At 38.7% G+C, this 98,287-nt stretch carries 86 protein-coding genes and 1 rRNA gene (2 of these 87 only partly in view); 55 read left to right on the forward strand and 32 right to left on the reverse strand.

From position 1 onward, the window contains the following. On the reverse strand, positions 1–114 hold the start of the coding sequence (locus WAE64_RS02375; protein ID WP_340234104.1) for a phosphatidylserine decarboxylase family protein. Its footprint begins 546 nt before the window's first position; 114 of the gene's 660 nt are visible here — the first part of the coding sequence; the start codon lies at positions 112–114; the stop codon falls past the left edge of the window. A 202-nt stretch (positions 115–316) separates the two neighbouring features. Between WAE64_RS02375 and WAE64_RS02380 the strand changes: the two genes are divergently transcribed. The 6 genes from WAE64_RS02380 (at position 317) to aat (ending at position 8,468) form a co-directional block, all read left to right on the forward strand. Continuing rightward, entirely contained in the window at positions 317–2,809 is a 2,493-nt protein-coding gene (locus tag WAE64_RS02380) for a tetratricopeptide repeat protein (protein WP_340234107.1), read from the forward strand. An 82-nt stretch (positions 2,810–2,891) separates the two neighbouring features. Next, positions 2,892–3,629 (forward strand): ABC transporter ATP-binding protein, encoded by a 738-nt coding sequence (locus WAE64_RS02385; RefSeq protein WP_340234109.1) that lies wholly within the window; start codon positions 2,892–2,894, stop codon positions 3,627–3,629. A gap of 76 nt (positions 3,630–3,705) precedes the next feature. Then, positions 3,706–4,197, forward strand: coding sequence for a DUF2911 domain-containing protein (locus tag WAE64_RS02390; RefSeq protein ID WP_340234111.1), 492 nt, complete (start codon positions 3,706–3,708; stop codon positions 4,195–4,197). Between the two features lie 164 nt (positions 4,198–4,361). After that, positions 4,362–6,545, forward strand: coding sequence for a T9SS type A sorting domain-containing protein (locus WAE64_RS02395; protein WP_340234113.1), 2,184 nt, complete (start codon positions 4,362–4,364; stop codon positions 6,543–6,545). Between the two features lie 177 nt (positions 6,546–6,722). Further along, positions 6,723–7,760 (forward strand): toxin-antitoxin system YwqK family antitoxin, encoded by a 1,038-nt coding sequence (locus WAE64_RS02400; protein WP_340234115.1) that lies wholly within the window; start codon positions 6,723–6,725, stop codon positions 7,758–7,760. Positions 7,761–7,844: 84 nt separating this feature from the next. Next, positions 7,845–8,468 carry a leucyl/phenylalanyl-tRNA--protein transferase gene (aat, locus tag WAE64_RS02405; protein ID WP_340234120.1) on the forward strand — a complete coding sequence of 208 codons (624 nt, stop codon included), beginning with the start codon at positions 7,845–7,847 and terminating at the stop codon, positions 8,466–8,468. Between the two features lie 5 nt (positions 8,469–8,473). Here the strand turns inward: aat and WAE64_RS02410 are convergent, their stop codons facing one another. The 6 genes from WAE64_RS02410 to WAE64_RS02435 form a co-directional block, all read right to left on the reverse strand. Further along, positions 8,474–9,850, reverse strand: coding sequence for a protein-disulfide reductase DsbD family protein (locus WAE64_RS02410; RefSeq protein ID WP_340234122.1), 1,377 nt, complete (start codon positions 9,848–9,850; stop codon positions 8,474–8,476). 103 nt (positions 9,851–9,953) lie between these two features. After that, positions 9,954–10,397, reverse strand: a complete 444-nt coding sequence (locus tag WAE64_RS02415) for a peptidylprolyl isomerase (RefSeq protein WP_340234124.1) — start codon at positions 10,395–10,397, stop codon at positions 9,954–9,956. Positions 10,398–10,458: 61 nt separating this feature from the next. Further along, a complete protein-coding gene (gene moaA, locus WAE64_RS02420; RefSeq protein WP_340234126.1) occupies positions 10,459–11,448 on the reverse strand; it encodes a GTP 3',8-cyclase MoaA in 990 nt (329 codons plus the stop codon). Positions 11,449–11,712: 264 nt separating this feature from the next. Continuing rightward, positions 11,713–11,955, reverse strand: coding sequence for an ATP synthase F1 subunit epsilon (atpC, locus tag WAE64_RS02425; protein ID WP_340234128.1), 243 nt, complete (start codon positions 11,953–11,955; stop codon positions 11,713–11,715). A 1-nt stretch (position 11,956) separates the two neighbouring features. Next, complete coding sequence (gene atpD / locus WAE64_RS02430) at positions 11,957–13,465, reverse strand: F0F1 ATP synthase subunit beta (protein WP_340234130.1); 1,509 nt, start codon at positions 13,463–13,465, stop codon at positions 11,957–11,959. Between the two features lie 322 nt (positions 13,466–13,787). Further along, the gene (locus WAE64_RS02435; protein WP_340234132.1) at positions 13,788–15,137 is read right to left on the reverse strand and encodes a sugar porter family MFS transporter; all 1,350 of its coding nucleotides are present in this window, start codon (positions 15,135–15,137) and stop codon (positions 13,788–13,790) included. Positions 15,138–15,282: 145 nt separating this feature from the next. Here WAE64_RS02435 and recF point away from each other — a divergent pair, with 145 nt between their 5' ends. From recF to pdhA, 3 genes are all read left to right on the forward strand, one after another. Continuing rightward, positions 15,283–16,389 (forward strand): DNA replication/repair protein RecF, encoded by a 1,107-nt coding sequence (recF, locus tag WAE64_RS02440; protein WP_340234134.1) that lies wholly within the window; start codon positions 15,283–15,285, stop codon positions 16,387–16,389. A gap of 170 nt (positions 16,390–16,559) precedes the next feature. After that, positions 16,560–16,865, forward strand: coding sequence for a 30S ribosomal protein S10 (gene rpsJ, locus WAE64_RS02445; protein WP_101724935.1), 306 nt, complete (start codon positions 16,560–16,562; stop codon positions 16,863–16,865). Between the two features lie 223 nt (positions 16,866–17,088). Continuing rightward, on the forward strand, positions 17,089–18,105 hold the full coding sequence (gene pdhA / locus WAE64_RS02450) for a pyruvate dehydrogenase (acetyl-transferring) E1 component subunit alpha (protein WP_340234152.1): 1,017 nt from the start codon (positions 17,089–17,091) through the stop codon (positions 18,103–18,105). A gap of 60 nt (positions 18,106–18,165) precedes the next feature. Here pdhA and WAE64_RS02455 read toward each other — a convergent pair whose 3' ends face one another. Further along, positions 18,166–18,873, reverse strand: a complete 708-nt coding sequence (locus WAE64_RS02455; RefSeq protein WP_340234154.1) for an SDR family oxidoreductase — start codon at positions 18,871–18,873, stop codon at positions 18,166–18,168. A 123-nt stretch (positions 18,874–18,996) separates the two neighbouring features. Here WAE64_RS02455 and WAE64_RS02460 point away from each other — a divergent pair, with 123 nt between their 5' ends. The 10 genes from WAE64_RS02460 (at position 18,997) to WAE64_RS02505 (ending at position 28,067) form a co-directional block, all read left to right on the forward strand. Then, complete coding sequence (locus WAE64_RS02460; RefSeq protein ID WP_340234156.1) at positions 18,997–19,728, forward strand: MlaE family ABC transporter permease; 732 nt, start codon at positions 18,997–18,999, stop codon at positions 19,726–19,728. Between the two features lie 51 nt (positions 19,729–19,779). Then, the gene (locus WAE64_RS02465) at positions 19,780–20,538 is read left to right on the forward strand and encodes an ABC transporter ATP-binding protein (protein WP_340234158.1); all 759 of its coding nucleotides are present in this window, start codon (positions 19,780–19,782) and stop codon (positions 20,536–20,538) included. Between the two features lie 3 nt (positions 20,539–20,541). Beyond that, positions 20,542–21,384, forward strand: a complete 843-nt coding sequence (locus WAE64_RS02470) for a helix-turn-helix transcriptional regulator (protein WP_340234160.1) — start codon at positions 20,542–20,544, stop codon at positions 21,382–21,384. Between the two features lie 82 nt (positions 21,385–21,466). After that, entirely contained in the window at positions 21,467–22,111 is a 645-nt protein-coding gene (locus WAE64_RS02475; protein WP_340234162.1) for a transposase, read from the forward strand. A gap of 28 nt (positions 22,112–22,139) precedes the next feature. Continuing rightward, entirely contained in the window at positions 22,140–23,540 is a 1,401-nt protein-coding gene (gene leuC / locus WAE64_RS02480; RefSeq protein ID WP_340234164.1) for a 3-isopropylmalate dehydratase large subunit, read from the forward strand. A 67-nt stretch (positions 23,541–23,607) separates the two neighbouring features. Further along, a complete protein-coding gene (gene leuD / locus WAE64_RS02485; RefSeq protein ID WP_340234166.1) occupies positions 23,608–24,204 on the forward strand; it encodes a 3-isopropylmalate dehydratase small subunit in 597 nt (198 codons plus the stop codon). Positions 24,205–24,256: 52 nt separating this feature from the next. Next, positions 24,257–25,768, forward strand: coding sequence for an alpha-isopropylmalate synthase regulatory domain-containing protein (locus tag WAE64_RS02490; RefSeq protein ID WP_340234168.1), 1,512 nt, complete (start codon positions 24,257–24,259; stop codon positions 25,766–25,768). 38 nt (positions 25,769–25,806) lie between these two features. Then, a complete protein-coding gene (locus WAE64_RS02495) occupies positions 25,807–26,193 on the forward strand; it encodes a GxxExxY protein (RefSeq protein ID WP_340234170.1) in 387 nt (128 codons plus the stop codon). 61 nt (positions 26,194–26,254) lie between these two features. Continuing rightward, entirely contained in the window at positions 26,255–27,325 is a 1,071-nt protein-coding gene (gene leuB / locus WAE64_RS02500) for a 3-isopropylmalate dehydrogenase (RefSeq protein WP_340234172.1), read from the forward strand. A gap of 115 nt (positions 27,326–27,440) precedes the next feature. Beyond that, entirely contained in the window at positions 27,441–28,067 is a 627-nt protein-coding gene (locus WAE64_RS02505) for an OmpH/Skp family outer membrane protein (RefSeq protein WP_340234176.1), read from the forward strand. A gap of 98 nt (positions 28,068–28,165) precedes the next feature. On the opposite strand, the gene WAE64_RS02510 is transcribed toward WAE64_RS02505, so the two are convergent. The 4 genes from WAE64_RS02510 to WAE64_RS02525 all read right to left on the reverse strand — a co-directional run bounded on the left by WAE64_RS02510 (position 28,166) and on the right by WAE64_RS02525 (position 34,790). Next, the gene (locus tag WAE64_RS02510; protein WP_340234179.1) at positions 28,166–29,629 is read right to left on the reverse strand and encodes a UDP-N-acetylmuramoyl-L-alanyl-D-glutamate--2,6-diaminopimelate ligase; all 1,464 of its coding nucleotides are present in this window, start codon (positions 29,627–29,629) and stop codon (positions 28,166–28,168) included. A gap of 129 nt (positions 29,630–29,758) precedes the next feature. After that, positions 29,759–32,536 carry a family 78 glycoside hydrolase catalytic domain gene (locus WAE64_RS02515; RefSeq protein WP_340234181.1) on the reverse strand — a complete coding sequence of 926 codons (2,778 nt, stop codon included), beginning with the start codon at positions 32,534–32,536 and terminating at the stop codon, positions 29,759–29,761. A 27-nt stretch (positions 32,537–32,563) separates the two neighbouring features. Then, a complete protein-coding gene (locus WAE64_RS02520) occupies positions 32,564–33,487 on the reverse strand; it encodes a carboxypeptidase-like regulatory domain-containing protein (RefSeq protein WP_340234183.1) in 924 nt (307 codons plus the stop codon). Then, on the reverse strand, positions 33,471–34,790 hold the full coding sequence (locus WAE64_RS02525) for a M14 family zinc carboxypeptidase (protein ID WP_340234185.1): 1,320 nt from the start codon (positions 34,788–34,790) through the stop codon (positions 33,471–33,473). The genes WAE64_RS02520 and WAE64_RS02525 overlap by 17 nt, the downstream gene beginning before the upstream one ends. A 264-nt stretch (positions 34,791–35,054) precedes the next feature. Between WAE64_RS02525 and WAE64_RS02530 the strand changes: the two genes are divergently transcribed. The 7 genes from WAE64_RS02530 (at position 35,055) to lhgO (ending at position 46,998) form a co-directional block, all read left to right on the forward strand. Then, complete coding sequence (locus WAE64_RS02530) at positions 35,055–35,540, forward strand: hypothetical protein (RefSeq protein WP_340234187.1); 486 nt, start codon at positions 35,055–35,057, stop codon at positions 35,538–35,540. A 164-nt stretch (positions 35,541–35,704) separates the two neighbouring features. Further along, positions 35,705–37,003, forward strand: a complete 1,299-nt coding sequence (locus WAE64_RS02535) for a UDP-N-acetylmuramoyl-tripeptide--D-alanyl-D-alanine ligase (protein WP_340234191.1) — start codon at positions 35,705–35,707, stop codon at positions 37,001–37,003. Between the two features lie 141 nt (positions 37,004–37,144). Further along, on the forward strand, positions 37,145–39,262 hold the full coding sequence (locus WAE64_RS02540; protein WP_340234193.1) for a carboxy terminal-processing peptidase: 2,118 nt from the start codon (positions 37,145–37,147) through the stop codon (positions 39,260–39,262). 213 nt (positions 39,263–39,475) lie between these two features. Beyond that, on the forward strand, positions 39,476–42,733 hold the full coding sequence (locus tag WAE64_RS02545) for a SusC/RagA family TonB-linked outer membrane protein (RefSeq protein WP_340234195.1): 3,258 nt from the start codon (positions 39,476–39,478) through the stop codon (positions 42,731–42,733). Between the two features lie 15 nt (positions 42,734–42,748). Continuing rightward, the gene (locus WAE64_RS02550) at positions 42,749–44,275 is read left to right on the forward strand and encodes a RagB/SusD family nutrient uptake outer membrane protein (protein ID WP_340234198.1); all 1,527 of its coding nucleotides are present in this window, start codon (positions 42,749–42,751) and stop codon (positions 44,273–44,275) included. A gap of 63 nt (positions 44,276–44,338) precedes the next feature. Continuing rightward, on the forward strand, positions 44,339–45,595 hold the full coding sequence (locus WAE64_RS02555) for a YdcF family protein (protein WP_340234201.1): 1,257 nt from the start codon (positions 44,339–44,341) through the stop codon (positions 45,593–45,595). Between the two features lie 203 nt (positions 45,596–45,798). Next, complete coding sequence (lhgO, locus tag WAE64_RS02560; protein ID WP_340234203.1) at positions 45,799–46,998, forward strand: L-2-hydroxyglutarate oxidase; 1,200 nt, start codon at positions 45,799–45,801, stop codon at positions 46,996–46,998. A 73-nt stretch (positions 46,999–47,071) separates the two neighbouring features. Here the strand turns inward: lhgO and WAE64_RS02565 are convergent, their stop codons facing one another. Next, positions 47,072–48,439, reverse strand: a complete 1,368-nt coding sequence (locus WAE64_RS02565; RefSeq protein WP_340234206.1) for an outer membrane beta-barrel protein — start codon at positions 48,437–48,439, stop codon at positions 47,072–47,074. Between the two features lie 546 nt (positions 48,440–48,985). Between WAE64_RS02565 and WAE64_RS02570 the strand changes: the two genes are divergently transcribed. The 4 genes from WAE64_RS02570 (at position 48,986) to WAE64_RS02585 (ending at position 52,879) form a co-directional block, all read left to right on the forward strand. Then, a complete protein-coding gene (locus WAE64_RS02570) occupies positions 48,986–49,438 on the forward strand; it encodes an META domain-containing protein (protein ID WP_340234210.1) in 453 nt (150 codons plus the stop codon). 43 nt (positions 49,439–49,481) lie between these two features. After that, positions 49,482–50,702, forward strand: a complete 1,221-nt coding sequence (locus tag WAE64_RS02575; protein WP_340234212.1) for a serpin family protein — start codon at positions 49,482–49,484, stop codon at positions 50,700–50,702. 179 nt (positions 50,703–50,881) lie between these two features. Then, complete coding sequence (locus WAE64_RS02580) at positions 50,882–52,174, forward strand: LVIVD repeat-containing protein (RefSeq protein ID WP_340234214.1); 1,293 nt, start codon at positions 50,882–50,884, stop codon at positions 52,172–52,174. Positions 52,175–52,195: 21 nt separating this feature from the next. Then, on the forward strand, positions 52,196–52,879 hold the full coding sequence (locus WAE64_RS02585; protein ID WP_340234216.1) for a hypothetical protein: 684 nt from the start codon (positions 52,196–52,198) through the stop codon (positions 52,877–52,879). A gap of 341 nt (positions 52,880–53,220) precedes the next feature. Here the strand turns inward: WAE64_RS02585 and WAE64_RS02590 are convergent, their stop codons facing one another. Both WAE64_RS02590 and kdsA read right to left on the reverse strand, forming a co-directional pair. Further along, on the reverse strand, positions 53,221–53,550 hold the full coding sequence (locus tag WAE64_RS02590; RefSeq protein WP_116983386.1) for a DUF3467 domain-containing protein: 330 nt from the start codon (positions 53,548–53,550) through the stop codon (positions 53,221–53,223). Positions 53,551–53,720: 170 nt separating this feature from the next. After that, positions 53,721–54,536 carry a 3-deoxy-8-phosphooctulonate synthase gene (gene kdsA / locus WAE64_RS02595; protein WP_379977859.1) on the reverse strand — a complete coding sequence of 272 codons (816 nt, stop codon included), beginning with the start codon at positions 54,534–54,536 and terminating at the stop codon, positions 53,721–53,723. A 230-nt stretch (positions 54,537–54,766) separates the two neighbouring features. Here kdsA and WAE64_RS02600 point away from each other — a divergent pair, with 230 nt between their 5' ends. The 7 genes from WAE64_RS02600 (at position 54,767) to WAE64_RS02630 (ending at position 60,169) form a co-directional block, all read left to right on the forward strand. Next, the gene (locus WAE64_RS02600; protein ID WP_116983079.1) at positions 54,767–55,003 is read left to right on the forward strand and encodes an acyl carrier protein; all 237 of its coding nucleotides are present in this window, start codon (positions 54,767–54,769) and stop codon (positions 55,001–55,003) included. An 82-nt stretch (positions 55,004–55,085) separates the two neighbouring features. Beyond that, entirely contained in the window at positions 55,086–56,333 is a 1,248-nt protein-coding gene (gene fabF, locus WAE64_RS02605) for a beta-ketoacyl-ACP synthase II (protein ID WP_340234226.1), read from the forward strand. A gap of 9 nt (positions 56,334–56,342) precedes the next feature. Next, positions 56,343–57,092 (forward strand): ribonuclease III, encoded by a 750-nt coding sequence (gene rnc, locus WAE64_RS02610; RefSeq protein WP_340234228.1) that lies wholly within the window; start codon positions 56,343–56,345, stop codon positions 57,090–57,092. A gap of 91 nt (positions 57,093–57,183) precedes the next feature. Continuing rightward, entirely contained in the window at positions 57,184–58,221 is a 1,038-nt protein-coding gene (gene proB / locus WAE64_RS02615; RefSeq protein ID WP_340234231.1) for a glutamate 5-kinase, read from the forward strand. Positions 58,222–58,358: 137 nt separating this feature from the next. Then, entirely contained in the window at positions 58,359–58,832 is a 474-nt protein-coding gene (locus tag WAE64_RS02620) for a hypothetical protein (protein WP_340234233.1), read from the forward strand. Further along, entirely contained in the window at positions 58,825–59,436 is a 612-nt protein-coding gene (locus WAE64_RS02625; RefSeq protein WP_340234234.1) for a hypothetical protein, read from the forward strand. The genes WAE64_RS02620 and WAE64_RS02625 overlap by 8 nt, the downstream gene beginning before the upstream one ends. Before the next feature lie 55 nt (positions 59,437–59,491). Beyond that, on the forward strand, positions 59,492–60,169 hold the full coding sequence (locus WAE64_RS02630; RefSeq protein ID WP_340234235.1) for a TVP38/TMEM64 family protein: 678 nt from the start codon (positions 59,492–59,494) through the stop codon (positions 60,167–60,169). A gap of 39 nt (positions 60,170–60,208) precedes the next feature. Here WAE64_RS02630 and tpiA read toward each other — a convergent pair whose 3' ends face one another. Continuing rightward, entirely contained in the window at positions 60,209–60,970 is a 762-nt protein-coding gene (gene tpiA / locus WAE64_RS02635) for a triose-phosphate isomerase (protein ID WP_340234242.1), read from the reverse strand. 56 nt (positions 60,971–61,026) lie between these two features. Then, the gene (locus WAE64_RS02640) at positions 61,027–61,497 is read right to left on the reverse strand and encodes a GNAT family N-acetyltransferase (RefSeq protein ID WP_340234244.1); all 471 of its coding nucleotides are present in this window, start codon (positions 61,495–61,497) and stop codon (positions 61,027–61,029) included. 190 nt (positions 61,498–61,687) lie between these two features. Here WAE64_RS02640 and WAE64_RS02645 point away from each other — a divergent pair, with 190 nt between their 5' ends. Both WAE64_RS02645 and WAE64_RS02650 read left to right on the forward strand, forming a co-directional pair. Then, positions 61,688–62,401: a 2OG-Fe(II) oxygenase gene (locus tag WAE64_RS02645; RefSeq protein ID WP_340234246.1), complete on the forward strand. Its 714-nt coding sequence runs from the start codon at positions 61,688–61,690 to the stop codon at positions 62,399–62,401. Next, positions 62,398–62,679: an Ada metal-binding domain-containing protein gene (locus tag WAE64_RS02650; protein ID WP_340234248.1), complete on the forward strand. Its 282-nt coding sequence runs from the start codon at positions 62,398–62,400 to the stop codon at positions 62,677–62,679. Before WAE64_RS02645 ends, WAE64_RS02650 begins: the two co-directional genes overlap by 4 nt. Positions 62,680–62,690: 11 nt before the next feature. On the opposite strand, the gene WAE64_RS02655 is transcribed toward WAE64_RS02650, so the two are convergent. Both WAE64_RS02655 and WAE64_RS02660 read right to left on the reverse strand, forming a co-directional pair. Then, on the reverse strand, positions 62,691–63,539 hold the full coding sequence (locus WAE64_RS02655; protein ID WP_340234249.1) for a bifunctional transcriptional activator/DNA repair enzyme AdaA: 849 nt from the start codon (positions 63,537–63,539) through the stop codon (positions 62,691–62,693). Between the two features lie 69 nt (positions 63,540–63,608). Beyond that, entirely contained in the window at positions 63,609–64,175 is a 567-nt protein-coding gene (locus tag WAE64_RS02660) for a GNAT family N-acetyltransferase (protein ID WP_340234250.1), read from the reverse strand. A 93-nt stretch (positions 64,176–64,268) separates the two neighbouring features. Here WAE64_RS02660 and WAE64_RS02665 point away from each other — a divergent pair, with 93 nt between their 5' ends. Continuing rightward, the gene (locus tag WAE64_RS02665) at positions 64,269–65,402 is read left to right on the forward strand and encodes a lactonase family protein (RefSeq protein ID WP_340234252.1); all 1,134 of its coding nucleotides are present in this window, start codon (positions 64,269–64,271) and stop codon (positions 65,400–65,402) included. A 34-nt stretch (positions 65,403–65,436) separates the two neighbouring features. On the opposite strand, the gene WAE64_RS02670 is transcribed toward WAE64_RS02665, so the two are convergent. The 4 genes from WAE64_RS02670 to WAE64_RS02685 are packed head-to-tail and all read right to left on the reverse strand — an operon-like array spanning position 65,437 to position 71,675. Further along, complete coding sequence (locus tag WAE64_RS02670; protein WP_340234254.1) at positions 65,437–67,539, reverse strand: TonB-dependent receptor; 2,103 nt, start codon at positions 67,537–67,539, stop codon at positions 65,437–65,439. A gap of 43 nt (positions 67,540–67,582) precedes the next feature. Continuing rightward, positions 67,583–69,625 carry a ComEC/Rec2 family competence protein gene (locus tag WAE64_RS02675; protein ID WP_340234256.1) on the reverse strand — a complete coding sequence of 681 codons (2,043 nt, stop codon included), beginning with the start codon at positions 69,623–69,625 and terminating at the stop codon, positions 67,583–67,585. After that, positions 69,622–70,917 (reverse strand): acetylxylan esterase, encoded by a 1,296-nt coding sequence (locus WAE64_RS02680; protein ID WP_340234258.1) that lies wholly within the window; start codon positions 70,915–70,917, stop codon positions 69,622–69,624. Before WAE64_RS02680 ends, WAE64_RS02675 begins: the two co-directional genes overlap by 4 nt. A 38-nt stretch (positions 70,918–70,955) precedes the next feature. Beyond that, the gene (locus WAE64_RS02685; RefSeq protein ID WP_340234261.1) at positions 70,956–71,675 is read right to left on the reverse strand and encodes a GDSL-type esterase/lipase family protein; all 720 of its coding nucleotides are present in this window, start codon (positions 71,673–71,675) and stop codon (positions 70,956–70,958) included. Positions 71,676–71,876: 201 nt separating this feature from the next. Between WAE64_RS02685 and WAE64_RS02690 the strand changes: the two genes are divergently transcribed. After that, positions 71,877–73,598, forward strand: a complete 1,722-nt coding sequence (locus WAE64_RS02690) for a M3 family oligoendopeptidase (protein ID WP_340234265.1) — start codon at positions 71,877–71,879, stop codon at positions 73,596–73,598. Between the two features lie 186 nt (positions 73,599–73,784). On the opposite strand, the gene hemA is transcribed toward WAE64_RS02690, so the two are convergent. Further along, on the reverse strand, positions 73,785–75,041 hold the full coding sequence (gene hemA, locus WAE64_RS02695; RefSeq protein WP_340234267.1) for a glutamyl-tRNA reductase: 1,257 nt from the start codon (positions 75,039–75,041) through the stop codon (positions 73,785–73,787). A 398-nt stretch (positions 75,042–75,439) separates the two neighbouring features. Here hemA and WAE64_RS02700 point away from each other — a divergent pair, with 398 nt between their 5' ends. The 5 genes from WAE64_RS02700 to WAE64_RS02720 all read left to right on the forward strand — a co-directional run bounded on the left by WAE64_RS02700 (position 75,440) and on the right by WAE64_RS02720 (position 79,419). Further along, a complete protein-coding gene (locus tag WAE64_RS02700; protein ID WP_340234269.1) occupies positions 75,440–76,657 on the forward strand; it encodes a peroxiredoxin family protein in 1,218 nt (405 codons plus the stop codon). 72 nt (positions 76,658–76,729) lie between these two features. Then, positions 76,730–77,275: an isopentenyl-diphosphate Delta-isomerase gene (gene idi, locus WAE64_RS02705; RefSeq protein ID WP_340234271.1), complete on the forward strand. Its 546-nt coding sequence runs from the start codon at positions 76,730–76,732 to the stop codon at positions 77,273–77,275. Positions 77,276–77,298: 23 nt separating this feature from the next. Beyond that, positions 77,299–77,685 carry a VOC family protein gene (locus WAE64_RS02710; RefSeq protein WP_340234273.1) on the forward strand — a complete coding sequence of 129 codons (387 nt, stop codon included), beginning with the start codon at positions 77,299–77,301 and terminating at the stop codon, positions 77,683–77,685. Between the two features lie 48 nt (positions 77,686–77,733). After that, positions 77,734–78,435 carry a peptidylprolyl isomerase gene (locus WAE64_RS02715; RefSeq protein ID WP_340234274.1) on the forward strand — a complete coding sequence of 234 codons (702 nt, stop codon included), beginning with the start codon at positions 77,734–77,736 and terminating at the stop codon, positions 78,433–78,435. 75 nt (positions 78,436–78,510) lie between these two features. Continuing rightward, positions 78,511–79,419, forward strand: coding sequence for an SDR family oxidoreductase (locus tag WAE64_RS02720; protein ID WP_340234275.1), 909 nt, complete (start codon positions 78,511–78,513; stop codon positions 79,417–79,419). Positions 79,420–79,425: 6 nt separating this feature from the next. On the opposite strand, the gene nadD is transcribed toward WAE64_RS02720, so the two are convergent. The 3 genes from nadD to WAE64_RS02735 all read right to left on the reverse strand — a co-directional run bounded on the left by nadD (position 79,426) and on the right by WAE64_RS02735 (position 82,057). Further along, on the reverse strand, positions 79,426–79,998 hold the full coding sequence (nadD, locus tag WAE64_RS02725) for a nicotinate (nicotinamide) nucleotide adenylyltransferase (RefSeq protein WP_340234276.1): 573 nt from the start codon (positions 79,996–79,998) through the stop codon (positions 79,426–79,428). Positions 79,999–80,104: 106 nt separating this feature from the next. Then, complete coding sequence (locus tag WAE64_RS02730) at positions 80,105–81,250, reverse strand: Gfo/Idh/MocA family protein (RefSeq protein ID WP_340234278.1); 1,146 nt, start codon at positions 81,248–81,250, stop codon at positions 80,105–80,107. A gap of 96 nt (positions 81,251–81,346) precedes the next feature. Then, a complete protein-coding gene (locus WAE64_RS02735; RefSeq protein ID WP_340234280.1) occupies positions 81,347–82,057 on the reverse strand; it encodes a GntR family transcriptional regulator in 711 nt (236 codons plus the stop codon). Positions 82,058–82,310: 253 nt separating this feature from the next. Here WAE64_RS02735 and WAE64_RS02740 point away from each other — a divergent pair, with 253 nt between their 5' ends. Together WAE64_RS02740 and mraY are read left to right on the forward strand one after the other, a co-directional pair. Further along, positions 82,311–82,499 (forward strand): hypothetical protein, encoded by a 189-nt coding sequence (locus WAE64_RS02740; RefSeq protein WP_340234282.1) that lies wholly within the window; start codon positions 82,311–82,313, stop codon positions 82,497–82,499. A gap of 104 nt (positions 82,500–82,603) precedes the next feature. After that, entirely contained in the window at positions 82,604–83,824 is a 1,221-nt protein-coding gene (gene mraY, locus WAE64_RS02745) for a phospho-N-acetylmuramoyl-pentapeptide-transferase (RefSeq protein WP_340234284.1), read from the forward strand. 6 nt (positions 83,825–83,830) lie between these two features. Here the strand turns inward: mraY and WAE64_RS02750 are convergent, their stop codons facing one another. From WAE64_RS02750 to WAE64_RS02760, 3 genes are all read right to left on the reverse strand, one after another. Beyond that, positions 83,831–84,628 carry an alpha/beta hydrolase gene (locus tag WAE64_RS02750; protein ID WP_340234287.1) on the reverse strand — a complete coding sequence of 266 codons (798 nt, stop codon included), beginning with the start codon at positions 84,626–84,628 and terminating at the stop codon, positions 83,831–83,833. Positions 84,629–84,673: 45 nt separating this feature from the next. Further along, on the reverse strand, positions 84,674–85,546 hold the full coding sequence (locus WAE64_RS02755; RefSeq protein WP_340234292.1) for an alpha/beta hydrolase: 873 nt from the start codon (positions 85,544–85,546) through the stop codon (positions 84,674–84,676). An 87-nt stretch (positions 85,547–85,633) separates the two neighbouring features. Then, on the reverse strand, positions 85,634–86,194 hold the full coding sequence (locus tag WAE64_RS02760) for a MarR family winged helix-turn-helix transcriptional regulator (RefSeq protein WP_340234294.1): 561 nt from the start codon (positions 86,192–86,194) through the stop codon (positions 85,634–85,636). 212 nt (positions 86,195–86,406) lie between these two features. Between WAE64_RS02760 and WAE64_RS02765 the strand changes: the two genes are divergently transcribed. From WAE64_RS02765 to pruA, 6 genes are all read left to right on the forward strand, one after another. Then, positions 86,407–87,450 carry an HlyD family secretion protein gene (locus WAE64_RS02765; RefSeq protein ID WP_340234297.1) on the forward strand — a complete coding sequence of 348 codons (1,044 nt, stop codon included), beginning with the start codon at positions 86,407–86,409 and terminating at the stop codon, positions 87,448–87,450. 43 nt (positions 87,451–87,493) lie between these two features. Further along, complete coding sequence (locus WAE64_RS02770; protein WP_340234299.1) at positions 87,494–89,098, forward strand: DHA2 family efflux MFS transporter permease subunit; 1,605 nt, start codon at positions 87,494–87,496, stop codon at positions 89,096–89,098. Between the two features lie 35 nt (positions 89,099–89,133). Continuing rightward, positions 89,134–90,435 carry a TolC family protein gene (locus WAE64_RS02775; RefSeq protein WP_340234304.1) on the forward strand — a complete coding sequence of 434 codons (1,302 nt, stop codon included), beginning with the start codon at positions 89,134–89,136 and terminating at the stop codon, positions 90,433–90,435. A gap of 242 nt (positions 90,436–90,677) precedes the next feature. Next, positions 90,678–91,268, forward strand: a complete 591-nt coding sequence (gene darT / locus WAE64_RS02780; protein ID WP_340234307.1) for a type II toxin-antitoxin system toxin DNA ADP-ribosyl transferase DarT — start codon at positions 90,678–90,680, stop codon at positions 91,266–91,268. Between the two features lie 3 nt (positions 91,269–91,271). Further along, positions 91,272–92,318: a type II toxin-antitoxin system antitoxin DNA ADP-ribosyl glycohydrolase DarG gene (darG, locus tag WAE64_RS02785; RefSeq protein WP_340234309.1), complete on the forward strand. Its 1,047-nt coding sequence runs from the start codon at positions 91,272–91,274 to the stop codon at positions 92,316–92,318. Between the two features lie 153 nt (positions 92,319–92,471). Then, a complete protein-coding gene (gene pruA, locus WAE64_RS02790) occupies positions 92,472–94,103 on the forward strand; it encodes an L-glutamate gamma-semialdehyde dehydrogenase (protein WP_340234311.1) in 1,632 nt (543 codons plus the stop codon). An 82-nt stretch (positions 94,104–94,185) separates the two neighbouring features. Here the strand turns inward: pruA and cysS are convergent, their stop codons facing one another. Together cysS and WAE64_RS02800 are read right to left on the reverse strand one after the other, a co-directional pair. After that, positions 94,186–95,763 carry a cysteine--tRNA ligase gene (gene cysS / locus WAE64_RS02795; protein WP_340234313.1) on the reverse strand — a complete coding sequence of 526 codons (1,578 nt, stop codon included), beginning with the start codon at positions 95,761–95,763 and terminating at the stop codon, positions 94,186–94,188. 122 nt (positions 95,764–95,885) lie between these two features. After that, on the reverse strand, positions 95,886–96,878 hold the full coding sequence (locus tag WAE64_RS02800) for a CobW family GTP-binding protein (protein WP_340234317.1): 993 nt from the start codon (positions 96,876–96,878) through the stop codon (positions 95,886–95,888). 1,107 nt (positions 96,879–97,985) lie between these two features. Here WAE64_RS02800 and WAE64_RS02805 point away from each other — a divergent pair. Then, positions 97,986–98,287, forward strand: a 16S ribosomal RNA gene (locus WAE64_RS02805); it runs 1,198 nt beyond the window's last position.

The following is a 98,287-nucleotide window of genomic DNA, read 5'->3' on the forward strand; positions in this document are numbered from 1 at the left end:
GATATTGTGAACAAGGGTATTATCTGGTAAAAAATATCTTACTAATCCGTTCAGAATTACTAATCCGATAATTGTTAATGATATGGTTCCTGTACCCTCTTTATGTAGTGTCATTTTTAATCTGCTGGTTTTTTAGAACCACAAATATAATCAAACAATGTTTTTGCGTTATCTTCACGGCTCAAATATTTATCATACCCATGTGAATAACCTGTGGATAAGTGGGTGTTTCACGTGGAAAACTTTCAAGGCGTCTATGTATCGTTTGGTTTTTTGGCAGAATTGGTCTAAAACAGAAAAAATAATATGCTTGTGTATGCTTGCTGTTCTTGTACTAGCATTAGCCCTGTTAGGGCTCTATTGGTACCGTGGTCTTGAGAATGTATTGCATTGGGATGTGCTCAGTGAACTAGATGAAATCCCGACAATTGCCGATAGTGTGTCTGACGGACAATTGAAATATACCATCAACGGAAATGCCTATCTGGTAAAAGAGCGTTTTCTGGCTTCTACAATGCAAACCAATATCGTGCCAACGTATGTTTTTCTGGGTTTGTTTATTATTGGTCTTAACCTGGTATTGGCCGCATTTTCAAACTTGCCTCGTTACTGGTTTCTGGGGGGTATGGTAGGGTTGGCAGCGGTACTGGTTACATTTCGTTTAGAAAATGTATTTAATCTTACCAACCAAGCAGGTTTTCTGGGAGCTTTTGCAGCTTTTGCCGGACTGGCTTTTTACTTCAATAACTTTGCAGTTAAGGCAAGCTTTATTAAAAGGTTTTCGTGCTTCGTGCTATTAAGTATTGTTACCGGGGTTGTAATTCAATATTTATCAAAAATAAGTCATCCATTTTTGGCCATAGCTTCTTATGGCTTGCTATCGGCTATTGTTTTTACAGTATTGTTTGTGCTCTTAATCTCGCACGAAATTGTGGCTTCATTGGTTTGGGTTGTGTCAAATTCGGGTATCAGAGGCAAAAACTCATTAAACCAACTGCTTATAGTTTCAAGTATTTATCTACTCAATATCCTGCTTATATTTCTGGAAAGATACAAATATATAGATTGGAATATTCTTGCCATCAGTCCCATTGTTCTGTATGTAATTTCTACCATCTTGGGTATCTGGGGCTTTAGAAATGCTGCCGATGAGACAAATAACTTTAATTTCAGAACTGTAGGCGTATGGCTTTATATGGGCTTGGCTATTATTGCAACAGCTACCATTGGCCTTGCATTTGCCACAGGTAACGACCCTCTGATTGATGCCTTGCAAAGTTTTATTATAGTAGCGCATGTGGCTATGGGTTTTGCCTTTTTTCTATATGTAATACTTAATTATATACAAGCATTGCAAAAAGGCTTGCCTATACACCGTATCTTATACCGACCGCAATTCTTAGAACTTTCCTTGTTTCGTTTGGGTGCATTGGTTGGTATTATTACTTTATTGTCATTAAAAAGCTTTTATGCTTACTACGAAGCAAGTGCAGGGTATTATAATACCATTGCCGATTTCTATAAAGCAAGTAACGATTTACCTTATGCCGAAGCTTTTTATAAAGAAGCTACTCATAACGATGTAAGAAACCATAAATCGAACTATGCTTTGGCTACTTTGGCTATGGAAATGAACGATAAAGATAACACAGGCGCATTTCTGAAAAATTCGTTAGAGAAAAACCCAAGCCCCTTTGCCTATGCAGGGCTAAGCAAAGTACTACAAGAGAAAGATATGTTTTTTGATGCCCTGTTTACGATGCAAGAGGGTGTAAAGAAGTTTCCTGAAAGCCAACAACTATTAACAAACTTGGCTTGGTTGTACGAAAAAACCAAAGTAACTGATTCAACATTACATTACCTGAATCTGGCTAAACAAAACTGCACCGATTGCAATTTGGCCGATGCTAATTTATTGGCATATAATCTTAAATATGCAAAGACCGATAGCATATCTAAAGAACTATTGGTACCATCTAAAAACTCAGTTAGCCTTTCGGCTAACCAGTCGGCTTTAGCTAGTAAGAGAAATGACATTAATACTGAAGCTTTAAAGCTAAGTGCCGATTCAGCCTTGAATGTAAGCCAGTTTGCATTAATCTATAACCTCACAACGGTAGCAAATGCAAAAGCACCGTTTTTGAGCAAAGATTTACAAAAAATACAATTAAAAGCAGCGAATCAGGGCTTTTTTGAAGATTTAGAATTTGCCATTGCCTCGCAGAATTATTACAGAGAAAACAAACTAGAAGGCTTAAAGCAATTAACTATTCTGGCTAATGATTCAACTAAGAAAAAATACCTTTATAATCAGGTAGTGGGCATGTGGTATTTGCAGCAGGGCGTATTCGATAAAGCTGTAACACATCTCACAAAAGCCGGAGACAGGGCCTCGGCCGAAGTGCTACAAAAGCAGGACTATCAGGCAGTCATTGCCGAATACCAGCAAACACAGGCCGAAGAGCTGCTAAAAAACGCAAAAACCAAAAATGATTTTGATAAAGCATTAGCGTTTGCACCCTTAAACCAGATTGTGTTAAGCAAAACTATTGACTTATATAATGTAAAACTAAATAAGCCTAACGATGCGTACACGCTTATTTTCAATGCCTTGCAAGTCAACGACAATAGTGTTGAACTATGGAAGCTCTATGTATTGCAATCATTAAAAATAGGGGTAGATAATTATGCTGATGAAGGGCTGGAAAAACTTCGTGTATTAACTACCGCTACCGATTATCAAGCATTTCTTTCCACCTATCAAGCCCAAAAAGCATTGATGGAAAAAAGCAAGGTTGGTTTTGAATGATGAAATATATTTGAACTTGAAATAGTGAGGCAATACGTATGTTGCCTCACATCCTCATGCACTCACTCATTCATAATGTATAATGAAAATAATTGAGACTACCAATATTTCTAAACGCTACATCATGGGTAGCGAGATAATTGATGCCTTAAAATCAGTTACAATTTCGGTAAACAAAGGAGAATATGTAGCCTTTATGGGACCTTCGGGTTCGGGTAAATCTACGCTGATGAATATCATCGGCTGTCTTGATTCGCCGACCGGGGGGCGTTATATTTTGAATAACCAAGATGTGAGCCGCATGAGTGAAAACGAGCTAGCCGAAGTAAGAAATAAGGAAATTGGTTTCGTGTTTCAGACATTCAACCTTTTGCCTCGTCAATCTGCTTTGGATAATGTAGCCCTACCATTGATTTACGCAGGCTATACAAAGTCGCAGCGCACCGAAAAGGCCATGAGCATACTTAAAAGTGTAGGGCTTGAAACCCGTGCGCACCATAAACCAAACGAGCTATCGGGTGGGCAGCGCCAGCGTGTAGCTATTGCAAGAGCTCTGGTGAACGACCCAAGTATACTGCTGGCCGATGAGCCTACAGGTAATCTTGATACCAAAACCTCTTATGAAATCATGGAGTTGTTTGACCAACTATATTCTAAAGGTAATACAATTGTAATGGTAACACACGAAGAAGATATTGCGAAGTATTCGCACCGGATTGTGCGTTTGAGAGATGGTTTGGTTGAGTCAGACAAGGTAAATAATACGCCGACCAACCCTAGAGAAATGGCGAAGTTATTTGCCGAAAAAACTAAAGAATAAAATTTAAATAGGTGCTCAAACTAAACACAATGTTTTTTCGTTAATACCCATATACCATTAACTAATTTAATTTACTATGAAAAAAACAGTATTACTCCTTACATTTTTATTTTCAATTACTTCATTGGTTTTTGCTCAGAAAGCAAGCCCGCACGTAACTGCTGAAAGCAAAAACGTGAAAGTAACTTATGGACAACCGTCTAAAAAAGGACGTGTAATTTTTGGTGGCTTAGAGAAATTCGGAACAGTGTGGAGAACAGGGGCGGACGAAGCAACAGAGATTACGTTTCATAAAGATGTTAAATTTGGTGGTAAATCAGTAAAAGCAGGAACATATACACTCTTCTCTAAATTAGGAGAAAAAGAGTGGACAATCATATTGAATAGTGAGTTGAAACAATGGGGTGCTTATAACTACGATAAAATCAAAGATAAAAACGTAGCAGAGGTAACAGTACCAGTAAAAACATTGTCGCAACCACTTGAAAAGCTAACAATCACTACTGATGATAAGGTTTTAACCATCGCCTGGGATACCACAAGCGTGAGTGTTCCCATGGAGTTTTAGGGTTTAGGTAAGTGTAGTGATAAAAAGCAGAGGCGTGTGCTTCTGCTTTTTTTGTGTTTATAGTGCCTTAAATAATATATTTATTGAAAAACTGACCCTATAGTTAATCTGGTTTTACAACTCTTTGCTATGTTATGAAGTCATGCACTAAACAGACATTAACAATGAAAATTTTTTACATAGTTTCGCTAACTCTTTTTTATACTATATCGTTTGCACAGTGGCCTAATACACTTGATAAAAGACTAGCAATTGAGCAATCGACTGAATATAATCAAATAGATGGCACACAATACGATGAACAAGGGAATACCTATGTAGCAATAAAGTCAGGTAAGTTTTACTCAAGGTCAACACCATACACAAATAATTATTTACCTATTCGTTTTCAGAAATTAGATAAAAAAGGTATTGAACTCTGGAATTTAGATTCTGCTGTAGTTATTTGTGATACCTATATAAGCGTTCCAGAGCAGAAGGGTGGCCTATATATTTTTTATACCAAACTTCATAATAAGACAAGTAATGGGCCAGTAAATAACAATATGCTTGCCTGTACTTATATTGATAATAAGGGTATGAAAAAATGGACTACTGAATTAGAGAACTTTGATGCAGTTGGTAGCGCAATTTCTGCGACTTCAATAAAAGTAAATGCTATGGGCGAAGTAGAATTATATTTTGTAGCAAAAGAAGTTGTTTGTTTTCAGAAACTAGATAAAGATGGAAACAAACTGTTGACTGAGAATAAAAAACTGAGTGATAATATAATCGGATTTGGAGATGAAATAGCTGCAGTTAAGAATGGATTTGTATATACCAAAAGGAAAGCAACTACTATTTTTGAAACTCCGGTGAAGTTTTTATATAAGCGTGACAAAGATTGGAATGATGTCTGGAAAAAAGAAGTAGCAATAGAGATTGGTAGTATTAACAGTATCTTTTTCGATAATGATGACAATGCATTTGTTTTAAGAGATATTTATGGAACAACATTAAAAGTATCAAAAATCACCACAGATGGAGATATAATAACAACTACAAGACCTCTAAATACTACCACCTATGTAGTGAACCATTATTATTCTTTTGATGCCGAAAAAAACTTACACCTTTATTTACTTTTAAACGATATTCCTACACCTAAAATAATTTATATTAAGATAAATACGCAAGGCGACATACTTATTGACAGAGAATTAGAAAATATAAATAGTAGAATTATAGAATCAAATAACACTGTTCCTGCTAATCTTTACAAGGAAAAACTTTACGATTTTTCGTTGAATAATAGAGGTGATATTCTTTTAAGCTGGATGAAGAAAACAAATAATCTGACAGAGTTATACCTTTCAAGGTTTGATTCAGAAGGTAACTTGCTATGGGATAAAGATAAGCTGATAGATATAGATTCAACAATCATCTCAACTACTAATGTTCCTCCCACAGATTCGACTTATTCTGTTTTATATCTAACAGGAAAGTTTCAGTATCCTAACCGTTATCCACCGATGCATTCAAGCAATTTTTATCTTAAAAAACTGAGCAAAAACGGAAACTACAACGAGCTGAATGCCAAAATAGCTGATAAAGCCTGTGAAAACGGTAAACTGGAATTAAACCTTGAGACAGAAGGCACCTACGAAAACAACAATCAATTTAGGGTTCTGTTATCTGATGCAAACGGGAGTTTTGCAAACGCTAAAGAAATAGGAACGAGCAGCCAAACTGAGTTTTCGATTGATAACCTGAAAGAGAAAGAAGGCGATTATCAGGTAAAAGTCGTTTCTACCAATCCGGCTGTTGAAATAGCAAAGCCTATGGCACTTAAAATACAGAAAGCACCATCGTTTACTTTGCAATACAACGAGACCGTAAGAAAGTTTGATAGTACAGCTATCAGGTTCTATATAACAGGTACACCACCTTATACCATGAAACTATGGGACGATACAGAGGCGCATATTTCTACTAATTTCTTTGAGAAGTACATAAAGCCAACTACCACAAGCGAGTACACAATTAAATCTTTTTCTGATGCTAATTGTGCGGCTATGCCTGTAAGTTTTAAGATTACAGTTTTAGAACCACTTTCAACTGAATGGCAAGTCCGAGACAATGTGAGGGTTTATCCGATGCCAGCATCAACAAAACTTACGGTAGAAATAAACAATACGACTGCCGAAAATATCCCTCTATCTCTTTATACTGTTGGTGGAGAGTTGATTTATGAGCAACAAACTATCAAAGGCACAATAGATTTAAGAGACATTAGTCAAGGTGTTTACTTATTAAAAGGGAGTATCAACGGAAAGGGTTTTACGAAAAAGATTTTAATAGAGAAATAGCAATAGCTGGTAAGTTTAGAGAGGCAGAAGACTATTCTTCTGCTTTTTTTGTTCTTTTATGTAAGATTATGGCATGAAACGTGTTATTTTTACATAAAATACTGATTGTCAGAAAAAGAGTAAAATTTTTTTCAGCTATTATCGTTTTTATAAAGAAGTAAATGGCGTTTATAAAAGATGAGATTTCTACCCATAATTATATGTGCTGGCCTTTTAACAGGCATTGATGCTGTGGCACAAACTCCAAGTTCGGTTCCGAGTTCAGTACCTACTGCAAAGAAAAGAAAGGCAAAAGATATATTAAAAGATGCTATACAAAACGGTCCTGTTCAGGTAAGTGGTGGCCCTAAGTTATCGGCGGGTGCTTCTGCATCCGGCGGTGTATCATCGGCGGCGCTTGGTTCTCAGAACACCTCATTGGCATCACCTAATCTTAGTATTTCGAACCCTGAAGATGCGAAGAAATTTGCCACCGAAACCTTACCAGATTTGGGCCTGAAAATTTCGAAAAACTTTAAAAAGGTAAAGAAAGAACTTAAGAGCTTAAAGAAAGAGTTTAATGGCCGTGATTACGAGGGGCTGAAAGTTGAAAAACAGACGCTTCGTCAAGGTAGTGGAAGCAGGCTGACTTACAGTGAGTTTTATACACTGCGTGAATACAAACAACCTGATAATTATAGCCGCCGCCTATACTGGTTCGACCATAAAGCTAATCGTATTGTTGAAGGTGTTGGAAGAGATAAGTCACGAAACGATTTGATGCATGGGCCTTATAAAAAATATCTGGGCGATTTACTGGTAGAAGAAGGTTGGTATTATATGGGCACTAAGCATGGCCGTTGGGAATTATATGACAAAAACTATAACCTGCTTAATAAAGAATACTACGAGAAGGGCTTTGCACGTGATGCAGAAATTAGTTACTACGACGAATCGCAGCGTAAAATTAAAGAAGTATTACCACGAAATTTTGATAAAGTAACGGGCGAATATTTCTTCTTCAATGAAAGTGGCACTTTGGCTGAGCAAGGAATGATGGACGATAGCGTGAGAGTAGGCCAGTGGATTGAGTATTATCCTACCGGAAACAGACGTAAAAAAGAAATTCAGTACGGAAAAGATTGCTTTGATACCTCTTTTGAATCGTATGTGATTCGAGAATATGATGAGCGAGGAAAAATGATTTTTGAGTCGCCAAAGGTGAAGAAAAACTAATTACCAAGTGATAAGAAAAACCAGGTTTTTGTTGTTTCTCTCAATTTTTTTCTTATCTTTGTTAGGTCTCTTCATTACAAATAAATGACTACATTATCCGCTGACGACCTAATATATGGATACATAAATGGAATTTTCCCGATGGCCGATTCTGATGGTACTCTTTATTGGTATTCGCCAGACCCCCGTGCTATTATTCCTATTGACACCTACAAAACCCCTAAGTCGCTCCGGCCTGTAATTAATAAAAAACTTTTTGAAATACGCCTGAATCATAATTTTCGTGCAGTAATGGAGGCGTGTTCTAAACCACGCAGAGACTCAGAAGATACATGGATTTCGGAAGAAATAATAGATGCCTATACAAACCTGCACCAAGCAGGCTTTGCACATAGTGTAGAGGCATATCTTGATAATCAATTGGTAGGCGGGCTATACGGCGTTTCTATTGGTTCAGCTTTTTTTGGCGAATCGATGTTTTACACAGAGCCTAACGCTTCGAAAGTAGCGTTTGATTACCTGATGCAATTGCTCAGAAAGCAAAAATTCATGCTCTTAGATACCCAGTTTATTAATGATAACGTGCGTCGCTTTGGTGCTATCGAAATCAGTAAAGGCGAATATATACGAATGCTAAAAAAAGCAATAAGCCATAAAGCCCGCTTTACAGAATTAGAAGTTGAACATTTGTTTATGGGCCAAGCCTAAGCAATTTACTTCTTAAAATTATTAATTCCTTCGTCTAAAAACTTAATAAAGTTGGCAGTTGAAGTATAGCCAATAGGTTGTTTTACAATCATTTTACCATTTGTATCTTCAATTACATAATAAGGCTGAGCATTATTATTGTACTTCACAATCTCAAGATCCATGTTTTTGTCGCCAATGGTTTCTTTCAATTCGTCATCATATTTAGATACATACTGTTTATCTTTATCTAGCGCCTTTTTATCATCAACATATAGCGAGGCAATCACAAACTCATTTTTAAGTCTTTCAAGTACCTCTGGTTTTGGCCATACATTCTCTTCCATCTTGCGGCAATTGGCACAGGCATAACCCGTAAAATCAATAAACAAAGGTTTGTTTACTTCTTTGGCATAAGCAAGGGCATCGTCGTAGTCATAAAAACCCTGTAAATCGTGTGGAAGGGCACGTAGCTTAGTGCCGTCTACTGCGGCAGTATTAAGGGCTTTAGGAGGTAATAAGCCTGATAATAGGCTTAGCTCACGGCCTTTAATAAATCCGGAAGCCATATAGGCTGTAAAACCGAAAAATATAAGCGCAAACACAACTCTTTGAACACTGAATTTGGTAACCTTATTATCTTTTGGCAAGCGGATAAGCCCTAAAATATACAAACCAATGGCTGCAAAAATAACAATCCAGATACCTAAGAAAAGATTACGTGAGATAAGATTGAAGTGATACGTTAAATCTATATTGCTCAAAAACTTCAAAGCAAGAGCAAATTCCAAAATACCGAAAACGGCTTTCATTTCGTTCATCCAACCACCAGATTTCGGAAGGCTTTTTAACCATTGCGGAAACAAAGCCAATGAGGTAAACACAACGGCAAAAGGCAAGCCAAAGGCTAACATACCCCATAGTGGTCTCCACACCTCACCTTTAGCCGCTAAAATCAATAACGAACCTACAAAAGGTGCTGTACATGAAAACGACACAACTACCAGTGTAAGGGCCATGAAAAATATACCTAAAAAACCTCCTTTTTCAGACATTCTATCGATATTATTTACCATATTATGCGGTAGCACAATTTCGAAAGCACCTAATAGCGATATACCAAAAATGATAAAAATAACAAAGAATATAAGATTAGGAACCCAGTGTGTGCTGATGAAATTAAGGAATGGAGCCCCAAAAAGCGTAGCAACCAAGCCTATAATAGCAAAAACAAACATAATTGATAAACCATAAAATGTTGCCTTGCTGGTACCTTGCGACTGCTTCGTGAAAAAACTAACCGTCATAGGCATTATCGGGTAAATACAAGGCATAAAAATAGAAGCGAAGCCTGCCAGAAAGGCCGTCAGTAAGAATCCGATAAGTGTATTACTTTCTTGCATAGAGTAGTTTGTTGTTGGCAATGATGAGCCCGTTGTTTTAATTAAACAAAAAACTGCTTGAAAAATTTCATTTCAAGCAGTTTTTAACAAAACTTTTACAAAATTACGCTTCTGTTTCAGTAATGTTTATTTTCTGAATTTTATCTCCCTGACGGATAGCATCAATCACTTCAAGGCCTGAAACCACTTTTCCGAAACAAGTGTGGTTGCGGTCAAGATGAGCCGTATTAGAGCGATTATGGCAGATAAAGAATTGAGAACCACCTGTATTACGACCTCTGTGTGCCATTGAAAGCACACCTTTATCATGGTATTGATTATTGCCTGTTAACTCGCAAGGAATAGTGTATCCCGGGCCACCCGCACCTGTTCCGGTTGGGTCTCCACCCTGAATCATAAAATCAGGAATAACACGGTGGAATTTCAAACCATCGTAAAATCCTTTTTTTGCTAGTGTTACAAAATTATTAACTGCAATAGGAGCATCGTTTTCATAAAATTCGATAAGCATTGTTCCCTTATCGGTAATCATCTCTGCTTTTAACATGTGTTTTGTTTCGTTACGGCGACCCGTTTGAAAATTTAAGAATTATATAGAATAAACTTTTTCATCCTCCAATGGTAGTCATAGACTCCGAAACCAGATTTTTTCGGTTTCGTTCGGCCTCAAAGCCATCTAAAGCACGGTTCTGAAGCGCCTGGCTAATCAATAACTTAATTTGTTCGTCAGAAAGTTTCTGACGCATCATATCGCGTACATTAAAAACGCCGTCGTCGTACAAACAGGTTTTAAAACCGCCTGTTGGTGTTACTCTTATGCGGTTACAGGTTCCGCAAAAAGTACGGCTGAAAGCAGCAATAACGCCAATTGTACCTTTAAAGTTCGGAATCTGATAATTATAAGAAGTAGAATTGGGTTCGTCTTGCAGGCGGTATATTTCAGGGTAAACCGAGCGGATTAAATCCATAATACGCCCATAACTCCAGAAATCCTGAATCTGCTCAGGGCGAAGCCCTGCGCCATTAAACGGCATTTCTTCAATAAACCTTACTGATACATTCTGCTCTCTTGCCAACTCAACCATCGACAGAATATCTTCATCGTTTTTGCCTGACATCACCACTGTGTTTATTTTCACAGGAATGTCGTGCGCCTGCAAAGCTTCAAGCGTTTGCCATACCTTATGAAACTCATCACGCCGTGTTATTTCAAAAAAACGTTGGCGGTCTAGTGAGTCAAGACTAAGATTAACCGAGCTTACACCCAATTTTTTGAGCTCGGGTACGAGCGGAGCCGTAAGCACACCATTTGTAGTAACATTGATTTTATTGATGCCCTCAATCTCTGACAATTTCCAGAGAAATGGCATAATGTCTCGTCTAAGAAATGGCTCACCTCCGGTAATACGAACTTTGTTAACACCCATTTCAGACAATATAGTTACCAACCGAATCATTTCTTCATAGCTCAATAAATGAGGTTTAGGCAAATACTGAATGCCTTCTTCGGGCATACAATAAAAGCAGCGCAGATTACAGCGGTCTGTAACTGCCAACCTCAGGTAATTGATTGGTCTGCCATGATTATCGATAAGCATATAGAGAGAATAAAAGAAGTCTGTAACTTCACCGAATGAATTCGGTGGCTAAAGTAACAAAGGAATTTTTGCCTACATTGCCGGACTTAAGTCCGGCTTACATAAATAAATTATTCCTTTGTTATATTAGACGGCGAATTTATTCGCTGACACTAATATATATAACCATATTAAACGGCTAATCATTCAGTAAAAGTACTCACATTCGTATAAAAAACAAAAGAGGCATGGTAAGCCATGCCTCTTTCTAAGATATATAAAAAATTATGCTACTGCCTCAGCAAGTACCAGAATCTTATTTTTTACTACCTCTACCACGCCACCATCTACTACAAATGTTTGTTTTTTGCCATTTGCTTCGATTACCAAATCACCTTTGGCAAGTGTACTGACAATAGGAGCATGGTCTTTCAAAACCTGAAAACGACCTTCGCTACCAGGGAAAGAAACAGCGTTTACTTCGCCAGTATATACTTTTTTATCGGGGGTAATTATTTCTAACGTCATTTTATTGTTTGTTCGCTTCTGCAATCAATTTTTCACCTTTCACAACGGCATCTTCAATAGTTCCAACTAAGTTGAAAGCTGATTCAGGAAGATTATCGTGGTGTCCGTCCATGATTTCGTTGAAGCCTTTGATTGTATCGTTAATATCAACTAGTACTCCTTTCAAACCTGTGAACTGCTCTGCTACGAAGAATGGTTGAGATAAGAAACGTTGTACACGACGTGCACGTGCTACTACCAATTTATCTTCTTCTGAAAGTTCTTCAAGACCAAGGATAGCGATGATATCTTGTAATTCTTTGTAACGTTGTAAAATGTTTTTCACACGTTGAGCTGTGTTGTAGTGAGCATCACCCAATACAGCAGCAGAAAGAATACGTGATGAAGAATCAAGAGGATCCACCGCAGGATAGATACCAAGCTCAGAGATTTTACGGCTCAATACCGTAGTAGCATCTAAGTGGGTAAATGTTGTTGCAGGGGCAGGGTCAGTCAAGTCATCGGCAGGTACATATACCGCTTGTACTGATGTAATTGAACCACGTTTTGTAGATGCGATACGCTCTTGCATGTTACCCATTTCGGTTGCCAATGTTGGTTGGTAACCTACCGCAGATGGCATACGACCTAAAAGGGCTGATACCTCAGAACCTGCTTGTGTAAAACGGAAGATATTATCGATAAAGAAAAGGATATCACGACCTTTACCTTCGCCGTCACCATCACGGAAGTGTTCAGCAACTGTAAGACCAGATAAAGCTACACGAGCACGTGCTCCCGGAGGCTCATTCATCTGACCGAAGATAAACGTTGCTTGTGAATCTTTCAAAGCTTCTTTATCTACTACGCTTAGGTCCCAACCGCCTTCTTCCATTGAGTGTTTGAATTTGTCACCGTATTTTACGATACCAGATTCAATCATCTCACGAAGTAGGTCATTACCTTCACGCGTACGCTCACCTACACCAGCAAATACAGAAAGACCTGCATAAGCTTTTGCAATATTATTAATCAACTCTTGAATCAATACGGTTTTACCTACACCCGCACCACCAAACAAACCGATTTTACCACCTTTTACGTAAGGGGCCAACAAGTCAATTACTTTAATACCAGTAAAAAGAACTTCTGTTGAAGTTGCTAATTCTTCAAATTTCGGAGCCGCACGGTGGATTGACATACCCGGAGTAGTAACTTGCTCCAAGCCATCAATTGCTTCACCAACTACGTTGAACAAACGACCTTTGATGGCATCGCCTGTTGGCATAGTGATCGGAGTACCCAAGTGCGTAACAGCCATACCACGTTGTAAACCTTCTGTTCCGTCCATCGCAATGGTACGTACACGGTCTTCGCCAAGGTGTTGTTGTACTTCTAGGATAACTTTTTGACCATTTGCCTTTTCTACTGACAACGCATCAAGAATAGGGGGGATAAACGAACCTTGTCCCTCAAAACTCACGTCAACCACGGGTCCGATAATCTGTGAGATTTTACCAATATTAGCCATTTATGGAGTATTTTAAAATTTAGATAGATTGAAAACGAGATTAGTAGCAAAAAAGCTACACCTCATTTCGGGACGCAAAATTAATACTTCTACTTTGCAAAAGCAAAATCTTAAGCAAGGTTTTTGTATTTTTTTTAGATAGTACCCTTCGTTTGCTACAATATTATTAATAAAAGCAAAATATGATTTTGGTAAAAAATTGAGAAATTATCCTGTAAACAGTCGATGAATACTATATAAACGTCTTTTGATCCGCTCAATAAAAAAGAATTAAAGCCAAATTAAAATATGACGTAAAAAAGTTAAGCCTGTTTCTTTTTGCTTATTTCCATTTTTCTTCAATGTCTTCAAGGCTCATTCCTTTGGTTTCAAAAACAACAAAGCGGGCAAAAAGCAAACCTAATACTACCACCACGGCATAAATGCCAAATATACCACCGTTGGTTCCAAGAGAGGTTGCAGCCATAATAGGGAAGGTATAAGCCACACAAAAATCGAAAACCCAGTGGTTAAAACTACCCATACTCGAGGCAAAACCTCTGATTTTAAGCGGATAAATTTCTGAAATCAGTAACCAACCTAATGGCCCTAGGCTGATAGCAAAGAAAATAATATAGGTATATACACCACCAACCAACATAAATTGTTGTAAGCCTGTATTGAGCGAATCTTTCAAGAAAAATGCCAATCCTACGGTAGATAAACAGATGGCGGTTCCTATAAGCCCAGTATAAAGCAATGGTTTGCGCCCCCATTTATCTAAAAACATAATGGCAAAAACAGTAGCAATTGAATTGGTTACCCCAACCCCAACAGTAGCCAAAGCAGCGGTGTTTCCTTCTGGGAATACATTCTTAAAAATGTCAGTCGAAAAATAGATAATGGCGTTGATACCCGAAAACTGCTGAATGAAGAAAATACCCACAGCAATAAATAAAGGAATTCGAAGGCGTTTGCTAAATAGCATTTTCCAACTTGCCTTGTTATGTTTTTCGCTTTCTATAATTCTTTTGGTATGCGATAGTTCTTGTTGGGCTTGTTCCGGTTCACGTAGGCGATTCAGTACCTCTAAGGCTTCTGCGTCTCTGCCTTTGCTTATTAACCATCTCGGGCTCTCTGGTACAAACAACATACCCAAGAACAGAATTGCCGCCGGAACGAATCCTGCCCAGAACATACTTCGCCAGCCATCTTCATGCTCGGCAAAGAAATAGCCTACTACATAAGATAATAAGATGCCTAAGGTTATAGCCAACTGAAAAAAGGTTACCAATTGCCCACGCATATTGGTAGGAGCGATTTCGGCCAGATACAAGGGTACAGTAGAAGCCACAATACCAATCGCCAAGCCTAAAAATAAACGTCCGATAATAAGAAAAGTAATACTTGGGGCAATGGCGGTAATAATTGAGCCAAGCACAAAAACCAATGAGGCTACAATGTTTATTTTTTTACGACCCAGTACGTCGGTCAACGGGCCGCTGATAAATGGCCCAAGCATACCACCTGCCAATACGGCGCCTACAATCCAGCCTTCTGTTTCGGGGCTTGGGTTAAAACGTTCTCGTAAAGAAGGAAGCGCCACATTAATAACACCTGTATCAAAACCAAACAGAAGCCCGCCAGTAGCGGCTACGGCAGCAATAAAATAGAGTAGAGTGTTTTTGTTCATAAATGCATAGGTTAAATGTAATGTTCGATTACAAATAAAGTAAAATTTCATGAAAATTTCGTAATTTCGTAGTATGGATTAAAGTGACATCTATTGGAGTCGCTTGGTCTCTATCGCTTAGATATTTGTTATTGGAACTTGCAGAATGTTTTTAGAAAAAATCTCTCTCTCTAATTTTAAAAATTACGAAGAAGCCACATATACTTTCTCACCACAGGTAAACTGTATTGTGGGCGAAAACGGTAGTGGTAAAACCAATCTGCTCGATGCTATCTATTTTCTTGCACTTAGTAAAAGTTCTATTCACCATCAGGATGCGCTCAATATCAATCATGAATCTGAATTTATGTTGATAGATGGTATTTTTAATAAAAAAGACAGAACAAATCAGATTACCTGCTCTATTCAGCGAGGGCAACGGAAGATTTTGATGCACGAAAAAAAGCCTTATGAGCGTATCTCTGAGCATATCGGCCAATTTCCTGTTGTTCTGATTGCGCCAGACGACACTGAATTAATTAAAGAAGGAAGCGAAGACAGAAGACGTTTTTTTGATGGGGTGCTTGCGCAGATGGATAACGAATATCTGAACGATTACCAGCAATACAACCGCATTTTAGAGCAACGCAATAGTTTGCTGAAAATATTTGCCGACCGTAATTTTATAGACCAGGATTTACTTGATACATATTCTGACCCTTTGGTAAAACTAGCTTTGCGTATTTATAAACAAAGAAGAAGTTTTGTGGATACGTTTCTACCTATTTTTAAAAAGCATTATTTGGTTATTAGTGAGGGTAGGGAAGAAGTAGAGATTATTTATGAATCGGAAGTAGCAAGTGGCGAATTCCCACAGGAGTTTAGGTTGAACAGGCAAACTGATGTACGAGCCCAACGTACCACCAAGGGCATTCATAAAGATGATTATGTTTTTGAAATAGATTCATATCCTATCAAAAAATTTGGTTCACAAGGACAGCAAAAGTCATTTGTAATGGCGCTTCGCCTTGCTCAGTTTGAAATGATAGAAACCCTGAAAGAAACCAAGCCAATCTTACTGTTAGATGATATTTTTGACAAACTAGACGATAGAAGAATAAACAGCCTGATAGAAAGTATTAATAACAATACATTTGGACAGGTGTTTATTACCGATGCCCGCCCTGAGCGCACACAGAAGATTCTGGAAGATGTAAAAGCAGAAGTTAAGTACTTTACTATCAATCATAAACACAAACCGGTGGATTTTTAAAGTCGGGCTATTAATTACATCTTTTTATTTCATTTTTTCTGTTCTTCATTCTTCATTTTTCAATATTTTCCGTATTTTTGCACCCGCGTTGAAAAAATCGACGTATTTTTTGCCCCTTTTCTGAAGCAAATGGTTCTTTCGGAGGGGTTCATCTAAAAATTTTTGAACCAATGTCACAAAAAATCAGAATCAAATTAAAGTCATTTGATCACAATCTAGTGGACAAATCGGCTGAGAGAATTGTGAAGGCTGTAAAATCTACAGGTGCTGTTGTTAGCGGTCCAATTCCATTACCAACTCGTAAAGAAATCTTCACAGTATTGCGTTCTCCGCACGTTAACAAAAAATCACGTGAGCAGTTCCAATTATGTACTTACAAACGTCTGATCGACATTTACTCGGCTAGCCCGAAAACTGTTGATGCCTTGATGAAATTGGAATTACCAAGTGGTGTTGACGTAGAGATTAAAGTGTAGTTATCTCTTAATTGATGCGATAGGCCTCTGAAATAAATTATTCAGAGGCTTTTTTTATGCGTTTGTGGTTCTATTTATAAAAAATTAATGTAATAATTCTGCTAGATTGCCTACATACGCAAATAGAATATCTCAATATTTTTCATCCATAATGATTTAATTCCTAAATTTGCTACCCACTAAGCAAAAGAGTATTTACAAATTTTAAGCAAAATAGATTCAGATGGCAGCTACGAAAGAAAAAGCACCAAAGGTAAAATACAGTAAAGAAACATATATGTATTGGTACGAGTCTATGTATCTTCAAAGAAAATTTGAAGAAAAAGCCGGACAATTATACGGCCAGCAAAAGATTCGTGGATTTTGTCACTTATATATTGGGCAAGAAGCTTGTTCTTCAGGAGCTGTTTCGGCACTAACCAAAGACGATAAGTGGATTACAGCATATAGAGACCATGGTCATCCATTAGCATTAGGCACAGACCCTAACAGAATAATGGCTGAGCTTTATGGTAAAGAAACAGGTACAACAAAAGGAAAAGGTGGCTCGATGCACATTTTTGATAAAGAAGTAAACTTTATCGGTGGACATGGTATCGTAGGAGCGCAAATTCCGTTAGGTGCAGGTATTGCCTTTGCCGAAAAATATAAAGGTACTCAAAACCTGTGTATGTGTTATTTCGGTGATGGTGCCGTACGTCAGGGCGCATTACACGAAGCATTTAACATGGCAATGACCTGGAAACTTCCGGTTGTTTTTGTAGTAGAAAACAACGGTTATGCTATGGGTACATCTGTAGAGCGTACATCGAACGTAAGAGAACTTTACACAATTGGTGAGTCTTATGATATGCCGGCAGAACCAGTTGACGCAATGGACGTTGAAATGGTACACGAAGCAGTAAAACGTGCTGCCGACCGTGCTAGAGCAGGCGAAGGCCCAACATTCTTAGAGTTTAAAACTTACCGTTTCCGTGGACACTCAATGTCTGACCCACAAAAATACCGCTCGAAAGATGAGGTTGAAGAGTGGAAAATGCGTGATCCGGTAGAACTTTGCCGTCACCGTATTTTAACTAACGGTATTGCTACAGAAGCAGAATTAGAAGAAATTGACGCTCGTGTGAAATCGAAAGTAGACGCAGCAGTAAAATTTGCTGAAGAATCTCCATTCCCTAAAGCAGAAACAGCGTTTGAAGACATCTACGTTCAGTCTGATTATCCTTTCTTAAGAGAGTAGTCGAATATAACTTATATAAACAAAAGCCAGCGAAAGCTGGCTTTTGTTGTTTACGTCGGCCTATAAATCTCCTTTCTGCGGGCGTAGCACTATGTCTTCAATCACGGCGCTGTCTGATAAATTGTAGGCCGTCCAGACGGTTTTAGCTACATCATTGGCAGTCATAAATCTTTCTGCTGGAATATCAACCCCAGCCCAGCTATCGGTCAGTACTGCTCCGGGCATAATCGATGTAACCTTTATATTATAAGGCTTCATTTCTTCTCTTAGCCCTTTGCTAAAGCCCAATAAAGCAAATTTAGAAATACTATACGAGCCTCCGTTCGGATACGCCATCAGGCTGGCAACCGAGCACATATTAAATATATGGCCGCTTTTTTGGGCAATCATATCTTTTACTAAACCTCTTGTAAGATGATAGGCGCTATAAAGGTTGGTTTCAATCAGGCTTTCTAAAACGCCATCTTCTTCTTCGTGGATATTGCCAGGTATAAAGTTGCCAGCATTATTCACTAAAACATCAACAGGCTTTTTAAGTGATTTTACAAAATCTACCAAGCCTATTACCTGTGCTTTTATGCCTAAATCGGCGGCATAAGTATGGCATCTTACATTATACTGGCTAGTGATGGAATCCTGCAAGTTTTCCAGATCCTTATTTTTTCGGGCTGATGCCACTACATCAAATCCGTTTTGGGCAAATATTTCAACTATAGCTCTGCCTATTCCTCTAGTACCCCCTGTAACAACTATTAATTTATTGCTCATTATCTGATTTATTAAAGTGTTTTTGCTATTGGTTTGGTTTTTGAATATAAATTACATAACTAAAATTCATTATTAAACAATTCGTTATCTTTGCAAATATCGTTAAAAACTTAGCTTAAAATTATGTTATCTGTTGTAGGAAAGTATTTAATATTTCTGGGGAAGCTATTTACCCGACGGGAAACGTTTAAAGTATATTGGAACAGGTTTTTAGACGAGTGCTTAGCCATAGGCATCAGCTCTATTTTTATTGTTGCCATTGTGGCTATATTTATAGGCGCTGTAACCTGTGTTCAGACCCGAGCCAACCTGGTAAGCCCAGTGATACCTGTCTATATTGTGAGTAATATTGTGCGAGATATGACACTTCTTGAGCTTTCTTCAACATTTATGTGCGTAGTGCTAGCCGGAAAAGTAGGGTCGAACATAGCGGGAGAGCTGGGAACCATGAAAATAAGTGAGCAAATAGATGCTTTAGAGGTAATGGGTATTAACTCGGCCTCTTATCTGGTATTACCCAAATTACTAGCATCTATTTTTACATTTCCTTTGCTAGCCATTATTTCAGGGTTTCTTGGCATATTTGGTGGTTATATGGCTGGTACTTTAACGGGAATTATTACACCTGAGGACTATATCTACGGTATCCGGTATTCTTTTATTCCGTTCAACGTTTTTATAGCTATTATCAAAGCCTTTGTATTTGGGTTTCTTATTTCAACAATCTCGGCTTTTAAAGGGTACTATACTCGTGGAGGTGCTTTAGAAGTAGGGCAGGCGAGTACCTCGGCCGTAACCAATAGCTGTATAGCAGTTTTAATAGCCGATTACCTATTGGCAGAGTTATTGACATAAAAAGCCTATTGAATAGATTAATTATAGTGTGCAATTCAGGATTGAGATTATATGATAGAAATAAAAAACATTTCGAAATCTTTCAACGACCGTAAGGTATTAGATAATGTAAGCAGTGTATTCGAAAAAGGGAAGACAAGTCTGGTAATTGGTGCGAGTGGTACAGGTAAAAGCGTACTTCTGAAATGTATGCTTGATTTGGTACGACCAGAAAAAGGAACAACCCTTTACGATGGGCGTGATTTTTATATAGGCGAAGACGAAGATAAAAAGAATATTCGTCGTGAAATGGGTGTGTTGTTTCAAGGTGGGGCATTGTTTGATTCCCAGACGGTGCATAAAAATGTGCAATTTCCTTTAGATATGCTTACCGAAATGCCTGAAAAGGAGAAAAAAGACAGAGTAGAGTTTTGTTTGCACAGAGTGGGGCTGGAAGGAACAGGAAACCGTATGCCTGCTGAAATATCTGGCGGTATGAAAAAAAGGGTGGGTATTGCACGGGCAATTGTGATGAACCCGAGATACCTGTTTTGTGATGAGCCAAACTCTGGACTTGACCCGCTTACTTCGATTAAAATCGATGAACTGATTAAGGAAATAACAGAAGAATACAAGACAACTACTGTTATTATCACGCATGATATGAACTCGGTTCTTTCAATCGGCGATTACATTATGTTTCTTTACAAAGGCAAAAAAATATGGGAAGGTAATAGTCAGACAATTCTTGATGCTAGCGTGCCGGAATTAGAAGAGTTTGTTTTCTCTAATAAGGCCTTAAAGCAAATGCGAGACGATAAACGTCATTAATATATGCTTCGGGTTCCGTCTTCTATCAGTGCCAATGAGTTCGAATCATTAAAGATTCAGGACATGACCTTTGTCGCTTATCGCAATAATGTATATCCGCCTCGTAACGAAATCTTCTTTGAAGAACACGCTATTATTTATGTCTTAGAAGGGGAGAAAAAGTTTATTTCTCCTACGCAGGATATTCATGTACAGAAAGGGCAGATTCTGTTTTTTCAGCGAGGTTGTTATTCAATGAATGAATCTATCGATAGCAATTATCGGAGCCTTGTTTTCTTTTTTCCTGAGAATTTACTGAAAGAATTTGTGGCACAAAATCTTTCACTATTCGAAGATTCTACCGATGGGCCTTTTGAACAAATACTCAGTTTAGAAAGCACCGACAACTTCGACAAATTTGTTGACTCTCTTATTCCTTTTTTTAGTGCCCGAACCAATCTTTTGAACCAGTTTCTGAAACTGAAATTCAATGAATTAATGCTACACCTGATAGAACTCGACCGTAGCAATCAATTCAGAAGAACCTTGTTTAAGATATATCAGGGTCAAAAAATAGATTTAGCCTATTTGCTCGAAAACTACTACCTAAAGCCACTATCTATCGAAGAATTGGCACGGATTTCGGGTAGAAGCCTCTCAGTTTTTAAAAGAGACTTTGAGCAGCAATACCATACTTCACCAGCTGCCTGGATAAAAAACAAGCGATTAGAGTACGCCTCTTTTCTTCTACACAACACCTCTAAAAACGTTTCAGAAATCAGCCTTGAAATAGGCTACGAGAGCGTTTCACACTTTATCAAAGCATTCAAAGAAAAATACGGTTTTACGCCCAAGAAAAACACCTGAACCAAAAACACTATTTTTTGGGCGTATTTCGTTAATCCTTATTGAGTTTTTATACTCAATTTTGTAACGTTAAAACCAAAACATGTCAGCAGATAAGTTTCAGAATAAATACCGTATTCCATCTGCTCGACATCCGAACTGGGATTATGGTTTAAATGGAGTATATTTCATTACAATCTGCACAAAAAATCGACAATACTTTTTTGGTGAGTGTATTGAAGGCAAAATGAAATTATCAACAGCTGGTGCTATTGTTCAAGGCTTTTGGTACGAAATTCCAAAACATTTTCCATTTGTTTCATTAGGTAATTTTATTGTAATGCCTAATCACATTCATGGTATTTTGATTTTGAGTAAAAATTTGACTAAAAATATTGATGATATATCTATTAGCGACGTAGAGACAGGGCATTGCCCTGTCTCTACACAGAATGATGGATTAACAAAAGAAGATAGCCCCTCCAAATTACGTTTCAGAAATCAGGGCAAAAATACAGTTTCGTCAATCATTGGGTCATTTAAATCGGTTTGTACGAAACATATTCATAAAATAATACCTGATTTTGGGTGGCAAACTCGTTTTTGGGACAATATTATTAAAGACGATAGCTCTTTTTATGCTATCAGCCAATATATTATCAATAACCCACTTACTTGGGAAAATGATAAGCTTTTTGGCGAAGAGACAGTTAAGTTAACAGAATCGTCAAGCAATATTGACGAATAAAACAATAATAAAACGCTTAAATATAAAAATGTCAACACCAAAATCACTATTCGACAAAGTATGGGATGCCCACGTTGTTCGTAAAATCGAAGATGGCCCGGATGTGTTCTTCATCGACCGTCATTTTATTCATGAAGTAACAAGCCCGGTGGCTTTTCTTGGCCTCGAAACCAGAGGAATCGACGTATTATTTCCAGAACGTACATTTGCTACTGCCGACCATAATACACCTACAATTAATCAGCACTTACCGGTAGCTGACCCTCTTTCGGCCAACCAGCTTAAAGCACTTGAGGTTAATACTGCAAAATATGGTATTTCTCACTGGGGCTTAGGACATCAGAAAAACGGTATTGTACACGTAGTAGGGCCAGAAAACGGTATTACGCTTCCGGGCATGACCATCGTGTGTGGTGACTCCCATACATCTACGCATGGCGCATTTGGTGCTATTGCATTTGGTATTGGTACATCAGAGGTTGAAATGGTACTTTCGTCGCAATGTATCATGCAGCCTAAACCTAAAAAAATGCGTGTTACTATCAATGGCAAATTAGGCGCAGCCGTTATGCCAAAAGACGTAACGCTTTATATTATTGCACAATTATCGGCAGCAGGTGCAACAGGCTATTTTGTAGAATACGCCGGAGACGTTTTCAAAAACATGTCGATGGAAGGTCGTATGACGGTCTGTAATATGTCTATCGAAATGGGTGCAAGAGGTGGTATGATAGCCCCTGACGAAACTACTTTCGCTTATTTGAAAGGGAGAGAGTTAGCACCAAAAGGCGAGGCTTGGGATAAAGCAGTAGCATATTGGAAAACCCTACCAACTGAAGAAGGCGCAACATTCGATTTAGAATATACTTTTGATGCCGCCGATATTGAGCCACAAATTACTTATGGTACAAATCCGGGCTTAGGTACAGGTATCTCTCAAAATATCCCAACAGCGAGCCAGGTAAAAGATGGTGAAGCTAGCTACAAAAAATCCTTAGGTTATATGGGCTTTGCTGAAAACGAGCAAATAGTTGGTAAACCTATCGACTACGTTTTCTTAGGAAGTTGTACCAATGGCCGTATCGAAGATTTCCGTGCCTTTGCTTCTATCGTAAAAGGTCGTAAAAAAGCTGATAACGTAACAGCATGGTTAGTGCCGGGGTCTCATATTGTAGAGTCGCAAATTAAAGAAGAAGGTATCTTAGATATTCTGAACGACGCAGGCTTTGAACTTCGTCAACCAGGCTGTTCGGCATGTTTAGCCATGAACGACGACAAGATTCCTGCAGGTAAATATGCAGTTTCTACTTCAAACCGTAACTTCGAAGGTCGCCAGGGGCCGGGTGCACGTACACTATTGGCTAGCCCATTAGTTGCAGCAGCAGCAGCAGTAACGGGCGTGGTAACTGACCCAAGAGAATTAATCTAAACATTAAACATTGTATGTCAGATACCTACATTTAGTAATGTATCTGACATTGAAAATATTACGACAAATGGCTTACGATAAATTTACAGTACTTACGAGTACAGCAGTACCTATGCCTATCGAAAACGTAGATACTGACCAGATTATCCCTGCACGTTTCTTGAAAGCAACTAAACGTGAAGGCTTCGGCGATAACTTATTCAGAGATTGGAGATATAATTCAGACGATACCCCTAAACAAGATTTCGTATTAAACAACCCGATTTACTCAGGTAAAATTCTTGTAGGTGGCCGTAACTTCGGTAGTGGTTCAAGCCGTGAGCACGCTGCATGGGCTATTTACGACTACGGTTTCCGTTGTGTAGTATCTAGCTTTTTTGCTGATATTTTTAAAGGAAACTCTATAAACGTAGGCCTTTTGCCTGTACAGGTAAGCCCTGAGTTTCTGGATAAAATCTTTAAAGCAATAGAAGCAGACCCTAAAGCAGAGCTTGAAGTAAGCTTGCCAACACAAACAATTACAATTGTTGCAACAGGCGAAAGCGAAGGGTTTGCAATTAATGGCTACAAAAAAGAAAACCTTATGAATGGCTACGATGATATTGATTATCTACAAGCCATGAAAAGCGAGATAAAAACATTTGCTGAGGCAAGTCTCTATTAATTAGTACCTACAAAAGGAGACAACAAAACCACTGTTTTTAAGCAACAGCAAAATGAAATATATAGAAATAATGGATACAACACTCCGTGATGGTGAACAAACCAGCGGAGTGTCTTTTTCTGCTACCGAAAAACTAACCATTGCCCAGATATTATTGACAGAAGTAAAGGTTGACCGCCTTGAGGTTGCTTCTGCCAGAGTTTCGGACGGGGAGTTTCAGGCAGTGAAAAAAATTACTTCTTGGGCAGCAGAAAACGGATTCTTAGATAAAATAGAGGTTTTAACCTTTGTTGATGGTGATACTTCTGTAAAATGGATGCTGGAAGCAGGGGCTAAGGTAATGAACTTACTTACAAAAGGCTCGCTGAATCATCTTACTCACCAACTCAAAAAAACGCCCGAACAGCATTTTGAAGAAATTGCACAGGTAATTGCTCTGGCAAAAGCTAACGACATTAAGTGTAATGTGTATCTGGAAGATTGGAGCAATGGCATGAGGAATTCTCGTGAGTATGTGTTTCAGTATCTCGATTTTCTTACGCAACAGCCTATTGAAAGAGTATTGTTACCTGATACCTTGGGGGTATTAACACCTAAAGAATCTTACGATTTTATTCATGCAATTGTTGAGCGTTACCCAAATACGCATTTCGATTTTCATGCGCACAATGATTATGATTTGGGTGTGGCAAACGTAATGGAAGCCATAAGGGCAGGTGCTCAAGGTTTGCACCTAACTGTAAATGGTATGGGCGAGCGTGCCGGAAATGCACCGCTAGCTAGTACAATTGCTGTTTTGAACGATTTCTTTACTGATGTAAAAACTTCTGTTAACGAGCAGTCATTGTATTCAATTAGTAAAATCGTAGAAACATTCTCGGGTTTTGGTGTGCCTGTTAATAAGCCTGTGGTAGGAGAGAATGTGTTTACCCAAACGGCAGGTATCCATGCTGACGGAGACAATAAAAACAATCTGTATTTTAATGACCTGATGCCTGAGCGTTTTGGGCGTAAGCGTCAATATGCACTAGGTAAAACTTCGGGTAAGGCCAATATTGAAAAAAACCTGCAAGAATTGGGTATAAAACTCTCTCAGGCCGACCTAAAGAAAGTTACGCAACGTATCATTGAGCTAGGCGATAGAAAAGAGGTTGTTACGAAAGAAGATTTACCTTACATTATTTCTGACGTAATTGATAGTAATGCCATTGAAGAAAGGGTAGAGGTTATCAATTATGTACTTACGCACTCAAAAAATCTTCGTCCGTCTACTACTTTAATGGTAAAAATTGATGGACACATGTATGAAGAAAGTGCACAGGGCGATGGTCAGTACGATGCATTTATGAATGCATTGAAAAAGATATATGATAAAAAGAAAGTGATTTTACCAGTATTAACTGATTATTTCGTTCGGATTCCGCCGGGAGGTAAAACAGATGCGCTTTGTGAAACAATAATTACCTGGAAACATAACAGCAAAGAGTTCAAAACCAGAGGCCTTGATTCTGACCAAACGGTATCAGCCATCAAAGCCACTCAAAAAATGCTCAACCTGATTTAATTTTACTTAACCATTTAACCACGGAGTTTCACTAAGTTATGGCACTGAGTTACACGGAGTTAAATGATTTATCAGGTAAGGTATTAAAAGCATCTTATGAGGTTCATACTGCTCTAGGGCCAGGTCTTTTAGAAAGCGCTTATAAAGAATGCTTGTTTTATAAATTATTTCAGGCTGGTATTATAGCTGAAAAAGAGAAACCAATGCCATTGGTTTTTGAAGAAGTGAAGCTTGATTGTGGATACAGAATTGATATTTTGGTTGAGAATCAGATAGTATTAGAAATAAAGTCAGTAGAGGCAATTAATGATGTTCATCGGGCACAGGTATTAACATACATGAGGTTGGGTAAATATAAATTAGGTTATCTAATGAATTTTAATGTTGTAAGTTTAAAAGAAGGAATTAAACGGTTCGTATTATAAAACTCGGTGAAACTCCGTGCAAAACTCTGAGTTACTCCGTGGTTAAACAATAATCAAATAAATGAAAAAACATATCTTAGTTGTTCCCGGAGACGGTATCGGGCAAGAAGTAACAGCCGTTGGAAAAAAAGTAGTAGAAAAAATAGCTCAGAAATTCGGTCATGAGTTTACTTACGACGAAGCACTAATAGGTCATGTAGCCATTGAAGCCACCGGCGACCCACTACCCCAAGAAACACTAGAAAAAATGCGTGCTTCTGATGCCGTACTTTTCGGAGCCGTTGGTCACCCAAAATATGACAACGACCCTAGTGCAAAAGTTCGTCCTGAGCAAGGTTTGTTGAAAATGCGTAAAGAATTAGGACTTTATGCCAACCTACGCCCTATTAAATTGTTTGATGAGTTATTAGGCGCATCAAGCATCAAACCTGAAATCTTAAAAGGTTCAGATATACTTTTCTTCCGTGAATTAACAGGAGATATTTATTTCGGAGAAAAAGGCCGTAAAAACGATGGCGATACAGCTTATGATATTGCTGAATATAGCCGCTACGAAGTAGAGCGTATTGCTCGCAAAGCTTTTGATGCAGCCATGACACGTGGTAAAAAAGTAATGTCGGTTGATAAAGCCAATGTACTAGAAACTAGCCGCTTGTGGAGAGAAGTAGTACAGAAAGTTGCTAAAGAATACCCAGAAGTAACAGTTGAGCATCAGTTTGTTGATTCAGCAGCTATGTTGCTAATCAAAAATCCAAAACAATTTGATGTGGTTGTTACAGCCAACTTGTTTGGCGATATTCTTACTGACGAAGCCTCACAGATTGCAGGTTCAATGGGTATGTTAGCCTCAGCTTCGGTAGGAGATAGCACAGGTGTATATGAGCCAATTCACGGTTCGGCGCACGATATTACAGGTAAAGGTTTAGCCAACCCAATGGCATCTATTCTATCAGCGGCCTTGATGTTAGATATTTCTTTCGGCTTAAAAGCTGAGAGCGAAGCTATCATTTCGGCAGTTGAGCAGACTTTGAAAGCAGGTTTCCGTACCGGAGATATTGCTGATGCCTCTACACCAAAAGATATGATTCTGGGAACAGAAGCTATCGGCGAAGAGATTTTAAAGAGAATTTAAGCATTAATATAGTTTTCTTATTTGAATAGACGCGTCGCATAGCTTATGTGGCGCGTTCTTTTTTTCATCAGAATTATTAGTTATTTTTGAAGAAAAATTTACTTAAACGCCCCCAATGAAAAAGATACTTTTTGTTTTTGTCGCAATGTTTGTCAGTCATTTGTCATTTGCTCAGTTGCCCAAAATTGGTTATGTGTATGATGATTATGTAATGATAAATCTGAAAGAAGTAAAAGATTTACAGAATGAAGTTGGTACTAAAAGAGAAGAATTGTCGAAACAATTACAGGCAAAAGGTGATGAGTATCAAGAAAAATATGCCAAATACCAACAATCATTAAGAGATATATCAAACATCACTACCGAGTCGTTGAATGCCGCTTTGAAGGAAGTGCAGGATTTGAAAAAAGCAGCTGATGAATTTCAGGAAACCGCAGAGGCGCAGTTACAAACGCTTATTCAGACAAAATACAGAGAGATTAGAGATAAGGTTGATGCTGCTACAAAAAAAGTAGCTGCCGAAAAAGGATATAAATTTGTGTTCAGAAGAAACGCTGATTACAGCAACAGAGAATCGACACCTATATTGCTGTATGCCAACGACAACGGGAAAGATGATATTTCTGATGCTATTTTGTTGAAAATGGGTACTACTCCGCCACCAAAACAAACAACAGCAGCAACTACTCCTGCAAAGTCAACAACACCAGCAGCCAAGAAGCCTGCGGCGAAGAAACAATAGTAAAGAGCAGCTTATTTTGAATGGCCAGAGCCATAAATAAAATGGGGTTTGATACATTTGTATCAAACCCCATTTTATTATAATCAATCGGTAATGTATTACTTCTTCCAGATTTCGTTAAAAGCCTCTTGTATTACCTCTTTATCATCGAAATGGTGTTTTACTCCCTTAATATCCTGATAAGTTTCGTGGCCTTTGCCAGCTACCAGAATAATATCTTGTGGGCGAGCTATTTTTACAGCTTCAAATATAGCATCACGACGGTCTTCAATGGTCTGTACTTTATTTACATAGATTGCTGGCACGCCGCTTTCCATTTGTCCAAGAATAAATAAAGGGTCTTCGTTTCTTGGGTTATCAGAAGTCAGAATCACACGATTGCTGAATCGACAAGCAATTTCGGCCATTATCGGGCGTTTGGTTGCATCTCTGTTACCGCCGCAGCCTACAACTGTTATAATTTGCTGGTTACCGTCTTGTAAATCAACAATGGTTTCCAATACGTTTTTCAGCGCATCGGGTGTATGTGCATAGTCAACAATGCCTACAATATGGTTTTGTGAAACTACTTGCTCAAATCTACCTGCTGGAGGCTGAATGTCTGATAATTGCATTAAAACCTCATCAGGGTTTTCGCCTAATAAAACCGCAGCACCATACACACCCAACAAGTTATAAGCATTAAAAGCACCAATCAGTTTAAACCAAACTTCTTTGTTATCAATATCCATCTGTAAGCCAAATAGGCTACAAGCCAGAATTTTTCCTTTAAAACTACCGATATTTCTTAGCGAATACGATTCTTTGCGTGCGGCAGTATTCTGAATCATTATTTTACCGTTTTTATCGTCGGTATTCACTAAGGCAAATGCAGAAGATGGTAATTGGTCGAAGAAGCCTTTTTTTGCTCTGATGTAATTATCGAAGGTCTCATGAAAGTCGAGGTGATCGTGGGTAATATTGGTAAATATACCACCTGCAAAATGTAATCCGGCGATACGCTCTTGTACTACTGAATGCGAGCTAACTTCCATAAAACAATAAGTTACGCCTTTCTGAACCATATCATGCAATAGTTCATTGATTTTTACAGAATCGGGGGTAGTATGTGTAGATGGAATGATATCATCGTCAATCTGATTCTGTACGGTAGAAAGTAAGCCACAGCGATACCCTAGTTTTCTGAACAAACGGAAAAGTAAAGTAACCGTCGAGGTTTTCCCGTTGGTACCTGTTACACCTACCAGCTTTAACTTTTTTGAGGGGTTCTCGTAAAAATTAGCCGCCATTAAACCCATCGTACGAGCAGAATTACCAACTTGCAAATAACTTACGTTTTCATGTAAGGTCTCAGGAAGACGTTCGCAAAGAATAGCCGTAGCACCTGAGCTAATGGCTTTTTCAATAAAAGTGTGCCCGTCTACTTGTGTGCCGCCAATAGCTACAAACAGGGTATCTTGTAGCACCTGACGAGAATCAAAGACAATGTTTTTTATTTCTATATCGGTTTTACCCGAAACTGCTTGTAAAGGAACTTTATATAGGATGTCGCTTAATATCATAGAGCTTATTGAAATGATGATGTTGATAATCGCCAACAAATATATTACATATAAAATTTATCTTGTTTTCAATTGTCAGGATTATTAATGTCGTAATTGAAATAATTTTCGGTTATATCTAAAAATGTTTTATTCCACCGAAAACGCATAATTGCCGCTTAGAACCTCAAAAATAGCTTTGTCTTTTTCTACTTTTACAAAGGTGATACCCGGTATTTTAACTTTAGGTGCTTTATTGCCCGATAAGATTAACTTTTCTGATTCTTTGATAAGTGCAGTGGTTTTGCCCGATAATGGCAATTGAATCTGTGCTGATGTATTGGCCGGAACACTAACTTTCAATACAAATTTTGAACCCTGCCAATTCCAACCAGAGGCTATGGGACCATAGTTTGACTCGTATTTGCCTTCAACCCATTTTAAATCGCCAACGGGCATTGGTGCAATAATAAAATGTTTAAAGCCCGCACTCTGTGGGTCGAGCTTGATACCTGCCAGATAAGAATAAAACCATTCGCCGATAGAACCATAAGCAAAATGGTTTCTAGAATTCATGCCTTCAGGTTTTTCGGTATCAGAGTTCCACAGTTCCCACATGGTAGTTGCGCCTTTCTCAACCATATATCCCCAACTCGGATACGTTTTTTGAGTTGCTACTTTATAAGCTAATTCATGTTCACCTGCTTCACTCAATGTTGGTAAAAGCATTTCGGTAGAAAGAAATCCTGTTGTCAGGTGGTCGTTTTTAGCTCTTACATTAGCTGCAACATTTTGTGCTACAGCCAACTGGTCGGCTGGTTTTGTAATGCCCAGATTCAATGGAATCAGGTTTGCTCCTTGTGTGCTACCTTCGTAGTTTTTGCCTTGTGGGTCAAAATATAACTCATTGTATTTATCGGCTACTTTTTTGGCTACGTCAGCATATTTCTGTGCATCGGCAGTTTTACCAATTATTTTAGCCATTTCAGCCAATAATTTATTCGAATAAAACTGATAGCTGCCACCGATTGGCTTGGTCGGCGATTTTTCAACAGGTACCCAGTCGCCATAGCCATAGAAATCACCTGCCTGAAAGTAATAAATACCGTCCTTTTGTGTATTCGGATGATTATTCATGTATTCTACCCAACGTTTCATGGCCTCATAGTTTTCTTCTATTATGCGTTTATCGCCATAAAACTGGTACATACGATAAGGCACAATCACTACGGCATCGCCCCAGGCTGGTTTAGATGGTCCGCCTACCACAATCTTAGGGTTCACATCATACACATATCCCGATGAATGTTGCGAGTCTGTAATATCTCTTACCCATTTAGCAAAGAAACCATTCATTTGCATGATATAACTTGCCGTTGGCGCAAATATCTGTGCATCGCCCATCCAGCCCAGGCGTTCGTCTCTTTGTGGACAGTCAGTTGGCACGCTATGCATATTACCACGTTGCCCCCATGTAATATTCTTATAAATGCTATTAAGTAAATCGTTAGAAGTAGTAAAGCTGCCTGTAAATGGTACTTTATTATGAATTACCTTTGCTACAAGCGTGTTTTCGTCTGGTTTTTTAGATAAACCCTCTACTTCTACATAGCGAAAACCATGATACGTGAATTTAGGCTCCCATTCTTCTACTCCATAACCTTTCAGAATATACTTATCTGTCGGTCTTATGCTGCGCAGATTCGCCTGGTCTACCAAACCTTTATCGGTTAAGAGCTCGGCGAATTTCATTTCAATTTCTTTACCTGCTTTTCCTTCTACTTTCAGGTGTGTAAAACCAACCAGGTTCTGCCCAAAGTCGAACAAGTATCGTCCTTTGCGGGGTTCAGTAATTTTTACAGCTTTTAACTCTTGAATCGTCTGAATTTGCGGAGCAACAGAAGAAATTAACTTAATATTCTTGGTACTGAATGTTTCGGCTTCATCATTCTTGTTATCTTCCGGTTTCGGGCCGAATAAGCTCGTTTTATTTTCAGCGTCATCAAGTATGCTTGCATTTTCCCAGTCTTTGCCGTATTCTAAACGCCCATCGTACACCTCGCCATTATAAAGCGAGTTTGATACAATAGGAGAGAGGCGGGTTTTCCAGCTGCCGTCTGATATTACCGTTTGGCGAGTGCCATCATAAAACTCTAATTCCATCTGAAACAGCAAGCGGCACGGGCCTTCGCTATAAGCAAATTTACCACCGCCCCAACCAAGGCCACTACTCCACCAGCCATTGCCTAGTGTAGCTGTTATAAAATTTGTTCCGATTGTCAGGTCTTCGCCATCAATTTCATAGGTCTGGTAATGAACAGTTTTTAGATAATTAGTCCAACCGGGAGTCAGAAAATCTTGTCCTACTTTTTTTCCATTGAAAACTAAATGATAAGCACCTAAGCCGGTTACATAAATGCGTGCTCTTACAGCTCTTTTGGCTAGCTGAAACTCTTTTTGTAATTCAACCGATTTTGGTGGTTTGCCTTCTGTACCTTTTTTGCCAATCCAATGTGCCGACCAATCATCGGTTTGTAAAAGGCCCATTTCCCACCATGCATTGGCACTATAAGTAGTTGGTTTGTTTTTTTCGTTCCAGATTTTTACTTTCCAGAAATATCTTTTGCGAGACTCCAGCGGTTTTCCGGCATAAGTAACCCATAAAGATTGGTCTGATTTCACCATGCCTGAATTCCAAAGATTACCATTATCTTTTTTCAGGTTTTCTTCTGTATCGGCTACCAAAATCTGATACGCAGTTTGTTTGGCGCCCCGTGTAGTAGCAGTAATTTGCCACGATAAACGAGGTTTAGGCGTCTCAAGCCCTAGCGGATTGTCAAAATATTCGCAGCGAAGTTTTTCAATACTTTGGGCGTGGGCAATGTTAATAAGGAATAGACTTAAAAGAGAAAAAATAAGTTTCTTCATGGGCATTGTAATCTATTGTATTGGATATTAAAATCTGAACCTACCTTTAAAGCGGTCAAGGCATCTGAAAACCTCAAGCGTAAGGTCATAATCATTGGCAGTGAGTACAAAGTTATCGGGTAAATTACAAAACTTCATAAAGTCTTTTAATTCCTGCCCTTTCAATTTGGTTACATAAGATACATATTCAGCGCTATAACGATATTCTACCAGCAGTTTGCGGAGGTCTTCTTGTTTCATGGCTTCCAGCTTGCGTCGGGTTTTACCTTCCTTACTAAAAAGCTGATATAAGCCATCTATCGAAATACCAATGCCTGCGCCGGGAGTAGATGTATTGGTATTAATGAGGTTAGAAATATCTTTCCACTTCAATTTAGTAGAAGCCTCTGGGGCTGACAATAGTTCGTCAATCTGTTTTCTGACTACCTCTAAACGTCTGTCTTTTACAGTTACTTCTTGTAGCACAATGGCATCTTGTGGCATTTCTAAAACGGGCTCCATAGTAACGCCGTCCCAAGCTATGCCAACATTTTTATAACCAACAGAAGAGATTTTAATTGAATCGCCTTTTGATGCTTTTACCAGAAAATTACCGTTATCGCTGGTGCGGGTTATTTGCTTTGTGTTTTTATTAACAACCGTAGCTGATGGAATGCCTTGCTTAGTAACTTTATCGATGGCTTTGCCTAACACATAGGTTTGTTGGGCAAAAACCGAGGTGTTTGGTAGAAGAAGAAATAGAAAAGAGATTAAGAGATGAGTTTTAAGAAGTCTTTGTAATAATAACCCCACACCCCAACCCCTCTCCCCAACAGTGGGGAGAGGGGCTAATGTTCCCTTCCCCATTGTTGGGGAAGGGTTAGGGATGGGGTCTTTTTCTATTAAAGTTAAAATATCTAATATCCCCATCCAACTGGCTTTGCCAGATATGTTACTACTTAATTTGTCCATTCAGAATTACGTATTTAACTTCGTTACCCTTTGCTAATACAAAGTTTGCTTGCTCGTCCAGATTTATGTCTTTATCCTGAATAACTTCTTTTGATAATGCATGGGCTTTTATTAAATCAGGAAAATCGACCAGAGGTCTTACTTGTAGTCCTGTAGCATCAATCTCTTTAATGCCCCAGAAAGTAGAAAGGTCGCCCATCTCTTCAATAACGCTCTTTATGGTAAAACCTGTGGCATTTTTCGTGTTTTTTTCAATCAGGTCAATACCAATATCTTTTATCACTATTTTTCCTTTATAATCAAACGCTGCGTTGCGAATCAACACATCGAATAGATAGCGTTCGTTATTTGGTAAGGCTTCATAAGTAGCCAGTGTATAATTGGTATAAGATTTTTCGGCAATGCTCTGTAAGCCTGTCAGAATAGCCACAAAATTCAGTTTTCTGATAAATTGCTTCTCTACATCATCTTTATACCCGCCCGATTCAATCAAAATAAGACTACTACCCCATTTAGCTACATTGTCGCCAAAAGCACGGGGTTCGTGTTCATCATTCCAACGCCCCAGATGCCCCGGAATAAAGTTTTGCAAAGCCTCACTCATGCTGCATATTACCTGCATAGCACGTGTGCGGGTAGGATTCCAGCTTCTTTCAACATCAAACGACGTAGCTAAGAACGAAACCGTTGCCTGCTTACCACTTTTACCTGCGCTATAACGGGTGTTTTTATCATGAAGATTAAACGAAAACTCAGGTTTTAGGTCGTCTTGTAGCTTCTTTAGTAAGGCTCCTTCTGGGGTCTGAAAACGTAAAGCATCACGATTCATGTCTATTTCGGTAGCTGTGCGTCGTTGGTAGCGTTCTGCGCCATCGGGGTTCAGCATCGGCACAAAATATAGGGTTGTGTTAGCCAATATACTTTGTCGGAGTTCATCAAAACCATCGTTTTTAGCCTGAAAAAAACGAAAAATATCGAGCAGCGCCATTGTAGCAGTAGGCTCGTCGCCATGCATTTGTGACCACAAAAGCACCTTTATAGGGCCATTGCCTAGTTTTATCTGGTATAGGTCTCGGCCTTCAAAAGACTTTCCTGCTACCTGCTTTTCGAAGGGTAACTTCTGAATTAAAGGTACAAGGTCTTTATGTTTGAAACGGCGATGTGTAATGGCTGTTTCTTTATAAGTATCGTATTTATCGAATAAGGATTTTGAAAAATCGGGTGTTTGCGCAACTAATGACATACTAGCTAGAATAAAATAAACTGTAGCAACAAAGGTAAGGCGTTTGTGAAGAAGAACCATAAATTCAATATTTTATTGAGTGTTAGAACAAAAATAGGATTTATTTCAAGAATATGCTTACCCACAAGTGAAAACGAATAAGTATTTAGCATGATGTATATAACTTTACGGTATTATATTTTTAACTTTAATAGCCCATTGAAAATGCTAGCAAGTACTAAATAATCAAAGAGTTCTCTAAGTTTTTCAAAAGGGCTTCCAACTACTTGGCAAAAAAAAGAATCATTCATAGAAATAAGTATAAAACTAATTTTGAAATTGATTATGAGAACTATCAGACCAGTATTAGCCTGTTTGGTGGTGCTATTTGCCTTGGCCTCTTGTAAATCAAAAGAAACAGCGCCGACTCCTGATAAAAATAAAATAGCTTTTGAAGTAAGCGAGGCCGAGTATGTACGAATAATTAATGCTCGTGCTACTGAAACCCGCACTTTTGAGATAAAAGATATAAAAAGAGAAAATAATATTCTGAAAATATGGGTGAAGGGCGGTTGCGATAAAAATAACTATACAGTAGTATGGGACGGCCTAATGCGGAAATCTTACCCGCTTACAATTTTTCTGGTAGTGAAGTTCGACAGGAGCATTGGCATGGAATGCATGGCCGAGCTAGACCATGTGTTGGAAATAGACCTAAAAGAAAAACTCGGAGAATTTTATGAAAACAATGAGTTTTACATCCAGTTATCAAATGGCTCAAAGGTATTTGATAAAGTCATAGACCCTAAGGGAATAGTAAGCAATAAATAAACATCATGTTTTTTGTTAATAAGAACAAGGGCCTCCGAGATTTCGGAGGTTTTTTGTTTTAAATGAAGCTAATAAAAGAAAAGAGTTAGCTTATAAGCACTTTTTGAAGTTTAACGCTAAATTTACCGGAAATTAAAATTCTGAAAAAAGACAAGATAAAAGCAATGTCAATAGCTGAAATATACGAGAAGTTTAAGACCTGTACTGGAGTTTCGACCGATACACGTAAGATTGATGAGGGAGTAATGTTTTTTGCATTGAAAGGCGATAAATTCAATGCCAACGAGTTTGCCAAAGAAGCACTTGAAAAAGGAGCTAAATATGTAGTAATTGATGAAGCTCGATATGCGGTTGATGATGCTTGTATTTTGGTTAGCGATGTGCTTTATACGCTGCAAAAACTGGCGAATTATCACCGTCAGCAATTTGATATTCCTTTTATAGGCTTAACCGGTTCTAATGGCAAAACCACCTCGAAAGAGCTTGTAGCAACGGTTTTATCTAAAAAATATAAAACATACTACACCAAAGGTAACCTAAATAATCACATTGGCGTACCGCTTACGCTTTTGGGGCTTGATGATACTTATGAGATTGCAGTAGTAGAAATGGGAGCGAATCATCAGGGCGAAATAAGAGATTTATGTAATATATGTGAGCCTACACATGGGTTTATTACCAATGTTGGTAAGGCGCACCTCGAAGGCTTTGGTGGGGTAGAAGGTGTAAAGAAAGGCAAAGGCGAACTCTATGATTTTCTGGTAAAATCAGGCGGAACTGTTTTTGTAAATGCCAAAAACGAGAGTTTACTTGAAATGGCAAAAAGCCGGGCATTTATAAACAAAGTAGAATACCTCAAAGATAATAAAGTTGTGATGGTGATAGACTCGCCAACGGTAGTATTCTCTACACAAGCGCCTAATCTTGACCCTCAAAATTATACTACTCACTTACCTGGTTGGTATAATTTTGAAAATATTGCGGCAGCCATAGCTATCGGTAATTTCTTTGGTGTATCTATTGAAGATGCATCTGAGGCAGTTAGTGCATATAATCCTGACAATAATCGTTCGCAGATTATCCAGAAGGGTACCAATAGTATTTTATTAGATGCCTATAATGCCAATCCATCATCTATGTCGGCAGCTATTCAGAACTTTATTAACCTGAAGACAGATAAGCAAAAAATAGTGATTCTGGGCGATATGTTAGAGCTGGGCGATGAAGCTCCGGCCGAACATAAAGCTATTGGCGAACTGGTAGCGAAAGGCGATTTTGATTTGGTAGTTCTGGCCGGAAAACTGATGGCCTCAGCCCTTGACCCGCTCCCGAAAGCCTATTATTTTCCTGATAAATTTTCTTTACATAATTGGTTGCTAGACAAGCAAATACAAAATGCATTTGTGCTTATTAAGGGGTCTCGTGGTATGGGGCTTGAGAGCACACTCCAATGTTTTCAGTAACATTTATAACGAAAAAAGTCCTTTTATCAATTTTCGACAATTAATGGAAATTTATTTGTTAATTTTTCGTTATAAAATGGATTGATTTTTGAGTCATGGAAATTTATTTAAAATAACTTTAACCAGAGGAGATTATAGTATATGAGAAAGCCGCATATTTTGTCTTTAGCTCTTTCAGGTGTTATCATCGGTTCTGTGTTTATGGCGGCAATGCCCATAAATAACGACCCACCTACCAAAAACGAAACTATCCTGCGTACAGTAGGCGCCATGCTCGAACAAGGGCATTATAGTCCGAAAAAAATAGATGATGCATTCTCTAAAGAAATATTTGCCGAATATCTTAAACGAATAGACCCTAGTAAAAGGATTCTATTAGAGAAAGACATAAACAAGCTCCGTAAATACGAAACCAAAATTGATGATGAGGTTCATGGAGCACCTTTAGATTTCTTCAAAGCCTTAGACGAAATCTACAAAGAACGTCTTGTAGAAGTAGAAGATATTTATAAACAGACAATTGATAAACCGTTTACGTTTGATAAAGACGAAAATATAGAGCTTGATTGGGATAAAGTAGATTTTGCTTCAAATGAAGCTGATAGAAAAGACCGTTGGAGAAAATACCTGAAATGGCAAACCCTTGAAAGATACAACGACTTGCTTGACCAACAAGAAAAAGGAAAAGATAAAGAAGGTTATGTAGCCAAAACTAACGAAGCACTTGAAAAAGAAGCCCGTGAGAAAGTAAAAAAAGCTATGGATAAGTATTTTGACCGACTGAAAAACAAATTTGATGAAAATCAAAGGTTTGCTATGTTGGTTAATACTATTACAAACCAGATGGACCCTCACACGGATTTTTTCCCACCGGTAGAGAAACGCTCTTTTGATGAAAGATTAAGTGGCCGTTTCTTCGGAATTGGTGCTTTGTTGATGCAAGAAGATGATAAAATAAAAATCAGAAGTGTAACCACCGGAGGACCTGCCTGGAAATCGGGTGAGGTTCATGACAATGATATTATTTTAAAAGTAGCACAAGGCTCAGGCGAGCCAGAAGACATTACTGGTTTTACTACTGATGATGCTGTAAAAGTGATTCGTGGAGCAGAAGGCTCTGAGGTAAGACTGACACTTCGCAAGCCTGACGGTACACAAAAAGTAGTGTCGCTTATCCGTGCAGAATTGAAACTGGATGAAACTTTTGCCAGAAGCGTAATCATCAACTCAGGAAAAAATAAAATCGGGTTGATTGATTTACCTGCTTTCTATGCCGACTTCCAACGTCCACAAGCAGCTCGTTGCTCAAAAGACGTAGCAAAAGAAGTAGAGAAACTGAAAGCGGAAGGCGTAGATGGTATTATCTTAGATATTCGTGATAATGGTGGTGGTAGTTTACAAGAAGTTGTAAACATGGTGGGCTTGTTTATCAAAACAGGGCCAGTAGTGCAAATCCGTGACCGTGCCGGGCGTCCTTCTCAAATGGGTGACAACGATCCATCAGTTCTATACGATGGCCCGCTGGTAGTGATGGTAAACGAGCGCAGTGCATCTGCTTCTGAAATCTTTGCTTCGGCTATTCAGGATTATAAACGTGGTGTAGTAGTTGGTTCGTCTTCAACATTTGGTAAAGGTACGGTACAAAGAGCGTTTCCGGTTGGGGGTGCAGGCAATGGTAGTGGCGCAGGTGATTTAGGTGCAGTACACCTTACTTTACAAAAGTACTACCGTGTGAATGGCGGTGCTACACAACTGAAAGGTGTTGAGTCTGACATTGTGTTGACGGGTGTGTACGAAGCCTACAAAATGCGTGAAAAAGATTCGCCGAATGCCTTAATCTGGGACGAAATGCCTAAGGCTTCTTATCAGACATGGCAAGCGGCTCCTGATTTGAACTTGTTACAGCAAAAGAGCAAAGACCGTCTTTCGGCTAATAATGTTTTCAAACAAATAGAAGACAACACCAATATTTTAGCTGATAACCGTAAAACTTCTCGCTCACTTGAATTGCAGAAATATAAAGTACAATTGAAAGAGATAAAAGATGTATCAGGCAAAGTACGTGACCTGACGAAACTTAAAGACGATTTATCGGTTAATAACCTTGCAGGTGATTTAACCGTAATTAATTCGGATACCTTGAAAAAAGACCGTAATGATTTCTGGGTTAAGTATCTTAAAAAAGATGTTTACCTAAATGAAACCATTAATGTGATGGACGACGTGATTCAACAAAAAGGAATGGCGGTTAAAAACTAAGCCGTCTACGTATATATATTGTTAAAATATTGCTAAAAAAATGGGCTGTCCAACAAGACAGCCTATTTTTTTTGAGCAACCGTAAACATCGGCATTTGTTTCACTATAACTGTGGCATTTTTCACTTATTAACAATTTGGTTACAATAAGGTGCTCTAGGAGTAATACCCGCTATCTTTTTTTGCGGTAAAATTATTCTAAAGAAAGTTATCAATGAAAAAACAAGTACTGAAATCAGTTCTCAAAATGCTGGCGTGCCTCGTATTATTTGCATGCTACGCATTACCTGCCGCCGCACAAGGCCGCCAGGTGAAAGGTAAAGTTACAGAGGAAGCAACAGGGCAACCACTACCAGGTGCAACTGTTCAGGTAAAAGGAACAAGAGTGGCAGCGCTAAGTGATGCAAAAGGTGAATTTACGTTGAATGTTCCTGCAGAAGCAACTACGCTTGTAATTTCATTCATAGGCTTACAAACCCTTGAAGTGCCAGTTAGTGCGAATGTAAATGTTGCACTGAAAAACGATGAGCAAACACTACAAGAGGTGGTTGTGGTTGGTTACCAAACAATGCGTAAGAGTGATATCACAGGTGCTATTGCCAGTGTAAAAGCAAGCGAGTTGAACATCACAACGCCAACAGTTGGCCAGGCATTGGTAGGTAAAGTAGCAGGTGTGCAAATCTCGCAGGTGAGTGGTGCTCCTTACAATACTACAAAAATTCGCGTGCGTGGTACCAGTTCAATCAACGCAAGTTCAGACCCACTATATGTAATTGATGGCTATCCTGCTAACGGAGACTTATTCCTTAACATGGAAGACATCGAGTCTGTTGAGATTCTGAAAGATGCGGCCTCAGCTGCAATTTACGGTTCAAGAGCATCAGGTGGGGTGGTTTTGATTACTACTAAAAGAGGAAAAGAAGGGAAAATGTCGGTAACTTATGATTACCAGTTTGGTGTTAACCAACTTGCCCGCAAAGTAGATGTATTGAACGCAGAACAATTCTTTGATCTTTTTGTAGATGCGCACAACAAGACCTACAAAGACATCATGACAACGCAAGGTAAAGTTTGGTCTGACGATTATTTAAGAGACGATAACCTTACCCGTACAACTCGTACAAATAACGTAAATGCAAACACAATCAGAATTCCTGAGTATATGTACGATTTTGCCTCGGGTACAATCAAAAAACCACAATATAATACTGATTGGCAAGATGAGCTTTACCGCAATGCCGGAAACCACAGACATAATTTATCGATAGCCGGTGGACGTAATGGCGTGCGTTATGCTGTTTCGGGCGGTTATCAAAACCAGGATGGTATCATGCGTAATACCGATATGGTAAAGTACAACTTGCGTTCGAATATTGATGTTGATGTTTCGAAAAGAATCACAATAGGTGCTAATGTTGCTTATACAGATACAAAAAGCAACGAAGTAACTGAAGGCCGTTTCAACCAAAGCCCGGTGATGGCAGCTTTAATTTACCTGCCATTCCTTAAAGCCTATAATGCAGATGGTACTTTGGCGCAATACGAAATGTCGTCACAATCGGCTGACTACGCTTTCCAGAGTGACATTGAAAACCCAATGGCATACACGCAAATGGTAAAAAACTTCCGTAAAACAACTAGAACAACTTTCAACGTTTACGGACAGTACAAAATATTGGATGCCTTGACAGCTAAATTGTCGTTTGGTACTTACAACTTCACAAACAACTGGGAGTATTATCGCCCAACAAGTATTACATCAGGTGTTAATGCGCCATTCTCTCCGCAGGCTATTACTGCAGCCAATGCACAAAATACACGTGTAGACGAAAGAGATTACTTGACAGAGTTTACATTGAACTATAACAAAAGACTTAAAGACTTTAGTATAAGCGGAGTACTGGGTGCATCTTCTCAATCTCGTATTACTGATGTGATTGCAGTAACAGCTAACGGGTTTACTGATGACAAAGTACCTTATATTACAGGTGGTGGTTCTGACCCTGCAAACTTCACAAGAGGTGGTGGTACGGGTATTACCCAACAAGCAATGAGCTCTGGTTTTGGTCGCTTTAATGCAAATTACCTGGACCGTTATCATATCACAGCTACTTTCCGTGGTGATGGTTCTTCGTTATTTGGTCCTAAAAACCGTTGGGCATATTTCCCTTCTATCTCTGGTGGTTGGACAATCTCAGATGAGGCATTTTACAAAAACCTAGTGGGCGAAAGAACTTCATTGAAGTTCCGTGCCAGTTGGGGTGTGAGTGGTAACAACGGTATTGGTGCATACAACTACCAACAAGTAATGGGTAGAACAGGTACTGCTATTGGTAATAGTGTACAAACCGCCTTATTCCCGGGTGCTTTCCGTGACGATAAATTGGGTTGGGAATCAACTTCACAAACCAATATTGGTCTTGACTTAGGCTTGTTCAATGGTCGTCTACAAGTTATTGCTAACTACTACGATAGCTACACGTATAACCTTTTGTTCTCAAAATCAATTACGGCGGTATCAGGTTCTACTACTATGCTAACCAATTTACCTGATTCAAAAATCAATAACCGTGGTTTCGACCTTCAGTTAGATGGTGTTGTGTTATCTTCTAAAGATTATGAAGTACGTGCTAGTGGAAATATCTCTGCCAACCGCAATAAAGTATTGAACCTTGGTGGAAACTCAACCATTCTTTCTCGTGGTGCTGAACGTGGTTACGATACCCACATCACAATGGAAGGCCAGCCAATTGGTATGTTCTACGGCTTCCAGGTAGCAGGTATGGTAAAAACACAGGAAGAAGCAAATGCTATTAATAATAACCCTGATGTGCACGATGCTATTCCTGCTCGCTCTGCAGCACAAAGTACAAAAATTCAACCCGGCGACCTTCTATTTGTAGATACCAATAAAGATGGTATTGTTAACGACCTTGACAAAACAATCATCGGTAATCCTCATCCTGATTTCATTTATGCCTTCAACCTTTCGGGACGTTATAAGAAATTTGACCTTTCAATCTCTGCAAACGGTTCACAAGGTAACCAAGTACTTGATGGGCAGAACTACTATAACCTAAACATGGAAGGCTCAGGTAACCAATATGCTGTTGTAGACCAACGTTTCCGTACACCTGAAAACCCAGGTAATGGCGAAATCTATCGTGCAGCACGTGGTGGTACACAAAGTAACAGTACACGTTTGTCGACATTCTATTTAAGCGATGGTTCATTCTTCCGTATCACCAACATAACGCTTGGTTATAACTGGAACACAGCAGTACTTACGAAGAACACAATCTCAAACGTACGTATCTACGCTTCGTCTGACAATGTTTTCACTGCACAAAAATACAGAGGCTATAACCCTGAAGTAGATTATGGCAACGGATCGAACTTGACTCCGGGTGTAGATTACGGTAAATATCCATTGATGAGGTCATTCAATGTTGGGGTAAAAGTTCAATTCTAATAACAAGTTTCGATCATGAAAAAAATTAGCATATTATTCATATTAGTTGCATTGGGTGTTTCGTCATGCAGCGATTACCTGGAAATTGAGAATCCAAACTCAATTACCAGCGATAAATATTTCTCTTCAGAAATAGATGTTCAAAAAGCAGTAGCAGGTGTTTATAACGCCATCAGAAGCAACAGTTGTATTGGTGAAACGAGTGATTTGTATAACGAAGAACGCTCTGATAACGCAGGCCGTACAGATAACCAGTCGGCAGCAGGCACACCTTTCCAGTTTACTAACTTTACGTTGGTACCTACTAACCCTGAGTTGACAGGCCATTGGAATGCACTATATACAGTGGTATCACGTGCAAACTATGTATTGACAAACGTTGACAACCAGGCAATCAGATTCACCGACGAGAAGAATCGTGCCATCTACAAATCAGAAGCACTTTTCCTTCGTGCTTTGGCTTATTTCCATTTGGTACGCAAATGGGGAGATGTGCCTATGGTAACTAAATTTGTTACGTCGTATGACGAAATCCTGGCCAGCACATACAGAGTTGAAAAAGGACTTGTTTACCAACAAATTGCCGACGACCTTACCAATGCTTTGAATTCAGATTTGCCGAATATTCAACCTGCAGCAAACAAAGGCCGTGCATGTAAAGCAGCAATCAACGGTTTACTCGGACAAGTTTATTTAACAATGGGATCTGTTTTAGCAGATAACAAACAAGCCAACTTCACAAAAGCTAAGCAATACCTTGAGGCTGCTTATGCCATGAGAAGCTTTGGTCAATTGTCTGAAATTCCTTACGCTGATGTATTTGATGTAACGAAAAAGAATACTAACCCTGAGATTATTTTCCAGATTGTTTACAGACAAGGCGACCAGAATTATTTCTCAAACGTTGCTTATCGTAATCAGTCAATCGGTGAGACCATCAACTCCAGAAGACCATCAACGGGCCGTGGTTTCTTTGTGAATCCTGATGTAGTAAATGAATACGAAGCAGGAGACATCAGAAAAGATTTCTCTGTAAAATGGGCAGACCATGCTAGTGCAAAAGCATGGTTTGTTACCAAATACCGTGATGCAAGTGAAACAGCCGGAGCAAATGGCTGGGGTGGTAACGATTATATTTTAATGAGATATGCAGATATTATCTTGATGCTTGCCGAAGTAAACGAAAGATTAGGAAACACAGCAGAAGCCATCAGCTTCCTGAACCAAGCCCGTAAACGTGCCGGACTACCAGATTATGAAGTATCTGATGCTGCTTACAAAGCTAAATACCCTACTTTGAAACTGGCAATTTTACACGAACGCAGATCTGAGCTTGCATTTGAAAACCACAGGTTATTCGATTTGCTTCGTGCATTTGGTGATAATCCTCAAGGATTCGTGAGCCATTTCAAAGCTAAAAATCCGGCTGATTTTGGTATTTCTGATTTGAACAACGTATCAACAAAAGACATTTACTTCCCGATTCCGTTTGACGAACAAAAACTCGATCCTGAGAAAATGTATCAGAACCCGGGATATTGATTTTAATTTAAAAGGGTAATGCGCAACCAGCATTACCCTTTTTACTTTTAATACCATGTAAAAATGAAAACAAAAATATTATACCCTCTCTTTGCCACTATACTATTTGTAATGAATGCAGCAGGGCAGGGGTACGACAAAAACTATCGCTTGTTATCTTCCGGCGATTTAGTGGTAGATAAAAACTTCTACCTGATTACAGTTATTGAAAAAACACCTGAAGTAAAAACAATACTAACAGGCAATGCAACTTTGAAAAGCTTTCTGCAGAAGAAAGTAGAGGTTCTGAAAGCCCATGTTACAGATACATGTTCTGCTCCTATGTCTTTACTGGGTGATTTCTTCTGGCAACAAGATACAGCAGCACTTGTTAAAGAACTAAGCTCGGTTTATAAAGCCAATAAAAAAGCTTTCGATAAAATGATTGACGGGCATTTACGTCCTTCGGGCTATTATCAGCGTTTTGTGGGCTTATCAAACGATGTTTTACTTGCCAAAGCCTGGAACCAGTGCTTTTATGGTATGGACTATATTATCAATCAGTATGGTATTGGTAAAAAAATGAGATACCCACACATCGACTCGGCAAGTTATAGAGTAAACACCCGCTCTTATCGTATCATGCTGAAAGACCTTGTAACATCACTTGACGAAATCAGTAACGAATTTGATGTATTCTATAAGCCTTCGTTAGCCATAGCTATGCAGTTAATGCAGGCAAACGACCGTGATGAGCCGGCACGTCTTGAACCACTAGAGCATGGCATTAACAAAGCTGCTTATGAACAAATTCAAAAAACCGATTGGAAGAAATACAAATACGCTGCCATTGTGCTTCCGGGAGCAGGGCCTGAGTTAATGATACCAATCGGCCATGCCGGAAAAATACATTGCGATGTGGCTGCCCGTAGATATTTGGCAGGCGATGCCCCTTTCATTATCCCCTCAGGTGGATACTGTTATCCGTTCAAAACTCCTTATAACGAGGCTGAGGAAATGAAAAAATACCTGATGGAGAAATATAATATTCCGGCCTCGGCTATTATTGCCGAGCCACAGGCAAGACACACTACTACCAATATCCGTAATGCCGTTCGCCTGATGATTCGTTATGGTGTGCCTGTTGATATGCCCTCTTTGTTTGTTACCTCTGTTTCGCAAACAAAATATTCGGCTGCCCCTAGTTTCGATGCCCGCAATATGCGCGAGCTTGGTTATACGCCTTATACTGGTAAAAAACAATTGTCAAACCACTCAATTGAGTTTTATCCGGTAATTGAGTGTTTGCACATGGATCCTTTCGATCCGCTTGATCCTTAGTATTCTGTTTAATCTATACCCGCAAAACGTCATCTATTTATATGGGTGACGTTTTTGTTATGTAGGTATTGTGTTAATAAGAAACGGAAGTTTTGCCAACAAGTACTTAACAACCTGCCTATTTGCTTTTTAGAAAATCTTTGCTTCACATAAAACAGCGTTTTGTTGTATATTTGCAGCAAATACTACTTTAAAATTTGAATATGACCTACGATATAATTGTTATTGGTGGAGGGATTGTCGGGCTGGCTACAGCACTGAAAATTAAGCAGGGGAATCCGGCATTAAAACTATTGATTATAGAAAAAGAAAATAAAGTTGCTCAACACCAGACAGGGCATAACAGTGGGGTTATTCATTCGGGTTTGTACTACAAGCCGGGTAGTTTAAAAGCAACCAATTGTATAAGAGGCTACGAAATGTTGCTCGATTTCTGCGAAAAAGAAGAAATAAAATACGATTTATGTGGTAAGATAGTAGTTGCAACCCGACAAGAGCAGATTTCGATTCTTGATGGACTTTTTGAAAGAGGTGCGCAAAACGGCTTAGACGGTTTCAAGATGCTCAACGCCGAGCAACTGAAAGAATATGAGCCACACGTAAATGGCCTGAAGGGTTTCTTTGTACCTCAAACCGGAATCATTGATTATACCGAAGTTTGTGAAAAATATCTGGCGAAAACGCAGCAATTGGGTGGCGAAATAGTTTTCGGAGAAAAAGTAGAGAGCATTACCGACAAGGGCAATACATCAGTAGTAAACACCAATAAAGGTGCTTACGAAACTAAATTAGTAGTAAACTGCGCCGGACTATACTCTGACAAAGTAGGACAAATGACCGATGCAAGAGCCAATAAACTGAGAATTACACCTTTCAGAGGCGAATATTTTGAGATAAAGCCTGAAAAACAATATCTGGTTAAAAACCTTATTTATCCTGTGCCAGACCCTAACTTCCCTTTTTTGGGTGTGCACTTTACCCGCATGATTAATGGTGGGGTAGAGGCCGGGCCAAATGCCGTTCTGGCTTTCCGTAGAGAGGGATACAAGAAATTAGATATACATTTCGGCGAATTGTTTGAAACCCTTACCTGGAGGGGCTTCCAGAAAGTAGCTGCTAAATACTGGCGCACAGGTTTAGGTGAAATGTATCGCTCATTTTCTAAAAGCGCCTTCACAAAAGCTTTACAAGAATTAATTCCTGAGATTCAGGAAGACGACCTCATACCGGGTGGGGCAGGTGTAAGAGCCCAAGCCTGCGACTACGACGGTGGCCTTTTAGATGATTTTGCCATCTTCGAAAATGAGCGTGCTGTAAATGTATGTAATGCACCATCGCCAGCCGCCACATCTTCATTATCTATTGGGCAAACTGTTAGCGAACTGGTTTTGAAGAGGTTTTAATCAGATAGTAAAAATATAAGCAAAAGGGCGGATTTCTCGAGAAATCCGCCCTTTTGCTTATATCAACTCAAACTTATTGTTTAGCAACTTTTGGTTTGCTCTTTTTACCAGGAAAATGATAAGAGGCTTTTATAAGAGGCAAAGGATAAACTTCTCCATCAAACGGATAGCTCATTGCCATGACACCAAAATCGAAATTGAAATTTTTGCTTACATGATACTTAAATGTATGTGATGTAACTAAGGCAATACCATCGTATTTATTTATATGAAAGAGATTATCGGTAGTATAAGCCCATCTTCTCCCTATTTTTTGCATATAACCAATATTTGCCAGATAGGTATTCTCACTTATACCAAACCCGAGCCCTAAGCCAAACGATAATTCTGATTTGCGGCCTGTTCTGGTTGCAGCAAAAGTAGGAAATATAGTATAGTCAACATATTTCTTTTTAATGCCTTCATATACATTCGCCCATAGTATTGCATTGGCTGATAAAGACCATTTGTTGGAAACTTTGTGGGCATATTTAAGATTGGCTAAAAAATAGTAATCCTCCCAGTCCATGTCTATAAGTGAAAATAGTGGTGCAACAGATATTGAAAACCCTTTACCTAAACCAACATCTATAATTGGAATAAACCCAACCACATCAAGGGGTATAATGGTGGGTTCTATATATACTTCTCCGGCATCAAGCGGAGTGCCATTAGGAAAATAAAAAGTACGCCCTTTTAGTACATTATCATTAAGGTTGTAAGTAGAATCTGAACGTTCATTTTTCTTCCCTTTCAGATTTTTGGCATTAGGATAATAAGACAATCCAATGCTCCAGTTATAAGGTCTGAAATTTAATTGCGTATCGCTATATCCATTGCCGTAATTATAGCGGGTAAGTCCCCCTAGTTTCAAATCCAGTGAGAATTTATTAGAAAGAAAATAAACTAAACCAGCATTTATATTTAAAGATTGGTATTTATCTGAATCATTAAAGCGTTCAAAAGGATTGTAATTAGAATAAGGATTTAAAATAGAATAACGAGTGTTAAGCGTGTAAAATATATAGTTAATAGACGCCTTTAGATATAAATTTTTTCTGACCGGATAATAATAATTTGCTCCGATTAAAATGCCTCTGGTTTTGTTTACAGTTTCAGTCTCAATGGGTAGATTATTGCTTGTATTGACATCTGAAGCAATATTTTTTGTATAATTTAAGCCAATTTCGGCTGAGAAATTTTTTGTAAAAAAATATTGTCCGTTTAAATTAATCCCACTGCTTCTATTCCCTTTTTTAAAATACCTTGAATTATCGTCAGGAGTACCTCTCTTCCATATTTCGGGAGAAGAAACTCCAATCGAAAAAAGGCCTTTTTCTATTTGTGCCTCAGCATTAAAAGTAATTAATAGTAACAACAGTTTGTAAAAGTTTCTCTTCATTAAAGTTTTGTTTTAGGTACTCAATTGTTTAATTAATGTGATATACTATAAAGAAAAATGTGAATTTGGGTAGTTAGTCAGATACGTATGTATCAAAATTGCTCATGCATATTATGTTAAGAGTTCTATAGTAGTATCGAACTAATTGGCATCATTAATAGACTTGAGAAAATTTTATTTTTGATATAGCGATAAACTCTGCAAAAAACATATCAGAAGAAAGCGCCACAGCTTTTATGTATTTTTTCTTAATAGTAAAAAGAAATACTTATGCCACAAATATATGGCTTTTACGTATAATAATTGTTATTATCCTGTAAGTGATGAAGTTTTTCTAGCTAGAAAAAATAAATTCTTTCCAACCTTTTTTTTGAAATAGGTATCTATAGTATTGAAAAGGGTACTGAGCCTCAGTCAAAACAATTGTTTAAGTCAGGGGAAAAACATTCTCGTTTGTTTTTTCCCTTGACCGACTGAGTTAAGCACCGTAATTAAAGAATTTGTCAGGAATCAGGGATTCACATAAAAACCAAGAGAATTAGTCAGATGAAGAAGTTAGTCATTTTATTGATAGCAAGTTCGGTATACATGGTATCATGCAAAAGCGAGGTAGTAGATGCGCCTAGCGCATCGTTTGATGCATTAAGGACATCGAGTTTATTAGGCCAATGGAAATTTAAAGGGTATTCAGATGGCAAGACGCCTAAATATGATGTTTCATTAGAATTTAAGAATGAAGAAAGCCAGTTGACAATCAATGGCAGAAGCTCTGTAAATTTTTACTCTGCTGTTGCTGAAATAGATGAAGCAAACAAAACAATTAAGATTCCGGGAGTAGGCTCTACTAAAATAGCAGGTACACCAGAAGCGAATGTATTTGAAATGAATTATTATGAAGGCTTGAGAAATGCAGAAAAATATGACTTTACAGATAAAAACATACTAGTGATTTATCTTTCGAAACCTGCAAAAGAAGCCATGTATTTTGAGAAAAAGTAATAGATTTTTGTAACCTAATTCGTTAAACCAATCCAACTTATTTATGAAAACGCTTAAAATTGCAATACTAGCAGCCGTATGTTCTTTAGCAGCAGCAAGTTGTGACAACAAAAACACAGTAGGGCCAGATAATACTGCGGCAAACCAGCAATTAAAGGCTATTCCCGCCGCTTTTTCAGACCAGACAAGTGAGTTTGCCTTTGATTTCTGGAAGAAACATAATGCCATAGAAGAGGCTGACAAGAGCTATTTTGTTTCGCCACTAAGTTTGCATATTGCCTTGGGTATGTTGTTAAATGGTGCCGATACTCAAACCAAAGAAGAAATCCAGAAAACGCTTAGAGTATCGTCAGATATAGCTACAACTAATGGTATCTATAAAGATTTGATTGATAATTTGCCATTGAGCGACCCTAAAGTGAAAAATACTATTGCTAATTCGGTATGGTATCGTAATACTTTCAAGGTAGAGGCATCTTATCTTGATAACCTGAAAAATAATTTCAATGCAGCTGTCTACGGTGAAAACTTTGATGACTTGGCTACTGTTGGTAAAATCAACAAATGGGCTAGCGATAATACTAATGGCAAAATTCCGAAAGTAATAGACCAGATAAATTCAGACCAGGTGTTGTTTCTGATGAATGCCTTATATTTTAAAGGCGACTGGAAAACACAGTTTAAAGCAGAAGACACCAGAGATGCTGATTTTACGGGTACAAAAGGTGTGAAGAGTGTGAAGATGATGAACATGACCTCGAACGTAAAATACGCAAAACGTGGTAACTATAAGGCTATAGAATTACCTTATGGCGATGGTAACTACGTGATGACGGTTCTTTTACCAGACAAATCGACCGACGAAACATTGGCGAGTTTATCTACAAGTGAATGGCAACAATTAAACGCTGCGCTATCAGAGCAAAAAGTAATAGTTGGTTTGCCCAAATTTACTTTAGAATACGAAGCAGACTTGAAAAAAGTATTGACTGATATGGGCATAAACGCTGCCTTTACAGACAATGCTGATTTATCAAAAATTGCCAGCCCTGCCGGAAAACTAAAAGTTGGCATGGTAAAACAAAATACCTATGTAGGTATTGATGAGAAAGGTACAGAGGCCGCAGCCGTAACAACCATAGGTGTGGTGCTTACATCGGTTCCGGTATATCCAGAAGTTGTGTGTGACCGTCCGTTTTTGTTTGTTATTAGCGAGAAACAATCGAATACCATCTTGTTTACAGGAAAAATATCAAACCTTTAATTACTATGAGCCTATGAAAAAGCTCTGGGCATTTAATTGTTGTGTATTATTCTTTTCTGCTTGTCAATTAGACGAATTTAATGATACGCCGTTGAAATAAATCTATAAAGATGCCATGCTTTAGCACTTGTCTATAAGCATGGCATTTTCTTTTTCTATAAACCTACTTATGATAAACTATGAAGAACAATTACTTAAAAAGCCTTGCAGTGATATTGGGTTTTGGTATGGCTCTAGGCAATATTTCATGTACTGACAATTGTGAGACAACCCGCACTTATCGTACAACCGTGCCCTTTGTGCTATCGGTACAAGAGATTCGTGAGGGCATTGTTGCACAAGCGCCACAGGAGCTGAATAACCTGGGCAAAATCTACGTGAAAGATAACTATATCTTTATTAATGAGCTAAAGAAGGGCTTACACATTATTGATAACTCTAATCCTCAAAAACCTGAAAATATCGCTTTTCTGAAAGTGCCTGGTGTTATTGATATGGCAGTAAAAGACCATATCCTATATGCAGATAGCTATATGGATATGGTTACTTTTGATATTTCAGACCCTAAGAATATCAAACAAACAGGCAGAGTAAAAGATGTGTTCTTAAATGGCTTGGCTGATGGCATTACATGGCAGTATCAGCCACAAAGCCAGCAAGTAACAGATTCTGATGTAAAGATTATTACCGAAAAAATTCGTACTAATTGTGGCTTTAGCATAGTGAATCCTAACCCTATCTATTATGATTATGCTTTCCAGAACATGAGCGGTTCGAGAGGGCCAACCAGCCCTTCAGCTAGTGGTACAGGGCAAGGAGGCTCAATGGCCCGCTTTACTATCTATAACGATTATCTATACACCGTTTCAATGAATGATTTGGTGTTGTTCAATATCAAATCTCTTACGCAACCTGTTCAGGAAAGTAAAATAAATTTAGGTTGGGGTATCGAAACCATTTTCCCTTATAAAGATAAACTATTTATTGGCTCAAATACAGGTATGTATATTTTCGATAATAAGAATCCGGCCAAACCAGAGCTTATGTCGATGTTTGCACATGCCCGCGCCTGCGACCCCGTAGTGGTTGCTAATGATATTGCATATGTAACCCTGCGTTCTGGCGGGCCTTGTGGAGTTGCGCCTAACCGCCTTGATGTAGTAGATGTATCGAGCCTTGCATTTCCAAGACTTGTGAAAAGCTACGAAATGCAAAACCCGGCAGGATTAGCCATTGATTCTCCAAATCTATTTATCTGTGAGGGGCAATATGGTCTTAAGTCTTTTGATGCCAGCAGTGTGTCTGATATAAAACTACAACAGCATATTGATAAAATAAATGCGTTTGATATGATTCCGCTAGGTAACAAACACCTGCTCATGGTTGGTAAAGATGGATTATACCAATACGATACTTCAAATCCTAAAGATTTGAAATTGTTGAGTTTGATACCAGTAAAAAAAGCATTTTAAGCCTTTAACCTTCACATCAATATGAAAAATAATAGCAAAAAATACATAGGCAAAATCAGTTTGATTTTTCTGTTGGCCGCATTATGTACAAGCATCGCAAAAGCACAGGAAGAAAAAGAGCGTTTCTTCAAAAAATACAAATTTGTAAATCAGACAGAGTTCGGAGGATTATTTGGCCGTATAAAGTATCAGGTATATTATGGTGGCTGGTACCCATATCCTGTGCCATTTGGCCCTACTTATCCTAGCTATCCTACGCAATATAAGGTAAGCAATAAAGTAAATATATCAGCCCAAACATTCAACGGTGTTTATATTGACAAAAAAACAGCGGCAGGGCTTACCATAGGTGTTGATGGTTACGGCGAAACAGTATTAATGCCGATTGCATTAGGCATACGCAGAAGCATAGTGCAGAAAAAAGAAGGCGGCAGCAGTCTGATGGGCGGGATTGATGTTGGCTACTCAACGGCTTGGTTGAATGTTGATGATACTGGTTTTAAAACCAACGGAGGTTTATTGATAAGCCCTACCATAGGGTACAGGCTACCAATGCGCAATGGGTCTGCCTGGCTTATTAACTTTGGTTATCGTTTCCAAAGGGCCGATTATATACAAGAGCGACAGGGTGATATTTATTGGGTAGAATCAAAAGAGGTACGCAAACACAAGCGATTGGTATTTCGTTTAGGGATTGAGTTTTAATGTTTAAAGCCTTTGTGCCAGCGAATAAATTCTTACAGTACGGTTAAAATTAGGCAAAGATTTACTTGTGGCGCGAACCGAGCGTCGGCCGCTTCCTGTTCGCCGTGGTAGTATGAGTTTTCCAAACCTACTTTTTTTAAAAAAGAGCGATTATTAGGCATTCTCATTTTTTCTTTGAGTATATAAAGGCTAACTGCGAACTGGAAGCGGCCGACGCTCGGTTCGCGCCACAAATGTTTTAACCGCACTGTAAGAAGTCATTTAGTGAAATACTAGGCGAGCGCAAAAAAAAGCCTTAGAATGCACTTCTAAGGCTTTTTACTAATATATTATGGTTTCTATCAGGCTTCACCCATTGGGCCGCCGAAATTCATTGGAAACGGCATTGGTTCGTTGGTTTGGCGAATAGTACCAAAGTTATCTTCATATTTAGAAATATTGTCTTGTAGAGCTGTTAGTAAACGTTGAGCGTGTTCTGGCGTCAGAATCACACGTGATTTTACTTTTGCTTTAGGTACACCGGGCATCAGACGAATAAAATCTATCACAAACTCAGTATTTGAATGAGCTATCATTGCCAGATTTGCATATACTCCCTCAGCCATCTCTTCCGACAGTTCGATATTAATTTGTTGTTCTGGCTCTTCCTGAGCATCTTTCTTTTTGGCCATTTGCATTAGAAATATTAAATTGGTTTCGAGACATACTGGATTTAAACATAACAAAAATAAAGAATCTTTTTTTAAAAAAAGAAATACAATCTTTAATTGTTATTTAGTGGCGAAATATACATTCAAAATGAATAAAATCGCTGTTTTATGCTATTTTTATTAAAAGTTGCTTAGTTTTTACGCACAACTTCTCGTATTCTTACGAGTTTTTCCAATAGTGCTTCCAGTTTATCTAAAGCCAACATATTTGCCCCGTCTGACTTCGCTACCGTCGGATTCATGTGTGTTTCAATGAATATTCCATCGGCGCCAACGGCAATAGCTGCTTTGGCAATGGTTTCAATTAAAGCTGGTTTACCGCCTGTTACGCCCGAAGCCTGATTCGGTTGTTGAAGTGAGTGTGTGCAATCCATTATTACAGGTGCATCAAATGCCTGCATTTCAACTATGTTTCTATAATCAACCACAATATCCGAATACCCAAATGAATTTCCACGGTCGGTGAGCATCACTTGTACATCAGGGTTCACCGCATGAATTTTCTCAACGGCAAAGCCCATGCCTGAGCCATGCATAAACTGCCCTTTCTTTACATTTACTGCTTTACCTGTTTGTGCGGCTGCAACCAGCAATTCGGTTTGGCGGCATAAGAAAGCCGGAATCTGTAATACATCAACATATTGAGCTGCCAGCGCAGCTTCGTCTGACTCATGAATATCGGTAACCGTTGGTAAGGCAAACGTTTCGCCTACCTCTTTTAATATGCCAAGTGCCAGCTCGTCGCCAATACCTGTAAACGAATTTAGCTTGGTTCTGTTTGCTTTACGGTACGAAGCCTTGAAAATATATGGAATTTGCAGGCGGTCGGTAATTTCTTTTACTCGCTCGGCTATTTCTAAGGCCATATCTCGGCCCTCTACAACGCAAGGCCCCGCTATAAGGAAAAAGTTTCCTGAATCTTGGTTTTTTAATTGATTGATTTTCAGCACTTTAATATTTTTTTAAACCTTATTTTTAATTGGTTTTTCGGCATTAATTAGTCGAATATTTCTATTCTGACGCATTTTTCCGAAACTTCTTTCGTATTTATTTGTTTTAATATCAAACAAATACAAAGGTCGGAAGTTTTCTGATACTAAAAAACTTTCGTGTATTTTGTTGTTTTCAGTTAAAAGCATTTTCTTTGCAGTCGTTTTTCACCAAACTACAGTTCAAAATGTCAGCAATTGCATCTAAAGTAACGAAAATTATCGTAGAAAAACTCGGCGTTGATGAGTCAGAAGTAACTCCAGAAGCATCATTCACAAATGATTTAGGAGCAGACTCATTAGACACTGTGGAATTGATAATGGAATTTGAAAAAGAATTTAATGTATCAATCCCAGACGACCAAGCAGAAAATATCCAGACCGTAGGTCAGGCTATCACATACTTGGAAGAAAATTCTAAATAATTTTCGAGTTGCAAGTTTCAAGTTTCATGATTTAAGCCTGAAACTTGAAACTTTATAACTATGAAACTTCAAATCTCATTTTATGGCTTTCAAACGAGTAGTTGTAACAGGATTGGGGGCTATAACGCCTATCGGAAATACGGTAGAAGAATTCTGGCACGGATTATCAAACGGTGTTAGTGGTGCAGCCATTATCACAAAATTTGATGCCAGTAAATTCCGTACAAAATTTGCTTGTGAGGTCAAAAATTTTGACGTAACACAGTTTATCCCGAGGCAAGACGCCCGTAAAATGGACTTATTCACCCAGTATGCTATAGTGGCAGCCGACGAGGCCATGAAAGACTCTGGGCTTGATTTAGAAAAAATCAATAAAAATAAAGCCGGTGTTATCTGGGGTTCGGGTATTGGCGGGTTAAAAACTTTTGAAGAAGAAGTAATTAACTTTGCTGGTGGCGACGGTACTCCGAAATTTAACCCGTTCTTTATTCCAAAAATGATTGCCGACAGTGCATCTGGTCAAATCTCTATCAAATACGGATTAAGAGGGCCAAACTACATTACTGTTTCGGCATGTGCTTCTACCAACAATGCTATCATTGATGCGTTTAACTATATTCGCTTAGGTAGAATTAACATTTGCATTTCAGGTGGTTCAGAAGCTGCCATTACCCAAGCAGGTATTGGTGGTTTTAACGGCTTACGTGCCATGTCTGAAAGAAACGATGACCCTGCAACAGGCTCTCGCCCTTACGATAAAGACCGTGATGGTTTTGTATTAGGCGATGGTGGTGCGGCATTGATTCTGGAAGAATATGAGCATGCAGTAGCCCGTGGAGCCAAAATATATTGTGAGATTGTAGGTGGCGGTATGTCGTCAGATGCGTATCATATCACGGCACCACATCCCGAAGGATTCGGTGCGTTTCTTTCAATGCAAGATGCACTGGAAGATGCCAATATGAAACCAGAAGAGGTTGATTATATTAACACGCATGGTACATCTACACCATTAGGTGACCCACAGGAAATAAAAGCTATAGAGCAATTATTTGGTGACCATACTTATAGTATGAGTATTAGTTCAACCAAATCAATGACAGGCCATTTACTCGGAGCAGCAGGAGCAGTAGAATCTATTGCAGCAATTTTAGCTATCCAACATCAGGTTGTTCCGCCTACTATAAACTTATTCAATATCGACGAATCAATCGATCCGAGAATAGATTTAACTCCTAATGTAGCGAAATCTAAAAAAATTGATGTAGTTTTGAGTAATTGTTTTGGCTTTGGCGGGCATAATGCTACGCTAATATTTAAGAAAATCTAATTTCGAATCGTGTTGTCGGAGGCTAGTAATTTTTGGGGATTTTTCAAATCAAGTTCTAAAGAACGAGAGTTTAGAAAAGCTGTAGAGCAAATTATTGGTGAAAAACCGAGTAATCCGTTGCTTTACCAGTTAGCCTTTCGACATACCTCAGCTTCGAAGGAAACAAATATTGGTGGGTTTCGTGAATCTAACGAGCGATTAGAGTATCTAGGTGACTCAGTGCTTGGTATGATAGTAGCCGAATACCTTTTCAAAAAGTATCCTTTCAAAGACGAGGGTTTTCTGACAGAAATTCGTTCAAGAATAGTAAACAGAGAATCGTTAAATCAGGTAGCTCGAAAAATTGGCTTAGAAAAACTCATTCAGTTTGACGGACAGCGTATTGCGCATAATCGTACATCGATGTACGGCGATGCCATGGAGGCTTTGATTGGTGCTATTTATTTAGATAAAGGATTCCGTTTCACTCGGTCTTTTATTCTGAAAAAATTAATTGCCAATTACTTCGATCTTGATACTGTTATTCAAACCAATACCAACTACAAGAGTATTCTGTTGAGTTGGGCACAGCAAGAAGGCAAGAAAATTGTTTTTGAGATTGTGCAGGAAAACGGTAAACACCACCACAAAGAGTTTGTTGCTCAGGTAAAAGTAAATGGCGAGGCCATTAGTACCGGTGGCGGTTGGAACAAAAAGAAAGCCGAACAAGAAGCAGCCCGCAGGGCCTGCGAAAGTTTAGAGATAAAATCACAGCAATAAAGAAAAAAGACGCAATATATTGCGTCTTTTTTCTTTATCTAAAGAAGCGCACAGTCGAGTAAAAACAAAACCTATATAAAGTGCCCTATAAATGAGTCAGTTACCTATTTTAGTTATTAAATTCGGCACGGCCTCTATTACACAAAGTAATGGCGAGCCTGACGAAACCATCATTGCTAACATTGCCCGCCAGGTTTCGGAGTTACATAGCCGCTACCACATTGTAATAGTTTCTTCGGGAGCGGTTGGTGCAGGAAAACATTTTATTAAAAACTACACAGGCGAAATTGCCGAACGAAAAGCCGCTGCTGCCATCGGGAATCCGCTGTTATTGAATATTTATTCTAAGTATTTCTCTCAGTACAATATCCAGATAGCTCAGAGTCTTTGCGAGCGCCAGCATTTTGGTAAGCGTGAGCAGTTTTTACAACTAAAAGAAACCTATCAAGAGCTTTGGAATAGTGGTATAATACCAATTGCCAACGAAAACGACGTAGTGAGTAACCGTGAGTTGAGGTTTTCAGATAATGACGAGCTGGCTACGCTTATTGCTACAGGCTTTGGTGCTGAAACATTAATGATTTGCACATCGGTAGGTGGTTTACTTGATAAAGAAAAGAAAATCATCAGAAAAATAGAATCGATAGATAACCAGATATTGGGTTTGGTAGATAATAGTAAATCGGCGCTAGGCTCGGGCGGAATGGCCTCAAAACTTACGTTTACTAAACTGGCTACCCGTATGGGTATCAAAGTAATCATATTTGGTATGAAAGACCAGAACGGTATCTTAGATGCACTTAACGGCGGTGCCGGAAGCGAGTTTTTACCACAGCAAGCTAATCTTTCGTCGAGAAACAAATGGTTGGCTAGCGGCAGTGTTGCGGTGGGTACTTTGCAAATAGATGCCGGAGCTGTAAAAGCACTACAAAAACGCAGTAGCCTATTGGCAGTAGGTATTAAAAAAGTAAAGGGTGATTTTGAAGCCGGAGAAGTAGTAGAAATAACCGACGGGCATGGCGTAATGGTAGGAGTAGCCCGAACAAAAATGTCGTCGGGTGTATTAGTGGCAAATCTGAGTACACAAAATTTTGAGGTAGCTAATGCCAACGATATTGTGTTGATATAATTTTATGCCGCCATGTTGCTTGTCTGATTTATGTTTGCTGATAAAAATTAGGGTTGTTGCGGAACAATTATTTAAAACTTTGTATTTTAATGAGTAGAAATAATAGTTGAGTATCAGATTATTAAACAGATATAATTATGGCACAGGCAAAAACAGAAATTATAGATGCGCTTCGCCGTACGGCTGATAAATTGAAAAATGGCAGCCAATATATGTGGGGGCACATGGGTAGTTGTAATTGTGGAAATCTGGCACAAGAGGTTACAAAAAGAACTAAGGCCGAAATTCATGCGTATGCAATGCAGGGGCACGGCGACTGGAACGAGCAATTGAATGAGTATTGCGAAACCAGTGCAATGCCTATCAATTTGATTATATTTGACCTGCTAACAGCAGGATTTTCTATAGAAGATTTGCAGAACCTTGAGAAATTATCAGATAAAGATGTATTGATGCGCTTACCTGTAGAAAAACGTTATTTACGCCACAATGTTCGTGAAGACGTAATCGTTTATTTACAAGAGTGGGCAAATATGCTTGAAGAACGATTGTTGGATACCATTAAACTGCCTGATTTTTTACAAGAAACAACAGCATTATCGTATGCGTAAATTTTTTTTAACCTTTACCCTGATTATTTGTGCATTTACTGCTTTTTCGCAAGAAGAAGAACCACAAGAGCCACCTAGAGAAAATCCTATATTTTTTGAGCAGCCAAAACCTGCCTGGAAAGAAAAACTACGCTACGGAGGCAACTTCTGGCTTGGTTTCTTTGGTGCATTCTACATAGATGTTTCGCCGATGGTTGGTTATGAAGTAACCGAAAAGGGAACAGTTGTAGGGCTTGGCGCCAATCTTATTTATCAAGGTGTATTTAATGGCGCAGGTAATTTTGTGTATGGGCCAAAACTTTTTGTGCGTCAGCAATTGTTTAAATCAATTTTTGCGCATGCTGAATATGAAATGATGAATGCTTATACTGATCAATTCTACTCATATATTCCAAACCCGACCAATCCTTTTCCAGATGGTAAAAAGAAATGGGAAGGTTCTCCGCTGATAGGCGCAGGTTTTTATCAGGGGCGAGGCGGGCAACGTGGAAGCTATTTAGCTTTAATGTATAATTTGGGTTATCCTAATCGTGGTTTTATAAGTCCACAAGGTTTGGGTGGAAATAACTCACCAATTGTAATACGTTTCGGATTTCTTCTTTAATTATAGTTTTGGGGTTTTCTAATTCGTAGTTTTGCGGCTTAAACCCCGGCTATATTTGAAACAAGTACGAAAATATTCTTTTGCCCTTATATCGTCTGTTTTTTTAACAGTTATTCCTCTTATTTTTACTTCTGTCATTACTCTTTGGGTAGTTTCTAACGAAGTAAAAATAGGAGGCTACGATGCCCAGACGTGGGCTCTCATTACAGCAATCTGCTGTATTAGCTCTACCTTAGCATTTACTCCTCCCACATTCTTAGCGTTAGTTTTTGGCTATTTTTTAGGCTGGCGAGCAGTTTTACCCTTGTTAGTCTTGAATATGGTAGCTATTTTTCTGGTAAATATGATAACCCGCTGGCTTGATAAAGACCGATTCAGTACGTATCTGTCAGAGAATGCGAAGATCAGAGAAATACTAGAGAACATAAAGCAGCAAGAGCTTAAGATTATCTTCTTTGCCAAACTATCGCCTGTTTTGCCTTTTGCCCTTACAAATTTTGTATTCGCTTTATCGGGTGCAAAGCTAAGGAATATCCTACTAGGCGGATTTTTAGGTATGATTCCCCGTACGCTTCTGGCTGTATGGACGGGTCAGCAGGCAAAAGAAATCAGGAAACTATTGGAAAACCCTAACGAAGGAAATGTGCAGAAGATATTATTGATAGTGCTCTTGGTGGCTTCTATAGCAGGTATATTTTATTTTCTTCAGCCACGTAAGAAAAACAAGGCATAAATCAGCGTGCTATGCACAAACATAGCACGCTTGTATATATTAGAATGACTTTGCGATATTAACAAACTCTCTTGATTTAAGAGAAGCACCGCCTACAAGGCCACCATCAACATCAGGGCAAGCAAAAAGCTCTTGTGCGTTGGCTCCGTTTACACTACCACCATATAGAATGCTGATTTCTTCGGCTACCTCTGCACCATATTTTGATGCTAAGTGGTCTCTCAAAACTTTGTGCATTTCTTGTGCTTGGTCGTTTGAGGCTGTTACACCAGTACCAATAGCCCAGATTGGCTCATAGGCAATTACTACTTTTTTCAAATCGTCGGCCGATAAATGGAAAAGGCTGTTAGTTAACTGACCTGATACGAAATCGAAATGGATACCTTCGTTACGTTGCTCAAGCGTTTCTCCGCAGCAGAAAATAGGCGTTAAACCGGCTTCTAAAGTAGCGTTTACTTTTTCGGCTAAGAATGCATCAGACTCATTGAAATACTGACGGCGTTCGCTGTGGCCAATAACGATGTGTTGCACACCAACCGATTGTAACATAGGAACAGAAACTTCACCAGTATAAGCACCTGATGCTTTTGGGTAACAGTTTTGTGCGCCTAATGATACTTTAGGGGTATCGATTAATTTTCCGAAAGTACTTAAATAAGGAAACGGAACACAAAGTACAACTTGTACGTTTGGATTAACGATTTCGTCTTTAACCATATTAACTACTTCTGACAAAAGGATTTGGCCTTCTTCAAAAGTTTTATTCATCTTCCAGTTGCCAGCGGCGATTTTTTTTCTCATATACTTTAGAAACTTTGGTTATTTAAAATGCGAAGATAATAGTTTTTCATGAAAACCTATAAATACATTTCCATGGCTACATCGGCTCTTTGGTAGGGCGATGTGAAATTTTGTATATAGCTGAAGCCCAACTTCTTATACAGATTCAAGGCCGGGCTCAGCCCCGAATTTGTTTCTAAATACAGTCTTTCAAAACCCAATTCTTTTGCTTTTGTTACGGCTGCTATTCCGATAGCATAACCTACGCCTAAACCACGAGCAGCCTCGCTTACTCCCATTTTACATAATTCCAGACTATTGTTGCCAATGGGTTTTAAGGCTGTTGCACCTAAGAACTCATCACCACGACAGGCTAGCAGAATAGCACCGCCCGTATCCAGAAAATACTTCTTTGGGTTTTCTAAAGAGTCAAGGTCGCCTTGTTCTACTTTAAAATACTTATTGATCCAGGCATAATTGATGTCTTTAAACGCCTGATAATGCGCCGGATTATTCGTGTCAAACTCAATAACCTTTATTTGTGACATAGATTTGTAAATAATTGATGAAGCAGAAAACGCTAAAAGCATTCTCTAATTGCTTGTTGATTAGTGTTCAAAAATAAGCATACTACGGGTATTATAAGTGCTTACTGTTGCTTTTTTGATAATAGCGCAAGATTCGGGTCGACTTCAATTGAATGTTTTCTGATTTTTGCTGCTATTAAATTAAAATCAGATGGAATCAACTATTGTCCAACGCATCAAGAGTTTAGATTGGTCTTTCCACACCAATAGCTTGCACGAAAAAGGCTATACCGCCTTGCCTAAAATACTATCAGCCAATGAGTGTGATAATTTGGCAGCACAATACACGCAAAGCGACTTATATAGAAGCACTGTCAATATGAAACGTTATCAGTTTGGGAGTGGAGAATACAAGTATTTTAAATATCCTTTACCTGCTATTATTGATGAGCTACGCCAGAGCATTTATCCTTATTTATCTGCTATTGCCAACGATTGGATGTTGAGATTAGGTATTCATAAGGCTTTCCCTAATCACTTAGGTGAATTGCTGGAACAATGTCATCAAATCGGGCAGCATCGCCCTACGCCTTTGATTCTGAACTATAATGCAGGCGATTGGAATGCCTTGCATCAGGATTTATACGGAGAAGTTTATTTCCCTTTTCAGGTTGTCTTTTTTCTCACACAAGCTCAGGTTGATTATACAGGTGGAGAATTTATAATGGTAGAAAACAGGCCACGTATGCAGTCGAAGCCAATAGTTTTACAACCCAATAAAGGGGAGGCTGTTATTTTTACCACCAATTTTCATCCTGTATTGGGTACAAAAGGGTATTATAGAACTACCATGCGGCATGGTGTGAGTGAGGTACGAAGTGGTAACAGAATTAACCTCGGTATTATTTTTCATGACGCACAATGATACATCACACGGATTTAGGCAATACGCCTTTTGCAAGAGCAAAGCTATTATACCTGAAAATTCAAAGCGAAGAAATAGCTTTGGGCGGTAACAAAAAGCTAAAAATCTATGGTCGACTTGATTGCAGGGCAGGAAAGCGAATGAAATTAATAAACAGGGTGTTTTTTGAAAACCGCACGGAGGCGATAGCTTTGGGGTATCGCCCCTGTGCGATTTGTCTGAGAGAAGAATACTTAATCTGGAAACAGACGGCGGTTCCACGGAATGTCATTCCGTGATACGCTCGCTTTCAGGCTCTGGCCATTTCCCAGCCCAGAATGGCTTTTTTACGTGCTGTTCCCCAGCGATACCCGCCAATACCGCCTACTTTCTGCAATACTCTGTGGCATGGAATAATATAGCCTAAGCGGTTACTACCAATAGCTGTTCCCACGGCTCTGTGGGCACTTGGTTTACCTATGACTTGTGCAATTTTATCATAACTTACCATTTGTCCGAACGGAATCTTCAATAAGGCTTCCCAGACTTTTATCTGAAAATTAGTGCCTCGCAACAAGAGCGTGATAGGAGTATCTGAGTTTTCGGCCTCATAGAAAATTTGCTCTATATAAGGTTTTGTAAAACTATTATCGAAAATGATTTCAGCTTTAGCAAAATCTTCTTCGAGTTGTTTTATTACCTCTTCTTTAGCTTCATTTTCAAGAAAACGTAAATCTGTAATGCCCCTATCAGTTACAGCAATCAGACATTCACCGAAGGGTGTTTCATGAATACCATAATGAATTGTAAGTCCTTCGCCTTTGGCTTTAAATTCGGCAGGTGTCATGGCCTCGTAGCTTACAAATAAATCGTGCAGGCGGCTGGTGCTTGATAAACCTGCTTCAAAAGTAGCGTCGAGTAAATTATCACTTTGGGCTAGCTTTTCTTTTGCAAATTCTTTGGTCAGGAAACGCATAAACCTCTGCGGGCTAGTACCTGCCCATTTGCTAAAAAGCCTGTTGAAATGAAACTCTGATAAAGCTACGTGGTCGGCAATCTCTTTCAGGCTTGGCTGTTGCTGAAAATTCTGCTCAATAAAATGAATCGCTTTCTCTATTCTGTTATAATCTATTACTTCCTGATTTTCGATAGTTTCCATCTTTCTGATTGTTTGGTATATCAAAATTACGATGGTTTCAGCACCCCGACAATCTGATTATTGCTTACATTACCAACGCCAATCCCACATAACTACCCGCCAGGTTTCATTCAGTTGGGCATCATAAAAATCTTTGATATTCTGAAAACCAATACGTGCGTGTGCTTTTTGGGAACGAACATTTCTTGACGAAATATCAGTAATACACATATCAAACTTATCAGATAGTTCCTTACGCAGTTGTTGATACATACCATCAAAAAGCCCGATACTTCTGTATCCATCACCTACACAAACCTGCCCCATTACTACATAATTAAACTCTTTTAGCGGACGACCTTCGAGCTCAATCTCGTCGATAGTATCAAAAAGGCTCATGATTTCAGGCACATCGTTTCTGAATTCAGGCAACATAGCTAAACAATAGCCTACAACCTGTTCGCCGTCTTTGGCAATTACACTTGGTTGCGCCTCGTTCATGGCTTTTAAAACAGAGAACTTATGCTCAACGGTTACAAATCCCTGGCTTTCGATTTGTTCGGGCGTGAGGTTTTTTTTTAAGTTTTTTTGTTGAAGTGCCAGAATGCCTCTTACATCGGCCTCGCTTTGTACGGTGGTAATTATTAGGTTTTGCATATCTTTATTTGAAAGATGCAAATAAACAAAAAACCTAAAAAGTATCTATATTTGGCAGATTTTATATTCAAACTCTTCAACCTATTTTCAATTATGACCTTCAAAAATATTTGTCTGTATTGCTTGTCTTTGTTCTTATTGATTTCATTTAGTGGTTATTCACAAGAAGGAGATTACTATATGTTAGTTGGTACATATACAAACAAAGGAAGCGAAGGTGTATATGTTTACAAGTTTAATACCCAAACCGGCAATTTCTCGGCAGTAATAGATAATACCAACGGACTCAAGAATCCTACATTTCTGGCTGTTGCACCTAATCAGAAGTTTGTTTACACTGTAGGTGAAACTCAGGGAGGTTCGGTAAATGCTTATGCCTTTGATAATAAAACAGGTAAACTTACAAAAATCAATACGCAATCGGCTGGTGGCGATGGGCCATGTCATATCTCGGTTGATAAAACGGGTAAATGGGTATTGGTTGGTAACTATGGCGGTGGAAGCCTGAGCATTTTGCCTATCGAAAAAGATGGTTCGCTTGCAGCGCCGACACAAACCATTAAGCATGAAGGAAAAAGCGTAAATGCCAGCCGTCAGGAAAAACCACACGTACACTCGGTAAACATTGCGCCTAACAATACCGACGTATTTGTACCGGATTTAGGCATTGATAAGATTGTAACTTATAAACTTGATGCCAAAACAGGGCAATTAACTGCCGGAACACCGGCCGCCACAAAAACGGCTGATGGCGCAGGGCCTAGACATTTTACCATTCACCCTAATGGCAAATGGGCTTATGTAATTCAGGAATTGAATGCAACCGTAACGGCTTATAATTATGCTAAAGGTAGTTTGACAGAAATTCAGACGATTTCTACTCTACCACCCGACTACAAAGGCAATAATTCTTGTGCCGATATTCATATTTCGGCTGATGGAAAGTTTTTGTATGGTTCTAATCGTTTTTACGATCATGTGGTTGTATACAGCATCGACCAGAAAACAGGTAAGCTTACTTATATTACCAATCAATCGGTTGAGGGTAAAACCCCTCGTAACTTTATGATTGACCCAAGCGGCAAATGGGTATTGGTAGCGAATCAGGATAGTGATAATATTGTGCTGTTTAAGCGAGATGTTCAAAAGGGCACATTAACACCAACAGGAAAAGAAATAAAAGTATCAATGCCGGTTTGTCTGAAAATGATAAAGGCGAGTAAATAAATTAAAAACGGGCTGCTAGCAGCCCGTTTTTAATTTATAGATATATTTTTACATTTCCACCGACTTGCCAGTTTCGGGTAGGGGCGGGGTTAAAGAAGCGATTCCCTACAGGATTCAAGTCATTGCCGAGGCTATATAACTGGTTAAGCAGATTATCTCCGCCAAAATAAATATTTAAGGCCAATGGTTTAAAGCTTTTCTGATAACCCACACGTGCATTGAGCAACCAATAACTATTGGCATAAACGGTATTGGCATCGTTCAATGGCAGGCGGTCGGTAAAGTTGATAGTTGAGTTTAGATAAAAGCCGGGTTTGCTGTTAATGTCAAGCCCAGATACCCACACATTTTGCGGAACACCCGTCAGACTTTTGCCTGATAAATCGGTTTGCACTTGTTTATAATTTTTAAACTGATAATCGGCTAATGTGAAGCTCGTGAAAAGGCGCACTTCCTGAATTGCCTTGGCTTCGGTATTGCGTACCAACCAGCCGTTTAAAAGTACTTCCAAGCCATTTTGTAGCGTGCCCCCGGCATTGGTAAAATATTCTCTTCCTGCTTCGTCTACACGCCTTACAATAGTATTCTGTAAGCGGAACGAATAAGCCGTAACATCAAAAGATAAGCGTCGGTTAAACAAATACCCTCTTGTGCCTATCTCATAGTTGGTGCCTTTCTCAGAGTCAAGTGTTGGTAAGAAGCTGGTATTCTGATAGCCTGCTATAAATTCACTTACCAAAGGCGGCGAGAAACCGCTGCTTACACTCGCAAAAATGGCTACTTTATCTTTTATCTTTTTCAATAAAGCCACTCGTGGCAAGAATGCAGCAGGTAAAAAATTATCGATAGGCTTGATATTTGGCGCATCAGAAAGCCTCACAAAATCATACTTCACTTTGTTATAACTTGCACCGAGTGTCAGAATAAAATCTTGTGGCAAATCGGTTTCTAATTGGGTAAATGCAAAATAACTCAATGAACCCACATTGTCGTTGGTTTGCAAGGTGTCTATTTTACCACCCCTGTTACCAAAGTTACGTATTACCCAAGCCGATTTCTGAAACTCTCCACCTACGGTTAATCTGTTAGCTAAGTTACCCGTGCGAAATGCATAGGTAGTACGGGTACGTCCACCGAAAGTCTGTTCGTTACGAATTTCATAGTTTGTAATAAATGGGTTTTGTAGCTCCGAAATCATACCATACAATGCCGTAACATTTGTCCAGTGTTCGTTAAAACGGTATTCTTGCGAAAGACCTAAATTAAATACTTTCTGATAAATACCTGCTTTTTGCTGAATTGGCCCCGGAATAGTGGCTGTTGGTTGTCGGGCTGAGCGAGGATTCAAGTCCATTTGTGCTTGTGTAAGCCCGCCCGGAGTCTGGTATTTCATATCTGAGTATAAGGCCGATACATTAAGAGTTTTGCGGGTAGACACAAAGAAGTTTGAGCGCCAGCTTAATACATCTCTTACCAGTGCGCTGTGTTCACGATAACCGTCAGACTGTACATGGGCATAGCTTACTACCGAATTAATCTTCTCGGTAGCCAGATTCCATGAAATAGCACGATTTTGAAGCCCGAAACTTCCCCAACCTAATGAAGTATTAATATAGCTTCTGGGTTTTTCTTTAGCGTTTCGTGAGGCGTCGGCCTTATTGCCGCCAAGTAATAATACGCCCCCCGTTCCGGCACCATAAATACTTCCGGCAGGGCCTTTTATTACCTCAATATTGCCAACAGTATTCATGTCAATGGCATTCAAAAAAGTATTACCATTGCCATCGGTAAGTGGAATATCGTTCCAGTAAATTTTTACATTGCGCACACCAAAAGGCGAGCGAATAGAGCTACCTCTGATAGAAAGTCGATAACTCCCCGGAGAGCGTTCTTCCATACGAACACCCGGTAATGTATTGAAAACAGGTACTAAGGTTGTATTCTGAAATCTTTCAATGTCTTTTATGGTGAGTACACCCACCGAAGCCGCAGTTTCGGTCAGTTTCCTTTCGGTTTCAAAACCTCGCACAATTACCTCACTTAGCTGCTTGGTAGCGCTTGTATCAGCCTCTTGTGCAAAGCAGGAAAGAGAGATGTTAATGACAAATAAAGGAATGGTAAAAAGTTTAAATCTCATGATGTGTAAATTTTATAGGCTGAATATTTATACGTAAGGATGCCTAATTCCTCGAAATTACATACGCACCCGTATCTTGCAACGCTATCAATTTTATATGTAAACTATCGGCCTGTTGTTTGAGTTTCTCTACCAGATACCGTTTGTTCGAATCATCTACAATAATCAGTTCGGTTTGAAAGCCGCTAAAAGAGTTCGCCAGATTTCTGATGGCATTGTTTGATAATAAAACATAATTGGACTGCCCTTGTAACTTGCCCTTAAATGACTTTTGAAGCCACACAATTTTTGCGCCTTCAAACTCCAGAAAGGTCATTCCTTGCTTATTAGTTAATAGGTTCTTCTTAGTAACACCCTGTTTATCATAATAGTTTTTAAGGTGAAAATTATAAAGTTTTGGGTTGTTTGCTACTACTGAATCAGCAATAAAAGCAACAGATTTGCCATCAACTATACTGATTCCGGTCTGTTTTGGAATATAATGAAATACGAGTTCTTTCTGCCGACTTTGTTGGTAATCTTCATAGAAATTTACCATAGCCAAACCGATAATTACTAATGCCGAAAATCGCAGGTATTTCAATTCGGAATGGCGGAAAAATGCAATCACTAAAAAGATAGTACCATACCAAGCCAGTAATTCGGGTAATGATATAGAAAAACCTTTCAGGGTTGACAAAGGCATTTTCTCAATAATAAAGATAGTTTCATTTAATAAAAAACACGACCACTCCAGGATGAATGCCAATACAGTCGCGATCATCGGAACAGAAGCACAAATAAGCAACAACAAACCCACTGGCAGAATAGCAAAAGAAAACACCGCCACAAAAGGGTTGGCTATAAGAAAATAGCTTGGAAACTGATGGAAGTAATAAATGCTTAGGGGCGTAGTAAACAATTGTGCCGCAAAGCAAACCACCGTGCCCTCCCAGACCCATCTAATAATCGGATTGGTTGGGTTAATTAGTTGATTCAAATAAGGATGCAGATACACAATACCAATAATAGCCAGATAAGATAACTGAAAGCCTATATCGACCAACCAATACGGATTATAACAAAGCAATAGCAAAGCCGAAACTGCAAGTATATTATAGATATTGTGCCGCCGATTAATGGTTTTGGCAATCAGTACGAAAGAAAACATAACTGTTGCTCGTAATACAGTTGACGACAAACCCGTAAAAACAGCATAAGTCCAGATAAGAATCAATACTATAATGGCAAAAATCCAATTGCCATATTTGAAGCCGATTTTTATCTTTTGTAATGCAAAGCCCAGAACTATCATCAAAATACCCACATGCATACCCGATACCGATAATACATGAATAGCCCCTGAAGCTGAATAAGCACTCAATAAGTCATTATCAATCGCATCTCTTGTGCCTACTACCATTGCATTGGTAACGGCGTAGTCGTGTACTGATGATAAATGTGCTTTAAATACACTGTCGGCATATAAATTGGCACTATAGGCCATTTCAAGTATGCTTGACGGTACTTGATGGCCTATTTGCAGATATTCTTTTTGCCACAAAAACTGATTAGCATAAATTCCCTTGTTGTGCAAAAACTGCCTGTAGTCAAATTCTTCGGGGTTTTTAGGTGGGCTTATCTCCTGAGGCATATTTTTTATCAGAAAGACATCGCCATATTTTGGCTTCGTAGCCTCGTCCCGATTGAAATAAAGCAGAATTTTTCCTGTTGCCTTCTGCCATCTGTCTGAAGTTTTGACCTGCTGTATTTCGGCCTCAACTTTATAAGTTTTGGCCTTAACTTCGGCATTGGCTATAACTACTGACTGATAATAATCGAATTTCCCTAGATTGGTGAAATGGTGAGGAGAGTTAACTGGCGTTTTATGATAGGTAAGAATCCAACCTGATACAAATAATACTAAACAGGCCGAAATACCTCTGATTAAGGCATTTTTGAAAAAGATGCTAAGCAAAAGGGCTAAAAGTAGCCCTATGCTTACATAATAAAAAGCTGTATGGAAATAGTGCGTCTGAAAATATGCCAGTATTCCTGCAATTAAACACAGTAGGTATCTAACAACAGGAAATGCGTTGAATCTCATTTGTTAACTAATAATTTATCAAATAACCAGTTCATAACAGTCTCGTTTTCTTCCGGAAAAGTCCAGTGTCCTGTTTCTTGATATAGTTTCAAGGTCTTTTGTGAGCTAATCACGTTATACACTGCCCACATAGATGTTGGCGGACAAGTTTCGTCGTTAAAACCCATTGAGTAAAAACAAGGTGTTTTTAGTTGCTTGGCAAAGTTTACTACATCATAATAGGCAGCTGTTTTGATTTTGGCTTCGGTGTTATTATGAGGGCTGTTTTTATCAAAAATATGAGGCCAACCACCTGCACGGCCTTTCAAGTACCCAACCATATCTGATAATGCAGGATAAATCGGCGCCGACCATTTTACACGTGGGTCAAGTGCAGCAGTAACAATTGATAAGGCACCACCCTGGCTACCGCCTGTAACTGCAAGATTTTTACCATCATATTGTGGCAGACTCACCAGAAAATCGTTCGCTCTTACACAACCCAGATACACACGTTTGTAGTAATACAGGTCTCTGTTATCAAGGTTATAAGACCAATAGGCATTCAGCGGGCCTGCGCCTAAATTGGCGTATACATAAGGCTCCATCGTAACCGGAACACCATGAATACCAATCTCAAGTGTAATAATTCCTTTTTCGGCTGTCTTTATGTCGCCACCATAAGGGCGCACACCAGCACCGGGTACGCGTAGTAAGGCTGGATATTTTCCTTCTTTTTTAGGTACGCATAAAATACCATATAGTCGCACATTACCATTCTCACGGTAATTCTGCAAGTTTACATGATACACATTTACGGTTTCAGTGCAGCGCTCAGGCAAAAGAGTCATTTGTGCATCTATCGGCAATTTTGCTAAATCGGCTTTGGCTTTATCCCAGAATTGCACAAAATCATTCGGCAGCTCAACCGCAGGCTGAATCTTCTCTGGCTCAAAAGCAGCCGTTGCTAAGTTTCTATATTCTTTGCCATCTACTTTGGCTATTACGGTACATCTCAAAAATCCGGCGGTGTTCATTGTGCCGCCATCTAGTTTTATTACACCATCTTTCAGAACGGTACTGTCTTTCTTGGTTTCAAACTTCTCAGGCCCAATCTGATATGTGATTTTAACGTTTTTCAGCGGATTGCCGTATTTCAAAACCATCACTGAAAACTTTACAGGTTCACCGACTTTATAAGTCCAGTCTTCGTGTTCGGGCGCAACAATTACCTTTATCAGTTTTTCGGTTGGTTGGGCAAATGTGAGGGTTGTTAAAAGGCTAAGAGCCAGTATAAGCAGGCTTTTTTTCATGTTGAATAGAGGTTGAATATAGAGTAGATTTAAAATTATTATTTATAATCTTTAAGCAAAACAGGTCTTACTACCGATGTCCATTGTGCATAGCCTTTTGGGGTCATGTGTAAACTGTCTTTGATAAAATACTCTCCGTTTACTGTACCATTCGGGCGATACATTACTGGCCTGATGTCAAGAAAACTAAAGTTTTTATGCTTTTCTATATAGTCTTTTATCAAACCATCGGCTTTGGTCGTAAGGTTCCATTTATCTTTTCTCGAAATAGATGGCTTCATCGAAATATAATAAACCTTTGTTTTAGGTAGTTTATTCTGAATCAATGTGGCTAATTCTGCAAAGGCATCAAAAACTTGCTCAGGTGATTTGTCTTTGCCCGAAAAAAGGTCGTTTTCGCAATATAATACTATCATTTTAGGATTATAAGGCACTAACATACGTTCGGCATAATGAGTCATCTCAGGAAATGTAGAGCCGCCAAAACCATGATTAATCACCGGCAGTGGCGCAAAATCTTCGGCCAGGCTTTTCCATAAACGAATGCTCGAGCTACCATAAAACACAATCTGGCCTTGCAGTTTATCTAAACCAATGGCCGCATCAGCTTTTTCGAAAGCTTCTATTTCTTTCTCAAAGCGATTAGCTTCATAGTTAAGCGTGAATTTTTCACCAATTGGTGTGTGTGTTAATGTTTTATGGCAGGCAATAGTAAGGGCAATAAGCGTAACAATTAACAGGAAGGGTTTTTTGTTCATAGTTTAATAGATTTTTTACGAAAGTATTGAAAAATGAAAAAAACTACGCATAAAAAAGTGAAAAATTAGGCAAAACGCTAGATAGCATCGACATCCGAATCTTTATGGGCAACTAATTGTTATTTAAATTAATTTATTAGCTATAGCGTTTGCAGAATGGCATATATTTGTGCCATCTTTAAAGAACAGAAAAACAGAATTATGGAAGAAATATTAATCCCTCAGAGAAAAGCCCGTAAGTTTATAGGAGAAGAATTTTCGCTGACCTCATGGAAAGAAGTTCAGCCTTTATACGAAAATCTGGTTAGTCGCTCTATCAACAATGTGCAGGATTTACGCCAATGGTTTATCGACCGCAGCGAATTGGAATCATACTTGTCAGAAAACATGGCATGGCGTTATATAAAAATGACTTGTGATACTGCCAGCGAAGAAAATCAAAAAAACTATCAGTTTTTTGTTGAAGAAATTCAACCACAATTATCGGCCTATAACGACCAACTGAATAAAAAAGCTTTAGAAAGCCCATATTTAGATGCACTTGAAGACAAAGGCTTTGATATTACGATTCGGGGAATGAAAAAGGCGGTAGAGATTTTCCGTGAAGAGAATATTCCGCTCGAAACACAGGTGCAAACCAAGCAAACCGAATATCAGGCAATTACGGCCGCAATGACTGTAAACATCAACGGTCAGGAAATTACCTTACCAAAAGCAGGTGATTTGTTGCAGTCGCCGGATAGAGCTGTGAGGGAAGACGCATGGACAAAGATTTCGGAACGCCGTTATCTGGAGCATGAAAAACTTGACAATTTGTTTAATGAGTTAAGGGATTTACGACACCAGATTGCTACAAATGCCGGTTTTGCCAATTTCAGAGATTATATGTTTGCCGCTATGGGGCGTTTTGATTATACGCCGCAAGACTGCTTTAATTTTCATGAAGCTGTTGCCGAAACTGTTGTGCCTTTGGTAGACAAAATGGCAAAAGAACGAAAAGAAAAGCTAAAAGTAGACGAGCTTCGCCCGTGGGATTTGAAGGTGGATGTGGACGGCAAACCTGCTTTGAAACCGTTCTCGGACGGAGAAAATCTTTTGGATAAAACTGTACAATGTTTCACAAATATAGATGCCCGTTTGGCAAACTATATCCGTATTATGCGTACAATGGGTCATTTTGACGTGGAATCTCGTGTAGGCAAAGCACCGGGAGGATATAATTATCCGTTGGAAGAAATAGGTGTACCTTTTATTTTTATGAATGCAACATCGAGCCTTCGTGATGTGGTTACGATGGTGCACGAAGGTGGACATGCCATACACTCTTTCGAAATCAGAGATTTACCTTTGAATAGTTTCCGAAGCACACCATCAGAAGTAGCCGAATTGGCTTCGATGTCGATGGAGTTGATTTCAATGGAGCATTGGGGGGTGTTTTTTGATGATGAAGAAGACCTGAAACGTGCAAAAGTTGAGCATCTGGAAGATATTCTGGAAGTATTGCCCTGGATTGCCACCATCGATAAATTTCAACATTGGATTTACGAAAACCCTACGCACAGCGTAGAAGAGCGTCAGGAAGCATGGTTGAAAATCTATGAATTGTTCTCTGATTCGGTTACAAACTGGAAAGGCTTTGAGCGTTTCAAAAAATATGTATGGCAACGCCAGTTACACGTTTTTGAAGTGCCATTTTACTATATCGAATACGGCATGGCGCAGCTAGGGGCTATTAGCGTATGGCGTAATTATAAACAAGATACGCAAAAAGGACTCGACGGTTATCTGAACGCCCTTAGACTTGGCTACACAGCCCCGATTGGTAAAATCTACGAAGCAGCCAATGTGAAGTTTGATTTCTCGAAAGAATACATTGCCGAACTAATGGCATTTGTAGAAAGCGAATTAGAAAAGCTGAAATAATAAATTCAAGCATATTAAGCCGATAAGCCCTTGTAAAGACGCCAGAAAAGCCGTTTTACAAGGGCTTTTATTGATATAGTGGGCAAAGGCACATTTTTTAAAACCGAAGGATGTATTAGCCAATACGCAAAAAAAGAAAGCCGATAATGACATCGGCTTTCTATAAGAAAATATATGCAAGGATTGTTATACTGCTTGTTTTTCAAGATTGAATAAGTCGTTTAAGACATCAATCAATGTTTCGGCTTCTCCACGTTTACAAGCTGCTTTTAGTTGCAATACAGGTAGTTTAATTACCTTTTGCATCATGCTTGCTGTAATTTTTTCCATTTTCTCTGCTTCTTCTGCCGATAACTCTTTTACAAAGCGAGCCATTTCTTCTTTTCTGATTTGTTCCAAGGCACCTTTCAGTTTCTGAATAGTTGGCGAAACAATCATTTCCTGCGACCAGTTGTTAAACTCAACCAAAGCACTGGCAATAATGCTGCGTACTTGTGGCACAGAATCCATACGGCGTTGAAGGGCTTCATTAGCACGGCGTTGGATTTCATCTAAGTCGTATGAAACAATACCTGCAAGTTCCTCAACGTCAGGGCTGATACTACGAGGTACCGAGAGATCGATTAAATATTTAACAGCAAGCGATTTTCTCTTAAGTGATTGTTTTGTAATCAGAGGCTCTTCTACACGTACCGATGAAATCACAATGTCAGCCTCTAAAATCTGCTCATGAACTGTCTGGAAATCAGAAACTGTAAAACCTAACTCTTGTGCCAATACCTCTGCTTTTGCAGCAGTACGGTTAGTGATAGTTATATTCTGATAATTTTTGTCAGCCAAAGTTCTACAAACATCTTCGCCAATTTCGCCTAAGCCAACTACTAAAATTTTAGGATTTGCAAGCAAAGGCAAGAAACTCTCTAGTACTTCAACAGTTGCATAAGAAGTAGACGCAGCTCCGTCTCTGAATCCAGTTTCTTGTACTACTCTTTTATTGGTAAAGAAAATAGTGTGTAACAAGCGATGTAAGAATGGCCCGGCCATTTGCATATCAGCCGACCATTGGTAGGCGTGTTTTACCTGATTCGGAATCTGTAAGTCACCTACTACTTGCGAGCGAAGCCCAATGGCTACTTCAAACAAATAATTTACAGCCTCGTTATGGTCGTTGATAAAATCAAAATATGGAAGAATCTCGTTTGAGTTGAGAACTTTTAAACTAGCTAATAAGCGAATGATTTCTTCGCTAATGTTATTTTCCGAATAATAATAAATCTCAGTACGATTGCACGTAGAGAGTACAAGTGTTTCTGAAACCTCAAATGTTTCACGCATTTTTAGCATCAAATTCTTGCATTCCTCTTCATTAAGTGCAATTTGCTCCCTGATTTGGAGGGAAGCATTTTTATGAGAAATAGTTATTGCTTTAAAGTATCCGTACATGTCCTTCAGTAATTCTCTGCAAATTTACAGTCAGAAAACTATATGATTGTTATGAAAGGTTATGATTTTCGTCAGTTTTAGTAATTTAGAATAGTTCTAAACTTCTATGTGTGTTTCGAGATTTTTCAACTAAGAAAAATACAAAAGTAGATTTAGTAAACAACTGTTAGTATCTGATAACACAAAACCAACAGAAACAATTCATATTATCAGCTAATATCAAAGAATATTATCAGTACTGAATTATACAAGCGCTGATTTGTGTTTTTATACCCTTATAAACGAATAAAAATACATATATTTTACCGAAACAGGTATAAATATAATACATGATTCCCGATGTGCTGTTGTCTAATAGCAGCTAATATTTATCTTTGCTATCAATATCCGAAGAAAACATGAAAAAACTACTCCTACTATCACTTATTGCTTTAGCTTCTTGTAAAAATTCAACCGAGCTCAAAACAGGTGCTTGGCGGGGTACTGTGCAAACCGCAGGCGGCGAGTTACCTTTTGGTTTAGATATACAAAAAGAGGGTGATGGCTATGCTGTTGTAGTAGTGAATGGTGATGAAAAACTTAAAATGGATAAGGCGTTTATCAAAGATGACTCATTGCATATTCCGATGGAGATTTTTGATTCTGAAATTGTAGCCAAAATAGATGGTGATAAATTGACAGGTTACTGGAAGAAAATGCGCTCAAATTTCACCTTTCTGAGTTCAGCTTTTGAGGCTGAATATGGCAAGACATACCGCTTTGCTGAAGCCACTGATGCTCCTGTATCAACATTAGCCAGCAAATATGAGGTTTTGTTTCTTTCGGGCGATAAACAAGATTCTACTCAATCAGTAGGCGTTTTTGAGACCAGTGGCACGCAAGTAAAAGGTAGTTTTCTGACTACAACTGGAGATTACCGTTTTCTGGTTGGAGATATTGTTGGCGATAGTCTGAAACTTTCATGTTTTGATGGCTCTAATGCTTTTCTGTTCAAAGCAAAAATTGACGGCGATAAACTGGCAGGCGGATTCTGGGCTGGCCCAACGGGTTTTGAATCGTGGACAGCTACTAAAAACGATAGCGCAGAGCTTCCGGATGCAACAAAGCTAACCTACCTGAAAGAAGGCTATAAAACTGTTGATTTTTCGTTTCCGAATACTGATAACAAAAAGATATCACTCAGCGATGAGGCTTATAAAGGCAAAGTAGTAGTGATTCAGATTCTAGGCTCCTGGTGCCCGAATTGTATGGACGAAAGCAAATTCCTGGCACCTTGGTACAAGAAAAACAAAGAAAGAGGTGTTGAAATTGTAGGGTTATCTTACGAGAAAAGTACCGATACCTCATTTGCATTCCCTAAAATCAAACGCATGAAAGAACGCTTCGGTATGGATTACGAAGTGTTGCTTGCCGGAACCAATAACAAAGATGAAGCTTCTAAAACCCTGCCGATGCTCAACAAAGTGATTGGCTTCCCGACAACGATTTTTATTGATAAAAAAGGACAGGTGCGTGAAATTCACACAGGATTTTCGGGGCCGGGTACAGGGCACTATTATGATGAGTTTGTAAGCGATTTTAACCGATTGATAGATAAGCTTCTGGCCGAGAAATAATAGGCAAATGCTATCGCCAAAACATTTGAGATAACTCAAGCGTTTTAAATATAATTAAGCAAACAGCAATATATGAGTGTTGATACAACAGAAATAATACTGGTAAACGAATCGGACGAAGAGGTAGGAAGTGGCGGAAAACTTTGGGTACACCAGCAAGGCTTGTTGCATAGAGCCTTTTCGGTTTTAGTGTTTAATAATAATAATGAGTTATTGATTCACCAACGGGCGATTAACAAATATCACTCTGGCGGGCTTTGGACAAATACTTGTTGCGGACACCCCAATGTAGCCGAAGAAATAAAAGCCGCAGCCGAACGCCGTCTGGGTGAAGAAATGGGTTTTACCTGCCAACTGGATTATCTCTTCAAATTCCAATATAAAACTAGTTTCGAGAACAACCTTACCGAAAATGAGATAGACCATGTTTTTACTGGTATCTACAACCATGATTTTGAGGTAAATCCGGCAGAGGTATTGGCTTATAAATGGGTTAGTGTACCTGAGATTATAGACGAAGTAGCAGAAAAGCCGGATAATTACACTTTCTGGTTTAAAGAAATTCTGAGGAGCGAAGCCTTTCTAGAATTTGTAGCGCTTAATCATATCTTATTGTAAAATCTATATAAACGCTATCGTTTATGGAAAAACGTGTAATAGGTATAGGTGGTATCTTTTTCAAATCGGAAGATAATGCTGCCTTGAAAGACTGGTATAATAAGCATTTAGGCATTGAGTCAGAATCTTGGGGAAGCGTATTTGAGTGGCGGAGAAAAGATAATCCTGATGATGTTACTCATACTGCCTGGAGCCCCTTTAAGAAAGATTCTGCTTATTTTGAACCAGGCAAAAAAGATTTCATGGTGAATTATCAGGTCGAAAACCTGCATGAATTAATGGCTGCTCTGAAAGAAGAAGGAGTAGAAGTAGTTGGCGAAATAGAAGAATCAGAGTTTGGCAAGTTTGGTTGGATACTCGACCCCGAAGGAAATAAAATAGAACTTTGGGAACCTCCAAAAAATATTTAGTCCTTTCAATAATTATTGTATTTTTGTGCTTCTATTCTCAATAAAAGCATGAAAAAAAGCCTGTTTATTATTTGTTTTTTAGCCATTACTTCGGCAACTTTTGCTCAAAAGAAATCTAAAAAAGATTATCTGATTACTCTCAAAACTACCCACGGAACCATGCACATGGTTTTGTTTGATGATACCCCCCTTCACAAAGCAAATTTCATAAAATTAGTAGATAAGAAGTTTTTCGATAGCCTGTTGTTTCATAGGGTGATAGATGGCTTTATGATTCAGGGTGGAGACCCTAACTCGAGAAATGCAAAGCCGGGTGAAAGCCTGGGGCATGGTGGCGGAGACATGGAGCGCATACCTTATGAGTTTACTTCAAAGCATGTACACAAAAAAGGTGCATTAGCCGCTGCCCGTGACAACAACCCTGAGAAAAAATCGAGTGCTTGTCAGTTTTATATTGTGCAAGGCAAAAAAATGACCGACGAAGAGCTAAGCGTAGTTGCAAGCCGCAATCACATGGACTATACCAACGAACAACGTGCCGATTATATAGGCATTGGTGGTACACCACGCCTGGATAATAACTATACTGTTTTTGGCGAGGTTATTGATAATATTGGGGTAATAGATAGCATAGCTACCCAAGCAAGAGACGCCGCCGACCGCCCATTGAAGGATGTAAAAATGGCCATGACGGTAAAGAAAATGAAGAAGAAAAAAATAACAAAACTATACGGTTATAAATACCAGTAAGACTTACTATAATTTTTTTTAAATAAATAACTTTCCTCATTAATTCAGTATAAACGACTCTATATCTTAGATAATATGAAAAAGATTTTAATTACAGGCTCAAACGGTTTGTTAGGTCAGAAATTAGTAGAATTACTCATAAAAACCAATACCCACGAGGTAATAGCCACAGCAAGGGGCGAAAACCGCCTGCCGTTTAAAGATGGCTATACTTATGCTGCTATGGATATTACCGATAAAGCTCAGGTGCAAGAAGTAATAGACCAGCTAAAACCTACTGTAATTATCAACACCGCAGCTATGACCAATGTGGATATGTGCGAAACTGCTAAAGATGACTGCTGGAAACAAAATGTAAATGCGGTTGAGTATCTGGTTGAGGCTGCTGAGCGAAACAATAGTTTCTTGCTGCACGTATCTACCGATTTTATTTTTGACGGTAAAAGTGGCCCGTATAAAGAAGATGCCGAGGCAAATCCAATCAGTTTTTATGGTTGGAGCAAATACGCTGCCGAAAAAATAGTTAACAATAGCAATATCCGTTGGGCAATTGCCCGTACTGTTCTGGTATATGGGATTGCACACGATATGAGCCGCACAAATATTATTTTGTGGGTTAAGAAATCGTTGGAAGACGGTAAAAACATAAAAGTTGTAACTGACCAGTGGCGCACACCTACATTGGCCGAAGATTTAGCCAAAGGTTGTGCTTTAATAGCAGAACAAGAAGCTGAGGGAGTATTTAATATTTCGGGTAAAGATTTTCTGACACCTTATGAAATGGCGATTATGACTGCCGACTACTTTAATCTGGATAAATCATTAATCTCAAAGGCCGACTCCACAACATTCTCGCAACCTGCCAAGCGTCCTGCCCGCACAGGATTTGATTTGAGTAAGTCACGAGAGGTATTAGGTTATGAACCTGTGAGCTTTACTGAAGGTATTGGTATTCTGGCCGAACAAATAAGCGTAGGTGCTTAATCTTAATCAGAGATAAAATTTTTTCCAGCGGATATATTCTTCTACAATGTCGCTTACCATATACCGGATAGGCTTACCGGCCTTGATGCTGTTGCGGATAAATGTAGCTGAAATATCGAGCAAAGGCGCCTCAATAAATTTTACTTTGGGGTGCTCTTTAAACTGATGTGCAGGAGTATTGGGGCGTGGATACACATAAAGCTCATAATACTCCAGAATTTTATCGTAGTTTTTCCAGTTTTCAAACTGTACCAGATTGTCTTCGCCCATAATCAGCTTAAACTCATGCGTCGGGTGGCGTTCTGCCAGCTTTGTAAGCGTATCTATTGTATAGCTGGGTTTAGGCATCGAAAACTCAATATCGCTTGCTTTCAATCGGTAGTTATCCGAAATCGCTTTTTCTACCATTGTCAGTCGGTCAAATTCATGTAGCAAGCCCTTGTTCTTTTTAAAGGGGTTCTGCGGCGACACTATAAACCATACCTGTTCCAGGTCGGTAGTATATGCCATCGTGTTAGCAATAATCAGATGCCCTACATGAATAGGGTTAAACGAGCCAAAAAACAAACCAATCTTCATAAAATATCCCAGAAATTTCTTACAAAGCACAAATATACAGGAAATAAAAAAACGTCGGACATTCTTTAGAAAGAACGGCCGACGTTTTAAAATCTATACAACAGAATTATACTGTTACCCACGCTTGTTTACGGTGACTTTCTATGATTCTCTCACAGATAATCAATTCACGTAAGCCATCGGCAAATGTCGGGAACGTTGGGTTCTCTGGTTGTTTGCCTTCTGCAATGGCAGCATATACTTCTTTGAATAATTGTTTCGATGTATCAGGGAAGCCCTCGTTGTGGCCACCAGGGAAGCTGATTAAGCTCTGTGCTTCACGGTAGAATAATGATGGATCTTTTAATAATACCTGGTTTGCACCATCACGTTTACCAATCCACATTTCGTTTGGTTTTTCAGAACACCATTCGAAATTGGCTTTTGAGCCAGAAATTTCAAGGTTCAAACGGTTTTTACGACCCGCCGAAACCTGGCTTACGGTTACGCTTCCTTTATTTCCGTTATCAAATCTCAACAATACGTTGGCGTGGTCTTCGGTATTGATAGGTACTTCCTGGTAGTCAGAAGCCTGTAACATTTTGCCTGAGTAAGTTTCAATGGCTTTTAATGGTTTCAGACGAGTTTTGTGAACTGTCGAGAAATCGGCCATAACCTCAGTGATTTTCAAGCCTGTAATATACTCGGTAACATCAAGCAAGTGTGAGCCAATATCAGCAATTGCTCTTGAATCGCCCGATTTATCGGGCTCCAAACGCCAGTTGTAATCTGTTTGGTAGAATAACCAATCTTGTAGGTAAGAACCTAAGATTGAGTAGATTTCGCCTAGGTCGCCTTTTTCACGCATGGTTTTCATTTGGCGTACCAATGGGTAGTATCTCAGATTGAAGTGTACCGCGTTTACCAGTCCTGTTTCAGCAGCAATTTTTACTAATTCTTCCGCCTCTTCAATTTTAGTAGCCAAAGGTTTTTCGCAAACTACGTGTTTGCCAGCTAATAAAGCAGCTTTAGATTGAGAGTAGTGCAAGAAGTTTGGTGTACAGATGTGTATACACTCTATGTCTTCTTGTTTCAATAAATCTTCAAAAATATAAGCTCTTTCAATGCCTAAGCTGGCAGCCTTTTCGGTTGCCAAATCAATGTTGGCTTCGCAAAGTGCGGCCACTTCTACATTTGGTAAGCGGCGTAGGGCTTCTATGTGAGCTGGCCCGATAAAACCCGTTCCAACAACGGCAACTTTAATTTTTTTCATAGTTGAATAAAACCCCTATCCCCTGAAAGGGAATTAGTTTTGGTTAAAAGAATAAACGCCCCCTTCAGGGGTGGGGGCAACCGTCGAGCGGTATGTTTAATTAAAACTACTTATAGCGTATTTTTCGGTATTACAATAAATAAGGCTATACAAATAAAACCCCTCTTTAGAAGTACCATAGCGCCTCAGAATCTGCAAAACCGGCGATTTTGCTTTTATCTTTAGTAAGCTGGCAATCTCTTTAGATGCCGCAATAGCTCGTACTTCTTGTTGCATACTATTTACGTCTATCTGGTATCGCATAAAAAGTGTACGAAACAGAGAGCCATCAACTAAAGGTTCGTCGGTTAACCCAGAAAGGTTTTCGTTTGGAATGTAAGTTTCTTCAAGCATCATCGGAAATTCTTCTACCGACCGAAGACGCTTCAAAAATACAAATTCTGTATGAAACTCTTGATGAAGTAAGTGTTTAAAAATCGGCTCTGTTATGGTATGCAATACAGGGCCTTCTAAAATAGTAGTATTTCCGTGTCTGTCGCTAGCACCTACTACTTCGGTCCAGCCTTTCAGAGAAAGTAAACCTAACGATTTACGGTTGGCCGATACAATACTACCTTTACCATGTTGGCGGGTAATATAACCTTCTTTTACGAGCTCATTCAGGGCTTGTCGAACAGTCATGCGGGTAGCACTAAATTCGGCACAAAGGTCATTTTCAGAAGGGAGTAAACTGCCTTCTACAAATTGCCCTGAGGTAATTTTTTCTTTTAAGTGAGCCTGTATCTGCCTGTAAAGCGGTATTTTCATATAAATATATTACTCTCAGTAAAAGAGTATATGGTGTAAAAATGCAAAAATAACAGGCTTTTTATATTCTCTGTATTTTTTACACGCTTCTATTTATCAAAAAAGGCACTCAGGATACCCGAATGCCTTTCCAAGACGAAAATACTTTAACCTATGATGAATACCCCGGCAAGCGGGGAACTCAAACTCTTTATAACTTCTAAAAAGAAGTTGTAATTAATATATTTATATAAATTACTGTATGTCTTAATCTATGAATACTATACAAAAAAAGGTAAAAAACGTTTTATTGACAAATATTTATTCGGTTTTTTTTGATAAGGTTAATATTGCATCAGCTATTGGTCAAAAAAGTATTAGAAATTCTGTGGTTAGCTACTTAAAAGTAATGTTTTGGCAACCTGAAACATTGGCCATTTCAATAATAAATGTGCTTTTATAGGTTTTTTGTTTAATTTGATACATATTTTCAAAAAAACGTGGTTTTTTTTCTGAAAACTTCAAAAAAAACTATCTTTGCTACACTTTCCTAAAACTTAATGTCCTATGCTTTATTATTTGTTTTCGTACCTTGATAAAACCTTTAATTTTCCGGGTGCAGGGGTGTTTCAATACATCACATTTCGTGCTATGGGGGCCATTGTGCTCTCGCTTCTTATAGCAGCAGTATATGGTAGCAAGCTAATCAATTATCTTAGAAAATTACAAATCGGCGAAACAATACGTGATTTGGGTCTACAAGGGCAGATGCAGAAAAAAGGCACACCAACCATGGGTGGGTTTATTATACTTGCTTCCTTGCTGATTCCGGTTTTGCTCTTTGCCAAATTAGATAATGTATATATTGTGTTGTTGATTATTGCCACAGTATGGACTTGCGGTATTGGTTTTGCTGATGATTATATCAAGGTTTTTAAGAAAGATAAAGAGGGGCTGAAAGGCCGTTTCAAAATAGTGGGGCAGATTGGCTTAGGCTTGATAGTAGGCTTAACACTGTATTTTAATGATTATGTGAAAATCAGAGTTTACGAGAAAGCCAAAATCAGCACGGCAGTTGGAGAAGTACAAAAATACGTTGATACGCACTCACTTACTACTACTGTGCCATTCTTCAAAAATAATGAGATAGACTACCAGATGCTAGGCAGTTTTCTGCCTGAGAGCCTTGCCTGGATTCCGTATGTAATTATTGTTATTTTTATTATTACGGCAGTATCAAATGGTGCCAATATTACCGATGGGATAGATGGTTTGGCCGCAGGTACATCGGCTATTATAGGTTTAACATTAGCCATTTTTGCTTATCTATCGGGCAATAAGGTTTTTTCGCAATACCTTAATATCATGATGATACCTAACTCGGGCGAGGTCGTAATTTTCTGTACGGCTTTTGTCGGAGCCTGTATTGGGTTTTTGTGGTATAATGCGTATCCGGCACAGGTATTTATGGGTGATACCGGCAGTTTGATGCTAGGAAGTATTATTGCTGTATTGGCTCTTGCGCTGCGAAAAGAATTATTGATACCGGTGATGTGCGGAATATTTTTGGTAGAAAATCTATCAGTAATTCTGCAAGTAGGCTATTTTAAATACCAGAAAAGGCAACGAGGGCTCGAATATGCGCAGAAAAACCGCCTTTTTCTGATGTCGCCATTGCATCATCATTTTCAGAAGAAAGGTTACCATGAAGCCAAAATTGTTACCCGTTTTTGGATTATCGGAATTGTGTTGGCTGTTGCTTGTTTAGTAACCTTGAAACTACGATAAAAAGATTTATTTCAGAATTTCGTCTAGTTTGGTCTGATATTCTTTAAATTTATCTAAACCCCGATGGCGTCCTCCCGGTAAAGTGGTGAGAATGTCGTCGGGTTTTTTCTTTAATAGTTCTACCAGTTTCAGACTATGCTCATAAGGTATAATCTGGTCGTCGGTTCCATGAAAGATATGAATCGGAACTTTTACCTTAGTTATCCACTCATAAGTCGGAATAGTAAATTCACAGGCTTTACTATAAGGGAAAAGCGGTGCATGGCTCCAGGCTACATCCGGAATACAAGTGTAAGGCGTTTCTAATATCAATGTCTTTATTTGGTTATCCATAGCCAATTTAGTAGCTACTCCTGTACCTAGTGAGCGGCCATAGATAACAGTTTTGTTTGGCGAATATCGTCGCTGAATATCCTGCAGTACCTTCTGGGCATCTTCTAAAAGATTTTTTTCGTCTAATCTTCCATTGCTTTTGCCAAAACCACGGTAATCATACATGATTACGTCGTATCCTCGAGAAGTAAATTGCTTGGCGTATTTACCCCATACTTTTATATTATGAGAATTACCGTGCAGATACATTACTACTCCTTTCTTAGCGGTATCTGTTGTTACAAACATCAAGGCATTCAGATTAATAGAAGGTTCGGGAGTAACATAAAACTCTTGCGCATCTGGAAAGTCAAATGCATAAGCTTTGTCTAGTTTGGCAGGATGCAGCATAATAAAACGTTGGAAGAGCACGGCTAAACCGAAAACGGCAACGTAAATAATTAGGGCAATTGTTAAAATTTTCTTGACCACTGTATCTTTTGTTATTTGCAGAAAGTATCATTCGAGACTACAAATCTATTCTATTCGGAATTGTTTGTCAAAAATTAAATCAAATCTATCTAACAAAATATCTTCAAGGTGCCTGTGGTATTCCGAAAAAGAAGGTAGATTATTGTGGCCGCCGCCATATATAGGTACTAAACGGGTGTGCTGAGGGGCTAATTTGGCTAGTTTTACGCTCGAACGGAAAGGAATTAAAAAATCTTTTGTACCATGTATGATATAAATCGAGCATTTTACAAATTTAATGTATTCGTCGGTGCGAATCGAAAAGCGTAGTAGCATTGATACGGGTAAAAATGGTAGAAACCGACTGGTAAGCTGCGAGAAACTATAATAGGGGGCATCGAGAATAAGCATTTTCGGATGGTTGCGTGAGGCTAGTTTACAAGCAAAGCCCGAACCTAAAGAGCGTCCGTAAATAACAATATGTTTTTCGAGGTAGCCTTTGGCCTGCATTTTATTATAAACCACCTGCGAGTCTTCATACATTTTATCTTCGTTGCGCTTGCCTGTACTTTTGCCAAAGCCCCGGTAGTCAATCATCAGTACATCGTAATCGTGCGAAAAGAAATCTTTGGCGTATTTAGCCCAACCCTTTATACTTCGTGAATTGCCATGAAAATAAATAACCAGCCCACGGGTAGTTTCGCCTACATCATAAAACAATAAGCCATTGATTCGGGCGCCGTCGGGCATATCAAAAAACAGTTCTTCAAAATGGTTATCATATTTAAACTCAAAATCCTGCGAGAGTTTTTCGGGCTTAAATATGAAGTACTCCTGTATTTTGTAAGCAATAATACAGATTACTACATAGATAACAACAACCAGTATAATGATTTGCGTAACTGTCATGAGTTCAACATCAGGGTTGATTTTCGTCAAAACCACAATCTCTAATAAAGCCCTGGTTTCCAGCCACTAACATACATAGTTTTTATGAATTATCAGAAAATAGAAGTTTAAGACTGACTATTTTTTATTCAACTCATCTTCTCTTTGAAATAGGTCTATGTCTTTCCTCATCATTGCGTGCTTAAGGTCGTTAGCTTTGTTGTACTGTGTAGATTCTTCGTAGTGTGTTACGAGTTCAAACAAAATTTCTCGCAATAGTTCTAATTTGTTTCCACCCAATACTTCTTTAAATTTCTCGTTTACATGCTCCATACATCTTTTCCAATCTACTAAAGCCTGCACGCCTTTATCTGAGTGTTTTACTATCAGTGCTCGGGCATCTGTATGGTCTTTTTCTACGGTTACGTACCCTTCAGCCTGAAGTTCTTTTATCAGTTTACTCATAGCTTGTTTGGTTACACAAGCTTTTGTAGAAAGGTTGTTTATATTACTTCCTTCTAAATCTATATGCACTAAGGCCACTACATGGCCAATCCTGAAATTCTTGTATCCAATTCCTGCAAGGTATTCGCCTGCTATCTCGCTCATGTAGCGATACGTTTTACTCAAAAGTTTGCCAAATAGCTTTGCTTTAGTGCTTTTAAAAATGGCAATCTCTTTTAATATTTCTTCGTCCATTGTGTTGTTATGATTCAATATGCTGATAATCAGCATATTGCAAAAGTAATAAAGTTCTTTCTATTTTCTTTCGGAATACAAAACTAATCAGAAAAAATAATTTAGTCAATATGCTTGACTAAATTAGTAAACTTAGTTTACCTTTGCATCGTCAATTTAGTTGACTAATTAAACACATACGAACTACTGAGTAAATTTTACCTAAATAAGAAATGGAAACTCCGCAGAAAAAATCATTTAAAAACTACATTCCCCGTATCATTTTAGCAATAATCCTGATAGGAGCTGGCATTTATGCTTACAGAAGTTATCAATACAACCAACGTTATGAGTCAACCGATAATGCACAGATAGAAACTTATACTGTTCCGGTTGTGCCGCGTGTGGGTGGTTATGTAACCAGTGTAAGCATGAAAGACTTTGAGCAAGTAAAAAAAGGACAACTATTGGTTGATATCGACGACCGTGAGCAACAATTGGCACTAACCGAAATGGAAGCGGTGTATCAGCAATTGCTGACAGATGTTGAAAACGCAAAGGCGAATATCAAAAATACCAATATGACAATTAAAGCGGCTGAAACTAACATTACTGCTACGGTTTTACGTAAAGAAAAAGCATTGAAAGACTCGGAAAGAGATGCCAGATTGTTTGCTGATAATGCCATTACTAGACGCCAGGCTGACGATAGCAAGTCGAATCTTGAGGTATTGAACGCACAATATGAAGGGCAAAAACAAGACATTGTTGCTTCTAAATCGCGCTTAGATATTTTGTATAGCAATGTGCACAAAGCCGAAGCTGCTTTAGCTGTGCAGAAAGCCAAAATAGACCAACAAAAGCTACGCCTTACTTACTCGAAAGTTTATGCAACTGAAAATGGCAAAATTGGTAGAAAAAGTGTTGAGCCAGGTCAATACATTCAGCCCGGGCAAACTTTGGCTACTATTGTACAAGACTCTTTGTATTGGGTTGTAGCCAATTTTAAAGAAACACAAATAGGGCGCATGGCAATTGGGCAAGAGGCTACTATTAAACTAGATGCCTACCCAGATTTGGAATTGAAAGGCAGAATAGCCGATTTCTCGGATGCTACAGGAGCCAAATATGCCCTATTGCCACCAGATAATGCCAGCGGAAACTTTGTGAAAGTAACACAGAAAATACCTGTGAAAATTGCGATTGACGAGATAGCAAAATACCGTGATAAACTACGTGCAGGCATGAGCCTTGAAGTAGAGGTAAAGATTAAATAAACTCAGGAATTGGTATTGAATATACCTCTATAAACAAGTTTTCATGGAAAATTCTGTAGCATTAGAAAACAAAGTTTCAGGAGCTTCAAGGTTTATTATCGTTATCACAACCGTAACGGCTGCCATTATGGAATTGCTCGATACTACGATTGTAAACGTAGCCCTGAACCAGATGGCGGGCTCGCTGGGCGCTACCATCGAAGATATTGCCTGGGTTATTACATCTTATGCCATTGCCAATGTGATTATTATTCCGATGACGGGCTTTCTGGGTGAGTACTTCGGTCGGAAAAATTATTATCTGGGCTCAATGGTACTCTTCGGCATTGCCTCCTATTTGTGTGGTAACTCATCGGGTTTGTGGGAGCTGGTTTTCTGGCGATTTGTGCAAGGTATAGGAGGTGGCGCTTTATTATCGACCTCACAAGCTATTTTATTTGATGCTTTTCCGGGTAAAGAAAGAGGAATGGCATCGGGGCTTTTTGGAATGGGTATTGTGTTGGGCCCAACCCTCGGCCCAACTTTGGGTGGCTACATAGTAGATAATTATACATGGGGCGATATTTTCTTTATCAATGTACCTATTTGTATTCTTGCTACTATTCTGACAATCTTATATATCCCTAAAAAAGCCGACGAAGGTAAGCATAGAGACAAAATAAAAATAGATTATCTCGGAATAGCACTGCTTATGCTCGGCATTGGCTCATTGCAATATGTGTTGGAAAAAGGCGAATCGAAAGACTGGTTTCAGTCGGTAGAAATATCTGTAATGAGTTTGTTGGCTGTAGTTGGTATGGTTGGTTTTGTAGGTAGAGAGCTAAATACTGACCACCCGGTGGTAAACCTACGGGTGTTTGGTAACAGAAACTTTGCTTTCTCTAGCATTTTCGTTCTTGTATCGGGTTTTGGTTTGTTTACCTCGGTGTTTGTTTATCCGGTTTTGGTACAACGTATCAATGGCTTTACTCCTTACGAAACTGGTCTTTCGCTGCTATTTCCTACGCTTACTATTTTGCCGCTGTTTCCTATTTTAGGGCGGCGTATGTCGGCGGGGGCTTCGCCAATTCCGTTTGTTACGGCAGGTATTATCATTTTTGCCATCTTTGGTTTTTATAGCGGAACAGCCACTACCGACATGGGGCGTTGGGATTTTTACTCAATGCAGTTGATGCGTGGTTTAGGAACTGTGCTTTTGCAACTGCCATTGATTAATGCTTCTGTTGCAGGGCTGAAACCTAATGAATTCGGGGCGGGTATTTCGCTCACAAATATGATTCGTCAGCTAGGTGGGGCATTTGGTATTGCTTTGGCAAATAACTATGTGGCGCAGCAATATGCGCAGCATCGGTCAGACCTTGTGTCTAATTATGTACCGAGTAATCCGCTGTTTATTGAGCGTTTCAATGCCATCAAGATGTCGTTTCTCGCCCGTACCGGCGATGCCGTGCACGCAACAACACAGGCATATCGGCAATTAGAATTATTGCTTGACCGACAGGCGTATTACCTGGCATACCTTGATACCTTCCGTATTATCTCCATTTTCTTTATTTGTGTATTGCCTTTGGTGGTATTACTCCGAACCAAAAAGAAAAGTGCTGCAGAAGCCGCTGCCGCAGCGAAAGCTGCTGCTGACGCCCATTAATGATAGATTACATCAAAAATATTATGTTTTCAAAAATGAAAATTCAAAAAATATCCATAATTATCTTGCTGTTTGTCAGCCAGATAGCCCTAGCACAAAATCCTAACGAAACGTTGAGTTCGTTGGTGAAACAGGCTATAGAGTATTCGCCAAGGCTAAAAGAGCAATCAGAACTACTGAACGTAGGCGACTACCGCATAAAAGTGCAACAAAGTGGAACAAGGCCACAAGTTAGTGGTGAATTGAGCTACACAAGGCTCGACCCTATTGCCGAAGCTGTTATTCCGATTCCGGGTTTTGATGGTAAGCTGCAATTTCAGCCGCATAATAATTATAATACAAACGTAGCGGCGTCTTATGTGATTTATGATTGGGGCAGATTTAAAGCAGGTGTGCAGAAAACCCTGCTCGAAATGCAACAACAACGTGAAGGCATTGAGGGCTTAAAACAAACATTGGCTTATCAGGTTGCACAGTTATATTATGGTATTATCTATCTGCAAAAAGCTATTGTTGTACAACAAGACCAGGTGAAACTGGTTGAAGAAAACAGCAAGATTATCAGCGATAGGCTCAAAAGTGGCGATGCCCTTGATTATGACGTAGTGCAGGCGCAAGTACGCTATAAAAATGCCGAAATCAGGGTAGTAGATTTACAAGGACAGCTTGAAAAACAATATATTTTCCTGAGTTCTTTGATTGGCTCTGATGCTCATAAGCAAATTCCGGCTAGTGCCGAGTTGCAATACAATTACCCTTTTGTCGATGCACAAGGCGCTTATAGCGAGGCTATCAACAATAACTTAGATTTAAAAACTGCATTAGCACGTGAGAGTGCATTGGCACAGGAAATAAAAATCTCATCAATGAGTAGTTTGCCACAGTTATCGGCCAATGCAGCAATGGGTGTTAAAAATGGCTACCAGCCTAATATTGATGCCTGGCGATTTAATACTTTATTGGGTGTAAGATTGAGTATTCCGATTTATACCGGAAAACGAGGCGCTTACAATACACAGATTGCCAAAATAAACCTTGATGCCGCTAAGCAAAGCACCGAAGCCCAAAAAACACAGATAAATCGAGATATTGAAAATGCGTTTAATGATATAAAAGTGGCTACACAAAAGCGTGCTCTGGCTGAAAGAAATGTGTATCAGTCGGAATATGGTTTGAAGCTGGCAAAAATTCGTCTGACAAATGGCGTAAGTACACCTTTGGAAATTCAGACCTCAGAAACTGCCGTTCAGGAAGCAAAATTCAGTTTATTACAGTACGATTATCAGGTATTGTTGGCGAAATTGGAGATAGCTAGGTTGTCGGGAGTGAAGTTGTGATGAACTTTTATGACGTTATCTTTTAAATAATTAAGCTTATTATGTCTCGAAAACTAAAATTCTCGAGACATAATAAGCTTAATGAGAGTTAATAGGTTTTTAGTATGAAAAAATTTTCTACTATTTTGAAAATAATATTGTAATTGCTACATTAGTAATGTTTCAAAAGCTAAGCTTTGCATATAATTGTAAGTAATTAAAAAATACTAATGCCTGACTTTAATAAAAAATACTTGTTTCGTATGACTCATATTTATAATATTGAGCATATATTAACTCATGGTATTACACATAGAAACTCTCCTAATGCAAATAATAAATATAAATCAATTGGAGATAATACTTTAATATCAACAAGGAATATTCATCCACTTGATAATGGGAAAAGTATTGGAGATTATATCCCTTTTTATTTTGGTGTAAGAACACCTATGTTGTATGTAATTATTAAAGGTTTTAATGGAGTTTCTCCTACACCATCTGAAAGTATTGTTTATTGTGTTACTTCTATCCAGCAGATTTTAGATTCAGATATTGACTTTATATTTACTGATGGTCATGCCGTAGATTCTTTTTCAAGCAAATATTCTAAAGAGCAAATTATTGATATTGATAATATATTGGATTATAGTGCTATAAATGCAACACATTGGAAAGATGAAAACGATTTAGATAAAAAGAGAAGAAAGGAGGCAGAGTTTTTATTAGAATGTGATTTGCCATCCAAATATATTTTGGGTTATATTTGCTACAATGAAAAAGCAAAAGTTAGTTTAATAAGTTTAGGCATTTCAGAAAACAAAATAGTTATTAAACCAGATTTTTACTTTTAGCTTATGATAGAATATAAAATTGGTGATTTATTAGACAGTAGTGCGGAAGCCCTTGTTAATACTGTTAATACCGATGGTATTATGGGTAAAGGAATAGCCTTGCAGTTTAAAAATCAATTCCCAAATAACTTTAAAGAGTATGTAAAGGCATGCAAAAATAATAAGATTGGAATTGGAAAACTGTTTATTTATAAGGAAAGACACTTATTAAAAGGGGAAAAAATTATAATTAATTTCCCTACTAAAACCAGTTGGAAAAAACCTTCGGAATATTCATATATAGAAAAAGGGCTTGGAGAGTTAGTTAAAATTATTGAAGAAAAAGATATAAAATCGATTGCAATACCTCCTCTTGGTGCAGGTAATGGTGGTCTTGTCTGGAATAAGGTGAAATTATTATTAGAGAATTACTTATCGGATTTAGATTGTGATATTCAAATATATGAACCTAATGCAACTATTAAAGAAGAACTGAAAAAAGAAAGAGTCAATCTAACACCTGCTAGGGCAATGTTATTATATTTATTATTTGACCTTGTAAAAAACGGAGAATTTATATCTGAGTTTTCGGCTGAAAAAGTAGCTTATTTTTTGCAAAAATTTGGAGGGAAAAATATTTTTAATTTAGAATATAGACAGCACTTTTATGGGCCATATTCAGGTAAAGTAAAACATGTTTTATATTACCTTAATGGTAGCTATATAACAGGTTATAGCTCAAAAGATAAAAAGCCTTTCGAAGAACTTGATATAATAATAGACTCTGAAATTGACATTGTTAATTATTTAAATAGATTTGAGAATATACAGTATAAACAAATAGCGGATAAGACTAAAAAGTTCTTATCTGGTTTCTATTCTAATTTTGGATTAGAAATGCTTTCAACAGTTGATTATATAAGAGAAAATGATAATGTTAATTCTGTCGAAAAAATAATAGAGAAGATGCAGATTTGGAATGAACGAAAAAGAACCTTATTTGCTACAAATCCAAATTTTGTAAAAATTGCTTTAAATAACATTGAAAAAAATATGATTTATTATCAATAGCATAGGTGTGATGGGATTTTTACCTTAAGTTCAATCAAATGGAAACAGAATTTAATCTGTTATATATTTATGTACTAGGATTAGATAAAAGATTTATTCCTACATATCTAAAATTTCGGCTAATTTTGGCAAAAAAATCCCCCTTCATCAAACATGAACAATACTATCTTTAAAGTACCTACTCCGGTCAATGAGCCGGTTTTGAGTTATGGAAAAGGTTCTTCTGAAAAAATAGCACTTAAAAAAGCCATTGCAGAAGCTTGCTCGAAACAAATAGATATACCTATGTATATTGGTAGCGAGCAAATTCATACCGATAATAAAATTAAATTATCACCTCCGCACGACCACCAACATGTGTTGGGTTACGCTAGCGAAGGAGATACTTCTCATGTAGAAAAAGCTATTCAGGCTGCATTGGCGGCTCGTCCGGCTTGGTCGGCGCTTTCGTGGGAGCAAAGAGCCAGCATTTTTCTGAAAGCTGCTGATTTGTTAGCTGGCCCTTACAGAGCAAAAATCAATGCTGCTACAATGTTGGGGCAGTCAAAAAACGCTTATCAGGCTGAAATTGATTCAGCTTGTGAGTTGATAGACTTCCTACGTTTCAATGTAGCCTTTATGGAGCAGGTTTATACAAATCAACCGGAATCGGTACGTGGCTTGTGGAATAGAGTGGAATACCGCCCGCTTGAGGGTTTTGTCTATGCACTTACGCCGTTCAACTTCACGGCTATTGCCGGAAACCTTCCGTCTTGCGTGGCTATGATGGGTAACGTAACGGTATGGAAACCAGCTTATACACAAATCTATTCGGCCAATGTTATCATGGAAGTTTTCCGTGAGGCAGGTTTGCCCGATGGAGTTATTAACCTTATTTATGTAGATGGCCCTGCAGCAGGTGATGTGATTTTTAAACATGCTGATTTTGCAGGTATCCACTTTACAGGTAGCACAAAAGTATTCCAGACTATCTGGAAAACCATTGGCGAGAATATCCATTTATATAAATCATACCCTCGTATTGTAGGCGAAACAGGTGGTAAAGACTTCGTAATGGCGCATGAGTCGGCCGACGCAAAAGCTTTGGCAACTGGTTTGGTGCGTGGTGCGTTTGAGTATCAGGGACAAAAATGTTCGGCTGCTTCACGTGCTTATATTCCATCGAATATCTGGGAAGAAGTGAAAGGATATGTAGTGGCCGATTTGAAAGAAATCAAAATGGGTGGTACAGAAGATTTCTCAAACTTCGTAAACGCTGTTATTGATGAGCGAGCTTTTGATAAAATTGCTACTTATATAGATAATGCAAAGGCGAGCGATAACGTAACGGTATTGGCAGGTGGTAACTACGATAAATCGAAAGGCTACTTTATTGAACCAACTGTCTTATTGACAAGCGACCCGAATTACATAACCATGTGCGAAGAAATCTTCGGCCCGGTGCTTACTATTTATGTATATGAGGCCGCTGATTATGAGCAAACTTTAGAATTAGTAAATGCTACTTCGCCGTATGCTTTAACAGGTGCTATCTTTGCAAAAGACCGGTATGCTATTGATTTAGCTACTAAAAAGCTGGTTGATGCAGCCGGAAACTTCTATATCAATGATAAACCAACAGGAGCGGTGGTAGGTCAACAACCATTTGGTGGTGGCCGTGCCTCGGGTACAAACGATAAAGCAGGTTCTATTCTGAACTTGTTCCGTTGGATACAGCCTCGTACTATCAAAGAAACTTTCGTTTCGCCGACAGATTACAAATATCCGTTTTTGGATGAAGAATAGAATTATAGCGTAAATGCCATAAATAAAAACGGTAGCATTCATCAAGAGTGCTACCGTTTTGTATATACATATAATAGTATGCCTATTCTTCCCAAGCCCAATCAATACGGTGTTTCATGTCTTTGATTGTCATGCCGTTCGATTTGAAGTAGGTTCTTATTTCGTCTACTTTATCGTAACGTTGGCTTGATTTATATTCTTTATATAAAGACAACATACCGTTCAATATCCCCTCACCTTGGCTTGTAGGTTCTTCGGTTATACCTAAAATCTGCTCTATAAATACCACAAATTTTTCTTTCAATAAATTGAAAGTATCTTCGCCCAAAGCGCGTGGGTCTAGCTGATTCATGTAAATCATGTTCACGTACTTCAACAGATTGAATAACTGAGCAATGGCTACGGCTGTATTCAGGTCGTCGTTCATAGCTTCGTAGAAAGCCTGCACGGTTTTTTCGATGTCCTGTTTTTTCTTCTGGTCAATTGTTACCTCAACAAGCGGAGCCACTGGGGCTTCTGTTATCGCTTTATCTGCTTGTGTATCGTTGATTAACTCATTCGGTATTTTGTCAGCTACTTTATCATTAATACCTAATGTAAGTGTTTTGGCAATTCTCAAACCGTTTATGAGGCGTCTGTATCCTTTTTGTGCAGCACGTAGCGCATCGTTCGAAAAGTCGAGGGTGCTACGGTATTGCGATTGTAACATAAAGAAACGCACTGTCATTGGGCTATAAGCTTGGTCAAGCAATGGATGGCTTCCTGCAAAAAGCTCAGCAGGTAAGAATGAATTACCCAAAGATTTTGACATTTTCTGGCCGTTTACCGTCAACATATTAGAGTGCATCCAATAGCGAACCGGCTCAACACCTGTTATGCCAACACCTTGTGCAATCTCGCATTCATGGTGCGGGAATTTCAAGTCCATACCACCACCATGAATATCAAATTGCTTACCCAGATATTTTGTACTCATACAAGTACACTCTAAGTGCCAACCCGGAAAGCCCATTCCCCACGGAGATTTCCATTGCATAATGTGCTCAGGGCTTGCGTTTTTCCAGATAGCAAAATCAAGCGGATTGCGTTTTTCTGACTGCCCGTCAAGCTCACGGGTTTCGTTCAATAAATCTTCCAGAATTCTGCCCGAAAGTTTACCGTAATCGTTACCCTCCGAATTATATTTATTTATATCAAAATAAACCGAACCGTTCGACTCATAAGCCAAGCCTTTATCTATTAAGGTTTTTACGGCTTCAATTTGTTCTACCAAGTGACCTGTGGCTGTAGGCTCAATGCTTGGCGGCAAGAAATTAAATTGGTCTAATACTTTATGGAAGTCGTTGGTATATCGTTGTACAATCTCCATTGGCTCTAGTTTTTCCAACTTCGCCATTTTGCCGATTTTGTCTTCTCCCTCGTCGCCATCACCTACCAAGTGGCCTACGTCAGTAATATTTCTTACATAACGAACCTTATAACCTATCTCTGTAAGGTAACGAAAAAGCACATCGAAAGTCAGGAAAGTACGCACATTACCAAGGTGAACGTAGTTGTAAACGGTAGGCCCACACACATACATACCTACATAAGGCGGACTAAGTGGTTTGAATTCTTCTTTCTGGCGTGTAAGTGTATTGTAAATTTTGAGGTTCTGCATATAGGTTATTCAATATTCTGATTGTTTTATTCTATCGTATAACGTGCGTTATGGTTTTATTTATCTAAAATGCTAGCTGCAAATTTAATGGTAATTTCCTTATATATATAATGTATAGGCTTTTATGCAACCGGAACTTCGAGCAAACAGGCGTTTAATTTTTTCTCAAACGCTGCCCAGTCTAATTTCTTTGGTGCAATCAGTTCAACACGGCTGTCTCGGCGGTAGGCAATATACTGTACTGTAAACTGTCCATCGGCGGCATTAATCATTACCCAGTCTTTACCAGTCCTAAAAACGCCTTTGGCTCGTTCTACTCCTTGCAACGTGCTGAAAAACTGGCGGAGCTTGGGTAGATTAAAAAACTCGTCGGGCGAAAAAATCCAGCCGCAACCATACATACCTAAACCATGACTCTCTTTTTTGACAGGATTTCCCACCGTTGGCGCAGGTAATTCTTCTTCGTGGGTATGTGTATGCTCATGCACATGGTGCGAAAACTGCGCCTTTCTGTCTCCAAAAGGTTCAATATTCAACCAATTGAAATCAAGTTCGCCATTAGCTACTGTTTCTATCAATAATTTAGGTGGATACAGCGTTTTAGCCCAATCGATAAATTTTTGAGTTAATTCTTCACCTGCCAGGTCTATTTTATTTGCCACAATCACGTCAGCCAGATTAATCTGGTCCTGAAATGTTTCGTGGGCATGAAAATCAGTTTTTTCCCAACGGCGTGGGTCAACCAAACAAACCGTAGCTTTTACTTCTAATATATCTTTCAGGAATTTACCTCTCAATAAATCCAGAATATTCTCAGGGTGCCCCATGCCCGTAGGTTCAATCAGGATGCGGTCGGGTTTCTGCTGACGCAAAACTGTAGTAAGTGTATATTGCATAGGTACATTTGCCGTACAACATATACAACCCCCTGCTACTTCTCGAATCGTGAGTCCGTCTTGTTCTTCAATGGCTGTGTGGTCGATAGAAACAGCCCCAAATTCGTTGATGATAACAGCCCAGCGTTCTTCCTTAGGTTTACTAGCCAGCAAATGTTTGATAGAAGTAGTTTTACCTACTCCTAAAAAACCGGTAATCAGATTAACAGGGATTTTCATGCAATGGTATTTAAATGAAAACTACTGCTACCATATATATAATGATAGCAGTAGGGGCATAACAACGATTTAGTTTTTAAAGTTTGTGCCGAAGATTGAAATATGAGTAATAAAGGTTTTTTGCATAGAGGATTAGTTTCTTGCCGCCTTAGCTTAAGTAATAATCTGCATAACTTTTATGACATGCTATATATATAAGGTAAGTTATGCTACTTTTTGCATTATTTTGATTTTCTATTTAATGAACTTCGCCCTATTTCAGTATTTCGATTAAACCTGCTACATTAAGTAAACCATGCTTACTATATATAATAGGTAATATAAAGTGCGATATAACTAGCTTTGAATAAAAAGGAATAGTTGTAGTCCCTGTGAGTAAATGTGTTCAAGTGTTCAGGATAAGAATCTACTGATAGGATAATACAAAGAACTTATATAAATCTTTAGTAATGCTAAAACTGTAAAACCTTAATAGTAAGTAAAGTAATAAAGTTGCTTGGAATAACTTTTGAAAGGGGGCTTGACAAAGGCTAAAAAAGCCCGTACCTTTGCAGTCCCAAAAATGAGAGAGTTACTGAGCGTTACATAGCAAGAGCATAGTAAAAAGGTGATAATTAGGAGTTTACGGGTGCTCAAAAATAAAGTTTGCGAATAATTTGGAAGTGTAAAAATAAAGTAAGAATTTTGCACCCCGATTGAGAGAAAGAGTAGCGAAGTTAAAAAGATGCGGCGAGCGGATGAGGAAATAAATTTCAAAAATAATTAGGAGTTGTAAGAGAGAATTCAGACCTTTGCACCCCGATTGATTGAAAGAGTAAGGCGAAGTTGTTGAGAGATTGAAAGAGGCGATAAGAAGAGTGAAAAAAAATATCAAAAAATATTTTTTAAATTCGAAAAAGAGCAGTACCTTTGCACTCCGTTTGATTAGAAAACGAAAAAGCGGAAATAAAAGTTCATAAGAGTAAAACAAGAAAATAGGTTAAGAAGTTTTGAAAGTCTTAATTTAATTTCGGCGAGTCGGAAAGCAGCGATGCTGGATGAATAAAGTTCATTAACTTGTTGAGAATGCAAATGCGAGACCAAAAGTGGTCAGGCAAACATTCATTTACAATGGAGAGTTTGATCCTGGCTCAGGATGAACGCTAGCGGCGGGCTTAATACATGCAAGTCGAGGGGTAGCAATACACCGGCGCACGGGTGCGTAACGCGTATGCAACCTACCTTTATCTGGGGGATAGCCCGGGGAAACCCGGATTAATACCGCATAACAATCTGATTGGCATCGATTGGATTTAAAAGATTTATCGGATAGAGATGGGCATGCGTAAGATTAGATAGTTGGCGGGGTAACGGCTCACCAAGTCTACGATCTTTAGGGGCTCTGAGAGGAGAATCCCCCACACTGGCAC

Source organism: Emticicia soli, assembly GCF_037860775.1.
Taxonomy (GTDB): Bacteria; Bacteroidota; Bacteroidia; order Cytophagales; family Spirosomataceae; genus Emticicia; species Emticicia soli.

Excerpts from the sequence above, each read along its gene's own strand:
- WAE64_RS02690 (WP_340234265.1), top strand. The coding sequence starts at position 71,877 with ATGGAAGAAATATTAATCCCTCAGAGAAAAGCCCGTAAGTTTATAGGA.
- WAE64_RS02570 (WP_340234210.1), top strand. The coding sequence starts at position 48,986 with ATGAAGAAGTTAGTCATTTTATTGATAGCAAGTTCGGTATACATGGTA.
- WAE64_RS02410 (WP_340234122.1), bottom strand. The coding sequence starts at position 9,850 with ATGCAAGAAAGTAATACACTTATCGGATTCTTACTGACGGCCTTTCTG.
- aat (WP_340234120.1), top strand. The coding sequence starts at position 7,845 with ATGACTACATTATCCGCTGACGACCTAATATATGGATACATAAATGGA.
- WAE64_RS02740 (WP_340234282.1), top strand. The coding sequence starts at position 82,311 with ATGAATACTATACAAAAAAAGGTAAAAAACGTTTTATTGACAAATATT.
- WAE64_RS02515 (WP_340234181.1), bottom strand. The coding sequence starts at position 32,536 with ATGAAGAAACTTATTTTTTCTCTTTTAAGTCTATTCCTTATTAACATT.
- WAE64_RS02575 (WP_340234212.1), top strand. The coding sequence starts at position 49,482 with ATGAAAACGCTTAAAATTGCAATACTAGCAGCCGTATGTTCTTTAGCA.
- WAE64_RS02495 (WP_340234170.1), top strand. The coding sequence starts at position 25,807 with ATGGCACTGAGTTACACGGAGTTAAATGATTTATCAGGTAAGGTATTA.
- WAE64_RS02670 (WP_340234254.1), bottom strand. The coding sequence starts at position 67,539 with ATGAGATTTAAACTTTTTACCATTCCTTTATTTGTCATTAACATCTCT.
- WAE64_RS02390 (WP_340234111.1), top strand. The coding sequence starts at position 3,706 with ATGAAAAAAACAGTATTACTCCTTACATTTTTATTTTCAATTACTTCA.
- WAE64_RS02530 (WP_340234187.1), top strand. The coding sequence starts at position 35,055 with ATGAGAACTATCAGACCAGTATTAGCCTGTTTGGTGGTGCTATTTGCC.
- leuC (WP_340234164.1), top strand. The coding sequence starts at position 22,140 with ATGTCAACACCAAAATCACTATTCGACAAAGTATGGGATGCCCACGTT.
- WAE64_RS02520 (WP_340234183.1), bottom strand. The coding sequence starts at position 33,487 with ATGGACAAATTAAGTAGTAACATATCTGGCAAAGCCAGTTGGATGGGG.
- tpiA (WP_340234242.1), bottom strand. The coding sequence starts at position 60,970 with ATGAGAAAAAAAATCGCCGCTGGCAACTGGAAGATGAATAAAACTTTT.
- WAE64_RS02585 (WP_340234216.1), top strand. The coding sequence starts at position 52,196 with ATGAAAAATAATAGCAAAAAATACATAGGCAAAATCAGTTTGATTTTT.
- WAE64_RS02655 (WP_340234249.1), bottom strand. The coding sequence starts at position 63,539 with ATGGAAACTATCGAAAATCAGGAAGTAATAGATTATAACAGAATAGAG.
- WAE64_RS02640 (WP_340234244.1), bottom strand. The coding sequence starts at position 61,497 with ATGTCACAAATAAAGGTTATTGAGTTTGACACGAATAATCCGGCGCAT.
- WAE64_RS02475 (WP_340234162.1), top strand. The coding sequence starts at position 21,467 with ATGTCAGCAGATAAGTTTCAGAATAAATACCGTATTCCATCTGCTCGA.
- WAE64_RS02455 (WP_340234154.1), bottom strand. The coding sequence starts at position 18,873 with ATGAGCAATAAATTAATAGTTGTTACAGGGGGTACTAGAGGAATAGGC.
- rpsJ (WP_101724935.1), top strand. The coding sequence starts at position 16,560 with ATGTCACAAAAAATCAGAATCAAATTAAAGTCATTTGATCACAATCTA.
- WAE64_RS02435 (WP_340234132.1), bottom strand. The coding sequence starts at position 15,137 with ATGAACAAAAACACTCTACTCTATTTTATTGCTGCCGTAGCCGCTACT.
- WAE64_RS02660 (WP_340234250.1), bottom strand. The coding sequence starts at position 64,175 with ATGCAAAACCTAATAATTACCACCGTACAAAGCGAGGCCGATGTAAGA.
- WAE64_RS02675 (WP_340234256.1), bottom strand. The coding sequence starts at position 69,625 with ATGAGATTCAACGCATTTCCTGTTGTTAGATACCTACTGTGTTTAATT.
- pruA (WP_340234311.1), top strand. The coding sequence starts at position 92,472 with ATGAACAATACTATCTTTAAAGTACCTACTCCGGTCAATGAGCCGGTT.
- WAE64_RS02550 (WP_340234198.1), top strand. The coding sequence starts at position 42,749 with ATGAAAAAAATTAGCATATTATTCATATTAGTTGCATTGGGTGTTTCG.
- darT (WP_340234307.1), top strand. The coding sequence starts at position 90,678 with ATGACTCATATTTATAATATTGAGCATATATTAACTCATGGTATTACA.
- fabF (WP_340234226.1), top strand. The coding sequence starts at position 55,086 with ATGGCTTTCAAACGAGTAGTTGTAACAGGATTGGGGGCTATAACGCCT.
- WAE64_RS02770 (WP_340234299.1), top strand. The coding sequence starts at position 87,494 with ATGGAAAATTCTGTAGCATTAGAAAACAAAGTTTCAGGAGCTTCAAGG.
- WAE64_RS02555 (WP_340234201.1), top strand. The coding sequence starts at position 44,339 with ATGAAAACAAAAATATTATACCCTCTCTTTGCCACTATACTATTTGTA.
- hemA (WP_340234267.1), bottom strand. The coding sequence starts at position 75,041 with ATGTACGGATACTTTAAAGCAATAACTATTTCTCATAAAAATGCTTCC.
- WAE64_RS02625 (WP_340234234.1), top strand. The coding sequence starts at position 58,825 with ATGCGTAAATTTTTTTTAACCTTTACCCTGATTATTTGTGCATTTACT.
- WAE64_RS02730 (WP_340234278.1), bottom strand. The coding sequence starts at position 81,250 with ATGAAAAAAATTAAAGTTGCCGTTGTTGGAACGGGTTTTATCGGGCCA.
- WAE64_RS02565 (WP_340234206.1), bottom strand. The coding sequence starts at position 48,439 with ATGAAGAGAAACTTTTACAAACTGTTGTTACTATTAATTACTTTTAAT.
- WAE64_RS02415 (WP_340234124.1), bottom strand. The coding sequence starts at position 10,397 with ATGTTAAAAGCAGAGATGATTACCGATAAGGGAACAATGCTTATCGAA.
- WAE64_RS02735 (WP_340234280.1), bottom strand. The coding sequence starts at position 82,057 with ATGAAAATACCGCTTTACAGGCAGATACAGGCTCACTTAAAAGAAAAA.
- WAE64_RS02470 (WP_340234160.1), top strand. The coding sequence starts at position 20,542 with ATGCTTCGGGTTCCGTCTTCTATCAGTGCCAATGAGTTCGAATCATTA.
- WAE64_RS02760 (WP_340234294.1), bottom strand. The coding sequence starts at position 86,194 with ATGGACGAAGAAATATTAAAAGAGATTGCCATTTTTAAAAGCACTAAA.
- WAE64_RS02620 (WP_340234233.1), top strand. The coding sequence starts at position 58,359 with ATGGCACAGGCAAAAACAGAAATTATAGATGCGCTTCGCCGTACGGCT.
- WAE64_RS02535 (WP_340234191.1), top strand. The coding sequence starts at position 35,705 with ATGTCAATAGCTGAAATATACGAGAAGTTTAAGACCTGTACTGGAGTT.
- proB (WP_340234231.1), top strand. The coding sequence starts at position 57,184 with ATGAGTCAGTTACCTATTTTAGTTATTAAATTCGGCACGGCCTCTATT.
- atpD (WP_340234130.1), bottom strand. The coding sequence starts at position 13,465 with ATGGCTAATATTGGTAAAATCTCACAGATTATCGGACCCGTGGTTGAC.
- WAE64_RS02680 (WP_340234258.1), bottom strand. The coding sequence starts at position 70,917 with ATGAAAAAAAGCCTGCTTATACTGGCTCTTAGCCTTTTAACAACCCTC.
- WAE64_RS02715 (WP_340234274.1), top strand. The coding sequence starts at position 77,734 with ATGAAAAAAAGCCTGTTTATTATTTGTTTTTTAGCCATTACTTCGGCA.
- lhgO (WP_340234203.1), top strand. The coding sequence starts at position 45,799 with ATGACCTACGATATAATTGTTATTGGTGGAGGGATTGTCGGGCTGGCT.
- WAE64_RS02505 (WP_340234176.1), top strand. The coding sequence starts at position 27,441 with ATGAAAAAGATACTTTTTGTTTTTGTCGCAATGTTTGTCAGTCATTTG.
- nadD (WP_340234276.1), bottom strand. The coding sequence starts at position 79,998 with ATGAAGATTGGTTTGTTTTTTGGCTCGTTTAACCCTATTCATGTAGGG.
- WAE64_RS02685 (WP_340234261.1), bottom strand. The coding sequence starts at position 71,675 with ATGAACAAAAAACCCTTCCTGTTAATTGTTACGCTTATTGCCCTTACT.
- WAE64_RS02580 (WP_340234214.1), top strand. The coding sequence starts at position 50,882 with ATGAAGAACAATTACTTAAAAAGCCTTGCAGTGATATTGGGTTTTGGT.
- WAE64_RS02650 (WP_340234248.1), top strand. The coding sequence starts at position 62,398 with ATGATACATCACACGGATTTAGGCAATACGCCTTTTGCAAGAGCAAAG.
- WAE64_RS02460 (WP_340234156.1), top strand. The coding sequence starts at position 18,997 with ATGTTATCTGTTGTAGGAAAGTATTTAATATTTCTGGGGAAGCTATTT.
- leuB (WP_340234172.1), top strand. The coding sequence starts at position 26,255 with ATGAAAAAACATATCTTAGTTGTTCCCGGAGACGGTATCGGGCAAGAA.
- WAE64_RS02510 (WP_340234179.1), bottom strand. The coding sequence starts at position 29,629 with ATGATATTAAGCGACATCCTATATAAAGTTCCTTTACAAGCAGTTTCG.
- mraY (WP_340234284.1), top strand. The coding sequence starts at position 82,604 with ATGCTTTATTATTTGTTTTCGTACCTTGATAAAACCTTTAATTTTCCG.
- WAE64_RS02380 (WP_340234107.1), top strand. The coding sequence starts at position 317 with ATGCTTGCTGTTCTTGTACTAGCATTAGCCCTGTTAGGGCTCTATTGG.
- moaA (WP_340234126.1), bottom strand. The coding sequence starts at position 11,448 with ATGCTTATCGATAATCATGGCAGACCAATCAATTACCTGAGGTTGGCA.
- pdhA (WP_340234152.1), top strand. The coding sequence starts at position 17,089 with ATGGCAGCTACGAAAGAAAAAGCACCAAAGGTAAAATACAGTAAAGAA.
- WAE64_RS02465 (WP_340234158.1), top strand. The coding sequence starts at position 19,780 with ATGATAGAAATAAAAAACATTTCGAAATCTTTCAACGACCGTAAGGTA.
- WAE64_RS02765 (WP_340234297.1), top strand. The coding sequence starts at position 86,407 with ATGGAAACTCCGCAGAAAAAATCATTTAAAAACTACATTCCCCGTATC.
- idi (WP_340234271.1), top strand. The coding sequence starts at position 76,730 with ATGAGTGTTGATACAACAGAAATAATACTGGTAAACGAATCGGACGAA.
- cysS (WP_340234313.1), bottom strand. The coding sequence starts at position 95,763 with ATGCAGAACCTCAAAATTTACAATACACTTACACGCCAGAAAGAAGAA.
- leuD (WP_340234166.1), top strand. The coding sequence starts at position 23,608 with ATGGCTTACGATAAATTTACAGTACTTACGAGTACAGCAGTACCTATG.
- WAE64_RS02645 (WP_340234246.1), top strand. The coding sequence starts at position 61,688 with ATGGAATCAACTATTGTCCAACGCATCAAGAGTTTAGATTGGTCTTTC.
- WAE64_RS02400 (WP_340234115.1), top strand. The coding sequence starts at position 6,723 with ATGAGATTTCTACCCATAATTATATGTGCTGGCCTTTTAACAGGCATT.
- darG (WP_340234309.1), top strand. The coding sequence starts at position 91,272 with ATGATAGAATATAAAATTGGTGATTTATTAGACAGTAGTGCGGAAGCC.
- WAE64_RS02385 (WP_340234109.1), top strand. The coding sequence starts at position 2,892 with ATGAAAATAATTGAGACTACCAATATTTCTAAACGCTACATCATGGGT.
- recF (WP_340234134.1), top strand. The coding sequence starts at position 15,283 with ATGTTTTTAGAAAAAATCTCTCTCTCTAATTTTAAAAATTACGAAGAA.
- WAE64_RS02800 (WP_340234317.1), bottom strand. The coding sequence starts at position 96,878 with ATGAAAATCCCTGTTAATCTGATTACCGGTTTTTTAGGAGTAGGTAAA.
- WAE64_RS02700 (WP_340234269.1), top strand. The coding sequence starts at position 75,440 with ATGAAAAAACTACTCCTACTATCACTTATTGCTTTAGCTTCTTGTAAA.
- WAE64_RS02545 (WP_340234195.1), top strand. The coding sequence starts at position 39,476 with ATGAAAAAACAAGTACTGAAATCAGTTCTCAAAATGCTGGCGTGCCTC.
- WAE64_RS02710 (WP_340234273.1), top strand. The coding sequence starts at position 77,299 with ATGGAAAAACGTGTAATAGGTATAGGTGGTATCTTTTTCAAATCGGAA.
- WAE64_RS02590 (WP_116983386.1), bottom strand. The coding sequence starts at position 53,550 with ATGGCCAAAAAGAAAGATGCTCAGGAAGAGCCAGAACAACAAATTAAT.
- WAE64_RS02600 (WP_116983079.1), top strand. The coding sequence starts at position 54,767 with ATGTCAGCAATTGCATCTAAAGTAACGAAAATTATCGTAGAAAAACTC.
- WAE64_RS02665 (WP_340234252.1), top strand. The coding sequence starts at position 64,269 with ATGACCTTCAAAAATATTTGTCTGTATTGCTTGTCTTTGTTCTTATTG.
- atpC (WP_340234128.1), bottom strand. The coding sequence starts at position 11,955 with ATGACGTTAGAAATAATTACCCCCGATAAAAAAGTATATACTGGCGAA.
- WAE64_RS02490 (WP_340234168.1), top strand. The coding sequence starts at position 24,257 with ATGAAATATATAGAAATAATGGATACAACACTCCGTGATGGTGAACAA.
- WAE64_RS02775 (WP_340234304.1), top strand. The coding sequence starts at position 89,134 with ATGAAAATTCAAAAAATATCCATAATTATCTTGCTGTTTGTCAGCCAG.
- WAE64_RS02540 (WP_340234193.1), top strand. The coding sequence starts at position 37,145 with ATGAGAAAGCCGCATATTTTGTCTTTAGCTCTTTCAGGTGTTATCATC.
- WAE64_RS02395 (WP_340234113.1), top strand. The coding sequence starts at position 4,362 with ATGAAAATTTTTTACATAGTTTCGCTAACTCTTTTTTATACTATATCG.
- WAE64_RS02720 (WP_340234275.1), top strand. The coding sequence starts at position 78,511 with ATGAAAAAGATTTTAATTACAGGCTCAAACGGTTTGTTAGGTCAGAAA.
- WAE64_RS02525 (WP_340234185.1), bottom strand. The coding sequence starts at position 34,790 with ATGGTTCTTCTTCACAAACGCCTTACCTTTGTTGCTACAGTTTATTTT.